The organism is Paraglaciecola sp. (genome assembly GCF_039943935.1).
GTDB lineage: Bacteria > Pseudomonadota > Gammaproteobacteria > Enterobacterales > Alteromonadaceae > Paraglaciecola.
In genome coordinates, this window is the sequence record NZ_JBDUZQ010000004.1 from 57,672 (window position 1) to 173,014 (window position 115,343).

The 115,343-nt window shown below is 40.4% G+C and carries 99 protein-coding genes and 1 tRNA gene (2 of these 100 cut by a window edge); 56 read left to right on the forward strand and 44 right to left on the reverse strand.

Annotation, left to right across the window (positions count from 1 at the left end):
• The 3 genes from nlpI to nadA all read left to right on the forward strand — a co-directional run.
• Positions 1–181, forward strand: partial view of a lipoprotein NlpI gene (nlpI, locus tag ABJD71_RS02205; protein ID WP_348163868.1) — the 3' end only. The gene continues 731 nt to the left of window position 1, outside the view; the window shows 181 of its 912 coding nt (coding positions 732–912); the start codon falls outside the window, past its left edge; the stop codon is at positions 179–181.
• A gap of 3 nt (positions 182–184) precedes the next feature.
• Positions 185–1,222 carry a hypothetical protein gene (locus ABJD71_RS02210; RefSeq protein WP_348163871.1) on the forward strand — a complete coding sequence of 346 codons (1,038 nt, stop codon included), beginning with the start codon at positions 185–187 and terminating at the stop codon, positions 1,220–1,222.
• A 100-nt stretch (positions 1,223–1,322) separates the two neighbouring features.
• Positions 1,323–2,381, forward strand: a complete 1,059-nt coding sequence (gene nadA / locus ABJD71_RS02215) for a quinolinate synthase NadA (RefSeq protein WP_348163874.1) — start codon at positions 1,323–1,325, stop codon at positions 2,379–2,381.
• Positions 2,382–2,440: 59 nt separating this feature from the next.
• Here the strand turns inward: nadA and ABJD71_RS02220 are convergent, their stop codons facing one another.
• Positions 2,441–3,640 carry a diguanylate cyclase gene (locus ABJD71_RS02220; RefSeq protein ID WP_348163877.1) on the reverse strand — a complete coding sequence of 400 codons (1,200 nt, stop codon included), beginning with the start codon at positions 3,638–3,640 and terminating at the stop codon, positions 2,441–2,443.
• A gap of 212 nt (positions 3,641–3,852) precedes the next feature.
• Here ABJD71_RS02220 and ABJD71_RS02225 point away from each other — a divergent pair, with 212 nt between their 5' ends.
• On the forward strand, positions 3,853–4,440 hold the full coding sequence (locus ABJD71_RS02225; protein ID WP_348163880.1) for a beta-phosphoglucomutase family hydrolase: 588 nt from the start codon (positions 3,853–3,855) through the stop codon (positions 4,438–4,440).
• Positions 4,441–4,883: 443 nt separating this feature from the next.
• Positions 4,884–4,973 (forward strand) — tRNA-Ser (locus ABJD71_RS02230).
• 347 nt (positions 4,974–5,320) lie between these two features.
• Here ABJD71_RS02230 and ABJD71_RS02235 read toward each other — a convergent pair.
• From ABJD71_RS02235 to ABJD71_RS02245, 3 genes are all read right to left on the reverse strand, one after another.
• Entirely contained in the window at positions 5,321–5,749 is a 429-nt protein-coding gene (locus ABJD71_RS02235; protein ID WP_348163883.1) for a DUF952 domain-containing protein, read from the reverse strand.
• A gap of 1 nt (position 5,750) precedes the next feature.
• The gene (locus ABJD71_RS02240; RefSeq protein WP_348163886.1) at positions 5,751–6,263 is read right to left on the reverse strand and encodes a DUF952 domain-containing protein; all 513 of its coding nucleotides are present in this window, start codon (positions 6,261–6,263) and stop codon (positions 5,751–5,753) included.
• Between the two features lie 436 nt (positions 6,264–6,699).
• Entirely contained in the window at positions 6,700–7,398 is a 699-nt protein-coding gene (locus ABJD71_RS02245) for an alpha/beta fold hydrolase (protein ID WP_348163889.1), read from the reverse strand.
• Between the two features lie 346 nt (positions 7,399–7,744).
• Here ABJD71_RS02245 and ABJD71_RS02250 point away from each other — a divergent pair, with 346 nt between their 5' ends.
• The 4 genes from ABJD71_RS02250 to ABJD71_RS02265 all read left to right on the forward strand — a co-directional run bounded on the left by ABJD71_RS02250 (position 7,745) and on the right by ABJD71_RS02265 (position 12,581).
• Complete coding sequence (locus ABJD71_RS02250; protein WP_348163892.1) at positions 7,745–8,659, forward strand: HNH endonuclease; 915 nt, start codon at positions 7,745–7,747, stop codon at positions 8,657–8,659.
• Positions 8,660–8,800: 141 nt separating this feature from the next.
• Positions 8,801–10,201 (forward strand): 3'-5' exonuclease, encoded by a 1,401-nt coding sequence (locus ABJD71_RS02255; RefSeq protein WP_348163895.1) that lies wholly within the window; start codon positions 8,801–8,803, stop codon positions 10,199–10,201.
• Positions 10,198–10,875 carry a DarT ssDNA thymidine ADP-ribosyltransferase family protein gene (locus ABJD71_RS02260; protein ID WP_348163898.1) on the forward strand — a complete coding sequence of 226 codons (678 nt, stop codon included), beginning with the start codon at positions 10,198–10,200 and terminating at the stop codon, positions 10,873–10,875. The genes ABJD71_RS02255 and ABJD71_RS02260 overlap by 4 nt, the downstream gene beginning before the upstream one ends.
• On the forward strand, positions 10,872–12,581 hold the full coding sequence (locus tag ABJD71_RS02265; RefSeq protein ID WP_348163901.1) for an ADP-ribosylglycohydrolase family protein: 1,710 nt from the start codon (positions 10,872–10,874) through the stop codon (positions 12,579–12,581). Before ABJD71_RS02260 ends, ABJD71_RS02265 begins: the two co-directional genes overlap by 4 nt.
• A gap of 380 nt (positions 12,582–12,961) precedes the next feature.
• On the opposite strand, the gene ABJD71_RS02270 is transcribed toward ABJD71_RS02265, so the two are convergent.
• From ABJD71_RS02270 to ABJD71_RS02280, 3 genes are all read right to left on the reverse strand, one after another.
• A complete protein-coding gene (locus ABJD71_RS02270) occupies positions 12,962–13,831 on the reverse strand; it encodes a nuclease-related domain-containing protein (protein ID WP_348163904.1) in 870 nt (289 codons plus the stop codon).
• A gap of 270 nt (positions 13,832–14,101) precedes the next feature.
• Positions 14,102–14,290: a hypothetical protein gene (locus ABJD71_RS02275; RefSeq protein WP_348163906.1), complete on the reverse strand. Its 189-nt coding sequence runs from the start codon at positions 14,288–14,290 to the stop codon at positions 14,102–14,104.
• 142 nt (positions 14,291–14,432) lie between these two features.
• On the reverse strand, positions 14,433–14,825 hold the full coding sequence (locus tag ABJD71_RS02280) for a hypothetical protein (protein WP_348163909.1): 393 nt from the start codon (positions 14,823–14,825) through the stop codon (positions 14,433–14,435).
• 242 nt (positions 14,826–15,067) lie between these two features.
• Between ABJD71_RS02280 and ABJD71_RS02285 the strand changes: the two genes are divergently transcribed.
• From ABJD71_RS02285 to ABJD71_RS02295, 3 genes are read left to right on the forward strand one after another with little or no spacing between them, the layout of a single operon-like run.
• Complete coding sequence (locus ABJD71_RS02285; RefSeq protein WP_348163912.1) at positions 15,068–15,280, forward strand: hypothetical protein; 213 nt, start codon at positions 15,068–15,070, stop codon at positions 15,278–15,280.
• Positions 15,273–17,051: an ABC transporter ATP-binding protein gene (locus ABJD71_RS02290; protein WP_348163915.1), complete on the forward strand. Its 1,779-nt coding sequence runs from the start codon at positions 15,273–15,275 to the stop codon at positions 17,049–17,051. Before ABJD71_RS02285 ends, ABJD71_RS02290 begins: the two co-directional genes overlap by 8 nt.
• A complete protein-coding gene (locus ABJD71_RS02295) occupies positions 17,048–18,838 on the forward strand; it encodes an ABC transporter ATP-binding protein (protein ID WP_348163918.1) in 1,791 nt (596 codons plus the stop codon). Before ABJD71_RS02290 ends, ABJD71_RS02295 begins: the two co-directional genes overlap by 4 nt.
• Positions 18,839–18,885: 47 nt before the next feature.
• Here ABJD71_RS02295 and thiI read toward each other — a convergent pair whose 3' ends face one another.
• Both thiI and ABJD71_RS02305 read right to left on the reverse strand, forming a co-directional pair.
• Entirely contained in the window at positions 18,886–20,340 is a 1,455-nt protein-coding gene (thiI, locus tag ABJD71_RS02300) for a tRNA uracil 4-sulfurtransferase ThiI (RefSeq protein ID WP_348163921.1), read from the reverse strand.
• A gap of 164 nt (positions 20,341–20,504) precedes the next feature.
• Positions 20,505–20,963, reverse strand: a complete 459-nt coding sequence (locus ABJD71_RS02305) for a hypothetical protein (protein WP_348163924.1) — start codon at positions 20,961–20,963, stop codon at positions 20,505–20,507.
• A gap of 225 nt (positions 20,964–21,188) precedes the next feature.
• Here ABJD71_RS02305 and ABJD71_RS02310 point away from each other — a divergent pair, with 225 nt between their 5' ends.
• The 3 genes from ABJD71_RS02310 (at position 21,189) to ABJD71_RS02320 (ending at position 23,867) form a co-directional block, all read left to right on the forward strand.
• Positions 21,189–21,695 (forward strand): RNA polymerase sigma factor, encoded by a 507-nt coding sequence (locus tag ABJD71_RS02310; protein ID WP_348163927.1) that lies wholly within the window; start codon positions 21,189–21,191, stop codon positions 21,693–21,695.
• Complete coding sequence (locus ABJD71_RS02315; protein WP_348163930.1) at positions 21,688–22,347, forward strand: hypothetical protein; 660 nt, start codon at positions 21,688–21,690, stop codon at positions 22,345–22,347. The genes ABJD71_RS02310 and ABJD71_RS02315 overlap by 8 nt, the downstream gene beginning before the upstream one ends.
• 146 nt (positions 22,348–22,493) lie before the next feature.
• The gene (locus ABJD71_RS02320; RefSeq protein ID WP_348163933.1) at positions 22,494–23,867 is read left to right on the forward strand and encodes a hypothetical protein; all 1,374 of its coding nucleotides are present in this window, start codon (positions 22,494–22,496) and stop codon (positions 23,865–23,867) included.
• A 21-nt stretch (positions 23,868–23,888) separates the two neighbouring features.
• Here the strand turns inward: ABJD71_RS02320 and ABJD71_RS02325 are convergent, their stop codons facing one another.
• Positions 23,889–24,866 carry a LysR family transcriptional regulator gene (locus tag ABJD71_RS02325; protein ID WP_348163936.1) on the reverse strand — a complete coding sequence of 326 codons (978 nt, stop codon included), beginning with the start codon at positions 24,864–24,866 and terminating at the stop codon, positions 23,889–23,891.
• Between the two features lie 137 nt (positions 24,867–25,003).
• Between ABJD71_RS02325 and ABJD71_RS02330 the strand changes: the two genes are divergently transcribed.
• Both ABJD71_RS02330 and ABJD71_RS02335 read left to right on the forward strand, forming a co-directional pair.
• Positions 25,004–25,558 (forward strand): acyloxyacyl hydrolase, encoded by a 555-nt coding sequence (locus ABJD71_RS02330; protein ID WP_348163939.1) that lies wholly within the window; start codon positions 25,004–25,006, stop codon positions 25,556–25,558.
• 69 nt (positions 25,559–25,627) lie between these two features.
• On the forward strand, positions 25,628–26,284 hold the full coding sequence (locus tag ABJD71_RS02335) for an ABC transporter substrate-binding protein (protein ID WP_348163942.1): 657 nt from the start codon (positions 25,628–25,630) through the stop codon (positions 26,282–26,284).
• Positions 26,285–26,355: 71 nt separating this feature from the next.
• On the opposite strand, the gene ABJD71_RS02340 is transcribed toward ABJD71_RS02335, so the two are convergent.
• Complete coding sequence (locus ABJD71_RS02340) at positions 26,356–27,195, reverse strand: M90 family metallopeptidase (protein ID WP_348163945.1); 840 nt, start codon at positions 27,193–27,195, stop codon at positions 26,356–26,358.
• A gap of 191 nt (positions 27,196–27,386) precedes the next feature.
• Here ABJD71_RS02340 and sbcD point away from each other — a divergent pair, with 191 nt between their 5' ends.
• The 5 genes from sbcD (at position 27,387) to ABJD71_RS02365 (ending at position 34,246) form a co-directional block, all read left to right on the forward strand.
• A complete protein-coding gene (gene sbcD, locus ABJD71_RS02345; RefSeq protein WP_348163948.1) occupies positions 27,387–28,625 on the forward strand; it encodes an exonuclease subunit SbcD in 1,239 nt (412 codons plus the stop codon).
• Entirely contained in the window at positions 28,622–32,296 is a 3,675-nt protein-coding gene (locus ABJD71_RS02350; RefSeq protein WP_348163951.1) for an SbcC/MukB-like Walker B domain-containing protein, read from the forward strand. The genes sbcD and ABJD71_RS02350 overlap by 4 nt, the downstream gene beginning before the upstream one ends.
• A gap of 360 nt (positions 32,297–32,656) precedes the next feature.
• Positions 32,657–33,265 carry a hypothetical protein gene (locus ABJD71_RS02355; protein ID WP_348163954.1) on the forward strand — a complete coding sequence of 203 codons (609 nt, stop codon included), beginning with the start codon at positions 32,657–32,659 and terminating at the stop codon, positions 33,263–33,265.
• A gap of 170 nt (positions 33,266–33,435) precedes the next feature.
• Entirely contained in the window at positions 33,436–33,849 is a 414-nt protein-coding gene (locus ABJD71_RS02360) for a helix-turn-helix transcriptional regulator (RefSeq protein ID WP_348163957.1), read from the forward strand.
• A gap of 112 nt (positions 33,850–33,961) precedes the next feature.
• Complete coding sequence (locus tag ABJD71_RS02365) at positions 33,962–34,246, forward strand: hypothetical protein (protein ID WP_348163960.1); 285 nt, start codon at positions 33,962–33,964, stop codon at positions 34,244–34,246.
• A 563-nt stretch (positions 34,247–34,809) separates the two neighbouring features.
• Here the strand turns inward: ABJD71_RS02365 and folM are convergent.
• The 4 genes from folM to ABJD71_RS02385 all read right to left on the reverse strand — a co-directional run bounded on the left by folM (position 34,810) and on the right by ABJD71_RS02385 (position 37,917).
• Positions 34,810–35,529 (reverse strand): dihydromonapterin reductase, encoded by a 720-nt coding sequence (folM, locus tag ABJD71_RS02370; RefSeq protein ID WP_348163963.1) that lies wholly within the window; start codon positions 35,527–35,529, stop codon positions 34,810–34,812.
• Positions 35,530–36,222 carry a GTP cyclohydrolase I FolE gene (folE, locus tag ABJD71_RS02375; protein WP_348163966.1) on the reverse strand — a complete coding sequence of 231 codons (693 nt, stop codon included), beginning with the start codon at positions 36,220–36,222 and terminating at the stop codon, positions 35,530–35,532.
• A gap of 2 nt (positions 36,223–36,224) precedes the next feature.
• Positions 36,225–36,596, reverse strand: a complete 372-nt coding sequence (gene folX / locus ABJD71_RS02380) for a dihydroneopterin triphosphate 2'-epimerase (protein ID WP_348110300.1) — start codon at positions 36,594–36,596, stop codon at positions 36,225–36,227.
• Positions 36,597–36,933: 337 nt separating this feature from the next.
• Positions 36,934–37,917, reverse strand: a complete 984-nt coding sequence (locus tag ABJD71_RS02385) for a LysR family transcriptional regulator (RefSeq protein WP_348163969.1) — start codon at positions 37,915–37,917, stop codon at positions 36,934–36,936.
• Between the two features lie 86 nt (positions 37,918–38,003).
• Between ABJD71_RS02385 and ABJD71_RS02390 the strand changes: the two genes are divergently transcribed.
• The 5 genes from ABJD71_RS02390 (at position 38,004) to ABJD71_RS02410 (ending at position 41,807) form a co-directional block, all read left to right on the forward strand.
• The gene (locus ABJD71_RS02390) at positions 38,004–39,194 is read left to right on the forward strand and encodes a multidrug effflux MFS transporter (RefSeq protein ID WP_348163972.1); all 1,191 of its coding nucleotides are present in this window, start codon (positions 38,004–38,006) and stop codon (positions 39,192–39,194) included.
• Between the two features lie 376 nt (positions 39,195–39,570).
• Positions 39,571–40,602, forward strand: coding sequence for a cupin-like domain-containing protein (locus ABJD71_RS02395; protein ID WP_348163975.1), 1,032 nt, complete (start codon positions 39,571–39,573; stop codon positions 40,600–40,602).
• Between the two features lie 26 nt (positions 40,603–40,628).
• Positions 40,629–41,096, forward strand: coding sequence for a hypothetical protein (locus ABJD71_RS02400; RefSeq protein ID WP_348163978.1), 468 nt, complete (start codon positions 40,629–40,631; stop codon positions 41,094–41,096).
• An 83-nt stretch (positions 41,097–41,179) separates the two neighbouring features.
• Positions 41,180–41,380, forward strand: a complete 201-nt coding sequence (locus ABJD71_RS02405; RefSeq protein ID WP_348163981.1) for a hypothetical protein — start codon at positions 41,180–41,182, stop codon at positions 41,378–41,380.
• Positions 41,381–41,459: 79 nt separating this feature from the next.
• Positions 41,460–41,807 (forward strand): hypothetical protein, encoded by a 348-nt coding sequence (locus ABJD71_RS02410; protein ID WP_348163984.1) that lies wholly within the window; start codon positions 41,460–41,462, stop codon positions 41,805–41,807.
• Between the two features lie 34 nt (positions 41,808–41,841).
• Here the strand turns inward: ABJD71_RS02410 and ABJD71_RS02415 are convergent, their stop codons facing one another.
• Together ABJD71_RS02415 and ABJD71_RS02420 are read right to left on the reverse strand one after the other, a co-directional pair.
• On the reverse strand, positions 41,842–43,635 hold the full coding sequence (locus ABJD71_RS02415; protein WP_348163987.1) for a DEAD/DEAH box helicase: 1,794 nt from the start codon (positions 43,633–43,635) through the stop codon (positions 41,842–41,844).
• A gap of 72 nt (positions 43,636–43,707) precedes the next feature.
• Entirely contained in the window at positions 43,708–44,211 is a 504-nt protein-coding gene (locus ABJD71_RS02420; RefSeq protein ID WP_348163990.1) for a regulatory protein RecX, read from the reverse strand.
• A gap of 220 nt (positions 44,212–44,431) precedes the next feature.
• On the opposite strand from ABJD71_RS02420, the gene ABJD71_RS02425 reads away from it, so the two are divergent.
• Positions 44,432–45,301: a DMT family transporter gene (locus ABJD71_RS02425; RefSeq protein WP_348163992.1), complete on the forward strand. Its 870-nt coding sequence runs from the start codon at positions 44,432–44,434 to the stop codon at positions 45,299–45,301.
• A gap of 118 nt (positions 45,302–45,419) precedes the next feature.
• On the opposite strand, the gene ABJD71_RS02430 is transcribed toward ABJD71_RS02425, so the two are convergent.
• Positions 45,420–46,631: a nucleoside phosphatase gene (locus ABJD71_RS02430; protein ID WP_348163995.1), complete on the reverse strand. Its 1,212-nt coding sequence runs from the start codon at positions 46,629–46,631 to the stop codon at positions 45,420–45,422.
• A gap of 297 nt (positions 46,632–46,928) precedes the next feature.
• On the opposite strand from ABJD71_RS02430, the gene ABJD71_RS02435 reads away from it, so the two are divergent.
• A complete protein-coding gene (locus ABJD71_RS02435) occupies positions 46,929–48,158 on the forward strand; it encodes a cation:proton antiporter (protein ID WP_348163998.1) in 1,230 nt (409 codons plus the stop codon).
• A gap of 38 nt (positions 48,159–48,196) precedes the next feature.
• Here ABJD71_RS02435 and ABJD71_RS02440 read toward each other — a convergent pair whose 3' ends face one another.
• Positions 48,197–49,156 carry a D-2-hydroxyacid dehydrogenase gene (locus tag ABJD71_RS02440; RefSeq protein WP_348164001.1) on the reverse strand — a complete coding sequence of 320 codons (960 nt, stop codon included), beginning with the start codon at positions 49,154–49,156 and terminating at the stop codon, positions 48,197–48,199.
• A gap of 102 nt (positions 49,157–49,258) precedes the next feature.
• Between ABJD71_RS02440 and ABJD71_RS02445 the strand changes: the two genes are divergently transcribed.
• The 3 genes from ABJD71_RS02445 (at position 49,259) to ABJD71_RS02455 (ending at position 51,452) form a co-directional block, all read left to right on the forward strand.
• Positions 49,259–49,939, forward strand: coding sequence for a penicillin-insensitive murein endopeptidase (locus ABJD71_RS02445; RefSeq protein ID WP_348164004.1), 681 nt, complete (start codon positions 49,259–49,261; stop codon positions 49,937–49,939).
• Positions 49,940–50,018: 79 nt separating this feature from the next.
• Positions 50,019–50,852: a diaminopimelate epimerase gene (dapF, locus tag ABJD71_RS02450; RefSeq protein ID WP_348164007.1), complete on the forward strand. Its 834-nt coding sequence runs from the start codon at positions 50,019–50,021 to the stop codon at positions 50,850–50,852.
• Between the two features lie 114 nt (positions 50,853–50,966).
• Positions 50,967–51,452, forward strand: coding sequence for a hypothetical protein (locus tag ABJD71_RS02455; protein ID WP_348164010.1), 486 nt, complete (start codon positions 50,967–50,969; stop codon positions 51,450–51,452).
• Positions 51,453–51,545: 93 nt separating this feature from the next.
• Here the strand turns inward: ABJD71_RS02455 and ABJD71_RS02460 are convergent, their stop codons facing one another.
• Together ABJD71_RS02460 and grxB are read right to left on the reverse strand one after the other, a co-directional pair.
• Positions 51,546–51,998, reverse strand: coding sequence for a thioesterase family protein (locus ABJD71_RS02460; protein ID WP_348164013.1), 453 nt, complete (start codon positions 51,996–51,998; stop codon positions 51,546–51,548).
• A gap of 42 nt (positions 51,999–52,040) precedes the next feature.
• The gene (gene grxB, locus ABJD71_RS02465) at positions 52,041–52,700 is read right to left on the reverse strand and encodes a glutaredoxin 2 (RefSeq protein WP_348164016.1); all 660 of its coding nucleotides are present in this window, start codon (positions 52,698–52,700) and stop codon (positions 52,041–52,043) included.
• Positions 52,701–53,053: 353 nt separating this feature from the next.
• Between grxB and ABJD71_RS02470 the strand changes: the two genes are divergently transcribed.
• The 3 genes from ABJD71_RS02470 to ggt all read left to right on the forward strand — a co-directional run bounded on the left by ABJD71_RS02470 (position 53,054) and on the right by ggt (position 59,039).
• Entirely contained in the window at positions 53,054–54,313 is a 1,260-nt protein-coding gene (locus ABJD71_RS02470) for an MFS transporter (protein WP_348164019.1), read from the forward strand.
• A 229-nt stretch (positions 54,314–54,542) separates the two neighbouring features.
• On the forward strand, positions 54,543–56,978 hold the full coding sequence (locus tag ABJD71_RS02475) for a TonB-dependent receptor (RefSeq protein WP_348164022.1): 2,436 nt from the start codon (positions 54,543–54,545) through the stop codon (positions 56,976–56,978).
• A gap of 312 nt (positions 56,979–57,290) precedes the next feature.
• A complete protein-coding gene (ggt, locus tag ABJD71_RS02480; protein WP_348164025.1) occupies positions 57,291–59,039 on the forward strand; it encodes a gamma-glutamyltransferase in 1,749 nt (582 codons plus the stop codon).
• 439 nt (positions 59,040–59,478) lie between these two features.
• Here ggt and ABJD71_RS02485 read toward each other — a convergent pair whose 3' ends face one another.
• On the reverse strand, positions 59,479–59,802 hold the full coding sequence (locus ABJD71_RS02485; RefSeq protein WP_348164028.1) for a hypothetical protein: 324 nt from the start codon (positions 59,800–59,802) through the stop codon (positions 59,479–59,481).
• Positions 59,803–59,959: 157 nt separating this feature from the next.
• Positions 59,960–60,616, reverse strand: coding sequence for a CatA-like O-acetyltransferase (locus tag ABJD71_RS02490; RefSeq protein WP_348164031.1), 657 nt, complete (start codon positions 60,614–60,616; stop codon positions 59,960–59,962).
• Between the two features lie 180 nt (positions 60,617–60,796).
• Between ABJD71_RS02490 and ABJD71_RS02495 the strand changes: the two genes are divergently transcribed.
• Positions 60,797–62,419 (forward strand): amidase, encoded by a 1,623-nt coding sequence (locus ABJD71_RS02495; protein WP_348164034.1) that lies wholly within the window; start codon positions 60,797–60,799, stop codon positions 62,417–62,419.
• A gap of 108 nt (positions 62,420–62,527) precedes the next feature.
• On the opposite strand, the gene ABJD71_RS02500 is transcribed toward ABJD71_RS02495, so the two are convergent.
• Positions 62,528–63,034, reverse strand: coding sequence for a nuclear transport factor 2 family protein (locus tag ABJD71_RS02500; protein WP_348164037.1), 507 nt, complete (start codon positions 63,032–63,034; stop codon positions 62,528–62,530).
• A 266-nt stretch (positions 63,035–63,300) separates the two neighbouring features.
• On the opposite strand from ABJD71_RS02500, the gene ABJD71_RS02505 reads away from it, so the two are divergent.
• Genes ABJD71_RS02505 through ABJD71_RS02520 form a run of 4 tightly spaced genes read left to right on the forward strand, consistent with a single transcriptional unit; the run spans position 63,301 to position 65,630 of the window.
• Positions 63,301–63,561: a DnaJ domain-containing protein gene (locus ABJD71_RS02505; RefSeq protein ID WP_348164040.1), complete on the forward strand. Its 261-nt coding sequence runs from the start codon at positions 63,301–63,303 to the stop codon at positions 63,559–63,561.
• A gap of 11 nt (positions 63,562–63,572) precedes the next feature.
• Positions 63,573–64,034, forward strand: a complete 462-nt coding sequence (locus ABJD71_RS02510; protein ID WP_348164043.1) for a hypothetical protein — start codon at positions 63,573–63,575, stop codon at positions 64,032–64,034.
• Positions 64,035–64,061: 27 nt separating this feature from the next.
• Positions 64,062–64,709: a hypothetical protein gene (locus ABJD71_RS02515; RefSeq protein ID WP_348164046.1), complete on the forward strand. Its 648-nt coding sequence runs from the start codon at positions 64,062–64,064 to the stop codon at positions 64,707–64,709.
• A gap of 9 nt (positions 64,710–64,718) precedes the next feature.
• The gene (locus tag ABJD71_RS02520; protein ID WP_348164048.1) at positions 64,719–65,630 is read left to right on the forward strand and encodes a hypothetical protein; all 912 of its coding nucleotides are present in this window, start codon (positions 64,719–64,721) and stop codon (positions 65,628–65,630) included.
• Positions 65,631–66,043: 413 nt separating this feature from the next.
• On the opposite strand, the gene ABJD71_RS02525 is transcribed toward ABJD71_RS02520, so the two are convergent.
• A complete protein-coding gene (locus ABJD71_RS02525; RefSeq protein ID WP_348164051.1) occupies positions 66,044–67,063 on the reverse strand; it encodes a fatty acid desaturase in 1,020 nt (339 codons plus the stop codon).
• Between the two features lie 427 nt (positions 67,064–67,490).
• Complete coding sequence (locus ABJD71_RS02530; RefSeq protein WP_348164054.1) at positions 67,491–68,087, reverse strand: hypothetical protein; 597 nt, start codon at positions 68,085–68,087, stop codon at positions 67,491–67,493.
• A gap of 616 nt (positions 68,088–68,703) precedes the next feature.
• Here ABJD71_RS02530 and ABJD71_RS02535 point away from each other — a divergent pair.
• The 3 genes from ABJD71_RS02535 (at position 68,704) to ABJD71_RS02545 (ending at position 77,372) form a co-directional block, all read left to right on the forward strand.
• Entirely contained in the window at positions 68,704–69,879 is a 1,176-nt protein-coding gene (locus tag ABJD71_RS02535; RefSeq protein ID WP_348164057.1) for an aminotransferase class I/II-fold pyridoxal phosphate-dependent enzyme, read from the forward strand.
• 134 nt (positions 69,880–70,013) lie between these two features.
• Positions 70,014–72,305, forward strand: coding sequence for a chondroitinase-B domain-containing protein (locus ABJD71_RS02540; protein ID WP_348164060.1), 2,292 nt, complete (start codon positions 70,014–70,016; stop codon positions 72,303–72,305).
• 648 nt (positions 72,306–72,953) lie between these two features.
• On the forward strand, positions 72,954–77,372 hold the full coding sequence (locus ABJD71_RS02545; RefSeq protein WP_348164063.1) for a family 16 glycosylhydrolase: 4,419 nt from the start codon (positions 72,954–72,956) through the stop codon (positions 77,370–77,372).
• 111 nt (positions 77,373–77,483) lie between these two features.
• Here ABJD71_RS02545 and ABJD71_RS02550 read toward each other — a convergent pair whose 3' ends face one another.
• The 6 genes from ABJD71_RS02550 to ABJD71_RS02575 all read right to left on the reverse strand — a co-directional run bounded on the left by ABJD71_RS02550 (position 77,484) and on the right by ABJD71_RS02575 (position 84,781).
• Positions 77,484–77,813 (reverse strand): DUF3718 domain-containing protein, encoded by a 330-nt coding sequence (locus ABJD71_RS02550; protein WP_348164065.1) that lies wholly within the window; start codon positions 77,811–77,813, stop codon positions 77,484–77,486.
• A gap of 359 nt (positions 77,814–78,172) precedes the next feature.
• Positions 78,173–79,036, reverse strand: a complete 864-nt coding sequence (locus ABJD71_RS02555; RefSeq protein WP_348164067.1) for a helix-turn-helix transcriptional regulator — start codon at positions 79,034–79,036, stop codon at positions 78,173–78,175.
• Between the two features lie 136 nt (positions 79,037–79,172).
• Positions 79,173–80,573 carry a cytosine permease gene (locus tag ABJD71_RS02560; RefSeq protein ID WP_348164070.1) on the reverse strand — a complete coding sequence of 467 codons (1,401 nt, stop codon included), beginning with the start codon at positions 80,571–80,573 and terminating at the stop codon, positions 79,173–79,175.
• A gap of 21 nt (positions 80,574–80,594) precedes the next feature.
• Positions 80,595–82,862, reverse strand: coding sequence for a TonB-dependent receptor (locus tag ABJD71_RS02565; RefSeq protein ID WP_348164073.1), 2,268 nt, complete (start codon positions 82,860–82,862; stop codon positions 80,595–80,597).
• Positions 82,863–83,022: 160 nt separating this feature from the next.
• A complete protein-coding gene (locus ABJD71_RS02570) occupies positions 83,023–83,673 on the reverse strand; it encodes a cyclase family protein (protein ID WP_348164076.1) in 651 nt (216 codons plus the stop codon).
• 166 nt (positions 83,674–83,839) lie between these two features.
• On the reverse strand, positions 83,840–84,781 hold the full coding sequence (locus ABJD71_RS02575) for a LysR substrate-binding domain-containing protein (protein ID WP_348164079.1): 942 nt from the start codon (positions 84,779–84,781) through the stop codon (positions 83,840–83,842).
• 127 nt (positions 84,782–84,908) lie between these two features.
• On the opposite strand from ABJD71_RS02575, the gene ABJD71_RS02580 reads away from it, so the two are divergent.
• The 11 genes from ABJD71_RS02580 (at position 84,909) to ABJD71_RS02630 (ending at position 98,262) form a co-directional block, all read left to right on the forward strand.
• Positions 84,909–85,817: an arginine deiminase family protein gene (locus ABJD71_RS02580; protein WP_348164082.1), complete on the forward strand. Its 909-nt coding sequence runs from the start codon at positions 84,909–84,911 to the stop codon at positions 85,815–85,817.
• Between the two features lie 10 nt (positions 85,818–85,827).
• Positions 85,828–87,054, forward strand: a complete 1,227-nt coding sequence (locus ABJD71_RS02585; protein ID WP_348164085.1) for a Zn-dependent hydrolase — start codon at positions 85,828–85,830, stop codon at positions 87,052–87,054.
• 38 nt (positions 87,055–87,092) lie between these two features.
• Positions 87,093–88,526, forward strand: a complete 1,434-nt coding sequence (locus ABJD71_RS02590; protein ID WP_348164088.1) for an aldehyde dehydrogenase family protein — start codon at positions 87,093–87,095, stop codon at positions 88,524–88,526.
• 68 nt (positions 88,527–88,594) lie between these two features.
• Positions 88,595–89,788, forward strand: a complete 1,194-nt coding sequence (locus tag ABJD71_RS02595) for an aminotransferase class I/II-fold pyridoxal phosphate-dependent enzyme (RefSeq protein WP_348164091.1) — start codon at positions 88,595–88,597, stop codon at positions 89,786–89,788.
• A 428-nt stretch (positions 89,789–90,216) separates the two neighbouring features.
• Positions 90,217–92,769: an exo 1,3/1,4-beta-D-glucan glucohydrolase gene (locus tag ABJD71_RS02600; protein ID WP_348164094.1), complete on the forward strand. Its 2,553-nt coding sequence runs from the start codon at positions 90,217–90,219 to the stop codon at positions 92,767–92,769.
• A gap of 362 nt (positions 92,770–93,131) precedes the next feature.
• Positions 93,132–94,295, forward strand: a complete 1,164-nt coding sequence (locus ABJD71_RS02605; protein ID WP_348164097.1) for a helix-turn-helix domain-containing protein — start codon at positions 93,132–93,134, stop codon at positions 94,293–94,295.
• Between the two features lie 240 nt (positions 94,296–94,535).
• Positions 94,536–94,832: a hypothetical protein gene (locus tag ABJD71_RS02610; protein ID WP_348164100.1), complete on the forward strand. Its 297-nt coding sequence runs from the start codon at positions 94,536–94,538 to the stop codon at positions 94,830–94,832.
• Between the two features lie 12 nt (positions 94,833–94,844).
• Positions 94,845–95,135 carry a hypothetical protein gene (locus ABJD71_RS02615; protein ID WP_348164103.1) on the forward strand — a complete coding sequence of 97 codons (291 nt, stop codon included), beginning with the start codon at positions 94,845–94,847 and terminating at the stop codon, positions 95,133–95,135.
• 118 nt (positions 95,136–95,253) lie between these two features.
• Positions 95,254–96,348: an adenosine deaminase gene (add, locus tag ABJD71_RS02620; RefSeq protein ID WP_348164106.1), complete on the forward strand. Its 1,095-nt coding sequence runs from the start codon at positions 95,254–95,256 to the stop codon at positions 96,346–96,348.
• Positions 96,338–98,008: a hypothetical protein gene (locus tag ABJD71_RS02625; RefSeq protein ID WP_348164109.1), complete on the forward strand. Its 1,671-nt coding sequence runs from the start codon at positions 96,338–96,340 to the stop codon at positions 98,006–98,008. Before add ends, ABJD71_RS02625 begins: the two co-directional genes overlap by 11 nt.
• An 83-nt stretch (positions 98,009–98,091) precedes the next feature.
• Entirely contained in the window at positions 98,092–98,262 is a 171-nt protein-coding gene (locus ABJD71_RS02630) for a hypothetical protein (RefSeq protein WP_348164112.1), read from the forward strand.
• A 45-nt stretch (positions 98,263–98,307) separates the two neighbouring features.
• Here the strand turns inward: ABJD71_RS02630 and ABJD71_RS02635 are convergent, their stop codons facing one another.
• The 11 genes from ABJD71_RS02635 to ABJD71_RS02685 form a co-directional block, all read right to left on the reverse strand.
• Complete coding sequence (locus ABJD71_RS02635) at positions 98,308–98,631, reverse strand: (2Fe-2S)-binding protein (RefSeq protein ID WP_348164115.1); 324 nt, start codon at positions 98,629–98,631, stop codon at positions 98,308–98,310.
• A gap of 13 nt (positions 98,632–98,644) precedes the next feature.
• Positions 98,645–99,859, reverse strand: a complete 1,215-nt coding sequence (locus ABJD71_RS02640) for an FAD-dependent oxidoreductase (RefSeq protein WP_348164118.1) — start codon at positions 99,857–99,859, stop codon at positions 98,645–98,647.
• A 54-nt stretch (positions 99,860–99,913) separates the two neighbouring features.
• The gene (locus ABJD71_RS02645) at positions 99,914–101,053 is read right to left on the reverse strand and encodes an aromatic ring-hydroxylating dioxygenase subunit alpha (RefSeq protein WP_348164121.1); all 1,140 of its coding nucleotides are present in this window, start codon (positions 101,051–101,053) and stop codon (positions 99,914–99,916) included.
• A gap of 91 nt (positions 101,054–101,144) precedes the next feature.
• The gene (locus ABJD71_RS02650) at positions 101,145–102,518 is read right to left on the reverse strand and encodes a nucleoside recognition domain-containing protein (protein ID WP_348164124.1); all 1,374 of its coding nucleotides are present in this window, start codon (positions 102,516–102,518) and stop codon (positions 101,145–101,147) included.
• A 64-nt stretch (positions 102,519–102,582) separates the two neighbouring features.
• A complete protein-coding gene (locus tag ABJD71_RS02655; RefSeq protein ID WP_348164127.1) occupies positions 102,583–104,199 on the reverse strand; it encodes a 5-guanidino-2-oxopentanoate decarboxylase in 1,617 nt (538 codons plus the stop codon).
• An 85-nt stretch (positions 104,200–104,284) separates the two neighbouring features.
• On the reverse strand, positions 104,285–105,142 hold the full coding sequence (locus ABJD71_RS02660; protein ID WP_348164130.1) for a hypothetical protein: 858 nt from the start codon (positions 105,140–105,142) through the stop codon (positions 104,285–104,287).
• Complete coding sequence (locus ABJD71_RS02665) at positions 105,142–106,749, reverse strand: sulfotransferase (RefSeq protein WP_348164133.1); 1,608 nt, start codon at positions 106,747–106,749, stop codon at positions 105,142–105,144. The genes ABJD71_RS02660 and ABJD71_RS02665 overlap by 1 nt, the downstream gene beginning before the upstream one ends.
• A gap of 43 nt (positions 106,750–106,792) precedes the next feature.
• Positions 106,793–109,225, reverse strand: coding sequence for a TonB-dependent receptor (locus tag ABJD71_RS02670; RefSeq protein ID WP_348164136.1), 2,433 nt, complete (start codon positions 109,223–109,225; stop codon positions 106,793–106,795).
• Between the two features lie 279 nt (positions 109,226–109,504).
• On the reverse strand, positions 109,505–110,626 hold the full coding sequence (locus tag ABJD71_RS02675) for a serine hydrolase (protein WP_348164139.1): 1,122 nt from the start codon (positions 110,624–110,626) through the stop codon (positions 109,505–109,507).
• Between the two features lie 21 nt (positions 110,627–110,647).
• Positions 110,648–111,640, reverse strand: coding sequence for a carbon-nitrogen hydrolase family protein (locus ABJD71_RS02680; protein WP_348164141.1), 993 nt, complete (start codon positions 111,638–111,640; stop codon positions 110,648–110,650).
• Between the two features lie 51 nt (positions 111,641–111,691).
• Complete coding sequence (locus ABJD71_RS02685) at positions 111,692–112,861, reverse strand: MFS transporter (protein ID WP_348164144.1); 1,170 nt, start codon at positions 112,859–112,861, stop codon at positions 111,692–111,694.
• A gap of 395 nt (positions 112,862–113,256) precedes the next feature.
• Between ABJD71_RS02685 and ABJD71_RS02690 the strand changes: the two genes are divergently transcribed.
• Together ABJD71_RS02690 and ABJD71_RS02695 are read left to right on the forward strand one after the other, a co-directional pair.
• On the forward strand, positions 113,257–114,165 hold the full coding sequence (locus ABJD71_RS02690) for a LysR substrate-binding domain-containing protein (protein ID WP_348164147.1): 909 nt from the start codon (positions 113,257–113,259) through the stop codon (positions 114,163–114,165).
• A gap of 12 nt (positions 114,166–114,177) precedes the next feature.
• Entirely contained in the window at positions 114,178–114,987 is an 810-nt protein-coding gene (locus tag ABJD71_RS02695) for a helix-turn-helix transcriptional regulator (RefSeq protein ID WP_348164150.1), read from the forward strand.
• Here the strand turns inward: ABJD71_RS02695 and ABJD71_RS02700 are convergent.
• Positions 114,977–115,343: the end of a sensor domain-containing diguanylate cyclase gene (locus tag ABJD71_RS02700; protein ID WP_348164153.1), read on the reverse strand. The gene runs 1,238 nt beyond the window's last position; 367 of the gene's 1,605 nt are visible here — the last part of the coding sequence; the start codon falls outside the window, past its right edge; it ends in the stop codon at positions 114,977–114,979. The two genes, ABJD71_RS02695 and ABJD71_RS02700, sit on opposite strands and share 11 nt — an antisense overlap.

Below are 115,343 nucleotides of genomic sequence, written 5' to 3' on the forward strand. Positions count from 1 at the left end.
TTTTTATTTAGGAAAATACCACGCTGCGCGGAGTCATAAAGGCATTGCTTCTAATTACTTTAAATTAGCATTAAGCACTAACGTATTTGAATATGTAGAGCATAGATACGCGCGCTTAGAGCTAAGTTTATTACGTGAGAATGATAGTAATTCTGAGCCTGAACAAACACAAATACAATAAGCGATGATCGCAAGTGTTAAAGGGGGGCTTGCTTTATTTCTGGCATTGCTCCCTCTTTATTGTTTGGTTTTTCATTCTTCCCCTCTTCAAAAAGAGATGTCTCCCGAGCCTTTATATGTCTCTAAAAACGCCAGTAAAGCTGCCCTTGATAACGCGCTAGCGTTATGGGGTAATCAAGCATACTTAGCGGCTTATCAAACGCTGAAAACGATTAACCCAGTTGACCAACCGCTAGTTAGTTTATACCAGCCCTACATTGACGATTACTTAGCAAAAGGACAAAACTCTAAATGGGAACGGGACCAACAAGGCGCATACCCCTCTAGTTGTAAGCAAAAATTATTATTTGTGACCGGTGAGTTACAATCGCTGCCTCAAGCTAATCAATTTAAACAACGTCTTTTAGAAGACAAACGACTTCGCAACTTACCTATTTGTGCACATCGACTCACGTTTTTTGATCCAGACACTGTGTTATGTCAAAGAGATTGGCTTGGCAGGGGGCGTTTAGGGTGTGATTTATTGCCATTGGCTAAGCACCTTAAAGATATTGATTTTACACATTTAGTGATGTTGGCTGATGGGGGAAAAGCCAACGTACATAATGGAATTATGTTTTTAGACAAACAAGACACTTACGATGTATTTGTCCACGAACTTGCACATTTTTCCGGGTTTATCGACGAATATCCTCTTAGTGCAGCATTGGCTGAGCGGGTGTGCGCGGGTGTTGATGCCCCGAACCTAGTGTTTAAACAAGTAGGTGCAAAATCTACGTTAACAGCCAAGGTTTTAGCCCGAACCTGCGACAACCATACGGCTCAAGCCTATAAGGCATCTAACAAACTAACCTTTATGGAATACCACGACACAGCCTATATTCCTCCCCAGTATCTAAGAGCTTGGAGCGCACTACTAACTGCTGCTCCACAGCATCCATCTGCTCATTTGAATTTTGCACAATTATACGAAGAGGCAGGTAATCATGCCGATAGTCAGTATTGGAGAGCGCAATATCAGCAATATCTAAAGGGTATTTGATTTAGCTATTGATTGGATCTGCTTGATATATGTCATTTACGTAGCATATAGGTATAATACTCGGACATTTTGAATTCTTCAGTAGCCTTCATTTACAACTATGTCTCAGGTATTTTCCGTCGAACCAATCGACTATCCTTTTCCAGCTAAACCAGCTCCTCTAAATGTTTCTCAGCAACAGCATTATGTGCAGGAAATTAAAACGCTGTTGAAGCAAAAAAATGCGGTACTGGTTGCCCATTATTACACTGACCCAGAAATCCAAGCCCTTGCTGAAGAAACCGGTGGCTGTATTTCAGACTCTCTTGAAATGGCGCGATTTGGCCGTGACTGTGATGCCGACACCTTAATCGTTGCTGGTGTTCGCTTTATGGGTGAAACCGCCAAAATTCTTAGTCCAGAAAAAACTGTATTAATGCCCACATTAGATGCAACTTGCTCTTTAGATTTAGGTTGCCCAGCTGAGCAGTTTTCTGCCTTTTGTGATGCTCACCCCGACCACACAGTGGTGGTTTATGCCAATACCTCTGCGGCCGTTAAAGCCCGAGCAGATTGGGTGGTTACCTCTAGTATTGCCCTTGAAATTGTTGAGCACCTAGATAGCTTAGGTGAAAAAATCATCTGGGGCCCCGATAGGCACCTAGGCGCATACATTGCCAAAGAAACCGGTGCTGATATGTTGTTGTGGCAAGGTGAGTGTATCGTACATGACGAGTTCTCAGCTAAAGCCTTAAAAAATATGCAAAATCTGCATCCCGATGCAGCTGTGCTAGTACACCCAGAGTCACCTGCAAGCGTCGTTGATATGGCTGATGCGGTAGGCTCGACTACTCAATTAATAAATGCGGCTAAAAGCTTGCCACACAAGAAATTTATAGTGGCTACTGACCGTGGTATTTTTTATAAAATGCAGCATGCTGCGCCCGGAAAAACCCTGTTAGAAGCCCCAACTGGCGGAAATGGTGCAACCTGTAAAAGCTGTGCCCATTGCCCGTGGATGGCCATGAACGGCTTACAAGCTATACATCAGTCTTTAACTGAGGTTAGTGGTCACGAAATATTTGTTGATGACACATTACGACATAAAGCACTCATACCATTAAATAGAATGTTAGATTTTTCGGCAGAGTTAAAAATCAAAATAAAAGGTAATGCTTAATTTGTGTTACAACAGAGCGTAGATGTTTTCGATATAGATATAATGGCTATAAATGGTTGTTATTCGTTGTGTAACACAACTTGATTACGACCGTTATTTTTAGCTTTGTAAAGGGCCTCATCGGCTCTTTTTAATGTGGCTTCTAGGTCGCTTTCTCCAATGTTTAACTCAGCTACTCCGGCACTTATTGTGATATCAACGTCACGTGTTTCTAGATTAACTGGGGTATTGGTGATATTTCGATGTACCTTTTTCGCTAATTTTTGCGCATCTAAAATATTTGTTTGAGGAAGTAATATTAAAAACTCTTCGCCGCCAAAGCGAAAAGCAAAATCTGAAGAGCGAATATTATTTGAGATAGAGTCAGCCACACTCCTAATAACCTGATCACCAGCATCATGCCCAAATTGATCATTAATTGACTTGAAGTGGTCAATATCAATACTTACCACCGACAAAGATGACTGGTAGCGCTGGCTGGTTGCCACGGCTTGCTTCGCAATCACGCTAAATGAACGTCTGTTATGTAACTCTGTTAAATAGTCAAAATGCGCGGCCTTTAATAGCCCTTTAGAATAGCTATCTGACTTTAATAGTAGCGGCCCTAAAATAAACAGCCCCTCTATTAACACCGTTAAAATGATTACAACGAGAATCAACTGTTGGGTATGTCTTAACTCATTGATTTTATTTATGCTTTCTTGTTCGTACTGTTTCACCACAGTATCGAAACTATGTAGCATTTGATTTTTGAGTCGTGGTAAAAACGAAATGTCGGTAGATTGTTTACTTAAAATTTGAGTAATAAGTGTTTTTAATTCGGCGATATTTTTATCGATTTGATGAGGTGCAAGAAAATACAAAGCGTACATATCATCTGATAAAGGAGATGGGGTATTTGATTCAACAGCTAAGAAATGTTCTTTAAGTAACATTTTGTGATTATTTTGCATTTTATTTAATGCCGCCAACGCCTCATTTTTTGCATATTCGTTGCCCTGGTTTATATATTCAGTCGTAAATAAAGTGACACGTTGTGACAGCATACGCTGCTGGCCACTAATATTAATAACTTTAGCTGAATGGCTTTGCTCTGAAATGATTTCGTCAAGGGTGAAGTGAACAAATAGCGACAACCCAGCAATAAACGTAAGAGAAACAATGTACGTCAATGTCATTGTTCTAGCTGGGTTTAATAATTTTTTTTTACTTAAAACTGAATCCATATTTTTAAGAGGGTTCTTATTTTTATACGTCATGGAAATCTAATCTTAAGGATGAAGTAAACGGCAATATTTACTAGCTCTATAACAACTTAGCGCTATAACCTTAAAAATAATCGAATACCTATTATAAAGTAACAAGGTATTAACAGCAACGAACAGAAAAAGACCTATTTTATACACATAAATGTAGCCATTTTTACCCTATGTGCGGTATAACGTTTTTCATTAACACCTAGGAGTAGAGCATGCCTGATTTAAGCCGTTACAAAGGAATTGTTTTTGATATGGACGGAACCATTATTGATTCAATGGGGACCCATAGCATCGCGTGGCGAAAAACCTGCGAAAAATATGATTATCCATTTGATGCAGATTATCTTTATGGCTTGGGCGGCGTGCCCACCAATGAAATAGTTAAGCTTCTTAACGAAAAGTATCACATGAGTCACAACCCTGATGAAGTGGCAGTATTTAAGCGTGAGACCTTCAATCAACTTAAAGACAAACCCGTGGTGATAGAAGACACCTTTAAGGTGATGCAACGCTATCAAGGTAAATTGAAAATGGGTGTTGGCACAGGTGCCGACCGTAACAATGCCATGACCCTACTAACTGATTCTGGTTTATTAGAGCGACTAGAAACAGTCGTTACTTCAAGTGATGTCACTTACGGTAAACCTCACGGCGAGACATTTATAACCGTTGCGACGAATATGGGCTTAGCGCCAAGTGATTGTGTTGTGTTCGAAGATACCGAAATAGGCCGGCAAGCAGCTAAAAATGCTGGCATGGACTGCATAATGGTAATAAATGGTAAAATAGAATTACCATAACTTGCTTGATTAATAACCGTATCAACCTAGTTGCAGCAGTTAATACTTGCGAACCTGAGCGGTTTTCCCTAACATACGCGCCACTTTGTAAGAATGGCAGTTAGCTACAAGTTGTTTTTACAAAAATTACTGATGTAAAGCGGTTACCTAACGCTTAAGCTTACCGTTAAAGCTTTGATATAAGGTATGAAATTTAGGAAAGGTGGGTTAAACCGCTCTCTTTAGGAGCACTGCTCCGCGCGGTTTAACATCGAGTCAAGGATGGCGAGATTGGGTGCATATCATCATGGACGTGTATTTGACTGCGATGAAGTATGTATAAATGTATTGCTTTAAAACCTTATAAATAAGGTTCTATGCCAAAAGTAATAGATAAAGCGCACGCCTTGCGTTGAGTTAAGTTCAAGTAACTCATTTAAACAGGCTTACAATTTAAAAGTTTTGGAGAGGTGGCTGAGTGGCTGAAGGCGCACGCCTGGAAAGTGTGTTTAGGGTTAAACCTAACGAGGGTTCGAATCCCTCTCTCTCCGCCATATACAAAATGACCCGCTTAATGCGGGTTTTTTTGTATATGGCAGAGAGAGGATTTGGTTCGGAGCCTAGGTTCGACTAATCTTCTGGAACGATTTATTCACTACATCCATGTAGTTCACCCACTTCGTGGGCTAGCCAACGCTATTCTAATTTGTTCCAACAAATTTTGGTGTACCGCCTCTGGCGCCTGAAGGGGCGGGCACATAGATGTGCCTGAGTACATCCCGAACGGCCAAGCACCCATCAAGTATCAGTATGTTGTTAGCTGGGGCTTTTTTATTTACCCGGTGTTGAGGTGTGATGAGAACCCTCAGGTTATTACTTCACAGCTTTGCGCTTGTAAACCTTAATTGGGCAATACCCATTGATTATTGTGGTCTTTGATAAACTGAGTTTTTTGCTCGACCATAGATAAGTCTAAACCAATATAATAGTCAGGGTTGTCGCCAATCCATTTTAGGTTTTTGTCATCATCGCTAAAAGTGACTTTTAGTAAAAATAACTTTTTGGTATCAGTGTCCTTATAAAGCTCATTGGCGTAATAAGGAATAAGTTCTAATTTAGAGAAATGAATGTAGCCTTCTTTGGCAATCGACAAAGGGGTATATACATTATCTTTAGTTAAGGTGGCTAATTCTTGCTCGCTCACAATGTGATACAAAGTGGTACCCGCTAGGCTTGCGCTACTCACTAAAAAACTTAAAAGTAGACATCCTCCTAGCAATAGCCGTTTAAGATTGGTTTTTACGTTAATATTTACCCTGTAACCTTGCATCTTATTTACCCTCTATTATGTCAGACACCGACAAAAATGTACCGTCGGCTGCTCTTGAAACAGTGTGCACTTGTATCACTGCTGATGGGTTGATACCCCCCAATATGTGTGGGAAAAGCTCGCTGTCGGTGCCAGGAAAATCAGGCTGTTTGTCACCTACAGGTTCAGTGCCTTCAAATATGGTTTTTACTCCGGTAGCTTGCAAGGTGTCTACAGACATCCTCAAACATAACCAGTCACCAGTCACCTCTTTATAAAAATGATTGCCAATAATTAGTAAAAAATCTGGGTTAGCAGTGGCATGAGTGAATTCGTCTTGGCTATAAGTTGGTGGGTAATAAGTGCCTTTGCTGGCTAGGGTTTTTTCCCACAACTCTTTTTGGACTAGATGAAATATATAAGGATATTTTGTAGTGTACTCACTCGCTGTGTCTTCTTTAGCGGCGAAAGCCGATGATTGAAATAACATCATAAAAACGGCTATCAAGGTGCTGCTTAAAATGCTTCTTTTCATGTTTTTTTACTACTCTATTGTTCAAGGCCAATGAACAAAATATCTACAAAAAAACCTAATGTCAAAACTAACCTTATGAAGTTTTTGACGTGCTTTTTTTTGGTGCGAAACATCCGTTTAAAGCGCTAAGTGCACCAAAAATAACGTTGTTTTGCCCTTTTATAAAGCGCCGCTCATTACTTACGTTTTAGCCATACAAACAAGTGTATGCTTAAGGTTAAGCTAGCTGTTTTAGAAGCTTGGGGTCATCCATTTAATTACTTAGTAAGCAAACGGTAAGAGCAGCGTAAGGCAAAGCAATACAGGTGAAATTTTCGATAAGTAGAGAGTAGGTGCAGGTCATCGCAAATGTGCATATGATTGCGTTGAAGTGTGTGTATCGTTTGGTAAAAAGAGAAAACAAACTCAAATAGCATCCCTGCCATTTAATAACGAGTTATTGAATCAAATTGATCTGCTCTTGTGCGGTGTCGGTTTGTAAACCGAAATGTCCGAGAGAGTAGGTGAAGCTAGCATCTTCATTCCAAATACTGCTGCTATGCACGCCATAAACAGTACAGACGCCGGTTGCACAGACAACCTGGTCAGAATTACTCTTTATAGAATAAACCTTGTCACCTAAAGGGTCGCCAAACAAGCCGTCTAGAAAAGGGCTTTGAATCGATAATCCGTAATAACCGCAGGTTGAGCTCCACACATTAAATGGATAAATACCGCAGCTATATAACCCTCTAAACGCCCCTGCAATACCCACAAACGTATCAACATACGACGCAGCAGCAAGTTTACTAATTTGTTGAGCTGCCAAGGTTGCCCCCATTGAATGCCCAATAACATCAATTTGGCCGCTACACGAATTGGCGATAGCGTTGTTGATTGCCTGCCTGACTGGCGTTTCTTCACTACCATTGTGATTGTTACACGAAGCGCAGTACTTCGAACCCCAATCGGGCCGATAAATATCTGCATTTGTGTAACCCTGACTTAACAGTAGGTTGTAGGTATTGTCCCAGCTGGCTGGTGTTGAGGTGTTGCCATGTACTAACACCACAGGGTCTTTGCAACTGCTAGCAAAAACAAAAGGCGAAATTACACAAAGAGATAAAAACACTGCTGTAACGATTACATTTTTCATGATGAACCTGTTGGTTGTTGAGGTAAAACAACCTTAACGTGGCTTTATTAACAAATATCTAACACTTTAGTACAGACCTACAATTTGCTTACTCATAAGCCAAGTTTTTGATAATAATCGGTTGCCGCCAAAGGGCAAATGCGTGGGTAGGTGTGATTGGTAGCTTTAATAAACTGATGTTTGTTCAATGCGCCTTAACAACAGGTTTTTTACCTAGGAAATTGTAGTAATGAGCTAATGTGATGTAATAAAAAACAACCACTTTTCTTTCTTGGGTAAAAATAGTAATCTCGATTGTAGAATAAAAATTCTAAAAACTGTTTACGTTCGATGGATATGAATTTACATGGCAAGTGATTTGGCGCTAGTACACCTTGGGTTTAAACAGGTAGAGAAGTTATCGCTTCAATATGGTGATTCGATACCTCATCAAGCGATTTCAGAAGGGTTCTTTTTTAATGGTGAGAAAGTTCTTTTAGATAATCGAGCTGTAGGCATTTTTAAACCCAGACAAATGTTTGAGTGTGCTATGAGTATTAAAACTACTATGCAGCGAGATGGCACTGAAGGTGTTTACAACGACCATCATGACAGTGGCGATCACTACAAGTATGCGTTGCAGCGAGGTGATCCATACGGAGTCAATAATAAGTACCTTTGGGCTTCAATGAATACTGGAACCCCAGTCATTTACTTTCAAGCTATTGCTCCGGGTCGATATACAGCCATTTGGCCATGCTTCGTTAAAGAAATATTACCTGAAAAAGGCTACGCCTTAATTGTGGAGAGTAATAAAGTTACTTCTTCGATGCTGCCAGACCATAAGCATCAATTACCTACAGAAATCGAAAGCCGATATTGTGTCAGAGAAACAAAAGTGCGCATGCATCAAGCGTCATTCAGACAAAATGTGCTAGATGCATACAGCGGCAAGTGCGCGATTACAGGTCTGCCAAACAAAAGCTTGCTAGAAGCTGCACATATCATCCCAGATTTAGAGTTAGGTAAAATACAATACGTCAGTGACGGCATCGCCCTAAGCCGAATTCACCACAGAGCCTACGATCTAAATTTATTAGGCATTTCCCCAGATAACGAAATCCACATAAGTGATGAGTTAAAACAGGGTAAAGACAATAAGTTCATGCGAGACGTATTGCTAGAATTCGAAGGCCGAAAGTTAGTTATGCCACGTTCGGCTGTTAACAGACCAGACAAAGAGAAATTAGCGGCTCGGTTTGAGGTATTTCTTGGGGGGTAGTTTGGACACTGATATTCGATAAGTGATGAAGCGATAATGCTTTCAGAGTGGTTATTGAAATGTGTGTTTCAATTGAAATTTTTAGCACGGACACCATTAATTTGTGTCATTTGATTAGGGCTTTTTATAAGGGAGAGACAGATGAAACATCTAGGACGAATTACTGCATCACCAGAGCAGTTAAAAATCATTAGTACTAATCAGTCTGGGGCTGAGTTAATTCGTGGTTCAGCAGGGAGCGGTAAGACTACAACTGCACTTCTTAGATTGACTTCTTTAACGAACATGATCCGAGCGAAAAAGGATCGGCTAGATGATGATAGTGCGGTTAAGGTATTATTATTAACATTTAACAGGACACTTGCGGGTTATGTCCGTGTGTTGGCCGAAGAGCAAATTAACGGTACAGGGCATCAAATAGAGATCAACACATTTGCTAAATGGTCACTAAGAAAACTCAATATCTCCACTATTCAACCTGAACCGGCTAGGGATCACCTGAGAGTGCTCTCTCGCCTATTTATTGGTCTTGACTCTTCTTATGTTATGCAAGAAGTTGAGTACTTACTGGGACGATTTGAACCTGAGCGCCTTGAAGACTATATTTCGATAGAGCGGACTGGCAGAGGAGTACTACCAAGGGTCAGTGGAGATCTGCGACGTCGTATTTTGGATGAAATTGTATATCCATATATTAAACATCTAAGTGATAAAAATTGGATTGATTGGAACCTTTTAGCAATCAAAATGCGCCGAGAGGTAGATTGTCTTGAATATGACATCATAATTGTTGACGAAAGTCAGGACTTTTCAGCAAATGAAATTCGTACAATTCAACATCACCTTGCAGAAGATCATGCTTTAACCTTTGTAATTGATACTGCACAACGTATCTACGCTCGCGGATTCACTTGGGTTGAAGCTGGGATTACCGTTTCTGGGAAACGTTCCCACCGTCTTCAAGAAAATCACCGAAATACAAGAGAAATAGCTGCTTTTGCTTCTGGCATTTTGGAAGGGGTTGCTGTAGACACTGACGGAGTTATTCCCAACTTAACAGCTGCAACAAAATCAGGCCCCCTTCCTAAAGTTATTTCTGGTAAGTATTCAATTCAAATTGATTGGGCTATTAACTATATTCGAACCAGCGTAGACCTTAACACCGAAACAGTTGCGTTTTTAAAACCACAAGGCGGCGCTTGGTTCGATACAATTAGGGCCGAACTTACACAAGCAGGCATTGATTACGTAGACATGCAACGTAATCCAGATTGGCCTCAAGGAGATGAAAACGTTGCGATTTCGACTTTCCACTCTGCGAAAGGTTTGGAGTACGATCACGTTATTATTCTAGGGTTTAATCAAGAAAATACAGCTTTTGGCGACGAGGAAACAACAGACCAAATTCAGGTTCTTCGTCGACTTCTTGCTGTTGCTGTCGCTAGAGCTAGGAAACAAGTAATAGTTGGATATAAGTCTGGAGAAGAATCACGGCTGACTGAATTCTTTCAAGCAGGTACTTTTAAGGAAATTTCGCTTTGAGTTTACAAATTAAAATTGAGCAAAGAGGAATATCGGAAGTTCTACATTTTTCCACTAATAGGGGGGTTATAGGTGTATTGCACAGTAGGCACTTATTATCGCGCCCGCTTTTGAATGAAAATGCTTACCTTCGCCATGTTTTACAACTTAACGCTTCAGTTAGGCCAGAAGAATCGGAATATTTTGATAAATCGGAAGATTGGATCCGTTTCATTAATTTGTCAATTTCTGAGATCAATAAACGTTTTTTAGATGTATCACGAAAGTGGCATAACAATGTGGATGTTTGGTGGTGCATTCTAGCATTTGATCCGCTCATCATGAAACATGACGGAGTGAGATTTGCTACAACTAATAATGGCTATGATCAATGTCGAAGAGGCCAAAGTGAAGAAGGATTTGACGCACTATTTGCGCCTACGATTCGTCGAAAGGCTAGTGGTTACAATGGACAGCCGTGGTCAGTTTCTAGGCAAAGACGGCCCAATAACTTAACAACTTGTGAGCAAGCCGAAGTCTTGTATCCCGAAAAGCTGAGCCTCGATTATCTAAGAACTGTGTATGTTGAAGAAGACGAACACCATGATGTGGTCATGGGATGGTTAAGAGACTTTAACTACGATAATATCGACGTTGTAGTTAAACCTGAAAAATTCGTGGGGAGGCGTAATTGAATAATTATATAAATGAAGCTCCTGTTGCCTCGTACACTGAGGCAGACTATGAGCGCTCGATTGTGAACTCATCTCTTTGGGCGGCCGCAGGTGATGCAATCGGCTGGATGACAGAGCTTTCTGGTGGTGTCAATGGCGTAATGCACAGAACGGGTCATAAATTAGTAACAGAACCAGTGGACTGGCAGAGGCGCATCGGGGGGCGAACAGGAGTTAAAGTAGATTTGCCAGCTGGAACATATTCAGATGATACTCAACTCAGGCTTTGCGTCTCGCGTGCTATCCGTGGAAATGGCTCTTTTGATGTTGAAGCGTTTGCAAAAATTGAAGTAACCACATGGCAAGGATATTGTTTGGGGGCTGGGATCGGCTCCAAAGCAGCGGCTACTAATCTAACTAAGCGGGGCGTAAATTGGTTCTCTAATTTCTTTGATACCGATCACCAGAGATATATCACGGCTGGTGGTAATGGTGCCGCGATGAGAATTCAACCTCATGTATGGGCCGCGAACGGAACACTTGATGAAATGATACTTCGTGTCATGCGTGATGCAATTGTAACGCATGGTCATCCCCATGGCTTTTGCGGAGCAGTTTTCCATGCTCTGTGTCTTTGGATCACATTGAGTAGTCGAAATATTCCATCACTGGATATCGCAAAGCAATTCATTTCCTATATGGATAAGTTACCAAGAATTTTGGAAAAAGATAATGAACTCCATGCATTCTGGAAGCCTGCATGGGAAAGGGAATCAGGTGGAAGTCTTGTAGACGCTATACATATTTTCCAGAAAGAGGCGTTACATGATTTCTCGTTGGTTGAGGATGCGTTCAACACTTCACCGTCCCCAGATTACCACGATATTCTCAACCGGTTGGGTTGTTTAACTGATAAGTACCGTGGTTCTGGTTTCAAGACTGCATTTGCAGCCCTAGTACTATCAATATTGTACTCTTCAGAAAGAATTGAGGATGCTTTAACCCGTTCAGCAAATGAACTCGAAAGCGACACTGATACAATAGCAACGATGGCTGGGGCTATTTTAGGCTCTTTAGTGGAGTTTGAGCCGAATTGGCAAATTCAAGACATGGACTACCTTAAATCAGAAGCTCAACGGATGGTACTTATTGCAAAAGGTGTGCGTGCGTTGAGTTTTTCCTATCCCGACGTTTCTGTATGGGAACCGCCAATGAACCAATCAGATTCTGTTGTAATGAGGAAGGGAGCTTTAGCACTAAGAGGTATCGGAAATCTTGTCCCGTTAGGTAAAGAGTATAGCTCAGGAAGTTCGATTTGGCAGTGGTTTCAGCTACCTTTTGGACAGAGTGTGCTTGCGAAGCGACGATTTAATACTCGTTCATCTGTAAATGAAAACCAAATGCCAGGGGAGCCTTTGTTGTCAAAAATTAAAAGCGACTCTACGAGTATGAAGCACGAGCAAAATAGCTTTGAATTTACTGAGCATAAAGAAAACAATAATGAGTATCATAACCGCTGCCCCAATTTGAATATATCTCGAGTTGAACCTTTTCCCGGTTTGGATGAAGCGACTAATGTTGTTATCGCATCTAATTTTGATAATGAAACAATTGGACGTGTTATAAATCAATGTATTGAAGCAACAGGTAGTATTGAATTAACAGTTAGTCTGTCTGCGATTATTGCCAAGGCACGCCTAGCTCGACAAAGGAGAAAATCAAATTAATCCGCAAACTACGGACAAACTATCGGAAACTATTGCGGTCAGAACAAAGTTAAATCAATATACAGGATAGCAACGATAACTATTGCCGTTCTAACGAAATAATTCTAATTTCTTGTGGCTCTGCCATTGCTTTTTCTGCATTTAAAGTTTCAGCTAATAATGGCTTATTCTTAGGGCCAGTGACAAGGGGGAGGTTGGTTGTTTTAGAAGCCGGCTTCGCCCAGTTGAATAGATCGAAAGGTAAGTCGAGATTGGGTGGCGTTTAACTTAGACGTATGATTGACTAGGTTAAAGCGTTCACATCGGGTAGGAAAAGTACATTCTGTAGCGAGCGACCTTTTTTGCTTGAATTCAAAGAACACACATGACAACCCTCAATATTAAATCAAATTATCCGTTCGTAACGTCTTTTGTTTTACCTGATGGGTTATACGTTTGATTTGTTCTTGGCAAAGTTGTTGACCATATAGTTTGGGGATTTGATGGCTTAGGGTTTTAGTTGCTATAACAGGGAGTATTGGTTTCGATATTATTTTAACGAACCAACCGGGGATAGTGACAACTGGGCAAACGGCTATTTTCTCTCCTGTGGCTTCAGTTAACCAATTGGTTGCCCATTTAGCTTGTCTTGTGGCTTGTTCGATAATGTTTGTGTCAGTGTAGTTGGGGAAGTCTAGAATCTTGCCCTTTACATTAACTACATGTTCTTGGGATTTTTTGGCTGTGGTTTTAGAGTTTGTAGGTTTTCTTTTGCCTTTGGTTTCGATTGCGAATACGCCATTTGGGCCAACGACTAGATGATCTATGTTGAATTTGTCACATTGAATGTCGTGGAATACTTTATATCCAGTGGCTTCAATATTATGTAACTCTGAGGAGACAAACCACTCTGCTTCTAAGCCGAGTCTTAAGTTGTTTCTACTTTTTGTGGTTCTTATTGTTTTAACCAAAATGTAGATAATCCCTATGACGTAAAAGGGTACTAGCAACCAAGGCATGACTTTTTCTATTCCTAAAAGCTTATATGCACCGACATAAATAAATGGCAAATTAAATAAGAAAGTTAACATAATTAGGTGCCCGAAAAGGTCGGCCGACTTATCATTAAATTCTGACAGCACACTTTGGCCAGCGACTCTACGACTAACACTCACATCAAATGGGTAGCGTTTATTACGACCTGCAGCAGCTAAAGTAAGCTTGATTACGCCAACAAAAATTAGCATCGGTAGTAAAACAGCTGCAGGCATTATTAATCCATCAAAAATATTCAAAGAGACTTATCCAAATGTATTTGTAGAATACAAATGATACATAGAATTATACGCCGCCATAAATATCTCAATGTATAACAATATCTAGAAAACTATGCGCTTAAAATTGGTTGGAGTGCGGCTCAAACAAGTGACCTATAGAACCAGATTCTTTGACCTCCTCCTTTTCTAAATATAAAAATCCAAGCACACGCTCGTAATGTTTTTTGCCACAGGTGATGGCACTAAAAGTGGGTATATAAGCCCCTAGTCTTTGGACTTACGGAGGTTGTATTTATTCCAGAGAACAGACAAAGCCAACACAATGACAACGGCTAAAGCTAGCCCTAACAAAGATGGGTATTCGTAGGCCTTAAATAATTGCAATATAGACAAACTCACAATGAAATAAATAGCTACAAGCCAAAAAGGGGGTTTCACTCTGGGGATTGCCATTTGATGGTTCCTAATCTGTGATGTGTTTAATGTAAATAACAGGTTTTGCTTGTTCTGATTTACCGTTTACTAATATTACCGCAATAACAAAGGCGTTGTAGTTAGATTGAATGGCTTATAGCACTGACTTTCATTACCTAAATCAAAGTACTACTTCTACATTACGAATTTTCTCACCCTTGTGAATACAGTGTAAGTCTTTGTTGCCCCATATCTTCACTTTTTTGCCATTCATGTAACTGGCGAGTAATAAATCAAACTGGGCTTTTTCTGCGGGATTAGTTAATAGCATTTGCCAATAGACTTTTTTGGGGCATAGTCCATTGGGTACGTCTGCTTCAAGGCGCACAATTACTCGCTGTGAGTCGGGTTTGCCGGTTGTGTCATTACTTACAAATAGTTTGGTGATTTTGCCTTCTTGAATTGCTTGACCTGCAGCGAAACTATTTGCAGTTAGTAACCCAAATACGATCACCATCACCACTTTGATCGCGTTGTTTTGTGTAAGGTTACCTTTAAACTTTGTAATACTCATATTGTTTGGCTCTTAATTTGTACTGCACATTATACAAATACCATAACTCACTTAGGGCGTTCTCACAAAATTCTGGCGAGTTCCACGTGTTATGGGCGCTGCTATTGGCCCTTTAGAACAATGGTTGAACAAAACACTTCATTGTTTTTTATCAAGGTTGAAAACGGCCGCTAGTAAAACTAGCTTGATAAATGTACACTTATCAAGTTATCTGCTTTTTTCCTTTCTAAAAACGAGTCAACATGCCTAATACGTCTAATGAAGCTTGCTGTGATCACGGCGGTAAGCGCCCCGGTTGCGGTCGTAAACCTGGGGTGAAAACCCAAGCTATTCGCCTACCTGAATGGTTGCTTGAGCAATTAAGCGACCAAGGAAACCCAAGACAATTGATTATCGACGCCTGCCTTGCACAGCATTCATGGTTACGTAATAAAGGCTCAGATAAACATGACTAAATCAAAATTTATCGTTCACTATTTGTTGTTAAACAAATTTTCTTATTTGTTTGCGATTGCTTGTATTTTTGTAGTGAATTACTTACAAGTTGAAATTCCGCGCTATATCCAACTGGCGGTTGATTTACTTAATAAATCTTCTCTTGTGTCTAAAGAAGAACTATTTGTCAATGTAGAGTGGGTGATTGCTTTGTCGGTGGTTATGGTGGTGGTGCGTATTTTGTCGCGTATGTACTCTTTAAACCCGGGGCGTATTATTGAGGCAAAGTTAAAAAATGATGTGTTTCATCGTTTAAACCGTTTGCCTTCAAGTTTTCACGAGAAGTTTGCGTCTGGCAAACTTATATCCATTATCAATAACGACCTAAATGGTATTCGCTTATTTTATGGGGTGGGTTTTTTACAGCTATTTAATATTTTGTTTGCGCTGTCTCTCACACCGATTTGGATGTGGAAAATATCACCAGAGTTAACCTTGTATTCGGTGATCCCCATTGTGATTGCTTCTGTTATTTTTCGCATGGGGTTTAGAAAATTGCGGGTTTTACAAACACAGCGATTGACCCGTTTACAAGATTTGTCTGAGCAGTTGATGAATTATTTATCGGGCATTGACGTGATCAAAAATCAGCAAATGGGAGAGTGGGCAACAAGCGAGGTAACTAAGGTAAATCGCCGGTTATTAGATTGCACGTTGATGATAGCTAAGCTTCAAACCATTTATATGCCCATTTTAGATTATGCCAACCATTTTATGAAAGTGCTGATTTTGGGGTTAGGCGGTTACTACCTGTTGCAGGCAGAATTGTCGATTGGTGAAATAACCGCATTTTTGTCTTACTCGGTGTTGTTGGCGCTGCCATTGATGCACTTGGGGCGCATTGTCACTGTGTATCAAATGGGCATGATCAGTATCGATAGTGTACAGAATGTGCTTAATAACGAGGTGCCAGACACCGATTTATTCAGAATGGACACAGCCGAAAAATCTGCCTTACGCAACTCCACATTATTGGTGAAAAACCTGAGTTATGGCTATCCAAGTTCAACAGATAAACCCGCCGAGCGGGTGCTAAAAGATCTTAGCTTTTCTATTGCACCGGGCGAGAAAGTGGGAGTGCTCGGCAGTATTGGCTCGGGTAAAAGTACCTTGGTGAATTGCTTGAATCATCATCTATCGATTGAACGAGGACACATTTTTTGGGGTGAAAAAGATATAACGCAGCTGTCTCGTCAAGACTGGCGCAGCTACGTGCGAACGATTACCCAAGAGCCTTTTCTGTTTTCTGACACGATTGAGCAAAACATTAAGTTTGGCGCTAAACCACAACAGGCAACTGCAGCAGAGCTTGATGTGCAACAAGTACTTGAGCTGAGCCAATTGAGTGAAGATGTGCAGCGTTTTAGTGCCGCTGAGCAAACGCTGGTGGGTGAAAAAGGCATTATGTTATCGGGTGGGCAAAAACAACGCCTGAGTATTGCCCGAGCGTTGCTCACTCCTAGCGACCTCATCATCATGGACAATGTGCTGTCGGCTGTCGATTACGAAACCGAGCGAAGTATTCTCAAAGGGGTATTTAATCGTATTCAAGGACAAAGTTTGTTGGTGGTGTCTCATCGGGTTAGCGCGCTAGAGTACATGGATAACATTTTGGTATTGCAACACGGTGAGATCATCGCCCGAGGCACTCATGCCCAGCTGTTAGAGTCATCTAATTATTACCGCGAAACGTGGGAACTACAGCAACATGAAACGGAGGACGCCCTATGATTGCATCACCAGACCTTCAGTATCTAAAACATTTTTATCATTACGCTTCGCGCTATAAAAAAACCGCAGTGATAGGGTTATTGATGATGCCAATATCGGTTGCCGCCAATTTGTTGTTTCCTTGGTTGATTATTCAAGTGATTGATGAGCACCTTACCCCGGGTAAATACACTGGGTTGGTATTTTTGATTGTGATTATGCTGGTGGTGTTAATTGTTAACTATATCGCCGATGCCCTTTATACCTATTGCTTACGCAAGACGGGGCAAAAAGCGGTTTTTGATATTCGTATGGCCTTGTTTGCGCGTATTTTAAAACTCCCCAGAAGCTATTTTGATAAAACCCCTACGGGTGTCACTTTGTCACGATTAACGAGCGATCTTGAAGCCATTGGAGAGTCGTTTGTTGTGGGCGCGTTGAGCTTGATAAAAGACTCCATCAATACCTTGGCGGTACTGGCGTTTATGTTTTTCATTAACTGGCAATTGGCGTTGTTGGTGTTGCTGGTGTTTCCTCCGGTGCTGCTGCTAACTCAGTATGTACGTAATCGCCTGCGTGCAATGTATACCATTACTCGCTCGTCTTTGGCTAAAGGTACGGGGTATTTGCAAGAGTGTTTGTTAGGTGTAAAAACGGTTCAGCTATATGGTGCAGTAGAAGAAGCAGAGGCTAAGTATCACGGTTATACAGAGGACTTCTTGCGTGCTCAATTAAAAACCAATAAATACGATGCTAGCTTGTTCTCGATAATAACAGGGATAACCAGCATCACCATTGGCCTGATGATTTGGTATGGCTCTGCTAAAGTGCTTGATGGGGTTGTGAGCCTTGGTGTGTTGATTGCCTTCATCAATACCCTTGAAAAAGTATTTGTGCCGCTACGAGATTTTACCTCGCAGATAGCCGCCATTCAGCGTTCTTTTGCTGCTTTTGAGCACATAGAAGAGCTGTTTATAGAAAACCTTGAAGAAGAGGGCAAAACACTATTAACAGCAGAAACGCTGTCCGACAAGCTAGCCAATTTTGACTCTCTAGAATTTAAAAATGTGCGGTTTCGTTATGGTAGTACTGGCCCTTATGTGCTGAATGATGTGTCTTTTAGCCTCAACAAAGGCGAGCAATTAGCCTTGGTAGGCACGACTGGCTCGGGTAAATCAACCATCATTCGCATTATGAATAAAACGTACATGGACTACGAAGGTAGTATTTTGCTCAACGGTATTGAGTTGTCGAGTATTCCTAAAAATTCAATGCTGCATTTGTTTTCGTTGATGCAGCAAGATGTGTTTTTGTTTGAGGAGGATATTGATTTTAATATCTCTTTGGGTGACAGCAAAATCAGTAAACAGACTGTGATAGACGCGGCTCAATATGTGTATGCCCACGACTTTATATTAGGGCTGCCAAATCAGTACCGATTTAAATTGCAAAAAAATGGTAGTAATGTATCCGCAGGTCAGGCTCAGTTAATTTCTTTTGCCCGCGCCGTAGCACAAGGCGGGCAGGTGATGATGTTAGATGAGGCTACCAGTTCAGTAGACTCTATCACCGAAAATCTAATACAAAAGGCCATTAGCCGTTTGTTTGCAGAAAAAACCGTGATTGCCATTGCTCATCGCCTAAGTACCATTCGTCACTCAGACTTAATACTCGTGCTTCACCAAGGTAAAATTGTAGAGCGGGGTAACCACCACGATCTGCTCGCAATAAAGGGTGTTTATGCTAGCTTATTGACCGATGACGCTAATATCGAAGATGATGAAGGCATAATACCTACACCTGTGTGATGTTCGCACAGTAGGTATTTTACGTGCACGAACTATTACAGCCTAGATTAAGGTCTATATACCTGTACGTGCTTATAGCCTTGTTCATGCAGTAATAAGGCTTGTAACTGGCTCATCACGCCCCGGTCACAGTATAAAAAGTAAGTTTGTTGTTGTGGTAACTCAGCAAACTGCGAGGCTAGCTTAAAAAACGGTATGTGTTTTACAGTGACGTTTGGCAGCAATAATGGCGAGTGCTCTTGCTCTTCTGATGAGCGAATATCTAGCACAACTGCATTTTCTGGAAGTACATCAACTTTGGTTACAATTTCTGTTTCTTGGTGGGCTTCTTCGGCTATTGATACGATATCTTGCACTTTTGCATCTGCCACTACTCGTTCAATTATGTCGAGGTGTAGTTTGTTTTCTTCAGCTGCGATTTTAGTAGAGTCGGCTTTGGTCGTTGGTTTGCGAGAAATCACTCCGCAGTATTCTGGCATCACTTTGGCAAAGTTTTCGGTGCCTATATGCTTGGCCTGATCGATAATTTCTAGTTTATCCATACAAATCAACGGGCGAAGAATAAGGGTGTCTGTCGCTTGGTCGATGACGCTTAGATTTACCAATGTTTGGCTAGAAACCTGACCTAAACTTTCGCCTGTTACCAAAGCACTGACTTTCATCTTTGCAGCGACCTTACTGGCGGCTCTAACCATCATACGTTTTAGTACAACACCCATTTGACCGTTCTCGACGTTTTCGAGAATATCAGAAACGACAGGTTCAAAATCAACGGTAACAAATTTTACTCTATGTGATTCGCTGTAACGTTTCCATAGATAGTAGCTGACTTGTTTTACGCCAATTTCGTGTTCGCGGCCGCCTAAATTGAAAAAACAAAAATGGGTGCGAGCGCCTCGTCGTATCATTTGATAAGTGGCCACTCCTGAGTCATAGCCACCCGATATCAGTGACAACACACTTTCTTGAGTAGGTAAGGGCATGCCACCTAAACATTTAATGCGGTGATGGCTTTGAATCAAGGTGTTGTCGTTTACTTCAAACTCAATGGTTAGGTCGGGGTGTTTAAGCTCTACACCTTTGGTATTACAATTTTGGTTAAGGTAACCGCCTACGTAGCGTGCAATGTCTAATGATGAAAACTCATGTTTACCTCGTCGTCTTACTCGTACTACAAAGCTCTTATTTACTAGTAAAGGTTGCCAAGCTTGCTTAACTTGTTGGCATATGTCGTCTAAATCGGTAAACGTGCTTTTTTCTACACGTATAATTTGGTCTATACCGGGTATACGTTGTAGCAGTTCAATAACATCATTAACTTTATCTAGAGATTTTTTATTCACGATTAATGTGAATTTATCCCATGATGCACGCACCTCAACAGATAGGTGATTACTTTTAAAAACGCGACGTATATTCCCCTCTAATAAAAACGTAAATCGTTTCCGTACTTGGCGGCTTTTAATGATGATTTCGGGGTGTAATCTGATAATAAACTGCATAAAGAAGGCGTAGGCTTTTTACTAAATAGGGTCGAGGCGCGGATTATAACCACACATACTGCCATTGCAACTCGCAGTATGTGTTTACAGGCTCTAAGCCTTTAAATATGGGTATAGATGATTACCTTTGGTGTAACATTTTTGATTGCTATCCATTCCTTTCGTTAGCAACTCGAATAAGTGATTGCTTCATTAACTAGCACATACTTTGTCGTTTCAAACTTTATCACTTTTGTGGAGTTAGTCAGTGCTAGGGTGACAGCACACCCGGTACCAGGGAATTGGTAGGTAATATTTGCCAGTATGTAGTCATCATTTTCAGATACGGTAATACTTATGCCATAGCCACCAGAGGTTTGGGGGCCCATATCAACCAATAAAATTGACTCGCTTTCAAAGTCGATACTTTTAGCTTTATCAGAGGTGCGTTTTAATAGTTCGGCTTCATAATCACTTTGAGAGCGTATCAGCAAGGTGCTTTTGTTGGTTATATTTGCATACTCATTGTATTCAATATCGTGTAGAACTTGATATCCCATTTGCGGGACGGGAGAGGTTGCTTCCGCATCACTACAGCTTTGTAGTGGTAACAAAAAAGGAAGTAATAAAAGTAGCTTGTTCACTGATTTTCCTTAAACACATTGCAGTGTGTTGAACTTACCTGATGCGTATTAGTTTGGGTAGTATTTTTATGCTAATTCAGTCAAGCACTAAATATTTCTTATTTTTTGTGATTTTTTTAAAGGTGCTGCGAATCATTACAGTGACACTGAAATTGGAAGCCGTTATGGACATTTTAACCAAACTACAGAAACCGAGAGCCAAGGTATGGAAAAGAGTAAAGCAAAGTGACCTCACATAATCAATCACTAAGCTTTGAAGCAATGATCGCTACTCATAAAGGTATTCTTTACAAGATTGCCCGAAGCTACAGCTATTGTGATGAAGAAAGGCGAGATTTGATTCAAGAGATTACATTGCAGTTGTGGCGTTCGTTTACTCAATATGACCCCAAATTTAAGTTGAGCACTTGGGTGTATCGTGTGGCTTTAAACACCGCTATATCTTTTTTAAGGCGAGATACTCTAAGAAAAGCGCATATTGAGTTAACGGATATGAGTTTGTTAACTGAGCCAGTTGATAGCACCAATACTGAGTTAATGCTTGAAATACAAAGGTTACTAAAGTTACTGGATAAGTACGATAGAGCCTTATTTATCATGCATTTAGATGGTTTAGATTATGCCCAAATAGCAGATGTATTAGATATTTCGGCAAGTAATGTAAGTACAAAAATTTCACGCATTAAACAGCGTTTAAACACACTTTTTATCGGAGATGATAATAATGGATAACATAGAGAAAATGACCCAAGCATGGGCACAGCAAAATGAAAAACTCGATCAAAGTATTACGGTAAGTTCAGAGGCGTTGAAGCAGGTAGCTTTGCTCAAGGCTGAAAAAACAATGGGTAATTTTTTGATGGTTAACACCTTTACAGTTGTTGTGGGGATTTTAATGAGTAGTTTTATGTTGCACTTTATTGTGACCAACATGAGCAACGTCAATATGCTACTGGCGGGCGCCGCCATTTTAAGTTGGTCAGGCTTAATCACGCTGGGAGGGATAAGGCATTTGTATATGCAGTTGACGTTAGATTATTCAAAACCAGTCATAGAAGTGCAGCGAGACCTTACAAAAATAGGCTTGTCTGTACTGTATTATTTAAGGGTGTCTTTGATGATTTTACCGTTTTATTTTGCTTATATTGTTGTGGGGTTTGAACTGTTCTTTGGCATAGATATTGTGCAGCATGGCGATACGTATTGGTTAATGTCACAAGCAGTATGCTCTGTTTTATTTGCAGCCTTGGCAATTTATTTATTTAAGCAACTTTCGCCCAATAATATTGATAAACCAGTCACTAAGGTCCTGTTAAGAGGGTGTGGTAATCAAGCATGGCGGGCAGCGCAGGAGCTAAATGAACTTCAGCGATATGCACTATAAGCGAGGTAAACACACTTCAACCTTGGTTGAGGTGTGTTTAATATTAACCGCTGTGGGCAGCTTTGTGGCTGGGTAAAAATTAAAAACTCAGGCATAATTACCTTGGTAGTGTTTAATGGTGCATTGGCAAGGTGAAATAAATATTAGTGGATAAAATTAAGCTTACACAAGATGAAAACCTCTCTATAAACGTTAGTTATCCATTGTTGCCTAGTGATAAGCAAAGGCTCGATTTATACTTCTCTTTACCAGATGAAATGGGGATAAATTCAAAAAACCTGACTGAAGAGCATTATTTTCATAGCAGCATTCAAAGTCAAAGTGCTTATTATTCTGACCAATTGCATTTACCCCTAGTACGCAGTCGTTTTATTAGTCAGAAAAAAGGAGAGCAAAGCGATTACCGCTTAAACTTAAATTTGTTCTCTTATCAAATTCGTATAGCACTGAATGTCGATATGAAACAAACCCTCAAGCTTAAAAAATCTGAAGAGTTTTATCCTCGGGCCATCGAGTTAGCAGAGCAAATATCCGGATTATTGAAAAAGTTAAGACGATACACCCCCCCCGATAAAAAGCTTAAAGCGTATTTTGAGAATGCTGACAATTACTTAAGTTGGCAGGTAGAACAATCATTTTTAAAACTGCTATCAAGGGCTCCTAAAAGCAGTGATTACGCAAGTGAGCAAAACTTTTTAGTTGAGTTATGTCGTAGAGAAAATAAGTATAGAACAGTGAGTCAGTATAACTCAGAAGTGACGTTGGCTGATCCTAATCGTATCACTAATAAGATGCGCTTATTACAGCGGCTTATCGAGTATGGTGTAGTTTTCAATAAAGATTTTAAGAACTTAAATACTAATTTAAATCGCATGGTTAAAGGTATGGTTACAGCGGTTATCATGTCGTTTGTGATGATGTTGGTGTTAAATGCCCGTACAAATTTCACAGAGGTAACCATTGCTTTAGTTGGAATGTTGGGGATAATTTACGGGCTTCGAGAAATCTTTAAAGACGACTTAACCCGTATGATATGGCGTCGTATCCAAAAAGGTCTTCCCAAATGGCGTATTATTTATAGTCACTCTGTTAATAAAACCCGTGTGTCAAGCCAAACGATATGGTTGGAATACATTCGTAATAATGATCTTCCGCCTCAAGTAGACAAACAATTTCAAGCTAGGCGTCAGCAAAACAAGCAATCTGCCCAACTGCTGCACTTTAGAAGTGATGTTAAGGTTACGGCTAAAAACTTCTTGCCCGGATATGAAACCATACAGCAAAGGATCAATTTTAATTTAACGCCATTTGTTCGATTTTTAAGAAAAGGGGAAGGCCGTTTGTATTCCCTTGATGGTAATAAGATTTCTAAGCAAGCCGTCGAGCGTCGTTATCAAATTAATATGGTATTAACTCACACTGATAAAAGCCAGCAAACACAGATTCAGCGTTTTAAAATCACACTAAATCGCTCCAATATTATTAACATTGAAGCGCTGGAGTCTACAGAGGCTAACTAGGTAACATTGAGGCGATATAGGTTATTCATCAGAATGTTCTTTGTCGCACATGGCTGGGTTTTGCTGACATAAGCTATCCATCACTTGTTTGGTCTCTACCTTTACATTATGACTGATGATCCGTTTGATATGCTCCCGTAGCCAGGTTAGTCCTTGATCGCTATCCTGTCGTTTATGCCAAATACTAGAGATTTGCTGTGGCATCAACTCTATAGGGAGTTTAGTGGCCGATATATCACCATTGATAATGTCGGTAGCGACAGCAGATGTAGGAGTTACACATATTAAATCACTGCGTTTAACTAGGTTTGCAACACATGAAAAATGGTTAACAGTCACTGCTATACGTCTAGACAGGCCGTATTGTAACAACATCTGGTCGGTGTAGCCCGTCACGTCACCTGACAGTGAGACTAATAAATGGTCTGCTGCAGCAAACTCTTCTAACTTAAGGTCCGCTTTTGCCAGTGGGTGTTCATGATTCATAACGCAAATGAAAGTAGGTGAAAACAGATACTCTGTTCTAAAGGTGTTTGAAATGGCGCCTGAGGTGCCAATTACCATGTCTACTTCAGCATCTTCAAGTATTTGATGTGTATTGACTATGGTGTAAGGCACTGCATGAATATTAACGCCCGGTGCTTCTTTTTCAATTGCACAGCGTAGCTCAGCCCACGCCATATCTACGAATATGTCAGTGACAGCGACTCTAAATGTGCGTTTTGCTGTAGCGGGGTCAAATGCCTTAGGATCAACAGCTTCAGTTAATAACGTGAGTGGTTCACGCACTTGATTCCACAAGTTTTGTGCATGTAGGGTTGGCTGAATATTGCGCCCGTCTTTTACAAATAATTCATCTTTCCAAGCCACGCGCATTCTACTCACTGCGTTAGATACTGCTGGTTGTGTCATGGCTAAGCGATTTGCTGCACGGGTAATAGAGCGTTCGGTCATGATGGCGTCAAATACCATCAATAGATTGAGTTCTTGTGGGCGCATAGTTTTTATCCAAATAATTGTATTGCTACAATACATCACAAAATAAAATGTGTCACATATAAATATATAATTATATTTATGTTTCTTGCCCCTTCATAATCACCGCCATCAATTATTACAGACTTGAAGAGGTAAAAATGAATATTAAAAAAAATATAGCAATATTGTTTTTGCTAAGTGTTAGCACGCTATTTTCAAGCCAAAATTTATACGCTAGTGAACAAGCAGTCGCCATTGATTATTTACATGGTGAACAAGAGTTAAGTGGCATTCGTTTGGCTTATCGCCCTTATCAAACTCAAGTAACAGAGTTTGAGTGGTTAGGTGATTTAGACGTGTATTGGGAAGTGAGTTTGAACTTTTGGGAATTTGGAAAAGAAAATAAGCATGAAACAAATTATGCCTTAGCCCTGTCTCCTGTGTTCTCAAAGCAATTCGATACTTTATATGGCAAGTATCCACTCAAATGGGAGTTTGGAATTGGTGTGTCTTTAATTACAGATACCCGCTTTGCCGGTAAAAACGTTGGTTCGCATTACCAGTTTGAAGACCGGTTAGGTGTCATTATGGAATTTGGTGAGCAACTTAAAAGTTCGGTGGCAATACGCTATATGCATTACTCAAATGGTGGGTTAAACGACCATAACCCAGGGTTAGACTTTTTAAATGTTTCATACGCTAGGCGTCTTTAATCCCTAGTTAACTATGATTTTTTTGTTTTATTTTAATTATTAATTTTAAGCTCAGAGGAGCGCACATCCATGAACACACCGTTTTTTAAAATCATAAAGAATGTGAGCCAAATTACGCTCTTTCTTGTGACTACATTTGTCGCCAGTGCAAGTGCAGGTGAGCAAAAAGATCCACAGTTACTATTAGAGAAAGTCACTAATACAACCTTTAGTAGAATTGAACAAGAACAGCAAATTATTCAATCAAACCCTGACCATTTACGGGTCATTATCGAACAAGAGCTAATGCCTCATATTGATTACAAATTTGCTGCGTTTAAAGTACTAGGTAAACATTTTAGGTCAGTACCTAAAGCGCGAATCCCAGAGTTTGTGGAAGAATTTAGACAGTATTTAATCTCTAACTTTGCGGTAGCTTTGGCAAGTTATGGTGGCCAAGAGTTAATATTTGAGCCGGTTAAATATGATGACAGCGCAAAAAGTATGACAGTAAAAGCCATTATAAGAGAAGCGTCGCGTCCTGATATTCACATTAACTTTAAGTTACGTAAAAATAAGAAAACCCAAGAATGGAAAACCTACGACTTAGTTGCCGAAGGCATTAGCTTGTTATCTAGCAAACAAAGTGAATTTGCACCAATGATCCGCCAAGACGGTATTCAAGCGGTAATTGATGTAATGAAACAACAAAACAGTGAGCCGTTGACGGTTGCGGTTAACCGCTAATTGCAGCGAGTAGTTCTACGACTCACTATGTTGAAACGGGTTGTGCTTGATAAGCGTAACCCGGTTAAGGATTAGGTTTTACTTTTAGACCACTGCTTAGGATCTAATAAGTAACATTGTTTAAATTGCTCATACAACTTTGGGTGGTGATTTTCTAAAGGGTGAGGCTTTTCAAAAAAGGTCTCAGTGACCACGGCAAAAAACTCTGCTGGCGAAGTGGCCCCATAACTATCTATCACATCATCTATACCATCAGCCCATTTTTGTTGTTGTACTGCAAACTCTGCATTTAATACTTCTGACCACGCTTGGTATTGGGCTGCGGTTGGCAACATTGGTAGGCCATCCATTGCAGCATTTTCTTCATCTAACTTGTGGGCAAATTCATGCATCACCACATTACGCCCATCACGGCTGTCTCTTGCACCTTGTATTACATGACTCCAAGCTAAAATAATAGGTCCTTTGTGCCAAGACTCACCCGCTCGGGTACTAGTATCAGTAATGTGTAACATACCCTCGGTGCGGGTATTTTTAGCAATATAAGTATCTGGATAAACCAAAATACTTTGAAATCCAGGATAGTAGTTGCCGGGTCGTTTTAAGATAAGCACACAGGCCTGGGCTGCAATCAACACTCTGACTTGGTCGGTTATGTTAAAGCTATCGCGGCCCACTATCTCTTTTTCGTCTAAAAATATCTGAATATGTTGTTTTAATGTCTGCTGTAGTTCATCAGGCAAGCGGCGGTAAAGGGGAAAGTCATCTTCTAAAATCTGTGAGTAGGTCGCAGGAAATGGTTGGGCTCGCAGTTCAGTGCGCCTTTGCTGCTGTTTTTGAAGTGTGCGCTTATCTCGATAAAACCAATAGAGCATTATTAAAACAGGAATAGACAACAAGCAGTAAATCATAGTGTGAACCTTAGCATGGCGGATACTGATGAAAAGTCGGTGTTTAGTTTATCAAGTAATCTTGTTTGATGAGGGAATAAAAAACCGTGGCTTTTTATAAAGGGTAAGCACGGTGATCACATATTTTGCGATACAATAACCAAGTTACCTTTCTCGTACCCGTATCATTTTTTTATCAAACAAGGCTCAAAATGAAGATACTGCACACCTCTGACTGGCATCTAGGACAAAGCTTCTTCACTAAAAGCCGTAAAGACGAACACCAAAAATTTATTGAATGGCTATTGCAAGTTGTTGCAAAAGAGCAAATCGATGCCGTCATCATAGCCGGTGATATTTTTGATACGGGCACCCCACCTAGCTATGCCAGAGAGATGTACAACCAATTTGTGGTGGACATGCAAAAACTCAATTGTGTGTTAGTAGTGCTGGGCGGTAATCACGATTCGGTATCGACCTTAAACGAGTCTAAACAGATATTGGCCTGCCTAAATACTTTTGTGGTGGCAAGTACTGGTGTAACCACCGACGAACAAGTCTTTACTATTACCGGTAAACAAGGTGAGCCCGTTGCGATTTTGTGTGCTGTGCCTTTTATACGCGCTCGTGATGTGTTGCAAAGTACAGCAGGTGAAACCGGCCTGCAAAAACGCCAAGCACTAGGTGAGGCTATCAAGCAGCACTATCACCATCTTTATGACATCGCTTTAGCTAAAAAACATGCCTCTGGACAAGATTTACCTATTATTGCCACGGGCCATTTAACTGCATTAGGGGTAACGCAATCAGAAAGTGTGCGAGATATATACATAGGCACACTCGACGGCTTTGCTGCAGATGGGTTTCCGCCGGCTGACTACATCGCACTTGGGCACATTCATAAACCACAAATAGTGGCTAAGTCTGAACATATTCGTTATTGCGGCTCGCCAATACCACTTAGTTTTGATGAACTGGGTAAGCCTAAACAGGTGATGCTGGTGGAATTTTCTGGCGCTACAGTCAGCCAGTTACAGCCAATAGAGGTTCCTAATTTTCAACCTATGGAGGTCATTAAAGGTGACTTGGCGACTATTAGTGCTAGGTTGCAGGCTTTTGAGCAATCAAGTGCTAGTTCGTTACCTTGCTGGTTATGCCTTGAGGTAGATAGCCAAGACTATTTGTCTGACTTGCAAGAACGCATTCAAGGGTTAACCGCAGACTTAAACGTTGAGGTGCTGCAACTGCGCCGTTCTCGTAATCAGCGCCGTCAACTCTTGAATCAAGCCAACAACGAAACCCTAGCTGAATTAGCCCCTGAAGAGGTATTTGAAAAACGATTAACCATGGAAACCTTCGAAACGGAGCAAGAGCAAGCCACCCTTAATAAGGTGCGCCAAAGGTTTAAGCAAATACTCTCAGAGGTACAAGTACAGGGGAGTGAGCAATGAGAATTTTAAGCATACGTCTTAAAAATTTAAACTCATTAAAAGGCGAGTGGAAGGTGGATTTTACCCAGTCCCCTTTTATTGATAACGGACTATTTGCCATAACTGGCCCTACTGGGGCAGGCAAAACCACCTTACTTGATGCCATTTGTTTAGCCTTGTATCACCAAACCCCAAGGCTTGGGCAAATTACCAATTCAGCCAATGAAATCATGACTCGCGGCACAGCCGAATGTTTGGCTGAGGTTGAGTTTGAAGTAAAAGGTAAGGCTTATCGTGCGTTTTGGAGTATGCGCCGCTCGCGGGGTAAGGTCGATGGCAATTTACAGCCCGCAGATGCAGAACTAGCCGAAGTCAGCACGGGTAAGGTCTTAGCCACGCAGGTACGCCAAAAAAGTGAAGAGATAGAAAAAATAACAGGGTTAGACTTTGGGCGTTTTACCAAGTCTATGATGTTATCTCAGGGTGACTTTGCTGCATTTTTAAATGCCGACGAAAAGCAACGAGCCGAGCTTTTAGAAGAGCTAACAGGTACCGAAATTTACGGCAAAATTTCTATTCAGGTACACGAGCATTACAGCCAAACCAAGCAAACATTAAAAGAATTACAAGCGGGTGCCAATACCTTTTCTTTACTTAGCGCTGAGCAAAAACTCGGTTTGCAAACCGAACTTACTGAATTGCAAAACAAGCAAGTAAGTGTTGAAAAGCAAGTTAAGATTCACGAAAACCATATTAAATGGTGGGATAAGCAGCAAAGTGCTCAAAAAGGGCATGGCAATGCAACCACCCTTTGTTTACAAGCGAAGCAGGCTATTGCAGATGCCGAAGATGACTTGGCCTTATTGCAAAAAAGTGAACCAGCAGAGCGGCTACGCCCTAATTGGCAGCGCCTAGTTGAAGTCATAAGCCAGTGCCAAACCACTGAAGAACAGGTAAATGAGCATCAAAAAACAGAGTTAAGCTTGCAAAAACAGGTATCAGCGGCAAGCGATACACTCGCAACTGCGACCCTCGCTTTGCAAACGGCTAAGAATAATCAGCTTGCCCAAGAAAAGCTTATTACCGAGCAAGTGATACCGTTAGATAATCAAATTACTCACCTCCAAGAAAACCTAAATAAACAGCAGCAACACATCGCAGAGACGCTGCAGCAACAACATCTGTCAGACTCAAATAAACAGAGCTTAAGTAAAGAGTTAGCCGAATTAACCGAGCAGCAGACCCAAGTACAAGATTATTTGAATGAACATGCAGCTGATAGCCAAGTGGCTGAACATCTCAGTGGCTGGACAGCGGCCCTTGAGCAAATTAAGCGAGATCAACAAAGCGCGCATGGGCTACAACAGCAAACCGTTACCTTAGAACAACAGGTTAACGAGAACAGCCAAGCTCAAAAGCTAATTAACCAAAAATGGCAAACCCTTAATGAGGGGGTTACTCAGCAGCAAGCGGCCTTTGCTAATAAACAAGCAGAGTACCAAGCATTAAGCCAAAGCTTAAGCGCGGCAGATGCTGAGCAACAACAAACACAGCTTAATAATCTGTGGCCAGAGTTGCTTAAAGCTCAAGATATACAGCGCCGAGCACAACAGCTAATCACTGCTAAACGTGACGACCAACAAAAGCTATTATCGAGTCAAGAGAATGCAGAGTCGCTAAGTCGCGAGCGCACCTCGTTACTTCAAGCATATCAAGAACAAGCTCAGCACTGTAAAGACCTAACGCGCTTAGTGAGTCAAGAAGAGCAATTAGCCGAATACAGAAAACACTTAGAAGAAAACGAGCCTTGCCCTTTGTGTGGTGCCTTGACGCATCCTAAAGCCGCTGACATGGAGCTGAATATTCCTGAAACTGTTACCAGACTAAAAGAAGCTGAAACTCGGCTTAGTCAATTAGAAGCAGAAGGCAAAGGGGTACGTGAAAAGCTAGACTTGCTGCACCTCAATATTGAGCAATTACAAAAGCAACTATCTGAACACGACACCCAAGAAGTGCAACTTAATACGCAGTGGCAACACTGCCTACAGGCCCTGCAGTGCGACCTTGCCATTAGCGACCAAGCAGGTTTGCAAAATTTCGAGCAAAACCTCAAGAGTCATCTCGACAAGGTGTCAACTCAGCTCAGTAACCTTAAGCAAGCCGAACAAGCATTACTTAGCTGCAAAGAATCACTTAACCAAAGCGAAAGAGAAGTAGATAAACTCAATAGCGAGCAAAAATTGCAAGAGCAAAGCCAACAAACCCTTGAGAAAAATAGGCAACACACCGCTACAGAATTAACCAAGTTAAATACATTCGTAGAGCAGGCTCAAACTAGATTAATGAACAACATTAAGGCTTTAAATTACGTATTGCCAGCGGAGCAAGAACTTGCTCAATGGCTACAAGTTAAAGAGTCTGATGTAAAAGTGTACCAAGATAAACATCGTCAAAATGAACTGATAAATAATAAAATTGTAGCTAAAAAACATGATTTGTCTGGATTTGAGAAGGTGTTAGTTGAGCTGGGTAAGCAATTACGTGTTATGCAGTTAGAAGAAGCTCGTCTTAAAGAAGAGTTGGCTAATGCAAGCCAACAGCGACAGCAATTGTTTGGTGAGCAAACTGTATTTAATGCCAGAGAAAACGCCAACGGGCGATTAACTCAAGCCGAGCAGTCTTATCAAGTGGCGCTTGATGCTCATAAGCAAATAGAGCGACAGCATGGCGACCTATTAGCCGCCATAAAAGTTAAATTACAACAGCAAACTGAGTTGCAGCAGTTGCGTAAAGAGCTAGCTGATAGGTGGCATGAGTTACTGACGAACAGCCCATTTGCGAGCCAAAGTGAATTTGAACATGCACTATTACCTGAGCAGCAACGCAGCGATTTGCTCACTAAAAAGCAAAGCCTAGACAGTCAATTACAAAAGGCCAATACCTTATTAGAACAATCAAAAACCGAGCTCAACGCCCTCAATAATGAACCCCAAGCAAGCACTTGGCAGCAAATACCGCAACAACAAGTGCAACTGTTACTGGCGCAACTACAAACTGAAAAAGACGCCTTAGTTGAGCGCAAAGGTGGCATTAGCAGTCAACTGCAAAAAGATGAAAACGAAACCGCGCGACAACAAACCCTGTTAGATCAAATCGCTGAGCAACAACAAGAGTATGACCAATTGAGCTATTTGCACGGCTTAATTGGTTCAGCTAATGGTGATAAATTTCGCCGCTTTGCGCAGGGCCTAACCCTAGATAACCTAGTCTACTTAGCCAACAAACAACTAGACAGAATACACGGCCGTTATTTACTTAAACGCAAAGAAGAACAAGGCTTGGCGCTTACGGTGCTCGATACCTGGCAAGGTGATGTAGAGCGCGACACCAAGACCTTATCGGGGGGCGAAAGTTTTTTAGTAAGCTTAGCGTTGGCACTGGCCTTGTCTGATTTAGTGAGCCACAAAACTAGTATCGACTCGCTGTTTTTAGATGAAGGGTTTGGCACTTTAGATGCTGAAACCTTAGATATCGCATTAGATGCCCTAGATAACCTCAACGCCTCTGGCAAGATGATTGGCGTGATTAGCCACATCGAAGCGATGAAAGAGCGCATTCCGACTCAGTTACGGGTAACTAAAAAGAGTGGTCTCGGGGTGAGTGAGTTAGAACGAGAGTTTGCTGTTGCGTAACCGCGTTGTTTGTTCATGGGCTTTGCCCACGAGATAAGCAGATACATAACGTGTAGTCGGGGTTTAGCCCGTCAGCCCATTTAACGGTGCGTATTACTTAGTAAATTAACTGCTCCCCTTTTATTTTATGCTAAACACTCAACAAGCCTCCAATTTGAAGAGGGATCTGCATAACAGCAATATCTAGGAAAATATCGTTTTTTCTCTATTTGTTGTATCTGTAAAAGGCAATAAAGTTAACCTGTACAATGGGTTAGTTGCCGTGATAGAAATGACTCATGTAGAAATATGGAAAAATTTCGTGTTTAAACAAGGAACTTTTCTGGATGCTCATATTGTTAAGTGCCTTAGGAGATTTCGGTGAACATAAAGTGGATATTATTTGCTTCAGCATTTTTTATAGCTCAGGTAAACGCAAGTGACTTGATTAAACTATACGAAGAGGACCAAGCCGTTCGAGCACATTTAAGAACCCTTCCAAATAGTGAAGTCAAAGAATACATCACTGAAATTATGCTTCCGGGTGACAAAGCTAGACTTTCTCAAATTGAAAGAATATTAGAAACTGTTGAAAATTTATCTTCTCAAGAATATTTTGCTGCAGCAATGATAATGCAACATGGTTCAGAGCTTAGTCATTATAAAAAAGCGATGGAGCTTTCACAGACATCAGTTTCGCTTGATCCCTCAAATACAAATGCTAGTTGGTTATCTTGTGCCGCTGAAGATAGATATCTTCTAAAACTTGGAAAACCTCAAATATGGGGTACCCAATTAAAAAGAAAAATGAATTCTGCGGGAACACATAATATTTACTATTTAGAAAACTTCGATAAAGATGCTCGCCCTGACGAGCAAAGAAAAGTGTGTGGTATACCAGTTTTGTCTGAAATTGAATCCAGGCTTGAGAAAATGGCGAATTTAAAGAATAGAAATAAACAATATAGTTTATGGAAAACGGGTACTTAACAAGTGCATCATGTCGGGAATTTTACTCGCTGAAAGCGCTCCAAAACCCCCTATATGTCAAGCGTTATTTTGCTGCAGACATCAGCTGTCGTCCCACTGTCGTGTGAATTTCGTAACCGACAATCGATTAAAACATGGATAATTTTCTCTCACATTGGTAAGGAGCCGAAATGATAGTCAAACGTCTTAGAGAAAAACGAAACTGGTCACAAGAACAACTTGCCACCTTAAGCGGTTTGAGTACGAGAACTATTCAACGCATAGAAAGTGGAAACAAAGCCAGTATAGAATCTCTCAAAGCCCTTGCCTCTGTGTTTGAAATTGACATTTCTAAACTTCAAGAGGAAATTATCGTGATAGACAAAACATCAAATGAATGGAAAAAAGAGTCGTTGTGGGTCAGATTTGCGTTTTGGGGAGTAAAAGCAAGAAAGCAAATTATTATGTTAGAAATGATAACAGTGCTTTTAGGTCTACTAACTTGGCTTATAAAACCTGACATATTAGCTACACCGGCATTTTTTCTTTTAGCTTACATCTTTTCTAATATGAAGCATTATATTGATACGAAAAAATATTGGTGAGTGGTGATGTAACAACTCACTTACTTCGTTTGTTGGAATGCGCACACGTGGGGCTGTTTCGCCATTATGCCCAATGTACGTGCGCCTCATATATGGAAGTTAGCTACCTTCAATGAATTTGACCGACAGATACATTCAATATTTAAATCAAGTTTCTTGGATGGTAGCGGAGATACCGCTTTTAGTCCCTCCGGCAATTGTTGCTTACCTCTTTTATCCAGATATTGACTACCCTGTTAGGCTGGTTATCGGTGGTTTTTTGTCAGTCGTAGTGGCACTGTTTAATAGCTACATTGGTGTTAGGGCAGTATTCAAAAAGGACATTGAAACTACATTTAACTTTTTAGTGCTGCCTTTTTCTATGGCTGTTTTTGTACTTTATTTCGGTTTTAACTAGAGAAAATGATGCACTCTGAGAGTTAAACTTTAGAATTACGACAATTGATTAAAGATGCTCGGTGGGCTATTTGGCTTTTTGTTATCGTTAATTTTTTTTTATTAGTTTTCTTTATATCTGACGATATTTTCAACGAATTTGTATTTGTGTTTTTATTTATTCAACTCGCTGTAGTCGCTTTTTGGTTGTTACCTGTCTTTGTTATCAGGTATTTATCAAAAAACTTCGAATTAAATTGGCAGTTTATAAAGCGTTGGCGTCGTACAAAGAAGCCCTAGGCCAAGTGTCGTGGTAGCGTCGCATAACAAGTGATTATGGCATATAGCTAACTTTTAGCTTTGGGTGCTTCTCGGAGAACCCCGCCTTTGAGCATATCTTTTTAGGGAATGCCCTTGGTTTGCGGGTTACATCAACCACCTAAGGTAAAGGGCGCTGAGCTAGGAAAAATGATGTGCTAAAGCCCAACCTACAGGCTTTTTATATTCTTTTTGTATACCAAGGGCATTGAGTGGAGTAATCATTTGCCTTGTAATAGGGCCCTTGATAAACGTCTATTCAAACGCCTACTTTAAATGTCTGCCACCATCTAGGTGTATAGTGCGGCCAGTGATGTAACGGCTTGCTAATAACCATTCAACGGTATTGATGGCTTCTTGAAATGAGCCTTCAGTTTGCATTAGGGATTTATTTCGAGCCTTTATTTTATAACTATCATCGTCATCTTCATTAAAGGCTAGCAGGGCTGGGGCGATGGCATTAACTTTAATATTTGGGCTAAAACGTTGGGCGAATGACAGGGTTAGGTTTTCTAGTGCGGCTTTACTGGCTGCATACGCAATATGCTTTTTACTCCCCTTAGATGCGACATAGTCACTGATGTGAATAATGTCGGTAAACTCATGGTCATCTATAGAAGTAAGAAGCGACTGAAAAGCTAGGTTTAACTGATAAGGTACTTCAGCATGGATGGTCATCATGTTACAGAATATTTGATGATAAGCGGTGAAATCTAAAGTCTTATTATCATCATGCCAGTCTGACGCGTTATGAATTAAGCAGTCTATGGTGTCGTTGTTGCTGATCACTGCTTTAATAAATGATTGGGTTTGCTGGTGGTCGTAAAAGTCTACTTGGTAGAGCTGCGCGCCCTTTGTTTGTAAATTTGTAACAGATGTTCTTTCGGTGCGATAGGTGCCTATTACCGTGTATTGTTTGGCCAAAAAATATTCGGCCAAACATAAACCTAAGCGTTGCCCTACGCCTGTTATGACTACCGTTGGCATTTACTTTAAAAATTCTTGTCGGGTAATCGAGTTTTGTTTGAAGCTGCCGCCAAGGGCAGTGGTTGAGGTATGGGAGTTTGTGTCCATCACGCCACGAGATTTAACGCAATAATGGGTTGCGTTTATTGATACTGCGACATTGTCGGTATTCAATAGTGTCTGTAGTGCCACTAAAATTTGTTGGGTTAGGCGTTCTTGTACCTGTGGACGCTGGGCAAAAAATCGCACTATACGATTGATTTTTGATAAGCCGATAATGCTGTCGTTAGGTATGTAAGCTACGCGGGCTGTGCCATCAATGGTGACAAAGTGGTGTTCGCAGGTGCTGGTTAAATTGATGTCGTCTACTTTAACCATTTCATCAAGCTTCATCTTGTTCTCGATGGCTGTGACTTTAGGAAACGTTTTGTAGTCTAAACCAGAGAAAATTTCATTAACGTACATTTTGGCAAGCCGATGAGGTGTTTCGCATAAGCTGTCGTCTGTTAAATCTAGACCAAGTGTGGTGACGATATCGGTAAAGCTGTCTTTGATTTTTGCGTATTTTTGCTTGTCGGTCAGCTCATTTTCAATCATAGGAGTTTCTAAGCCACGCTTAATCAGTGCATTTCTGACCTTTAATGCTTCTTGGCTCATTTGGCTGGAGGATTTGTTTTCACTAGCAATGCTCAAGGCCGCGGTTTTTGATGTCATGATTATTTCTCCTGTGGGCTGTTGCTGTGAATATCGAGTGACAGAGATACCGAATCTGCAAAACGCAGAGCATGGGGCTTGTCTATTTTTACTTTTGCATAGACAACATCTTGATGCTCATTACAAATATTGAGCACGTCTGCGACCAGCTTTTCTAGCAATAAAAAACGTCCAGATTCGACATGTTTTATAATGGCTTTGGTAATGGTTTTGTAATTTAGGGCATCAGATACCTGATCTTCTAAACATCCACTACTAAGGGGGTAGTGAATTTCAGCATTGATCACTATGTCTTGTTGTTTGTTCTTTTCTTCTTCATTAAACCCGATAAAGGTTCTGAGCCTAAGATTTGTTATTTCGATAATGGCGTTCATCTTAGAAGACGAAATTTTAGACGACTGATGAATTGGATTATCTGTTAAAGCGAAAGCAGGAGCATTCATTGCACATCTCTTCACTGATTCTTATATTAGCCCTAGTATACGCTCTTAATTTGGTTTTGGTTCATTTTAAGTGCGATTGTGGTCTGCGGGATCATACTTATTAATATAGGTTTTAAATACAGAATTTTAATTTTTGTTCAATAATCGTAGATAGGTGTTAATTGTCATTGCTAAACAGGTCAGTTTTTACAAGTGGAGTCTCATAATACCGTTGATTGGAACTGGGGTTACATATGTATCTGTTACTAACAAAGGTGACCGGCACTAATTAGCTTCGCTTGGTTTCAACTTCGTTAACGTTATTAATGATTAGGTCACGCAACCATTTATGCCCTGAGTCTTGCTCAAAGTGTTTATGCCACAGCAATACATACGCACCAGATTCAAAATCGATAGGCATGGGTAAAGTGCGAAGCTTAAAATGTGACGCCATTTGGTTGGCATGCCTAGCAGGGGCACATAACACTAAGTCACTTTGTTCACATAGGCTCATTGCACAATAGAAATCAGGCATTTCTATCGCAATATCGCGATATATATTCTGCTCTGTCAACACCTCATCTAACAACCATTGATCTAACCCGCCCATAATGACTTGGATATGCCTATAGTGTAAAAAACTCTTTAAGTCCCAAGTTTCATTTAGTGCCGGGTGGTCTTCCCGTACTAAACATAAAGAGTGTTCACGTATTAACGTGGTCTGATTTAAGTCATCAGGAATAAAACGCATATGCAGCGGCGAGCGTTGATCCAATTCGCGACATGCAATGCCTAAATCAATCTCACATTTGAGTAACTTATCAAGACTATGGGGCTCCCATGTTTGTGTCAGTAATCTTATATTGGGGGCTGTAGACAATAAATTGGGCATGAAATGAGGGAAGGTCAAAGAATATGCCGTATTCAACAAATCGATGCGAAAGTTACGATCGCTCACTTCAGGTTCAAAGGCTTTTGGCCGTGTAAATTGGTCAAATTGGGATAGTAGTTGACGCAATTGAGGTAACAATTCGATGGCTCGAGGGGTAGGTTTTAAACCTTGGCCTGTGCGCTCAAACAATGGATCTTCAAATATATCTCGCAGTCGCGCAAGATGCTTGCTAACAGCTGACTGACTCAAATTTAAACGCCTAGCAGCAGAAGTTACACTGTGTTCTTCAAACAAGGTGTTTAGAACATGTAATAGCTTTAAATCAAGATTTACCACAAATGTATATTCCATTTTAGAATAGTTGCAATCACAAAAATTCATTTTTACTCATAATGTTAATGCCATATACTTGCACTGTCTATAGTGGCAGCTTAATCTTCAGAGCAGTCCAATTTTCGGAGCAATGAATGGCACGCACAAGCTTATTACCCCTATTGATATTGATGGTGTTATTCAGCCCCTTAGCGATTGATATATTTTTACCGGCGCTGCCGATTATGGCGCAAGATCTTTCAGTATCATTAGTCACCATGAGTTGGAGCGTGACCATTTTTCTACTGAGTTTGGGGCTTGGGCAATTAGTAACTGGCCCATTAGCTGACAAATACGGCCGAAAACCAGTAGCGCTAGCAGGTGTAGTTGTTTACGGCTTATCGTCAGCGCTCATTGTCATTGCATCCAGCATTGAGCTGGTACTCATTTCTCGTTTACTACAAGGATTCGGGGCTTGTGCCATTGTAGTCGCAGCCTTTGCGTGTGTTCGAGATCGTTACGATGCCATCCAAAGTGGTGTGATGTATAGCTACCTAAACGGCGCTATTTGCTGCATTCCGGCACTCGCACCACTTTTGGGTAACCTACTGACTGAATATTTTGGCTGGCGCAGTAATTTTGAATTTATGGTTGGATACGCCGTTTTTGCAGGGCTAATAATTGCGTTTTTGTTAACTGAAACTCAGCTTAAAAAAACCGCGGCTGAAACAAAGTTAATCAACATCAATGCCTATGCAGATATTGTAAAACACCCTGTGTTTTTGTTTAACGCGGTAGTTGTGATGTTAGCCATGGCAGTGATTATTGCTTATGTCACGGCTGCACCGGGCTGGTTGATGGTGCACCTTGGGTTAGACAGAGAGGGCTTTGTGTTTTGGTTTAGTTTAAATGCGGTGTTAAATGTGGCTGCCAGTGTGCTAGCGCCAAAAGCATTACTCAAATGGGGACCTCGAATAACCATTGGTTTTGGTATGTTAGTGCTCGTTGTATCTGGGCTGTTAATGCTAGTGTTTTTGTCATGGCATCACCCCGCTGGTTTTATGTTACCCATAATGCTTAGTTCAGTAGGTTTTTCATTGATGATGGGGGCATGTGCTGGCCAAGCATTAGCTCCTTTTGGCGACAAAGCGGGTACTGCGTCGGCATTGTTGGGGTTTGCACAAATGAGCGGCGCATCTGTAATAGTTGGATTGTTACAACTAACTGGGCTCGATGCAGCACAACAGTTAATCGTATTAATGCTAAGTATCGTGCCTATGTATTGCTTATATAAAACACCGTCAATGAAGCAGAAAATTACCTTTAATGAGGAGGCTGTGACTTAATAATTTCTTTGGGTAGGTAACACCACATCAACGCAGTGTTGTAGATGGTCGTGCATACCATCTAGAAAAGGTCTCCTAGCAAATTCAAAAGATTGAAATGTGTCATGATTGATAACTCAAGTTGAATTCAATTTAGTTTATTCGACCTTGAAGCGATTAGCTTTGTTTTTCATCATTGATTATAGGCCATGAAAACTGATGCTTCCTGACTAAATAGAGCGCTCTAACTTATAGTAAGTTGCTGTTTTGCTAATTTTTACTTTGGGTGTCACAATGAGCTTTAGTAGGTGCTTCCATAAAACTAGCGGAAGAACTAAGACTTAAATATGAGACAAGAAACCTTTAACGTCAGCCTAGTGACGGAGATTTATTCGCAGTGAACACTAACTCAACACACCCTCTTGATGGTCTGCCCCATTTACCAGAAAAAAAACTCGATGAAGCCGGTAATCTATCGGCGGCTGACTTTACTTCTCCAACGCCATTTATAGTGCGGGGCATGGTGCGTGACTGGCCTTTAGTTCAAGCCGCACAGCAATCTTCTGATGCGCTTCGCTCTTACTTGCTCGGATTTTATAGTAATAAGCCTGTAATGGTGTCGAGCGGGCCACCCGAAAATCGCGGGCGAGTTTTCTATAAAGACGATATGTCTTTGAATATTAATATGCACAAAGCTGACTTACGTGAAATATTCGAAAAAATTGCTGCGTCTGAAGATGATGTAGAGCAACTATGCTTATACGTGGCAGCCGCGCATGTTGATACTTATTTCCCAGAGTTGCTTAAGGCTAATCCTATTGACCTTGGTGGGCAAACAGCTAATGGCTTTGCATGGATGGGCACACGCACACAGATTGCTCCTCACAATGACTCTACCTATAACTTAGCTTGTGTTGTTGGTGGACGCAGACGTTTTGTTGTATTTCCACCGGATCAGTTTCGGAACCTTTACCTTGGGCCCATCGATAATACGCCAGCTGGGCGAACTATCTCAATGGTGGATCTAAGTCAGCCCGATTTCAATAAATTCCCTCGTTTTAAACAGGCGCTAGAGGTTGCTCAAGTAGCAGATCTAGAACCGGGAGACGCGATTTATATGCCGCCACTTTGGTGGCATCATGTAGATGGTTTAGAACCTTTCAATATGCTAGTTAATTTTTGGTGGCGAGTTTCTCCGAAACACCTTGGTTTGCCTGCTCCGGCTCTGGATCATGCCATTCTTGCTATAAGAGACCTCTCTCAAAATGAGAGAAAATACTGGCGTGACATGTTTGATTACTACGTGTTCGATGCTACTGAAGACACCACAGCGCATATACCCCAAGACAAGCTAGGGCTACTAGGCTCGCTCACGCCTAAAACGGTGCAAACTATTCGTGCCAAGTTAAAAGGGTATTTTCAGCGCTAAAAAGTTTATTTACTGTAAGGAAACAAATGAAAAAAATTAAATTTATCGCTTACCTACTTGCCCCTTTAGTATTTTCTGTTAATTCTGTGGCTGATGAGTTTTCTTTTGGGTTAGGGGCAGGGAGTTTGTACAGCGGATTAGGAGCTAATATCGCGATGCGCTCAGATACAGACTTAAAGTACCTGTCTGCTGGATGTATAAGCTATTCAGATAGAGGCGGCTCTTCTTGTGGAGTAGGTGCTGGTTGGGTGACAACAGACTTGTTTGATTTTCAAAATTCTCAGCATGGCCTTGGCGCTTATGTGGGAGTGGTAGGCACTGAAAGCACTATTTTTAGGAAGGATGAAGCTATCTACGGTGCCGGGTTCGGTTATCATTATTTTTTTAATGGTATTGGAATCTCTGGAGCTAACGCTGGCTTTTCTTTTGTGGTTGGTGATGCAAAATCAGGCACTCACACTGGGTTAATGGCTCAGATAGGTTATCAATTCTAATTAGTCATCAATTACCCCTATTGATTATGCTTGTTGATAAGTTGCTGCTCATTTTAAATAACGATATTTTAAAAGGACGTTTGATGAAAGTAGAGAGTTTTATGAATATCATTTCAAACCTTGGTAAGGGGATATTAATGGGGGTCGGAATAGGAGCCTCTCTTTTTGGGGGGTTACTCATGGCAATTTCTTTCAACCAAAACCAATCGGTAAATATAGGTGGACTCGTTGCCATTTTAGTAGGAGTAAGTTGTTTGCTGATGGCATTAAAGGTTAAAGGTTAAAGGTAAACCCCATAGTAACTGAACGTTTTATCTTAAGATAAACATGGTATGAAAATCGTCAACAAACTAAGAAGGTTACATGAACATGTTAATTTATACTGCTTCGCTGGTACTTTTATGTATTCTTGTGTTTTTTATTAGGCGATTAACATTCGAACCAAAACGTGTTTTTACGTTTTGTGACGAGACTGTTCATATTCGTAAAAACCCACATAAATTAAATCGCCATTTCTTGAGTAGTCATCCAGTAGTTGTTCAAAAAGCATCTATCGCACACATTCAATTGACGGATAATATAGTGACCTTATTTAATCAGGCTAGCCACGCAACAGACATTTGTGCACCAAGTGCTAAGTTTGCGTCTGAAGTGTTTGAGTATGCAAAGAAACATTTTGAGCAGGCTAAAATTATCGAAGTGACTCAATAATACCTGTCATAACTTTTTTAAAGCCTTACCTCGACTAACCTAGCTGATTTGCCTTGCGATACGGCCCTTCGTAATCAAATAACCTTTCGGTAACTTGCCAGTGATGTTTTTGTTTCTTGGCTATTACAAAGTCTGGGGCTGGCAGATAGGGTAAAAAGCGCTGTAGATCTTCCAGTGACTCAAACTGAATCGATTGGGTGCCTTTGGCTAGCCTTCGGGCGAATAAGTCATTAAAGCTATGTCTCGATTTTTTAAAATTAAAGCGAAAGGTTTCTGATAACGTCAGGCCGTCTTCATCGTGGTAGGTGATCTTCACTGTCTTGTCGGCATGATTGATTTTCGGGGTAATGGCGGCGCAGCGGAGTACTTTATTGTTTTTTAAGTTTAAGGCTTTGCGCAATATATCATCAGGGTCGATTAGCTTTTCATGACAGTGCTGGCATTGCCGTGCAGCAATGTCGTTTTCTTGGTTGCAATGGGGGCAGTGTTTAAAGCGAAAACGGTAGCTGCATTGCTTATCAAATATAGGGTTTTCAACGTCATCGAGGTTTTCTATGTTTTCGGCGTCTTCAATTAAACCCTGGCATCGACGGCCAAAGTGCTCAAGTATATTCCCTTCAGAGTCTGTCCTGCCCCAAAATGTATTGGCAAAACCACATTGAGGGCAATGAATTTGTACCGCAACTGAATCTTGGGCGGGCTTTTTTTCGCCTATTTCTGGTTGAAAAATATCGTAACCATTGTTGGTGTAATCTAATACTAAGCAGTCTTTTTTGCCTGGGCTTAGTCGTAAACCTCGACCAACAATTTGTTGAAATAGGCTGATAGATTCGGTGGGTCGTAAAATAGCTATTACATCTACGTGGGGCGCATCAAAGCCTGTAGTTAGAACAGATACATTCACTAAGTATTTAATTTGTTTGGCTTTAAAAGCGGTGATTAGCTCGTCTCGCTGTTTGATTTTTGTGGTGCCAGTTATTAAGGCCGTTTGCTCTACTGGTAAATAACCACAAATTTCTTTGGCATGGTCTATGGTGGCGGCAAAAATCATGACACCTTGACGCTCTTTACTTAGCTGCAGTATTTGTTCGGTCACGGCTTGGGTGACCCGAGGATGTTTGTGAATCAGTTCGTTTAAAGCGACGTCATCGGTATTTTGTTCGCCATCTAAGCTTTCTGTTAATAAACTGAAATCATAATGAGCTATCGCTGCATCATAATGAATGGGCGGCGTTAAATACCCGTTTTTTACCATATGCTGCAGGGGCAGTTCAAAAATACATTTTTTAAAAAATGAGCTTGGAGCGAGGCGTGCAAACCCGTGGTAATGATGTTGGTATATCCAGCCACTGCCTAAGCGGTATGGGGTAGCGGTTAAACCTAAAATTTTTACATTGGGGTTTAGACCACGAAAATGCGCAAGAGCTTTAAGGTATTGGGCGCTATCGTCCATGGCGACTCGATGACATTCATCAATAATAATTAAGCTGGCTGGGGTTTGAAAAGACGCTAAGCTCGCAGACAGCGACTGAATACTGGCAAAGGTGGTTTTGGCGGTATTGGTTTTTTGGCCTAGCCCGGCTGAAAAAATACCGGCTGGGGTCCCCGTTGCGAGTAACTTAGCGTGATTTTGCTCAACTAGTTCTTTTACATGGGCAAGGCAAATCACATGGCCTTTTGCTAGTCGACTTAATTCTGCAATCACTAAGCTTTTACCCGCGCCTGTAGGCAGGACAATCACTGCGGGATCATCGCCATGACGAAAGTGCGCTAGGGCTGCCTCAACTGCTTGAGTTTGGTAGTCTCGGAGTTTGAATGTTTGGGTCATGATGCTTGAAGTAGAGTTGTTTTAGTTTGAGGCATAAAAAGTGGCATATCTTTTTGTAAACAATGAATACCCCTAGGCATCATTACCTGAGTAGTTAATCGCTTTATTAGCAATAGAGTATGAGAACCCTTGCCCAATTAAATGTCTCAATGCCTTTTGTTTAAGTTTGTCATCGACAATTTTGGATTCGCCAAATTTTTTGACTTTAAGGATGAGGGCTTTATCTAAATAGTCCTCATCTGTGTTCTCTATTAATTCTACGCACTCGTTGATGATTTGTGATGTGAAGCCTTTGGTAAAGAGTTTTTGTTTTATTTTGTTGGGACCAATGTTCTTTTCTGAGTAATTTTGGGTCAAGCGTTTTGCATACCTTAGATCATCAACTATGCCTTGTTCGATAAGATAGTTAAGGGCCTCTTCATTAAATGAAGGGTTCTCTTTGAATAATGTGTTGGCCTTTTGCATTAAGGTTTTTGATGTGTAATCTCCATATTTTCCTAGCAACCACATGTAGTAACCTTTGACTCGTTCGAAGGTTATTTCTTTGGGTTTTGCATCTTGCTTTTTTTTAAACATAGTTCAGGTTTTCTGCATTATAACTGGTGGTAAAGTTTTCATTTTTGCTTGAATAAATACGTGCGCTAGCAACTAGGATAAGTGAATTAAAAAGACAGTCTAGTTTATTTCCGCAATGTTAGGGTTTTTGCCGTTTATAGCAATAATGTCTGCAGAGTTTGGCTTGCCTCAGGTAGAATGCCGCCAATTCAGTTATTCTGTTTTTTGGGGCGTATTCTAGATGCAAATTAATCGAGTTATGTTGATCGCTATCTGCAGTGTTTTATTCGCTATGGTGGCAATTCAATCTGGCGCATCTCTGGCAAAACAGCTTTTTCCTTTGGTTGGTCCAGAGGGCACCACGGCATTACGTTTAGGCTTTGCTGCTGCGGTACTTTGGGTCGTGTTTCGGCCATGGCGAGCCATGCCTAAAGGGCGAGAATGGCAAAGTGTTATTATTTATGGCCTGTGTTTAGGTGGCATGAATATTTTATTTTACCTCGCTATTGAACGTATTCCGTTAGGGATTGCGGTGGCGCTTGAATTTACAGGCCCATTAGCGGTGGCATTATTTAATTCTAAGCGTAAAAGCGATCTGTTGTGGGTCGCTTTTGCCATTGCTGGGATCGTTTTGTTACTACCAGATTTAGCTAGTACACAAGGGCTTGATCTAACGGGTGCTTTAATGGCTCTTGGGGCTGGGGCTTTCTGGGCTGGTTATATTTTGTTTGGCACTCGTTCTGGTAAAAAGGTATCTGGTGGAATGACTGTGGCACTTGGCATGACAGTCGCTTCTATTGTGCTGGTGCCTGTTGGGGCCGTTAGTCAGGGCTTGGCGCTAGTGAGTTGGGAGGTGTTATCTATTGGGTTATTGGTAGGAATTTTATCAAGTGCGCTACCTTATTCTTTAGAAATGATTGCCCTTAGAAATATCCCTACGCAAGCTTTTAGTGTGTTGATGAGCTTAGAGCCTGCCATAGGAGCTTTAGCTGGCTTTGTGTTTTTAAGTGAGCAGTTGACCTTATTGCAGTGGGTTGCAATTTGTTTGGTTATTGTTGCTTCGATAGGAAGTAGTTTTACACCTAAAAAAGCCGCTGAAATGGGAGTGTAACCACAGGAACGGCTAGTGTTTGGCTTCGTCTTCTTAGCCTGCAGACCTGCGCCATGGTTAAAGCGTGTTTAGAGTGAATATAGTTCATACCCAATTGCGAAGCAGCCTTTAGTTTTTATCAGTGTGCTAAGCATCCTGATGGCGTCCAACGGCATACTGGTGGTGTGGCATTATTGGTTAAGCAGTTTTCGATTTCGCAAATGGCTGCTCCTTGGGTCCAACTTACATCTATTTTGCTTGATAGCTCGGCTTGTATATTTAAGGTTTTCAAAAATTTATCTAAATAGATGGGTTTAAAACATGCTATGTCAGCATTGTAATATCCATCATTTTTATTGACACAAAAATCATGAATGTCTGTTTCTTTTGTATAATTGAAAGCGCCCATCAATAACCATTTAGGTATAATTTTAAGGGTGGCTGGTAGCGCATTTGTGGTGCCTTTAGTCCCTTTTTTTGAGTAATGGTATGGGGCTTTAATATCAGTTTTTGAACCTTCAACCGTTAGCGGTATTTCGTCGGCACAGCTCGCTACGGTCCAATCAGGATTGTTTGCTCCTGCACCGTAGGCACAGTGTTTAGGTACTGGATCAACAAAGGGTGTGGGTAGGCTACGTGGGGCTTCATTTTGACCTAAACCAAGATATGAATAGCTGTATATTTGTATTGGTTTGCCATTGACGGTGACGGTTTTAACGGCGTCGTTTGCAGGGGAGCAGTGTGGGCATGGAAAGGTTATTTGTGAAGATGCTCCGCCCATTTCCACAATGCCGTAGTGGCCGCTGGGGTATTTGTCATTAACACTTAGCCAAGCAAACAGGCCTTCTTCAAAGCCGCTTAGGGTTTTGGCTTCTACGTTCACCTTTGGGCCAACTTTGGCTGCTATTTTAGTTGTTAACGTTTTCCACAAGGTTTTACTGTTTACAGGGTTGATTTGTTCAGCAATACGCATGCCCGCAGTGGCAAAAACTTTAACTGATTGCGCTTCACATTGTTTGCTCCAATCAAACGCTGACCATTTGGGTTTACCATTTTCTAGTGGGCCATCCGTCTTAATTAAATCTAAAGTAGACACCACTTCATTGGTAATGGCGTTAATGTCACTTAGGTTTTTGCCATGGATATGGCGAATTGGGTCTGCCAGTGCGCTAACTCTAGGGCCTTCATGGGTGAGAAAATTAGAGCCTGATTGCTCGTAAATGTATAAGCGTGTGCCACTACTACCTGCGTCATATACTATGTAACACAAGTTTTTATCTGGTGTTGTTATTTCACTGATACAGCTGTTCAAGCTTAAAATTGCTAAAACAATCAGAGCAAATTTGTTCATGATGTGCTTCAAAATCATCCTGGTTAAGTGTAATCCGTAAATAGAGAGCTACTGTATTTCCATCTGTTAATGCTTCTTTGAATATGTGAATAGATTAAATGTAGATGTTCGATAAAACAATTATGGCGAGTAATATACTTAAAATAATGTTCAAAGAGGTTTTACCATTACTTATGTCTAAATTTTGTGTGGTAGAAAGGTATACTAGGTCACCTACTTATTATGCGTAGTGAAAGTAAAGTAGCTTAGACGTGGTCTAAATATATTCTAAACTCATTACTTAAGGCTAACAATATAGTGGAAATTAGCAGCGAGCTAGGCATTTTAATGTTGTTGTTTTGTATAAGTGGTTACACCATGCTTGCAAAACGTTTATCACAAACTGTGATAACTGCACCTATTATATTTTTATCTATTGGCTTTATATTGGCCTCACTCGGTATTTTCACCGAAATTGAAACCGAAGAAATTATACATTTAGTGGCTGAAATCGCATTGATCGTGTTGCTTTTCTTAGATGCCTCACAGATTAATTTAAAGCGCCTAAAATACAAGAATACTTGGCCATTACGGATGTTACTTATTGGTCTTCCTCTTTGTATTGTAATCGGAACCTTGGTGGGCTTGTTGTTCTTCCCTGAGTGGCCTTGGTTGTTCGTGGCTCTCGTTGCTTCAGTATTGGCTCCAACTGATGCGGCATTAGGTGAAGCCGTTATTCAGAATAAATCTGTACCTGTCAATACCCGTCAAACTCTTACCGTAGAAAGTGGCTTAAACGATGGTCTAGCCTTGCCGTTTGTTTTGTTTTTTGCAAGTTTGTTTTTGACTGTATCTCAAGAAGATACAAGTACTTTTTATTGGCTATTCTTTGGTGCAAGTCAGGTCACAATCGGTGTGGTTGTTGGTATCACTATGGGGTGGATGAGCGGTAAGCTATTTTTGTATGCAGAATCTAAAGAACTCACCTCCAATGTGTATGAAGGAATCGGTGTGCTTGCTTTGTCTGGTTCATCTTACTTATTTGCGACTGTCGTAGGCGGTAACGGTTTCATATCCGCTTTTGTGGCAGGGTTAGTGTTTGGTAATCAAGTCAAAGGCCATTGTCGCTTTATTTATCAATTTACAGAAACTGAGGGGCAATTACTGGTTTGGGCTGCCTTTACTGCCATTGGATTAGGTTTGTTGCCTGAAGCGTCACATCATATTACTTGGAATATTGCCTTGTATATATTGGTGAGCTTGTTCTTTGTCAGGCCATTGGCTATTTATTTATCTTTATTGGGAGCCAAAATGCCTTTGGTTTCAAAGTTGTTTTTAGGCTGGTTTGGTCCTAGAGGCTTAGCTACGGCCTTATTTGCGTTGATTGTTTCTAAAGATATGCTGAGTGAATACAGTCATAGTTTGTTGGTAGTAGCCATCAATGCCGTATGGATTAGCGCTTTGTTACATGGCATGAGTGCGGCTCCGTTAGGGCGTTGGTACGGCACCTACATGTTAAAACTAAAACAACGTAGACGTAATAATTAAGCGCTATAGTTTTTTACTATAAATTTTAAAAGCAAGTTTTAGCACTTGCTTTTAAAGTGGCTGATGTTGTCAGCGAGTAAGTTGAGTAGCCTTTGTTGTGATTCAATACTGGCCCATGCAATGTGTGCTGTAATTTTAAGGTTATCAAGGTGTATGTTGGGCTCTTGAGTTGTGATTGCTCTTATCAATATATGCTCTGCACTTGGGGGCTCTTGTTCAAGCACATCTAGCACCCCATAACCTAAGTGTTTATTTTTTAATGCTGCATGCAAGTCGTAACTATTAACAAGTGCCCCGCGAGCTGTGTTGATTAACATGGCATTGGGTTTCATTAGGCTCAAGGTTTGCGCGTTAATGAGGTTTTCGGTTTCTGGTGTTTGCGGGCAATGTAACGTTAGTACGTCTGCTTCAGATAATACTTGTTCAAAACTGAGTCTGTTGTTACGAATAGTTGCAGCATAAGGACGCTCTGCAACGAGTATTTTCATACCAAAGGCTTCCCCAATTTTTGCAACAGCTTGGCCTAAATTTCCATACCCTACTATGCCTAGATTTTTGCCGTGAAGTTCGTTTATCTCACCTGAATGATGACAAAAAGTCGTACTTTGCTGCCACACCCCTTGGGCTGAGTCTTGGTTATAAAGGCTGGTTTGACTAAAGTACTCAAGCATTTGTGCAAATACATATTGGCTAACCGAGGTAGTAGAGTACCCAGCCACATTTTTTACCTGAATACCCAACTGAGCAGCGGCATTAAGATCAACATTGTTGGTGCCAGTGGCTGCCACACACACTAATTTTAGTTTGGGGAGTTGCTCTAAGATATCTTGGTTTAATGCTACTTTGTTTGTGATAACAATATCGGCTTGGGCGCAGCGTGATAAAAGCTGCTCTGGTGAAGTGGTGGCAAAACAGGTTAATGAAGTAACCTGCTGGCGAACATTATCAAGGGTAATATTAGGGCTAAAAGTCTGTTGGTCTAAAAATACAGCGTGCATATTTGGTGCCTTTCAATATCAAAGTACGCGAGTTTACGAGTAAATTTAGGTAAGCTCAACGTCATAATTAAAGTGCTGCTTACTCACTTAAGGTAGGAACAAATGAACGCTAAAAACCTACTCGTTACGCTTGTACTTGGGTTTCCGATAAACGTATGGGCTGAAACTAGCGAGTGTTTTGGAACAACGTCTAATGGGAGTCTAGTAAATGGTGTAACTCTACCCTCAAAAGGAAATAATTATGTGGGTTACAGCACAGTGGCTAGATGGGTGGGTAGAACCTATGTCCATTCAGAAGTTAGTCATATTGTTGTGTCTGCATATAAATCCCTTGAAACTGAGCAACCAACAAAAATCTATAAATATGCTGAGACTGGATTTAAAGCTGGGGGGAAATTCAAACCTCACAAAACTCACCAAAATGGATTGTCTGTAGATTTTATGACTCCCGTCACGAATAAAGAAGGAGAGTCAGTTCATCTACCTACAAACCTTTTTAATAAGTTAGGCTACGACATCGAGTTTGATGAGCATGATCATTATGATGGTATGTATATTGATTATGAAGCTATGGCTGCGCATTTGGTGGCTTTACACCAACAAGCAAAAAAGAATGGCTTTGATTTATGGAGAGTGATTTTTGACCCTAAATTGCAACCCCACTTATTTAAAACTAAATACGCACAATATCTAAAGAAAAACATTCAATTTTCTAAAAAGCGATCTTGGGTGCGACATGATGAGCATTACCATGTTGACTTTAATTTACCGTGCACATCATAGTATCAATATAAATTGCTAGCTATTGGCGCATTACAAGAGCCAAAAAATGAACAGCTATGTTAAAGATTAAGGCGAGTATATGAAATTCAGTAAGTATCATGCGTTAGGTAATGATTACATCGTGATTGATCCTAATTTTCTAACGAAACAACTAACCGTTACAAATATCAAAGCCATTTGCGACCGGCATTTTGGTGTAGGTTCGGATGGTATTTTGTATGGTCCAGAAGAAAGTAAAACCTGTGACTTTTCTCTTCGTATCTTTAACCCTGATTCAAGTGAAGCTGAAAAAAGTGGCAATGGTTTGCGAATTTTCTCACGATATCTCTGGGATAAATCGTTGGTGACCCATGATGAATTTACTATTCAAACAAAAGGCGGGGTTGTCAATTCAACTGTCGGTACCAAAGGTTTGTCAGTATCTGTAGGAATGGGAAAAGTGAGATTCACTCATGATTCTAGTGGCGAGCCTGCTTTAACCCCTTGCAACATGACTGTAAACGGGCGAGAGTTTACATATTACTTAGCGAATGTTGGTAACCCTCATTGTGTCATATTGGTCGAAGAGCTTAGTCCGTCTTTAGCAACTGAGCTGGGTAAAGTGATTGAAAATGACGCTAGATTTCCCAACCGCACGAATGTTCAGTTTGTGAAAGTTATCGATAAAAGCACAATCACAATCGAAATATGGGAGCGAGGAGCGGGTTACACTCTTGCTTCTGGTTCTAGTAGTTCTGCTGCAGCTTCGGTTGTACACGGGCTAGGTTTATGTGATGCAAATGTAAATGTTCATATGCCCGGAGGCATAATTAACATTAAGCTGGATGACTCTTTTTTTGCAACTATGACGGGCGATGTCCGGAAGATTTGTGAGGGTGAGATTTCAAATGAAGTATTGGGAGCACACCAATAAGCCGATGCTGTCATTTTATCAGGGCTGGTGTATGAAGGGTGATGATTTTTCTGGGTTGGAGTTAAGAAGTCATTTTTTATCAATAGTACGGGTTATCCGAGAAGGCATAATAGATTGTTATTTAAATGGTTTAAGTCAGAAAAGCCGAATGTTTATTTAGGGACATTAGCTGTTGTATCAGAAGATACTACGACAAAGTTTGAAAATTTCTTCTCTTTTGGTGGCCATAGCCTTCAAGATCATATGCGAAGCAAACTAGAAGGCGTTTTTTGTCTTAATAACATTTCATCTATAGTTGAACCCAAATCCTCTGACGTGGGTTTAGATGTCATTATTGTAGCTTTACATGGTGGTGAAGCATTTACTATCGGTTGGGAAGCCGGTGTTGCCCCTTTATTTTGGCGTCCTAAAATCAAGCTTGTTTCGCGTCTCTATAATCTGAAAACAAAGAAAACCATTAAGACATTTAAAACATCTCAGTCGGTCACTTGGCGAGAGTTTTTTGCCAAAGTATTCAGTTTTCGAAGGCTATTTGGGTGGGGCGCCTTATGTGATAATCAAGACATGGGCGACTGCTTTATCAAGGATGCCTCGAACTAGTAGATAAAATGCGTAAAGGGCTTTAAATTGTAATTTCAGTAAAGCAATTCAATGTTATTAACTTTATTTTGGTTTTACTTGTTTCTTAACCGCTTAGGTTTTAAGGGCCGTTGTCAGCGAGGCTCTTAAATGGCCAGTAATTGGAGTGGGTTTGTGTGTTGTGCGCTCTACAAATACGTGAGTCATGGTTCCCCCTGCAGATGCGCTTGTTTGATTTTCTTTAAAAATAGCCAAGTCGTATTCTACTGATGAATTACCGATTTTGTTGACTGCAAAGGCACCGATTAGTTTATCGGGAAACGCAACGCTACTATAATAATTGCATTGTGAGCTCACCATTAGCCCAATCGTGGCCCCTGTGTGAATGTCTAAATCTGCTTGTTCGATAAGGTAGCGATTCACAATAGTATCAAAGTAACTGTAATACACTACGTTGTTAACGTGACCGTATAAGTCGTTGTCCATCCAGCGGGTCTCTATATTGATGAAGTGATGGTAATCACTCAACTGTGGTAATGCTGTTTTGGTGGGTGATTGATTACTCACTGAGACCTCTTTTACATATACATTGTTTTGATAAAAAACGAATTATTGAGCTACGTCATAAAATGTAGGTATGTTACTCACCTTTGAGAAGTGTTCAATATAAGCATGAACTTTGTCAGGGATCGTGAGCCCTTTGACTAAGGTGATCCCTCTTAAGCGCCCAAACAAATGTATGTCATCAATTGAAAGCTGCTCATTCACACTGGTTTCACTGTAAAGCAGTGGCGCAAGCTCTCGTAATTTTGTTTCTAGCTCTTGTATTAACGTGTCGCTATTGGCTAATGCTTCAGAAAAATTACCCAGCTCTTTGGTTTTCTTTTTAGTGAAGTAGTCAATTGCGCTTTGGGTTTGAAATTCACCAACTGGTGATGTGATCCATCTAGGATAGAGGAGTTGCTTAAATAGCAAGTTAACCTGTTTTAGCCAAGCGCTTAAGTCTTCTCGCTGTGCTGATGGATTGAATATAGGGTTGCAATCTAGTTGGTCTGCATAAGCTACTATATCCATGCTCTCAGGCATAAAGCTGCCGTCAGACTTTTTTAAAATCGGGCAGGCTTTCATGCCAATCATAGAAATTGGTGTGGCTTCATCATCGCTAGGCAATACTGTTAACTCAACAGGAATGTTTTTCATGCCGAAAGGCATACGTGCCATAACGCAATAAGGACAGTGATCGTAAATGTACAAACCCATGGTAGACATAATTAAGTTCTCGATTAAGCATTAAATGAGATTACTGTAACGTGATTCTCCTTGAAGTTCTATAAAGCTAGATTGGTGCAGTTAGCTCTGGGTGGTAAGCTTCGGCCTTTATATTAGATTGTTGGTGCTTTGTTCAATTCTGATTAATTAAGAGCTATAGCAATTCATTCATAATTAAAATAAATGAATTTGTTATTTATTTGCATTAATTATGTTTGTTATATGTAACGGGTTGTGGGCGGGTTTATGTCAAGAAAGAGGCATAATGGGCTGTTGGGCGACGCTTGAGCGTCAAATATTAAGTGTGCATACTGAGTGTATCCTAAACAAAAAATAGTCACTTGGAGCCTTCTATGAATACTGAGACCCGCAATTACCGGCGTTATGTTCTGTTTATTCTTACTTTGGTTTATGTATTCAATTTTGTAGATCGGCAGATTTTGGTCATTTTGCAGGAGCCTATTAAAGCTGAACTGGGCTTGTCTGACACACAGCTAGGCTTATTAACGGGTTTTGCGTTTGCTTTATTCTATGTCGTGGTTGGGATACCCATAGCCCGTTGGGCTGATGTGGGTAATCGCCGTAATATTGTGAGTTTAGCATTGGTGGTTTGGAGTGGTATGACTGCTGTTTCGGGGTTAGCTCAAAATTACGTGCAATTACTTATGGCTCGAATTGGTGTTGGGGTTGGTGAAGCCGGAGCTAGCCCACCTTCTCATTCTATTATTTCAGACTATTATGCCCCTGAAGAGCGCGGCACGGCTATGTCTATTTACAATATGGGGTTGTATATCGGCATTTTAGTTGGTCTTTTATTGGGAGGCTGGTTGAGCGACAAGGTCGGTTGGCGAATGGCATTTTTTGTAGTCGGCTTACCCGGTGTATTGATGGCTTTAGTGGTGCGATTTACGCTAAGAGAGCCTCCTCGGGGCGGGGCTGACATGGTGTCTGATCCATCTGTAGGCGAAAAATACTCCTTTAAAGAAACCTTGAGTTATTTATGGAAATCTAAGGCCTTTAGATACGCCTCTTTTGGTGCGGGCTTTTGTTCGTTTGCAGGTTACTCCACGTTAACTTTTATCCCTTCTTTTTTAATTCGCAGTCATGGTATGAGTGTTTCTCAAGTGGGGGTTGCCTTAGGTTTGATTATTGGGATGTCGGGTATTATTGGTGCGCTCTCTGGGGGCTTCTTAGCTGATAAGCTAGGTAAAAAGGATATGCGTTGGTATCTATGGGTGCCGGGCATAGGTGTTTTGTTATCCCTACCTTTTTCTCTTTTAGCATTAAACGTAAATTCGTTAAATACAGTTTTAATCTGCATCTTTATAAGTAATGTGTTTATGTCTTCTTACCTTGGTCCAACCATAGCTATTGCTCACCATTTGGTGAAGCCTTCAATGCGTGCCATGACTTCGGCAATTTTATTTTTTATCCTTAATATTGTGGGACTAGGCTGTGGGCCTATGATAACGGGTATGGTGAGTGATTATTTAGCACCAGAATATGGGATTGAGTCTTTGCGTTATGCTTTGATTTTCTCTAGTTTTGCGGCGTTAATAGCAGCACTTAAGTATATGCATAGCGGGTTACTTTTACAAAAGCAACCAGATTAGAATGGGGTGTTTAATCTTATTTAGGTTTGTTTGATTTAGGTGCTTGCTAAGATAGTTCTATTCTAGAGCCCTGTAATTAAGGACTTTTTTTATATCTTATATAAAATACTCAGTGTAACTAAGTTCATCTAATTTTCCCTCTAGATAAAAATCTAAGTATAATCTCGCTGATTTCCGTTTGGTCCCCCAAATAAATTCTATCGATTATTTTAAATTGTTAAGGAAGTAAATGATTGCTGTAAGCCAACTTGTATTAAAGGCTAAATCAAAAATGAGTGCGTTGTCGGTGATTAGTGTATGTAAAACCTTAAGCGCTTTTGGGATATTTAGTATAGCTATAATGATTAGCTCTACGAATGTGTTGGCACAGGCGGTTGCCACTAATACTAATCAGGACGCTGCCAACGAAAGCTCTCGAGAGCGAGACCGTGTACTTCTAAAGCGAAGCCCAATCGCATCTGAATATCAGACTTTAAGTGCGCCCGGTGATGTTTTGGGGGCCACTTTTGATGCCGAGGGCGTCGACTTCAGATCTCAATTTAGGTTGCCCAAAGGTCAAGCTAATGCTTCAGTGATTAAAGCCGAAGCGAATGTTAATTACCAATCTATTGCTGAGAAGTTTGTTATGGGCGGTAGTATTAAAGCGGCTAAGTCTTTGGGTAAGTTGAGCTTGCAGCTGCAGGTTCAAAAGAATAACTCAGAGCGTTTGGTCGATTTATATGCCTCACGCTGGTTATTAGACTCTAACTCTGAATTGTCAGAAAATGATGTATTAACTCTGGGATACCCAAGATATACCCAAGATGGCATTCAAACTCAAAGTATTAACACTCGTTGGCGTGCTGATTATCAAGTTAATAAAGATTTGTTGCTTACCTACGAAGGACTAAATACTAACTATGATGATGTTGCTACTCGTAATCGGTTCGAAATACAATTTGGTGCCGGCGATCTTAGTAACCTAACGCTAGGGAGTGATGGGAGTACGATTACGCAGGCTGCTGTTACTGATGCTAGGATACGTCGTTATTTCCATCGTTTAGATACCGCGAGAGATATTGACCGTCATAAGCTTGGTTTTATCTTAAATAGAGAGGATGGTTCTTTAGAGGTTAATACCTATTATAGCCGCTGGGTTAACGACAGAGTGTGGCTACCATGGAACTTTATTGATAGTGATGTCTCTGCTACTTCTAGCTTAGAAGACCGTTATTTGCCAACTGTAAATGTGACAAGTAGTGATATTTATGATGTTAGTGGTTCAGTTTTTTCAGATTATCGTATTGCTAAATCTATTACCACAGATACTGATTACGCCTTTATGGTGAACTGGGACAAAAAGATTAGTATTGCTAGTCGCGACCTTTGGGTTGAAGCAGGTGGTGCATGGCGAAATAAAGAAAGAGCCGTAGACAACGACCGTCCAGTGTATGGTGCAACGTCTAATGAGTTCTATTTGAATGAGCTTACAGGGACGAATAGCGCAGTAAATATAATCGATAATGGTTATTTGTTACCTGCTGGTATAGGCACTGAGAACGGAGCAAGTTATTTTAATAGTCATTTAAGTGAACAGTTTGAGCTTAATCTTAGCCAATCGTTTATCGAGACAATTCAAGATATCTATACCAGTGAAGAAACAGTAAGTTCTTTATATTTTAATGCTTACCAACAAAGAAAAAACTGGTTTTGGCGTGTGGGGTTAAGGTATGAAAAAACTGAAACCGCCACTCGAGGTGCAGTGTATGCCTCGCCTGATACCAATATCGCCTCTCAAGGTGATGCCATTACCAGCGTCGTGATTAATGGCGAATTAGTTGAAGAAAATTTTGATAGTTTTGATGCCGCGTTTGTTGAGGGAGGAAATGACTACCAGCATTGGTTGCCTTCATTAGAGTTACGGTATGCCGTAAACAAACAACTCACTCTGAAAACGGCGTATTTTCAGCAATTAATGCGTCCGCAATACTTTGATACAGTGAGTTACAGGCGGGCAAATGTGGCTACCCTTTCGATAACCGAAGGTAACCCTGAACTTGAAGCCACCACAATTGAAAATCTCTATGCTGGGTTTGAGTATCAATATTCGGGCTCTGGCAAGTTGGTGGCAGGGGTTTATTACAATAGTGTGTCTGACTTCTTTTATGACTCGAATACCACTGAGTTAATTGGTGATGACTTATATGAAGTGGCTCGTGTTGAAAATGGTACAGATGGCTTTATAAAAGGCCTGCAGACGTTTTGGGCCCAACAGTTAAGCTTACCTTTAGTTAGTCAAGCCGAACTAAAACTCGCATATACTTACTCTGATAGCGAAGCCGAGTTGAGCGACAGAACTATAACCATGCCAGAGAGGGCAAAGCATAGGCTCGCTCTTAATCTATTACTTGGTTATGAAGATTGGCAGTATAACTCTCAATTCTCTTGGCAAAGTGAAGCTGTAGATGATGTGGGCGCAAGTGCAATGCAAGATACCATTCGAGAAAAAGTATTAGTGTGGAACCAAGCGCTTTCTTGGCTTTACAGCAAACAAGTGGTTGCACGTTTGTCATTGAACAATGTTTTAGATTACCCAGAAAGATCATATCAAGGGCAACCTAGTAGGGTTATCAATAACCTATATAGTGGCTCAACGGCAAGGCTGAGTGTGGCTGTTACTTTTTAAAAGAGTTGCGAGTTGAGTTACGGACTACATTTTACCTTTGTAAGTATACTGTTAATTTGTAGCTCGTAACTTTCAGGCTTAATCGACTTTTTAGAGTTAATCGATTAAATACAGCCCTTTAGCTTAAGTTCGTTGTCACTTTACACTGATATATGTTAAAAAAATAAATGAGGGTGCTGTCAGTCATCTGAGATTTGGCGACTGACAGGTTTATTGTTTTTAACATGTCCTCGCCTATCTATTTATATTTTTTACAATCTGATGAACAAACCCAGATTTTAATGATTAAGTTTCAACTATAAGGAACAAACTATGAAGTTTCACATGCTCGCACTAGGAGTATTGTCGGCCACTCTTTTAGGATGTGGTTCAGCCGAAGAGCAAACACAACAAACAATAGAACAACCTAAACAACAGGCTATGGTGGTGACTGCTAACCCCCATGCAACCGCTGCTGGTTTAGAAGTATTACGAGCGGGTGGTTCAGCCGTTGACGCTGCCATTGCCGTAGAATCGGTTTTAAGTTTAGTTGAGCCACAAAGCTCTGGCTTAGCTGGCGGTGCCTTTATGGTGCATTACGACAGTGAAACCAAATCTTTAGCTGTTTATGATGGTCGAGAGGCTGCACCAAGTGGTGCGAAAGCAGACATGTTTATGTTAGAGAACGGCGACTCAATGCCGTTTATTCAAGCTAAAACCAGTGGCTTGTCTACCGGTGTGCCTGGGGTGTTAGCTATGTTGTCTATGGCTCATAAAGACCAAGGGACATTAGAGTGGAGCAGTTTATTTAACTATGCCAGTAAGCTTGCCAATGAAGGGTTTGAAATTTCGCCTCGTTTACACGGCATGTTAGAGCGTTTTGGTAAGTATATTCCAAGTAAACCAGAAGACGGCCCAACGGATGCTTTTGAATATTTTTATGACGAAGCAGGCGTAGCTCATCCAGAGGGCTACCTATTAAAAAATCCTGAATACGCAAAAACATTAGAAATCATTGCGAAGGACCCCGCTGAGTTTTACCAAGGTGAGATAGCGAAAGAAATCGCCGCTATGGTTCAGCAAGAACCTAGAGCGGGTTCACTAACCGCCGAGGATATTGCAGCTTATCAACCTGTGAAGCGATCTGCTCTTTGTCAAGATTACCGCGATACCCAAATTTGTGGTGCGCCGCCGCCATCTTCTTGGTTGGCTGTAGGGATGATTATGGGGATTTTAGAGAATGGTCCTAAGCCAAGTGCAGCCGGTCCTGATGACCCTAAAAACTGGGCCATAATGGCACAAGCACAACAACTTGCTTATGCAGATAGAGATCAGTTTATTGCTGATCCTAATTTTGTGGATATGCCTTTAAAAGGGATGTTAAACAAAGAATATTTAGCTAAACGAGCTAAGCTGATTGCAGATAAAGCCACACCTTTAACATATGCAGTGGGCGACCCTTGGGCTTACAATGATACGCCAAGTGAGATCACCGCTGGTATTGATGCAACTCAAGATGTTCACGGAACTACCCATTTCGTTATTGTAGATACAAAAGGCGATGTGGTATCAATGACTGCCACAGTTGAAAGCATCTTTGGAACTACCCGTATGGTTGGTGGTATGTTTTTGAATAACCAGTTAACTGATTTCTCTTTTCAGCACCATGATAAAGATGGCAATCCTATAGTTAATGCCGTTGCTGCTAACAAGCGCCCGCGCTCATCTATGTCTCCGTCTATTGTACTAGATAAAAATGGCGAGTTTTTAATGGCAACAGGTTCACCGGGTGGCAACAATATTATTGCATATACCGTTAAAACTATGGTGGGAGTATTTGAATGGGATTTAGATCCACAAGCTGCGGTTGATTTACCTAATATGGTTGCCCGTGGTAAAACCGTACGTTTAGAAAAAGGCGCGGCGCCCGAGTCATTAATATCAGCCATGAAAGACATGGGCTTTGATGTAGATGCTTCTAGGGGTGAAAATTCAGGACTCAGTGTGATTATGCGCAAACCTGATGGGACCTTAGTTGGTGCTGCTGATAAACGACGCGAAGGTGTGATAGGTACTCTTTAGCAAAAAAGGTTAGTGTTTAAAAAAGTGGTCAATATTTATTGCCACTTTTTATGAAATAACTTTGGATTGTATAAAAGCGCGATAGCTTAATAGGATTAGCTATCGCGCTTTTTTGTGAATTCTGTCTATTTAACGGCAAGGCCAAACAACATATAGAAGGCTCCATTCAATATAGACAGTCTGACTGGGTATAGGGTGCTGCGAATTGGCTAATAATACTAGCAAGCACCTAGGCTGATAGCTTGGTCATCTCCGCCTAATTCAAATTGTATACCGACCGAAAAACGTGGGTGAAAATGGTAATCAGCTCCGAATATTAAGGCAAGATCAAAGTCTCTTATTTCTTCTAAAATAATGGCCCCTCGCAACTCAACAGGTTTTAATACTTCGATTTTGCTAGATATTGTTCAAAGAAGAAATCACGCACCCCAACCGACACTCAAATACCTGTGTCACTGTAATTTCCGTACTCACGCTTCACTAAGGCAGTAGTTGTAATTAGGTCGTGGTCTATTATGCCTCGCACGATTATCCCTCCTCCGACTTCTAGGTTTGCATGATTGTTTGAGCCATGATTCTGGACGAGGTAACTGCCAAAAACTCGCCAATTGGGATCCAGTTGATACGAACCTGCTACTTCAATGCCGCTGTTATAACGACCTTCTAAATAGTTAATATCAACCTGCTTAGCGGAAGCGGCTAAAGGGACACATAAGGATAATAATAAACTTAATTTGATGCCTAGGGTTAAAGGCTTCTTCATTGGGTTTACTTATTACTAAATACATTGTTGCAGCAAGTAAAATGCTACTTTAAATTAAAAAAGTTACATTTAATTTACAGAATATTGAACTAAAGTAGAAAAGGGCCGTCTGACTATATAGTTTTTATGTGTGTTCTCTTTTAAGCCTGATTTGTTATCAGGCTTTTTTTTTGTCCTCAAAAAAGTTATCGAAATTGTGTTGTAGCTTTTCAAAGTATTGACCAACATGGAGGCCGTCTACTAACCCATGGTGAACTTCTACCGATACCGGCATAATAACTTCTTTATGTTTTTTCTTATATTTACCCATCACAAATCTGGGTATGGAGTCATGTTGACTTTGTTTTTGAGCATGGGAAAAACTAGTGAAATGTAACCAGGGTAAGACTGAGCAAAATATACTGTTAGCTTTGCCGTTTGAAGTCATTAGCGGTAAGTTGTGTTTTTTTAGGTGATTCATTTTTTGCTCAGCATTGTGATAGAAAGCTTTAAACTCTTGGCATTTTCCAAAATCACAAAAGCCAAAGCTTTGATTGTTATTGAGCACAGTACAGCTGATTTCTAATTCGTCGTGCAACTCTACCTTGCTGTTATTTATACGTAACCTTAGTGGCGCTATTTGATTGGCTGTGTAACCTAAAATAAACAAAGAACAGATAAAGAATGACAGGTTATTATCTTTACAAAACCGCAGGGTTCGGGATACATCAACTGTTGCGCAGATATTAAAAAACGGTTGTGAAAAGGTAGAATAGAACTCGAAGTGTTCTTTTCTGTGCCAAGAATCGATATCGATTTTTTTTATGGTATCCACGACTGTGTAATATTTTAGAAATGTGTATGAATAATATTCACACAAGTTGGTTGTGATTGTAAGAGGCCATAAATCTTATTAAATAGCCCATTAAGCATATGAGTCTTGCAATGCTTGCTAGGTTTTATTAGCTTGGTGTCTCTTCTTTTAATCATAATAATCCCAAAAAAAGACAACCTTATGACGAAAACACTTTTACCTAGTTTGGCTATTGGCCTTGTACTCACTGCCTGTCAACCTGTTGTTGATGAGCCTGCCCCTCAATTGACACAAATCGAGGTTAAAGACTTTAAGGCTTCTGGTTTAATTGCCGGTACTTTGCCTGACATTATTGACGCCCTTGAAACCGGTAAAGTTAGTTCTGAACGACTAGTGAATTTGTATCTTGAGCGTATTGAGAATATTGACAAAAGCGGCCCTAGGCTACAAGCCGTGTTAAGTATTAACCCAGATGCACTTGCCCAAGCCAGAGCCCTTGATGAGAAACGAGCAGCAGGTGAAGTATTAGGGCCTCTTCATGGCGTACCGGTGCTTCTTAAAGACAATATCGAATCTAAAGACACGTTGCCAACAACGGCGGGCGCAATAGCACTAAAAGACAACATTACGGGAAGAGACAGCCCTCTTGTAGCAGGGCTAAGAGCTCAGGGGGCTATTATTTTAGGTAAAACTAATTTGAGCCAGTGGGCAAACTTTAGATCTGAAGGTTCAATGAGTGGCTGGAGTGCGTTAGGTGGGCAGGTGCGTAACCCCCACATGCTTGATCGTAACCCTTGTGGTTCAAGCTCTGGATCTGGTGCTGCTGCAGCTGCATCACTTGCCGCTGCGACCGTGGGCACCGAAACTAACGGTTCTGTTATTTGTCCATCTAATGCAAATGGCATTGTAGGTTTTAAACCCACTGTAGGTTTAGTGCCGCAGCAGTATATTATTCCTATTTCGGTTTCGCAGGATACTGCAGGCCCTATGACTAAAACAGTAATGGGAGCAGCATTAATGATGAATGCAATGGCAACCACCACACCCAATCAAGACTACTCTGCCGGGCTACAAAAAGATGCATTAACTGGGGTACGTGTAGGGGTGCTAAATTTTGCTAAAGGTGAATCTGTACCTATCACTGCTCTGTTTACAAAGGCCTTACAAGATTTAGAAATGGCTGGCGCGGTATTAGTAGATATAGATGAAGCCCCAGAGGCTCCCCAAGATTTTGGGAAAATGAGTTACGACATTCTTAAATATGAATTTAAAGATGGTGTAAATAAGTACTTAGCCTCTACTTCAGAATCACTAGTTAGTACTCGTACTTTACAGCAACTGATTGATTTTAATTCAGCCCACAAAGAAGAGCTAGCGCTGTTTGACCAAAGTATTTTTATAGCATCACAAGCTATGGCTTCAATTGAAAGTGAAGATTATAAAAATGCTCTAAAAATAGTGCAACAGGCTACTAGAGAAGATGGCATAGATGCCCTTTTACAACAGCATAATGTTGATGTTTTAATTGCCCCGTCAGGATTAGTTGTCCCTAGAGTTGACCCCATCAATGGTGATGTTTGGCCAAGAGATTGGCCCGGCTATGGTGGTTATGCTGCCCGTGCAGGTTATCCCCATGTAACTGTTCCAATGGGAGGTATTCATAATTTATCGGTTGGCTTATCATTTATTGGAACTAAACATACTGATGCAGATGTTCTAGCATACGCCTACGGATATGAGCAGCAGTCTCAACGTAGATTAGCTCCTCAGTATCTAAAAAATGCTGAAGATTTACCAGGTGTTAAAGAAGCAATGAATCCTTAATAGCTGACGACAATACGTTAATCTAATCGATTGCTTTAACCACACGCGGGGCGCAGCGACCTTTGGTTATTCTTTCGATTGTTTACATATCTACTGCTATATATTGTATTAATTTTTCTTTTCGCGATCAGAGAAAGCTTTAGTACTTAGCTCTGATATCTTTTCCCACGCTTCATTTGGCACTAAAAATGACATAGCATAATGGGCTATTTTCCAATGTCCGTTTTGTTTGACAACTACACCGGTACCACGAAAGCGGCCCCATTTTTCTGAAACTGTAATTTCATCAAACCAAGCTGTGTTGGAGTCTTCTGAGAGTATTAAATTTCTCTCTACTGATTGATAAGTCCAACCTGTGCCGCCTTCAAAACGTTCTGATACATATTTGTCTAACGTAACTGGTCGGGTCCACCTTTCCCAGTCATCGGTACCCATAAATACGCCGGTTTCGGTAAACGAGCCTAAGTACTTATCTAAGTTAGCTTGGCTAGCTGCGATGTGTAGCCCATCAAGTAATTTATTTATTGCTTGAGTCGATTTAGTCTCAGAGTGCGCGCAAACACCAGTAGACAAAAATACATAAAGGGTTAAAGATAAGCATGTGAAGGCTTTCATGATTGGTTCCATAACAATAGTTAAACCTGCCTAAACAGGGTGTTGTAGAGAGTATTTATGTAACTACCTATTAAGAAGTGTGCCGGGGTAAAAGTCAAATAAGGTGTTAATCATATTTAATGTTTGGCTGCTACCTTGCTGTAAAAGTGAGACTTACTATAAATTGCACTCTTACATTGTGTAAACACTGTGGTAAAGGTAAGATCAGTATCACTAAATTAGGCATTTTTAGCTGAATTTTAAGCACAAGGTATACGTTATATTTTATGGATCATTTTGAGCTATTAGGGGTTACCAGAACCTCTACCACCACTGAAATTAAAAAAGCTTATCGTAAACTGGCTAATCAGTATCACCCAGATAGAAATGATGGTGCAGAAGCAAAAGAGAAGTTTCAGGCCATTCAAAAAGCTTATGATGAGATTGCAGATCCTCATAAACGAACCGCATATATTAAGAGTACCTATACGGTAATCACAGACCCAAGAGAAGTCGCAGATTCTTTTTGGCATAACGCCTTATCGTAGGATAAACATTTATGAAATTTGACGCGCCAATCCCTGCTTATTTAGCGGATGAGTTTTCTATGTATTTAGAAAATATGGAGTCACTGAGTGATCCAGAAAACCCAGATTTACTGAGAAATTACCTTAAAACATTACAAAAGCAATTAGCATCTGACAGCTCAGTATTTAGTGGTTTAGTTGATCAACTAGCTATGGCTATTACTTTAAGTGTAAGAATTAATTCAGAAAAACTAGCTAAAGTCGATCTTACTCAACAGCCATTGTGGACTGATGTCAAACCATTTGTGGGGGTGCATGCAGATGCTAGAGCAACCATTACTGAGTTAATGAACCATTCAGAAGAAGATCTTAAAACCGCTGTTTTACTGATTCACTTATACAATACTTACGACTCGACTCCTTTACCAGAAGAGGTTGAAGTTGGTGATAATGAAGTAAACGATAGCTACAACACCTACGGCTACGATGAATAACATTAACCTATTTTTGAGGAATACCCTTTGACTAGTAACGCATTAATTCTCGCTACCGACATTACCGAACAAGCCCAGCACAGTGGTCGAGAGGCGGGTACTTCATTAGAAAAAATAGCATCTGAGCAAGGCGATACTGCCATGTTAGCTGTGTTCGCCGAGATGGATATTTTGACTGTTGCAAAAATTGTACGTGAGCATGATGCAACAATTCCTTCTATTGCCACATGGTTAATGGATGCTGAGTCGGTGAAAAAGCTACTAAATGTTGAGCCATCTTACTGGCAGAATATGGATGAAGAATCACTATTTTGTGTGCAAACCGAAGCTCATAGTTTATTGGCTCAAATCTTCTTGTCATATAATGATGATGAAAAACAGCGTGAGATACTCAATGCAGTTGTACAGGATGATTTTGGATTGTTGTATTTATCTCTACCATTTATTGGGCATGATTTTTCTGAGCTTGAATATGATGAAGAGCAAGTTTCTGGAAGCATTGAAGAGTTGCTATTGAAAATTAAAAGCTTAAGTGAAGAAGCCTACAACGAAGTGTTAACCGTGAGCACAAATGGCACGTTAGATAACATTGAAGCGGCATTAAAAAATAACGCCAATAAACAAAGAGTATCGGCCGTCGAAATGGACACAGACGATATGTTTGCGCCGCTATAGGATAATGCTATGAAGATCGCAGAGTTAAGAAACAAACCATTTGTTCTATTGGTGTTGAAAGATGGTTTAGCTGAAGGGTATTTTTCTGAAGAGTTTGTGCATAAGACAAAACAACAATTGTCAGATATGTCATTACGGATTGCTTCAGATAATTTATCAATTATCTATGCTGATCACATTAAAAAGGCCTGTGAAATTGTATTGGGCATTATTAACTTAGGTTTATTGAGCCATTGTCATAACAGCACCGAAAATGCGAAAGAAATCATTAAGACCCAGGGCATTGTTTATTGCTTTAGAGCTGGGTGGGCAAAGTACTCTAGCTTAAAAGATATTTCTGCCGAGTATTTTAAAAAAATAGATTTAATGACTTACGCTTTGGGCGCAGACGACACGTCGGACATCAGGCATCTACATGATGAATTAGTTAAGCAAGGTCAAAATAGCTTAAAGTTATTCAATTTACATAAGATCATGTCTGCAAAATATGCTGCGAATGTGGTGATACCTGAAACAGATGAAGACTATTTACGCTTTGAGTTACAGAAGTTTCTAAACTCAGCACTTGGCCTAATGTTGATAGATTCTGAAGATAAAGTGTTCAACAACGAACGCTACAATCGATTAATTACTTTTTTGACTGATACTGATGTGCAATTGGTACTTGAAAAGTTTGAAGCTTGTGTGACAAAGTTTGTTGAACAGCAACCAAGCGGTACCAGAAGCTTTTTGAATGAGAGTGCTTTATTAGAGTTTAATGAATTTAAGACCATCATTGCTTCGAAACAAAATATTGATATTTACATTCCAGAAATATTAGAACTGTCTGTAAACCTTACAAACGAACTCAATGACGACTTTGAAGGCGGTTACGACTTTGGCATGGATGATTTAGACGACCTCGATTTTTTGAAACCTTAATAGAGAGGGGGACACAGCGCTGTATTTTATGCTCTGTGCGCACAGAGTATTTGCTCTGCTTACTTTGAGCATTCATTTTCGTTTACCGCCATCCATGGCGCTTTAAACTCCCACTCGCGAGAGCTAGTTACTCTTTCTACAACAGCCAAGAAAGAATAACCAGAAAGAGGCCGCACTCTGATCAAATTCCTCACCCATACAATATTAGGCTTTGATATTGATAGGGTAATGAGTCGCTCTCAGTTATAAAGGAGGGCTTTGTTCCAGTGCTTTTGCTCGAACCATTCAATAACGCAACCATTTGACAGGGAGTTCCTAGTCACAGTAGACCAAGGGCATAACTTAGTGGCTAAGCATTCGCGAACATTACCGCAACCTCGGTAACGAATCCTTGCTTAATCCTCACTTCCTCTTTAATTCGCAATTTTGGGGCTGACTGGATAACGATTCGCCGCAAGTATGCTCGTTAAGTCATTAAACTTTACGCCCTTTTCTTTTAGAAAAACATTAACTCGCTTACTGATTATTTGGCGAATATAGAAAGGTTGACTGGGTACAAAGTGGTGAATGGTATGAGTGTTTCCAAAATTAAAGCAAAATAGTTGGAATGGCATAAAAAGCCAATGGTTTAACACTTGGGTTTGCTGGAGCATATTAAAAGCACCACCATAATAATGCATTGATGACGTAACAAAATTCAAACATGCCGATCGTAAATAACTAGGCGCTATCCACACTACTACAGTAAAACTAATCCAATCCACAAGTGTCATTAGCCAAGCCGGGTAATGAATCACGACGGCCATATATTCAACAATGAAATCAAATATATGGAACAGTAAAAAGCTATATAAAACAATGTAATAAATAGTTGTTAATGGGAAGCCTGCATTAAATAGCTTGAAAAAGTTATAATCTTTAATTTCTCGAGAGAATTGTTTGGTGCGTACTATTAATCCTAATAATCCATCACATACGACTAACATTCTAAGTAAATGACTTTTAATGCCATTTCCAACTAAGCGCTCTTCAATATCTTGAGAGGTACCTGATACCTTGTGATGATTTAAATGAATTTTTTTACGATACCATGGGTTGATGGTATTAGGCCTAATTAGCCACACCATGACCATCATGAAATGATAGATAACCCCGTTAGATTTAAAATATTGCTGATGAATGAGGTCGTGTTCTATTTCGTGAGCTATAGAAGTACTCAGTGCCCCTAAGATTATGCAAGCCCAGCCAGGGATAACACCAATAAAATATAAAAAACCAGAAGTAATAAAGCCCAGAACAGACAGTAACAGTATGCTTAAACCTAAGGTATTCTGTTGATTTAATAAAGGCAGTTGCACACGTAAGGTCTTTTCCTGATTTTTTATATAGTTAATTATTTCTCTTATGATTTCTTTATCTGAAGTGCTTTGCATATTTTTTGTGGTTATTCTTTAAGTTACAGGTTACAGGTTACAGGTTACAGGTACAAAAATTAAGTGCCAGTGAGCATTTATCCTTATATGTTTTTAGTTGATGACCAAGTTATTTTCTGATTAATAATGCAAAAAGGTTAGTTGAACTGAAGGTAGCAATAGATGATTGCAGTTAATACTGTAAGTCAGTTAGGCGATGTAAATTTTGTTTGAAACCAGCATTATGCTGTCTTGGATGGCGGAAGGCATGGTAAATAAGTGCGCAGTTACCCTATGTTTTAAAGGTTGGAATAAATAAGCTGCTTGTTACTATTTCTTAACGAGAATTATTCTTAAACTACAAACTAATATTGCGATACAAAAAGCCGAAAAACTATGTTTTTCGGCTTTTTTATAATGAGGTGTGAGGTATTGAGGTTAACAGTTATTAACTATTTTTAGCTTTTCTGAAGCCAATCATAACTAGACCTAAAGCGATAATTGTAAAGGCCCCTGGTGCAGATACTTCTGCTGCAGATGTAGTAAATACATTAAGATCATCAATACCAATATCATCTGAGGTAGTGAAAACAACATCAGTCAGATCTGCCCACCCTAAATCTACAAAAGTTGCAGTAGATATATTGGTTAGGCTGCTTACTAATGTACCGCCATTCAATAGGTTGCCAGTTATCAGTACATCAATACTAGTGCTAGCTGCAAAAGCATTAATACCTAAAATTAAATCAGATAGAGCAAACGAGCTACCAGATTCAGTTGTTAGAGTAACAGTATTATATTCAGAAAAACCAAACCAGTCGGTATCGTTACCAATAAAGTCGAATCCTGAACCTATGTAAACAGAGTCAAGTAACGCTGCATGGTGATGAGTTGAAGTGAATACATATCCTTCTTCGGAGTAAGGTGTTGATACAGCAAAGTCAATTCTTTGCCCAGAGCCCGCAACATCTTCAAAATCGATTAGCGTAGCGTTTGCAGTAGCGACCGTAAATAAAGAAACCAATAGAACAACTAAATTTTTCAACCTTAAACTCCTTAAATTAAAAGTAACATCTTCCACTTGCTTTAAGCATTATGTATGCCATTTTTTATAGTGTTGATTTGTAAGTGTTTTTTATGAGTTGCTGTGATTCTTAATGATTGAGTGTAAAAAAAAGTGACAATTTATGAAGCTTGTCCATAAAACTTACAGGGGAACGTTAGGTGTTCACGAACCTCAAAGTATAGTGTGATTTTTTTGTAATATTAACCTATGAAGTTTGTTTACATTGGATGTATAACCAGTGGCAATTAGCTCACTAGTCGCTACTTCTGGTTGAGCATGCGTAAAAGTGCAAGTGTTCTTATGGACGTGCTCGTTTGTTTCATTCATATAAATTAGGTCTTTCTGGGTAGAGCTGTTCTTATGAACTGCTATAGTCTGTGTTGTGCCTTTGAACTACGATAAATAACCATGTGGCCTGAAATATATAGAGTGTGGACTCCATGAAAAAGAGCTTACAATACGTGTAAATTTGGCTGTCATGCTGGTTATCACTTGTTTTATTTTTAGTCATTGTGTTGATTTTAAGAGGCGATAAATGAGAAAAATAATGGCACAATAATAAGTTAATTGTAGTGTAAAGTTTGAGTCGTATCATTTGAAATACTCCCAGCGGGCGCAAGCCATCTCCCCTTTTTTGGCTATGGCTTTTAGTGAAAAAGCGGCACATTTAGAAGCTCAAGGAAAGCACGTTGTTAAACTAAATATCGGTGAGCCTGACTTTGGTGCGCCCCCTGATGTGTTAAAAGCTCTAGAGCAATTAGCTAGCAGTGCTCCACTCCCTTATACCTCAGCATTAGGCTTGCTTGAGCTGCGCGTCGCCATCGCGGGTTTTTATAAAACCAAACATCAAATAGATATCGATCCTAATAGAGTGGTCGTCACGGCAGGGGCTTCTGCTGCTTTGTTGCTTTTATCAGCGGCGTTTGTTGATGAAGGTGACACCGTGATCATGGCTGATCCTTGCTACCCATGTAATAAACAATTCATTAAGAGTTTTGGGGGGAATGTACACTTAGTGCCAACCCAAGCAGACTCTCGTTTTCAGTTAGATAGTGATTTACTCGAGCAACATTGGCAGCCAGACACTTGCGGGTTAATGTTGGCTACGCCTTCTAACCCAACGGGTACCTCTGTTGCGATTGATGAGTTGGCTGCAATGTGTGACTTTGCTAAAAAGAAAGGTGCGTGGCGTATTGTTGATGAAATCTACTTGAACTTACATCATGGGGCAGCCGGGTTAGAACCCGCCACTGTTTTATCTGTAGATGATCAGGCCTTAGTGATTAATAGTTTCTCTAAATATTTTGGCATGACTGGTTGGCGTTTAGGCTGGTGTATCGTGCCAGAAGAAGCCGTTAGTGTGATTGAGCGGTTGGCTCAGAATTATTATATTTGTCCATCAACTATAGCTCAAAAAGCAGCCTTACAATGTTTTACTGCAGATTCTTTAGCATTGTGTGAGGCTCGAAGAGCTTCTTTGGTTTCTCGTAAAAATCTAGTACTTTCTGGATTACAAAAATGTGGCTTAGACGTGCCTGTTGTCCCTGATGGCGCGTTTTATGTTTATATGGACGTAACGTCAACTGGGTTAACGGCCATGGAGTTTTGTGAAAACGTATTACAGCAAGTCTATGTATCTCTGACGCCAAGCAATGACTTTAGTGAGCAAACTGACAAGCAATTTGTGCGCTTGTCTTTTGCATCTGCCGAGTCAGAACTAAAAGAAGGGTTAGATAGATTGAATAAATTTATGCAAGGATTGAATGGTTAAATACGGACTTCTCATCGTAATTTTAAATGCTTTAGTGGTGTTCTTGAGATGTGTCGTTACTTGAGAGGTATATTGCCTAGCAATGTGAAAATATCTACTGTGAATTGTGTTGTTAAGTAAATTTAAAGGATGTTATGAATAAATTAATATTATTAGTGGGTGTGCTAGCCTTTTCGGTGACTTCGAGCATGGCCTCTGCAAAAAAATTTTTTGTAAACAGTGAAGTTAAATTAAAAAATGCCATTGCAAGTGTACAAGCTGGTGATGACATTGTCCTTGAAAATGGCACCTATAAAGATATACAAATAGAGTTTTATGGAGAGGGAACAGAACAAAAGCCGATTACGTTAAAGGCAGAAACTCCGGGCAAAGTGTTTATTGAGGGGAGCTCAAACCTACACTTAGGTGGGCACTACCTTATCGTTGAAGGATTACATTTTAGAAATGGCTATTCGCCTACTAAGGCCATGGTTCGGTTTAAAATTAATGATGAGAAAATTGCCTTTCACTCAAAATTTACTAATAACGTAATAGAAGAGTTCACCCAATTAGATAGGCATGTGACTGATCGCTGGGTAGAATTTTGGGGGCAGCATAACGAGCTTAGCAATAACTATATTACCGGAAAATCTAATTTTGGCCCTACTGTTATGGTGGAGTTGAAGGGTAACCAGCACGTAAATAACCATCATCAAATTATCAGTAATCACTTTGGTCCACGCCCCAGAAAAGGTGGTCCCCATGGTGAAACACTGCAAATTGGTAACAGCAGCACCTCAATGACGCCTTCTTATACGAATGTTGAACATAACTTCTTTGATCGCGTAAATGGGGAAGTGGAAATTATTTCAAGTAAATCTAACTTCAATATATTCAAGAACAATGTGTTTTTTGAAAGTGAAGGTTCTTTAGTGTTACGCCACGGTAATTACGCCACCATAGACGGCAATATGTTTATTGGTGATGGTGAGTCAGAGTTTTTTGGTGGAATTCGAGTGGTTAATACCGGTCATTGGATTACCAATAATTACTTTTATAAATTAACAGGCGAAAAGTTCAGAGCGCCTATCGCAGTGATGAATGGTATTCCTAAGTCACCGCTAAATAGATATAACCAAGTCACAGATGTGGTGGTGGCCTATAACACTTGGGTTGAGTCTCCCACGCCTTGGTATTTTAGTGTGGGCTCAAATGTTTCTCAAAGTGCGGTATTACCAAAGTCTGAAATACGTTCTGCTAGGCCTATTCGTACTATATTTGCGAATAATTTAATTTATAACTCTACAAAAGCCGAATATCCCATTTATCACTATGATGAAGTTGACGGGGTGATGTTCAAAAATAATATCTCTAATTATGGCAACAAAACAGACGTTAAAACCGAGGGGATCGTAAAACGGCCGGTATCGATGGAATCAGTTTCAGAGCGATTGTTAGTCCCCAATACTAACTACACGGATGTATATAACGGTTTTGATTTTGATAAAATTATCACTGATTTTTTTGGTACTCAAAGAGCTTCACGTAATAGTGTGGGTGCTATGGTTAGCCCAATAAAATCAGACGTTCATTTGTTTGATAAAACACAATATGGCACCTCTTGGTTTGTAACCGGGCAAGAACCAAAAGCACCTAGTGTAATTAAAGTTGCTACCTCTGCTGACTTGCTCAAGGCGGTTGCAGCTGTGAGTTCTGGTGATATTATTGAACTTACGTCTGCAAATTATGCTATCTCCAATAGCATTGCTATTAACAAAACTATTTCGATTACTGCGACAGGCAATAATAGCCCGACCATTTACTTTACCGCGAAAGACACCGCGTTTTCATTGGAGCCTAAAGGCTACTTACATTTAAACGGCGTTACCCTTAAAGGTAATGGTAAGCAAAATGCTTTCGCAACTTTAGATAAGTACATGTCTAAAGCCTATAACTTGTCTATTAAAAATAGTGTTATCTCTGGCTTTAAGCATGTTTTATATGTCTCTAAAGGTTCGTTTGCCGATTCAATAGTAGTACTTGATAGTGTCATCAAAAATAATCAAGGTGGTTTTTTGTTAAATCAAGAAACCGATAACAAAGGTGATTACAACGCTGAGTTTGTGACTATTAAAGATACGACCTTTGATAATATCTCTGGCGCAATACTCGATTACCACCGTGGTGGTTATGACGAATCTACTATTGGTGGAAATTTAGTGTTTGAAAACAATATTGTGACCAGCTCAGGTGAAGATGGCGGACTGCTTATCAAGAACCGAGGTATAGTGAATTTAGAGCTAAACAATAACACATTTAAAAATAACCCCGTTAAATTGATAGCTGTTCTGTGGGGAGAGAAAGGCCAAACGCCTGAGAACAACATCATTAGCAGTTCAGGTAAAATTGAAATTGTGCAAAACCTAAAATTAGAGTTGATGTACTAACCGCTTACCTTTGATGTTTCAGTTCTTTGTTGTTGAGGGCTGAAACATTACATCATTAGCAATTGAAAAACCTATCACTTTGCCCTCTCTTACTTGGATGCCTTAGATAACCATATTATTTGTATTCTGACCGATAGAAAGTTTCAATGATTCTGCCAATGTAATCTAAGTAGGCTGCAACCGGCTACTGTGTAAACGCAATAATGGCCAACTCACCGTGGATTTAGTCCCTCTTGTTCTTGCGATTTCTGTAAAAGTGATACTTGCATCCGCTTTAACCCTTTTATCAGATCGTTTTGACGCAAAGCCATAGGGTAACAAGGTGCAATAGCATAGCCTTCTGTTGTTAAATAAATGTAATTTAAATGTTTATTTGGTGAGTGAGTGTGAAGCAACATAACTATCTCATCGCTATATGGCACCCAATAAAGCCTACACGTTTTAGTGCCATTTTATTTGTTATTGCTCCTCTAGAACCATAGCTGCAATTGGTGAGAGTAGGGCGTTATCTAGTGGCGTTGTGGAGATGTTATGGAGTTAATGACAAGCTTAATTTCATTAACGTTCTATCTGGCATGTTCTAGCTATTGAACATATTAAGGCGAATAGAGCCTAGTAAGAACGGTAATTCATTTGCAAAGGAATATTATGTCTAATTTTAAAATTGCGAAGGGTGTCTGTTGCGCCTTGATGTTGTCGTCACCTATGGCTATGGCAGAGTGGGAAAACGTTAAAACTGATTCTAGAGTAACGCATACTAGAGCGGGTTTTGACAATACAAAGCGGGTGGTTTACACCATTGCAAGAGTCAAAAATACCGGGACTGATGTATTAGAAGGCCCATTTAGAGTAGTTATCGATAAGTCAACTTTGGTGGTGAGCAATAATGATGGGATCACTGAGGATGGTCTACCCTTTTTTGATGTGGCTTTGTCTGAGTTGCAGCCAGGTGAATCACATAGATTTAGAATTAATTTTGAATTAGAGCGTAAACCTCTGCTGTTACGAGCTTCATTACAAAGTGATGTGGCTGAAGACGGTTGGCAGCTAGTGTGGAGCGATGAGTTTGATGGTTCCGAGATTGATGAATCTAAGTGGTCTCATGAAATTAACTGCAATGGCGGTGGAAATAATGAGAAGCAATGTTATACCGACAGTGAAGAAAATTCGTTTGTAGAGAATGGCGTTTTAAACATAGTAGCTAAGGCTGAAAATAACGAAACCTTACCCTACAGCTCTGCACGTTTAAGGACTGTCGATAAAGGGGATTGGACTTACGGACGTTTTGAAATCCGAGCCAAAGCACCAAGTGGTCAAGGTGCATGGCCAGCAATTTGGATGTTACCTACAGACTATGTTTACGGTGGGTGGCCTCATTCAGGTGAAATTGACATATTTGAAGCTGTGAATTTAGGTGTGCCTCTAGATGATGGTAATGGCTCTGTGGAATCTGCCGTCCATGGTACATTGCACTATGGTCAAAGCTGGCCAAATAACGATTACTCTGGTTTAGATTACGCCTTACCTGAAGGTGCCAACCCAGCGGATGATTTCCATGTTTATGCGATTGAATGGGAACAAGGTGAAATTCGTTGGTATGTAGACGGTGTTTTGTATCAAACCCAGTTAAAGTCAGAGGTCAGTTATAACGAAACTGGTGTTGCCGATGGCCTAGAGCATAGAGGTTGGTATACAGAGCAAGACGGTGAGTTTGCATACACAGAAGCGCCATTCGATGAACGTTTTCATATGATTCTAAATTTTGCCGTGGGAGGCGATTGGCCGGAGAATGTCAACCAAGGTGGCGTTGATCCAGCGGCTTTTGATGGCACTAATAAGTTTCAAGTTGATTATGTTCGCGTATATGAATGCTCAGTTAACCCCACTAGTGGGCAGGGCTGTGCCACCGTAAACGATGGTTATCTTGACCCTATCGACGAAGGAGGGACGCTAAACGAAGGCCAAGCTCCAATTCCTATTCCACCTTCAGATGGCATAGCTGAAGATCTCATTATATTTGAAGAGACACTACACCCAGCATGGCCGGCTTGGGATTGCTGCGGTGGCACAACCCCCACCATCGAATACGAAGATGGCGATTACCTAAACGTGGTTGAGTTTGTTGTTGACGCAGAACCTACGGTATTGGGTTTTAATACTAATTTTGCTGAGACTCCAGCACCTTATGATGCTTCACCGTTAGAAGATACTGGAGTATTAGAGTTTGATTTGAAATTGGTCAACCCTCCTAACAATGTTTCTGCAGGTTGGAATCTTAAGGTTGAGCAGGGTGGGGCAGCTACTGAAGCCAATATTGTTATTACCGCGCCTACCTCACAATGGCAGCATTACTCAGTACCGCTTAAAACCCTTAGAAACGCCGGATTAGAACTTAATGGTATTGATGTAATAATGATTTTTCCTGATTGGGGAGCGGGTGAAGGAGCTGTTTATCGAGTAGACAACGTTACTATAACTGAAACCCAAGATGAAGGTGGTGATGACGGCAACCTAAGCGATGTTACCCCTATTGATTTCGAAGAAGATGGGTATGGCGCTTCGGTAAACTGGAATGTGTTTGAGAATGATGACAACCCAGCTCTTGAATTTGTGACTAACCCTGATGCTTCAGGAAATAATGATTCATCTACTGTTGCTAAGTTTACCGCTCGAGTAACAGGTGCACCTTGGGTAGGAACCGAGACAGTACATGGCGAGTTTGGCCCATTAACACTTGATGAAACCAACAGCATAGTGAAACTCATGGTGTACAAAAGTGTCATCAGTGATGTGGGTGTGAAGTTTGCAATTAACAATGGTGGTGCTCAGTCAGAAATCAAAGTAGCTAATACCCTAATCAATGAATGGGAGGAGTTAACCTTTGATTTTAGTGGTTATATAGGCTTGGCTGAGGCCATAGATATTGATCAAATAATCGTATTTCCGGACTTCGATACTGTAGGGCGCACTCAAGAAAATGTGGTGTATTTCGATAACATTCGATTCTATGGGCAAGGAAGTGATGACGATGGAGGCGGCGACAATGGTGGAGAGGATGATGGCGATGATGGTAGCCAAGACGGTGATTTAGTCTCTAATGGGTCATTTGATAATGGGGGAGACGATTGGATTGGCGCAGTTAACGTCATTGAAGAAAATGGTAACAACGTGTTTTATGCCAATGTTTTAGCTGCTGGCAATGCATGGGATGTGAACTTAAGTCAGGTGATGACATTAGTCGCAGATGAAACCTATATCGTTTCTTTTAAAGCGAGAGCTTCAGTTGACCGTACTATCATAGCGGGGCTAGGCCTTAATTATGATCCTTGGACTAATGTGTCTGAAACTGTGTCAGTTTCTACTAATTGGGAGCCCTACTCACTAACGATTACTACCACAGGTTTTGGTGGTGAAAACAACCGGGTGTTGTTTGATCTTGGAGCTGAAGTTGGAGAAGTATATATCGACGATGTGAGTGTGGTCTTACAAGACAGTAATGGCGGAGGGGATCCAATTGAGGGTGACACCTTTTACTTAATATCCTCTAACGGTGGTTCAGATATTGCCTTTGAATCAGATACTGTTGGCGAATGGGGCACGGGTACGACTATTCAAAGTGACGTAATGTTTGATGGGTTGCTGGGGTGGGAATTAGTGTCTAGCTCTAATTCTTCTGAGCAAGGCAACTGGGGCACGTTACTCGCGTTTCAAAATGGGATTAATGGAGACTTTAGTCTACATAACCGTATTGAGTTAAAGCTTGCTACTACTGGCTCTTATACTGATGGTTACAAACTTGCCATTTCTGGGAATGGAGTTAGTAAAGAAATTACACTACCAATAGATGAAAGCATTGATACTTGGCAAGTCGTGACCTTGGATACCGCTGATATTCCATTAAATTTATCTTCAGTCGACTGGGTTGCAGCATACGGTATTGGTGGCCAGTCAGGTGTATCCACAATTCATTTGACAGATTTTGCGATTATTCAAGACCAAACTACTCCATTTGATAGTGCTCCAAATGAAGATTTTGTTTTTATTTCATCAGATGAGAATATTCCTAGCGACTTAATTGTTGATGGCGATAACAACAGTAATGTGGGCAATGTTATCTTTGGAGAATGGAGTACAGGTACGATTATCTCTGATAGCAATTATGAAGGTCTAGACGGTATTAAGTTAAGTGCAAATGGTTCTTGGGGCGCAGTTTTGGCATTACAAGGCGACATATCCGATGGCTCTACAATCGACAACTACGATGTGGATTTTGCTGAATATACCAATATTAAATTTAAAGCTGCCTCTGAGGGAGCATTTGAACGCTATGCACTTTCTATTGTGTCTAATGTAAATGGTAATGAAGTGGCTCAAGAAGTGGCCTTTAGCTTAGCTAACGAAGCTGAATGGAATCTTATCGATATTGATTTAAAAATGTATGGTGTAAATCTATCTAATGTGAGTCAAATGGCCTTGTTTGGGGTGTACCAAGGAGGTTCTGCTTCCCAAGCGATTTATATGACAGATTTGATCATGTATGACTCTGGCAAGCTAACAACTGAAAAAGACAGTTCTGATGATAAATTTGTGTTTTTCTCATCAACAGGTGAAGAAACTGACATGATTATCGATGACAATAACTTTGCAAATGACGGTAACCTAACCTTAAACGATTGGTCTACAGGTACATTTTTTACGTCTGACATTATTTATAACGGATTGAGTAGTTTTGAGTTGTCAAAAGGCAGTAGTTGGGGCGCAGTGCTTGCCGTGATGGGAGACATTTATGGCGACGTTCAGCAATACACTATAGATGTATCAAAATATTCAGTGCTGAATTTCAAAATTGCTACAACGGGAAGTTTCTCTGAATATACCTTAGACTTTATTGTTGATGGTGCCGAGTTTAAAATCCCGTTAAGTGTAAATGGTAGTTGGAATGAAGTCAGTGTTGATTTAAGTGAGATACCACTCGATTTATCTAAACTTACTCAAATTGCGATTTTTGGAGTCGGGGGGAGTACAGGTGATAAACTCTATTTAACGGATTTCCACATCACTAAATAACCTTGTTGGAATTTATTAGAAAGCCTAAACCGCGAGAGTGGTTTAGGCTTTTTCTATGGCAGCGACTAAAATTTTTGATTAGTGGGCTTGCTGCGCGCCGCGTTACTTTAATTACAAAGATGCGACTGTTTCTTGGTTAGCGCTATATTTACCAGCAGTTAAGTAGTTGTTGATTTTGTCAACATTAGTACCGTGCTGCTCTACAAAACTAGTCATTTCTTGATTATTACACGTCACATTTTCAACAATGAAACGTTTACTTAATCCGGTTTTCTCAATCGCTTTTGATAATTTTAATTTGCTACCTTCAGTAGCGGCCACGCATAATTTACTTGTCATATAATCATCAGCAGCAACGTATTCTGTTGCAGCATTTGCCATGCCGATTGCGCTAAGAGTTAAAACTGAAGTTGCGATTATTTTAGTAAATGTGTTCATCATATTTTCCTATTTAGTTAAGTTATGTAAGTAGTCGTTGTGACTTACTATAGCTTTTGCAACTGAGGTGCCAATTTTTATTTTCTATATAAAACATATAGTTAAGTTTTAATTGAGATATTTTAGAATATGCAAGTAATCAATTTGGCTATTGGGTTGGTTTATTTGACTAAATTTTGGTTTGTTTTTTATGGCTTGTTCGAAGCAATTTTTATTAGGTGTAAGGCTGGCTCCTATTGGCACTCATTAATGCCGAGTTAGGTGGTTACTGCAGCGCCTTGATACTGAATCTGTAGGCTGTTTAGTGTTACGAATAAAACAGGCAGGTGGGTTTGCCCTGTATGTCAGTGATAGTTGTAAACTTAGTTGTAATTTTTGTTTGTTATATCTGAGTGCGGTTGGTCTGTACATAGAGCTTCGAATGGGTCTTCGGATTCATTTAACTCGCCTAATGATAGCAATTGCAGACACAAAGAGAATAATTCTGACTGGGTGGTGATGTCTAATTTTTGATAGATATGCTTTCTGTGTATTTTAACGGTGCTTAAAGATATATCGAGCTTTGTTGCTAAGGATTTAGATGAATGTCCATGCAAAATGCATTGCACTACATCTTGTTCTCGTTTGGTTAAAACCGATTTTCCGAATGAGTCAAAGATACTCTGGTAATGGCTTTTACCTGTTCTACTATTATTTTTTGTTGCTGCATTGTTTAAAACTTTCCAGTGCTCCTCTATCAAATATACAATCAATGGTGTAATTGATATTAGTAATTCACTGTCCTCTTCGCTAAATTTGCTGCCCAAGTGATTCAAATAGAAATCGATATAGCAATTATCTATATTGACGATAAAGTCAATTTCATCTGTTATACCCGCAGGCTTTACAAAGTCACTGTAATATTTACTTTCATGGAAGCAGTCGGGTGCAATATCACTAAAATGATATAGGCCTGTTTCTGTCCCTTTTGCTAACAAACTATAGTGTGGGTCGAGCAGATACAAGCCCTTCAGATACAACTCTATGTATTCGCGATAGATATCAGTGAAATAGCCTTCATGTAGGCTGGTGACTTCGTTGCCGTTGTAAAACATTACTCCAGAGCAGTCAAAATTGACTACCTGTTTGATTGTTTTTGTCAAACTAGAAAAAAAGCTATCGGTGCCAACCTCTTTATGTAGTCTAACTAATTGCTCATACCAAACAGCACTTTGCGTATTGATCATACTAAAACTAATTTTACTATCGCTGGATGAAATTACACTACCGTAATTGATTAAGATTGTAAAATTACCGAAAGCTCCCTTTATGAGGGGTTATGTCATAGGATTTACGACATTTTGTTGTAAACCCTAATGAATTTTATAGCCCGCGGTTGTCTAAAATGCTTGATGCTAAATGAGTAGACTGTACTTTTTTTAAAGATTGTTTTTTTGTGACTAGCATCCAACCTAAATAGGCCAAAAACGAAAATACAAAGGTAGGTATAGTGACGCCAAGTGGACTTTGTATTGAGTTGGTTAACCATAATGAAACTAAGACTCCTAATAACCAAACTACTATTGCACATACATTGAAGCCTTTTTGATACCAATATCGGCCACCTCGACCCAACAAGATATCTTTATTGTAATATCCTTTTTTTATGATGTAGTAATCAGCGATCATAATGGCAAACACAGGTATAAAAAGCGTACCTACCAGAGTCAGGAAGGTGGTAAACAGGTCTAACATGGCTAGCCAACTCGCACCAATAATTGAAACTAACCCTAAGATTACCGCGGTTGGTAAAAATTTAATTTTTGATGATGGAGTGATATTTACCACAGAGGCAACCATGCCATAGACAACCATAGTATTGGTTGCCATTACCGATAAAAATATAACGATAGCGAAAGGTGCGCCAAAAGCAGTAACAATAGATATAGGGTCAAAACTATTAATGGCGTTTCCTTCTAAGGCAATATATGCAATTGCCGTAGCACCTAAACTCATAGACAGGACAGTTGATGTTATATAGCCAAGGCCAGAACCTATTACCCCTGCTTTTTGTGACTTTGCAAGGCGATTAAACTCAGCAGATAGCACTGTCCAAGAAATAGCTGTGGCTATGACCACATCAATTACGATTGAAGCATCCCAACCTAAACCAGCATCCACCTCTAATGCCATTAAATCAGTGATTGAATAGGCATTAAATACTACCGCAAAGATATATATCATGATTGCTAAAATAATTAATGCCAGCCAAGGTTCAACTTTTGAAATTCCTTCATGACCAAGAATAGCTAGGCCCACCACAAATGTCTGGCAGAGTATGGAGAACAAAATTGGGTTTGAATATCCCGTATATTGCTCGACTAAAAAGTTAATGGTAACCCCTGCCAATATGGCTTGAACCCAGCACCAGCCCATCAAGATTACAACATTAGCCGTTGTAGTGAGAAAAGAGCCTCTAAGCCCAAATGCCCCCTTGGTTAAAGACATAGTCGATAAACCTGTGCGGGTACCCATGTTACCAACTATGACTAACACTACAGTGCCAATTGCGGTTCCGGCCAATATCAATGTAAGAGCCAACTGCCACGAAACCCCAGGTACAAATAACGTTCCTGTCAGCAAGGTTGTCACAACTAAGTTTGCAGCTAGCCAGATCATGGCAATACGTCCTGCAGATAATGAGCCTTTAATTGGGCCGTACTCTTCAGAATGACTGTCTTTTATTGCAGCATGTTCGTTTAACGCTGAACTAGGTTGTGACATTATCTTCTCTTCTCTTAGGTTCTAAAATGTATACTTGTAATCAACCCCAAATGTTCTTGGAGCTCCTCGAAAGAAAAACAAACCATTCCAATCCGCGGTCAAATCAACTGAGTAAGTTGCATACTCTTCATCTGTTAAGTTTTTAACATACAAACCCACTTTGTGTTGTTCATTTTCAAATGTAAAGTTTAGACGAAGGTTATGAACGCTGTAGCCAGGTTGATCTAAGCGATCGTCGTTAAATGGTTCGAAGTACTGTTTTGAAATATAGCTTCCATCGTAATGAAGTTGAACCCAAAGCGAATCACTTTGCCATACATCATAATCAAGCATTAGGTTAAAGTTAACTTCAGGAGCTGAAGGCAAGGTATTGCCAGATAAGTCGATACCTGCATAATTTAGCTCAACATATTCAGCATCCAATAAACCAATACCTGCATTGATTGTTAAATCTTTTGTCGCCTGAGTGGTGAGTTGTAATTCTAGCCCTTGTATCTCTGACTCCCCTGCATTTAAAAGGAATTGTAATCCGCCATCAAATATTAAGAATTGTTGATTTTCATAGGTGTAGCGGAATACTGCACCATTGAGGCGAGTTCGCCCCTGTTGCAGGGTGGATTTAAAACCGAATTCCCAGGCCGCCAACTCTTCTGGTTTTACAGACGTAAACTCTTCTGGTGCAAATGCAAAGCCATTAAATGCACTGCCTCTGTAGCCCGTACTATATGAGCCATAGACTAGTAAATCTTTACTGACAGCCCAGTCTACGCCAAGCTTACCAGATGTATCTGAATCATTAATCTTCTCGTTAATTCCGTCTAACCCTAAGTTACCAAGGGTTGGCCCATCAATTGTTTGTTCAAAACTATTTTGAGCTTCACCATACCAAGAGGTGTAATCTTCAATTTCTATACTGTCTTTTGTATGGCGTAAACCAAGGGTTAGGGATATATCATCTGTTACATCATAGGTGCTATGAATATAAGCGGCTTTTGTTGTTCTTGTTTGCTTGTAGCTATTTGAGTAGTAGCAGCCGTAAAAGAAAGTATCTTCACAGGTGTTCGCCAATGGTTGGGTTCCATCACCAAAGTCAGCTAACCAACGGTAACGTGTTTCCCCGTCAGTTGTATCACGACTGTAGTATAAACCAGCGATATAATTAAAGGCCCCATTGAAGTTAGACGACACCCGGATGTCTTGTGTAAATTGTTTGGTTTGAGCTAAAAAGTCATCTTCTAAAAGGTGATAAGGGCTGCCATCGGGATCTTCTGGCACAAAATATTCGCCATTATCATAAGATGTGATAGACGTAAGTGTGTAATTATTAATATCGTAGTTTAGTGTTAAATTGGCTCCAGTTAGGTCAAACTCTTTTTCTTCAACCCTATTAGACTCTGTTTCATGAAAGCCCAAATCGTCACGGCCATAGCCTGTAAATCCTATTCCCACGCCACCATTTTCTGTACCTTCATCAGCTTCAAGTAGCAAAATACTTGAATGGTTAGCTCGGCTGCGGCTTTTATGAACTCTAAATATTGCGTTTAGATCATCACCTTCGTAGGCTAATGAGAAACGTAATGCCTGCTCGTCGATTTGACTCGGATTTTCTGTATTAGGTATTTTGTTATCAACAAATCCATCATTTTTACTTGATGTGAATGCAAATCTAGCTCCCCAGTTTTCTGCTAGCTCAGTGTCAATTGCACCTGAAAAAGTTTTGTAGCCGAAGTTGCCTAAGCCAACATCCATATAACCACTTGTGCCATCCATTTTCGGTTTGGTGGTCATAATATTTGCGGCGCCGCCTGTTGTGTTTTTTCCATAAAGTGTGCCTTGTGGCCCAAGTAACATTTCAATACGTTCAACATCGAATAATTGCACCCCAGAGGATAGTGGAGTGGCACCCATATATACTTCATCAACATATAAAGCGACAGCTCCACTACCATTAGGGCTGTAATCTGATTGTGTAACCCCACGCATTCCTAACACTAATTGGGCGTCACCGTTACTTCCCAACATTTGTACATTTGGAGCTTGAGCTACAATCTCTTGGGTATTACGCATTTTAAGATTGCTTAATTCATTTGCACTTAAGGCAATTACGCTGACAGGCACCGTTTGAATGTTTTGTACTTTTTTCTGTGCGGTAACTTGTATTTTCTCTAGCGTTAATTCACTTGTTTCTTCAGCTTCATTTGATGTGTCATTTTCTGCAGCAACAGAGTGAAAGGTTAAGCTTGCAATAGCTAAGCCTATAACAATTGGAGTAAGGGAAAATGTGTTCATGAAAGTAATCCTTTTAAATTTTTAATAGACGAAATTTAATTATTGTTGTTGTTTTATCGTTCAAAACGATGTTTTGAGATCAGTTATATAAAACATCATCTTTCTATTTTTTGGTATAGTCCCTAAGAACTATAAGACGTTATATTGATGTATATAAACGCTAAAGATCGATTGCTACAGCTCTTATAGGGGAACCATCGCAACCTTCTAACTTAAGTGGTAAAAGTGAGATGGTAGGATTTTCAAAATCAATACCCGAGAAGTTTGCAAGGTTCTCTGCAATTAGTCCGTCTGCTTTGGCATAGAGGTCGTGTACGGGAAAAGTCGTCCCTCCTGTTTTATCTAAATTAATAGTATCGATTGCAATGGTTTTGATATTTTTACTCAACAAGTACTCTGCTCCAGCCTCAGATAAATAAGGGTGCTCAAAATAGACCAGACTTCCTAAGTTTTTATCCCATAAGGTTTTGATTAAAATAATGTTGCAAGAATCAATTTGTTTCGAAAATGGTTGTAAATCTTCTACTGAAATTTCTTCGTTGCTGCTTTTATGAGACATATCAATTACGTACCCTTTTCCAAAACAAAGGTTTAAATCGATAGTGTCTACCGTTTTTCCATCATTATTAAAGTGATAAGGCGCATCAAGGTGGGAGCCTGTCTGTGTGCCTAATTGAAGATTAAATAGATTGTATCCTTCATTTTTTAGGGTGGTTGCAATGCTGATATTGGGTGTTGGATCTCCAGGATAAATGGGTGTTTTTGAGTTCAATACTAAGGAAAGGTCAACTATTTTTAAATGATGGGACATGTTCTATCCTATTTTTATTATTTGATTTTAAATAATTGGAACATAGCCACTTGAAATGATGAATAGTCCAAAAGAACTACAAGAGTATGATTTTGTTCACTCCATACTGATTGGGTGCAAAGAGACAGCATTGGTGTTGCTTTGAATGCATTTTTTGATTCGACGGCTAGTTTTTGTCATTAATAGACGCTTCTAACTTTGCCCCTTTTTTGGTGAGGTTTTCTAAAATACTATTCAGCACTAATTGGGTTCGATAGTTTATTTGTGTATCTTGGTGGGTTGCTAAGTACACGGATTGGCCTTCTGTATGGGCTGTGTCTATGGCTTGCATTAATTTACCTTGGTTTATATCGTCTTCTACTTCAACAATATCTGCTAGTGCCATTCCCATTCCTAAACGTGCAGCTTCAATCGCTTGAAATGCGTATTCAAAAGTGGTGTGCTGTTTTGATTTGTGTCCATCTAAACCGTGGTGGTTGAACCATTTGTACCACTGACCTAAGCCGTCATGCAGTAAAGGATAGTTGAGCAGGTCTTTTACATGTTGTACTGGCTGGCCTTTTAATAAGGTTGGGTTACATACCGGTAGGTAATATTCATCATATAGCTTTGTGACCACTCTGCTTGGATCATCCGGGCGCCCTAAACACAAGGCGAAGTCTAAATTTGAAGGCAGGGATTGTTGTAAAGGCTCTAGGGTTTGTACGTCGAAGGAAATCTCTGGATATTGTTGTTGGACTGTTGCTAATACGGGTAACAACCAATTAAGCATGATGGTGGCTGTTGTACCTATCACAACTTCACCTGCTACTAAATTTGGGTCTAAAGAATGAATGCCCTTGTTGAGTTCAGAAAATGCAGCCTGAATAGACGCGAGTAGGCGATTTCCTGGTGCGGTTAAGCGTAATTTATTGTTTTTTCTTTCAAACAATAGAGTACCTAGGCGCGCTTCTAATTGTTTGATGTGGCGACTCAAAGCGGAGTGAGATACAAACATTTCTTGTGCAGCTCGACGCATGTGGCAATGGCGGCCAGCAGCCTCAAAAGCTAATAAGGCGTTCAGCGGGATTTGCCGTAAATCTAAATAAGGACTTTTGTTTGGTTTCATCGGTTAGCTATATTTAATCAATTAAATATCTTGGTCTATAAATTAAACCAAGATGGTAGAAAATCAATGCTTGAGTAATTAAAATGTAACCATAAACTAAACGTACGTATTCTGATAGGGCTTTTATATGAAATCTAATTTTTTCCGACGTAATGAGCTGGGCAACACGCCTCGTTTAGACTACTGGAGCATGGACTCTGAATATGCAGAGCTGCAAGAGGTGCTAATCGGGCCGATGGAACATTATGATTGGCAGTCAGGTAATGCCATGTCTAGACGTTCGTTAAGACTAGGGCGTGAATATAATAAGCCGTTGGCGCAGCAGCAATACAATGAAATGTTAGATGTGTATAAACAGTGCGGTGTCAAAACTCATATTCTTGATGCTAACGAGCATTTACCCTATCAGATTTATGCCCGGGACTCTTCGGTGTTAACCCCTTGGGGGCCTGTAATTACGCAAATGTATAGCCCATGGCGACGGGGGGAGTGGGTTGAGTTGATGCGTTTTTATCAAGAGAAAAATATCCCTATTTACGATGCCATCACTGCGGGCTCGTTTGAGGGGGGCGATTTTATGGTGTTAGAACCAGGGGTGGTTCTGTGTGGGTATACAGGGGAGCGCACCAGTGAAGCTGGGCTAAATCAAATGCGTTCGTGGGTAGAAAAAGAAGGATGGGAATTTAAGTCTTACCAATTTGACCCCTACTTCTTACATTTAGATGTGAAATTTGCCATGTTATCTGAGAAGTTAGCTGCGGTTTGTACCCAAGCCGTTGAAGATGAGCTACTTGATTGGTTAAAAGCTAAGGGAATCGAAATTATCGATATCTCTTATCGCTCTGTATTAGAGCTTGGCGTAAACGTGGTGGCGCTAGGTAATGACAGAGTCTTAATTCCAGAGGCCAGTCAAGAGTTAATCGGTAAAGCAAAAGCCCATGGGTTAGAGGTATATGCGCCAGATATGTCAATGTTCACATCAGGCGGCGGCGGTGTGCATTGCATGTGTCAACCCTTAAGCAGAAAAGACGCATAGGAGTATTCAAATGACCTTACAAATTAATGGTGAAAGGTTGTGGTCTAGTTTGATGACCATGGCTGAAATTGGTACAACCGATAAAGGCGGCTGTAATCGCCAAGCGTTAACTGATTTAGACAAAGCAGGCAGAGATTTGTTTGTTACTTGGTCCGAGGCAATAGGGTGCGAGCGTAGAGTCGATCAAATGGGCAACCTGTTTTTACGCAAAGCGGGCACTAACAATAGTTTACCTCCTATATTAATGGGCAGTCATTTAGATACTCAGCCAACAGGCGGAAAGTTTGATGGTGTGTATGGTGTATTAGGTGGTTTAGAGGTACTGCGTACTTTGCATGACGCTAATGTAACGACTTTGCACCCTCTCGAAGTTGCTGTGTGGACAAACGAAGAAGGCGCTAGATTCTCTCCTGCCATGGTGGGCTCTGGGGTCTGGTGTGGCGACTTCTCTTTAGATTATGGCTGGCAACGGGCTGACAAACAGGGAGCCACAATTCAACAAGAGCTTGAGCGTATTGGCTATCTAGGTAATGCGCCTTGTGCGCCGTTTCCAATAAAAGCGGCATTTGAGTTACATATTGAGCAGGGGCCAATTTTAGAAGCGGTAGGTAAACAAATAGGTGTGGTGCAAGGTGTACAAGGGATGCGTTGGTACGATCTAGTTATTCACGGTCAACCCGTACATGCGGGACCTACGCCTATGGAGCAAAGACAAGATCCTGTTAAAGCGGCGACACAAATTATTGCCCAGCTATATGCCTTAGCAGATGAGTTTTCACCTCAAGCCCGGGCAACCTTTGGAGATATTACTGTCAGCCCTGGTTCTCGTAACACTGTTCCCGAAACCTTAACGATAACGGTAGACTTGCGACATCCAAACCAAGATATATTGGTGAAAATGGACCAAAAATTTAGACAAATTTCAGAACAGGTTTGCAATGCTTGTGATGTCAAATTTGACATTGTAGATGAGTGGGACTCACCTGCCGTAGCATTTGACCAAACATGTATTGATGCAGTGCGTACCTCTGTTGAAGATATGGATTTACCTTACGAAGAAATGTTTTCAGGGGCTGGCCACGACTCGGTTTACATATCTAAGGTAGCGCCTACCTCTATGATATTTATACCTTGTGAAAAAGGCATCAGTCACAACGAAGCAGAAAACGCTAAATCAGAAGATATTGCAGCAGGTTGCCAAGTCTTGTTAGGCGCTGTCATGAAGTTAGCGATGTAATAGCCGTAAAGTTAATCATCATAATTATAAGGTATAAAATGAACACTTTTGAACAACTCTATATTGATGGAAATTGGATCAACAGCCAAGGTGGTGACACGCTTGACGTGATTAATCCCGCTACGGCTGAAGTATATGCAACAGTTCCGTCTGCTAATAAACAAGATGTAGAGCTTGCCGTTGCAGCAGCTAAGCGAGCATTTGGTGAGTGGTCAGTACAACCTACTGAGGTTCGCGCAGCTATGATCAATGCTATTGCAGATGGTATGGAGGCTCGTAAAGATGAGTTGATAGAATCTATTGTTGGCTCAATGGGTTGCCCTATTTCTATTGCAGAAGATATACAAGTGCAAGGATCGATTGACGCTTTGCGAAGTTTTGCTGTACTTGCTCCCGAAATGGACAAACAGGAAACGTTCGATAGTCATATTGTGCTCAGTGAAGCGGTAGGTGTGTGTGTGTTAATTAACCCGTGGAACTATCCTCTATCGCAACTTGTGGGTAAATTAGGGCCTGCTCTGGCCGCTGGTTGTACTGTGGTGGTTAAGCCTGCAGAGCAAACACCGCTGCAAGATTTAATTTTGGCTGACATTATTAATCAAACACCTCTTCCCAAAGGTGTATTTAACTTGTTAACAGGTGTTGGCAGTCAAATTGGCGAAGTTTTATGCAGTCACCCTGATGTTGATATGGTGTCTTTTACAGGCTCTACACAGGCAGGTGTTAAGGTGGCTCAAGCAGCCGCACCAACGGTTAAGCGTGTGTGTCAGGAGTTGGGGGGAAAGTCTCCTTTTATTATAGCGCCAGGAGCGGACTTAAACGCTGCTGTTCGTTATGGCGTTGAAGATATTATGATTAATACAGGGCAAAGCTGTAATGCTCTGGCTAGGATGCTTGTTCCAGCTGAACAACTTAAAGATGTTGAGAGAATTGCAATATCAGTTGCAAATGAATGGCAGCTAGGCGATCCAAGAGACATAGATACCAACATGGGACCTCTTAGTTCTCATTTACAGCAAAGTCGAGTTTTAGCCTATATTGAAAAAGGGATTGCTGAAGGTGCAACCTTGCTCTGCGGAGGTACAGACGTTGCTAAAGAATTGAGTAAAGGTGCGTATGTTGCTCCCACTATTTTTTCAAATGTGAGTAATGATATGATCATAGCTCAAGAAGAAATATTTGGACCTGTGCTCTGTATTATTCCTTATGATGATATTGAACAGGCAATCGCCATAGCCAATGACACGCAATTTGGTTTGTCGTCAGCGGTGTATGCTGCTGAACGAAAAAGTGCGATCGAAATAGCGAAGAAGTTACGAGCGGGGCAGTGTTATTTGCAAGGCGCTTATTTTAATTCAGATGCGCCATTTGGCGGTTATAAGCAATCTGGAAACGGCCGTGAATGGGGCTTAGATGGGCTCAAAGAATACACAGAGACCAAAGCACTATTGATTGATACTGAAGCGAAATAGGCTTAAATCGTTAAGTTAATGATGGCGTGTTTTTACACGCCATTTTTTATATGTAGTTAGGAATTCTTATGCGTTACGCGCCACTTACTCTAGCAATTCAAGGGGAAACCGTTGACGCTTGGGATATTCACTTTAAAGCCACAGCACTAAAAGAGCAGGACCCAAGTGTTATTGTGCTAAGTATTGGGGACCCAGACTTTGATACTCCAGCCCCTATTGTTGAAAGTGCAGTAAAAAGCTTGCGAGGGGGAGATACCCACTATGTTGATATTGAAGGCAGAGATCACCTGCGTAATAAAATTGCAGCTGATCACCAAGGGAGTTGCGGTCAGCAAGTTACCAAAGATAATGTAATTTTACTGGCAGGGGCACAGAATGCGTTGTTTGCCACGTCTATGTGTATTTTAGAGGCAGGCGACGAAGTCTTAGTGTTGCAACCTAATTATGTCACCTACGAAGCTTGTATTCAGTTAACAGGGGCAAAATTGGTGCCTGTTTCTATGGACGTAGACCATGATTTTTGTCTTGATGAAAACGCTCTACTGCAAGCCATAACAGATAAAACCAAAGCGATTTATTTTGCAACGCCCAGTAACCCGAGTGGCGTAATGCTTACCAAAAGTGAACTACAATTTATTGCTGATTTAGCCCTAGAAAATGATTTATGGGTTATGTCAGACGAAGTGTACAGTCATACCATTTTTGAAGGCGAGCACGTTAGTATTGCTGGATTAGATAATATGGCCGAGCGCACAGTGACGTTAAATAGCTTATCTAAATCTCACGCCATGACGGGGTGGAGAGCTGGGTGGGCCATAGGACCTACCGAGTTAATTTACCATCTAAGTAACTTATCTTTGTGTATGCTTTACGGATTACCGGGGTTTGTTCAAGAAGCGGCCTATACTGCGCTAACCGATCCCAATGCTTTGGCCGAAGCTGAAAAAATGAGAGTGACCTATCAACGTCGCCGAGATCGTTTGTTAAGCTGTTTCAATCAGCAGCCATTGTTAACCTGCGTCCCCCCAAAAGCGTCTATGTTTTTATTAGTTAATGTGAGTCAAACCGGGTTAGACGGTCAAGCATTCGCTGAAATGTTATTCGCACAACAAAAAATTGGGGTGTTGCCCGCTACCGCATTTGGAGAATGTGCTGCCAACTATATTCGAATTTCTTATGTTGTGGACGATAAGCAATTGGATGATGCTTGCGCTCGAATTGAAGCATTTATGGCACAGTTTACTCAGGTATCAAACGAGTAACCAACAGCTATATTTACGTGACCCTTAAACAAATCGATTTAAGTGTTCGATTGCAGTTTTGAGCAATCGAACCTTAACTCTACTCCTTAAAAATCACTCGTTTGATATGATTATGCGCTAGTCGATGAGCCAGCCTTTGGAGACTCTCTAAATTTTTTATTCATACTTACTCGTTATTTTTCGTGTTTTTTAACTATTTTTTTACTTTTTGCGTTGCAAGCTAATTAGGCTGCATCGCTTATAAATAAAAGGATGTTCGGTTAGACGAACGCTTGTTCGAACTCAAAAGTAGCCGGGTTTGAATGTCAGCTTGTTTTTAGGACGCCAAACTTTCAAGTTTAAAATAATTTCCACGTCATTGATTTTGTATGGCAATAAAATAATTCAAATCAGTAACCAATTTTGAATTCAATAATTTGGGATAGACTATGAACACACCACTTAAAATTATTATTTTAGCAGGCGCAATGTTTGCTTTAACTGCTTGTAATAATGGCAATGACACACGTGCAATTGACGATACTAAGGCTGCAGAAATTTGGCCTAAATTAGATATAGCAGTGAAGCAAGACCAAGAGGTTGAAGCCACGGTAAAAGAGATCATGGCTTCGATGACGTTGAAGCAAAAAGTTGCACAGATGATCCAACCTGAAATTAGAGATATTACGGTAGAAGATATGCGTACCTATGGTTTTGGTTCTTATCTAAATGGTGGTGGGGCATTTCCTAATAACAATAAACATTCGACAGCTGAAGATTGGATAAAGTTAGCTGATGATATGTACTTAGCTTCAGTTGACGATAGTGTCGATGGAACAAACATTCCTACTATGTGGGGCACAGATGCCGTTCATGGTCATAACAATGTTATTGGTGCTACGTTATTTCCCCATAATATTGGTTTGGGTGCTGCAAATAACCCAGACCTAATTGAAAAAATAGCCAGTGTAACAGCCACCGAAGTGATGGTGACGGGGATTGATTGGGTATTTGCGCCAACGGTAGCTGTGGTGCGTGATGACAGATGGGGTCGTACCTATGAAGGGTATTCTGAAGATCCTGAAATCGTCAGAAATTACGCTGCGTCAATTGTAAAAGGTCTGCAAGGTCATGCAGATAAAGATTTTCTTTCAGATAGCCGAGTGATCAGTACTGTAAAACACTTTATCGGTGACGGAGGGACGGTTAAGGGGGATGATCAAGGCGATAACATAAGCAGTGAACAAGAGCTGTTTGATATACATGCACAAGGGTATGTAGGCGGCCTAACCGCTGGCGCCCAATCTGTTATGGCGTCATTTAACAGTTGGCATGGTGATAAAGTTCATGGCAACAAGTACCTGTTAACTGATGTGCTAAAAGACAAAATGGGATTTGATGGATTTGTTGTTGGTGATTGGAATGGCCATGGCCAGGTTAAAGGGTGCACTAACGATAGCTGCCCACAATCTATCAATGCCGGTTTAGATATTTTTATGGTACCAACCGATGCTTGGAAACCATTATATGAAAATACCATCGCCCAGGTAAAAGACGGCACTATTCCTATGTCACGGATCAATGATGCGGTGACCCGTATCTTAAGAGTTAAGGTGCGTGCAGGTTTGTTTGACAAACCTAGCCCTGCAGACCGTAAATTTTCTGGCAAGACAGAGTTGATTGGTCAACAAAGTCATAGAGACGTGGCTCGCAAAGCAGTAAGAGAATCGTTAGTACTGCTGAAAAATAAAAATAATTTACTTCCGTTAGACCCTAAACTGTCGATTTTAGTGGCAGGTGATGCTGCAGATAATATAGGCAAGCAATCTGGCGGATGGTCTATTACGTGGCAAGGTACCAATAATACTAATGCAGACTTTCCTGGTGGCACTTCAATTTATGATGGATTACAGCAGCAAGTTACTGCAGCTGGTGGCACGATTAATCTAAATGTTGATGGTGAATTCGAAGACAAGCCTGACGTTGCTATTGTTGTTTTTGGTGAAGAGCCCTATGCAGAAGGTCACGGTGATAGAGAAAACTTAAGCTATCAACAAGGGGACAAACGAGACTTAGCATTAGTTAAAAAACTTAAAGCTCAAGGTATACCGGTTGTTTCCATATTTATTTCTGGAAGGCCAATGTGGATCAATGCTGAGTTGAATGCATCTGACTCCCTTGTGGCAGCTTGGTTACCAGGCTCTGAAGGAAACGGAGTGGCAGAGGTCGTATTAGCTAATGCTGATGGTTCGGTGCAACATGACTTTAAAGGTAAATTATCATTTTCTTGGCCTAAGTCTGCAGAGCAATCAAATGTTAACTTTGGTGATGCTGATTATGCGCCATTATTACCGTATGGCTTTGGTCTGACATACCAAGATGAGAATGTTTTAGATGATAACTTATCTGAATTCGTAGCCTTAGATGTGGACAAAGCACAAGTCAGGCACCTATACACAGGCGCTATGCACCAGCCTTGGTTAATGCATCTATTTACTGGTGATGAAGAAATTCTAGTTAGTGCTAACTCTCACCAAATAGAAGGACTTGCATACCGCACAGTAGATAGGGAAGTTCAAGAAGACTCATTTTCAATCAAGTTGGATGGTAATGAATTAGCGGGCGTGAGAATTAGAAGCAAGAGTAGTTTCAGAGAAGATATCACTAAGGATTTATTACTTCAAAGTAGCTTGTCTATGTTAGTTAAACTGGATAGCAAACCAGCTGATAAAGTGTATGTTGCTATGAATTGCGAAGCGTTTTCTGAAGAGAAGGGTAGCTGTCGCACTCAGTTAGACATAACAGAGTCGGTTAGCACTCTGCCATTAGATGAGTGGTCTAGTTTAAGCTTCGACTTGAAGTGTTTTGCTGATAAAGGCATTAAATTCGAAAAAATAGTGTCACCGTTTTCCTTAGAGTCTGAAGGCGCATTGCAAATATCTGTGTCGGATATAAACCTGGTTCCTCAAACTGCAAAAGATGCGACCATTAGTTGTCAATAAGGCTGAACCAACTTAACTAAAAAGTTGCTCTGTGGTAAATGATTACCAAAGAGCAGCTCGAGTGAGTTAAAGCCTACAAAAATGATAATGCAAAGGTTGGTCTCAATGACTAACCTTTTTACTTTTTAAACGGTAGAGCATGAAACGTGTTCAATTTTAATGCCCTCAAGTATTTAAGTTAACCTCTGGTCACTCTTTCACATAAATTCATAGGATCCCCTTTGAGAATAGGCTAGCATTTGTCACCTAGTGGATTTTGGCCGAATTTTTCAAATTAACCCAATAGCCTGTGTATTTTAATATTTGAAAGCAAACTACTTAACTACGGCTAAATTTTTAAAGCGGATATCTAATTTAAGTTTATGAGTAGCGTCGTTTTTAATTTGAATGACATCATTCTAGTGATGACATTTGTACTTTCTATTTTGTTTGCGCTAATGCTTATCTCTAGCCATAGAATGCCGGATATTAGTGCTTACTTACTATCGGGTTTTTTAGCAAGCCAAGCGTTAATTGCATTTCATGAGTTAACATTTTTTGGAGTGAGATTTAGGTTTGAAGTCTTGGACTTTGAACCCAACTTGTTTTTTGTAGGCAGTCTCGCTTACTGTTTAGATGCGGCTTTGCTGTATTTCTATATTAGGTCCTCGGTATACAGCGACTTTAAACTGACCAAAAAAGATTTGCTTCACCTTATTCCCTTTGTGGCATATGCCGTTTATTTAATTGTGGTTTACTACAGCCTAAGTGACCTTGCGAAGCAAATCTCCATCGAAAATTGGGAGCTTTATCACACTTGGCATTTCATCGCCTCTGACACTGCTATAAAACTGTTACGTATGTTCTATATAGTGAGCTGTTTTGTGCTTATTGCCCGTTATCACTCGCGCCATAAAGAAGCCCGAGCCGATATCTCTACCATTGATTTGAACTGGCTTAAGTTATTACTTGTTGGCTTTTTAATTATTATGTTTGTGGAGGTCATTTTAAGTGTCCTTAAAGTGGTGAATTTACGTGTTGAGATTGATGTCTCTACCCTTATTGGTTTAGGGCTGTTTTCTTATTACGCTACCTTTTTACTTGTAGTTTCACTGCTATTTTATAGTGTCACTAAGTCCCATTCTATTATGCCAATACTTGCGCAAACACCTGAACAAATCGGGGATGAAAAAAAGGCGCAACAACCTAGCTACACCCAGCGTATTGAAACCATTATGGAGTCTGAGAAGCCTTATCTTTTACCTGATATCACCATAGATGAATTGGCAAAAACACTAGACGTATCTACTAAGGATTTATCTGTCACGTTGAATCGTCACTTTCAGGTTAATTTCTATGAGTTTATCAATAGATATCGTATTGATGAGGCAAAGCGGTTGCTCGTTAATGCACCTCAAAAATCGATAACAGAGGTTTTTTATGAAGTAGGGTTTAACAGTAAATCCGTGTTTTATACTTTTTTTAAGAAAAAAGAAGGTATGACGCCATCTGAATATAAAAAGCGAAATAGATTAACCAATGGGTAATATCAAGATGACTGAAGGTGTGGCGGTCGACATAAGTAACGGCGGTCGCTGGCTACGAGAGTCCTTACCAATTTAGTCAAGAGTTTAACCATTATATGGACACTCTTCTGCAGAGTAGAGACCGTTTAAAATGACTCATTGAGCAAACCTCAGTTCAAGGTTTTTCATGCCTTTAATCAATTACGGTTAGCTAAATAAGCAGTAATAACCTTTACAACACAGCAAATAATTGTAAGTAACATGCGAAAATTTAATTTCTGGATATTGCTATGTATGGGGGTTATCCCTGTGGCAATTTTGTATCAATTGTCTTGGGATTATTACCTTAAAAGCTTGCCTCTGCAATTTTGGATAGGAGGGGCATCAAGTCAACTTTTACTGCTTAAAAGTGCAAGTGAATTGGTCATGTATTCAATTATGTTTTGGTTCTTGATTTGTGGAACAAAAACAAGCTTTAACAAAATTAAAGCTATGGTTTGTACTTTACTTGGATGCATTATTTTATACACTGGTTACTCTTTGGTGACCCTTAACTAAAGGCTCTTAACAATGAAGCTTATTGTTGCACTATGTATATTGGGTTTAACTGTTCTAGGTTTCTACTCTAACGAGGCTAGAAAGGAAGTCTATTATCTTTGTGGAAATTTTACACAAGGAGTCTATTACCCTAATATTATCAAGCAATTAGACACCACACATTTATCAGCTTACACCATAGAAAACTTGCAACTAGGTAAACGAATTGTTCATAGTAGTTGGCTTAATTTGCACTTAGTTAAATGTAATATCAATTTCAACAATAATGATTTAGTGGTGTCAGCATTTTATGAAACCCCATGACAGAAGCGAGTTAAAAGTTTGCTGTATAAATTAGACCTAGTATATGGTGGAACTGCATACAAACTAAATTTATATTTTAAATGACTTTTTCATAATAAAACTAATAAAGAGAAGTGCATTGAATACATTACGAGAATTAATGGCGGCCTTGCCTAAAGCTGAATTACATCTGCATCTAGAAGGTTCGGTGATGCCACTCACCTTAATTGAATTAGCGGCTAAAAATAACATTGTATTGCCAGAGTACGCTAAGCCACTTGATTTATATGAGTTTGATAAAGACTTAGCGACCTTTCTTAATGTTTACAATTTGGTTTGTGAGTCGATTGTAGATCATCAAGATTTTGAGCGGGTAACTTACGAGTGTTTGGCTAATTGCCATATGAATGGTGCGCGATATGTTGAATTGTTTTTCAGTCCTCAGGCGCATTTTAAATATGGTGTTTCTTATGCAACCTGTCTAAATGGTGTTGTTGCCGGTAAAAATAGAGCGTTTGAGAACTTTGGCATTGAATGTCAGCTTATACCCGGCGTTAATCGAGAAAAGCCTGCAGATGAAAACCTCGCTTTTTTGCGCACCATTCTTAACACTCAGCGTGACAAAGTTGTGGGTATTGGCTTAGATTATTATGAAAATCCATTCCCTCCAGAATTGCACTTAGAAACCTTTCAATTAGCTAAAGAACAGGGTTTGCGTTTAACCGCTCATGCAGGTGAAGCTGGCCCCGCCGAAAATGTACAAAAATCTGTAGATATTTTAGGCTGTGAGCGTATCGACCATGGCTATCATATTGTAGATTGCCCCGATATGCTGGCAGAGTTTTCCAAGGGAGATATAGTGTTCACCGTATGCCCTTCAACTACCACAATTACCACTCATTGGCATGATCTAGCAGACCCACAACATGCCATTAAACGCATGGTAGAAGGTGGTTTGAAGGTGATGATTAACTCGGATGATCCTCCCATGATGGGCACTGATTTAGCCAATGAATATGTACTACTGGTTGAAGAAATGGGGTTTTCTTTATCAGATATCAAAGGCTTTATTTTAAACGGTATTGATGCTGCTTGGATAAGTGAAGATAAAAAGGCCTATTGGCATAAAGAGTGGGCCAAAGAAATCGATGATTTATTTTCTAAATACACCACAAATGTTCAATCGAGCATGGCGCAGTCTAATAGTGGCGGGCTAGTAAATCATGACCAGTAAATTATTTTCAAACCTAGGTTTACGGCCTGAGCTCAATGCTTTCTTTACGTTTTTCTTTGATATTGTAGTTACCTTATTTGTGATGCTGGGGTTACTGTCTTTTGTGGGATTTCCGGTTACTTTTATCATTGAAAAAGTTACGCCTGCGTTAGCCTTAGGGGTCCTCTTAGGTAACCTTGTGTATAGCAGAATGGCCATTAGCTTAAGTAAGCAAACAGGTGAGCAAAAAACGGCAATACCTTTAGGCATTGATATCACAAGTGTAGTGGCGATTATTTTATTAATCGTTGGCCCTTCATTACAGTTTTTCAACGCTGAGTTTGAGGACCCTGAAAAAGCCTTGCTTTACAGTTGGTATGTGGGAATGGGGACGTCATTATGGTTAGGCATAATCAAGTTTGCCTTAGCTTTTTGTAACGACGCTATTCGCCGTTTTATTCCTATGGCTGGCATGTTGGGCTCAATTGCTGGTGTCGCTTTTGTTTGGTTAGGGGCAAACCCTGTATTGTCGGCGTTTCAAATGCCTTTAATTGGTTTGTTGGCCTTAATTATTTGTATTGTTAGTTTAATGGCTCATGTTCGATTACCTGTAGGTGCCCCCGGTGCTTTGGTTGCCTTGTTGATTTGCTTGCCTCTTTACTATGTGTTTGAAAGCTTTGGATTGATACCAGAACACGCAGCTTCTTCTAACAGTGCAGACACGTTAGGCCTACACCTTCCCTATTTACAGATGGGGGGATTAGAGCACTTATTCGGATATACCTTAGGCTATCTAGCGATTATCGCACCACTAGCTATATTGGTGTCTGTTATTGCGACTAACATAGTAGCCGCTGCTCGGTTATCTAATCTCAACTATTCCACACGAAACGTGATTATCGCTGATGCGGCCGCCACCTTTACTCTTGGGCTGTTTGGTGGGGTAGGGCAAACCACGCCTTACCTGGGTATCGAAACCTACAAACGTATGGGGGCAGGGCACTTATATTGTATGTTTACCATTCTAGCCATGTTAGTGATTTGTTTTAGTGGCTTGTTAAACTTTATGCTCAGCTATATTCCAGAAGCTGTATTTCTGCCGCTCTTGGTCATAGTGTGTATCGATATTATCTCCTTGGCGTTTTCAAGTTCAAAAACCAAAGAATCGAACCATACTCCAGCCATCATTGTGGCAATGATTCCTGCAGTGATTAACCTAGTCTATGTAAAAATGGATGAGTTATTGAACACTGTGCATTTTGGTTTGATGTCTGCCCAAGCAAAAATTGATGGCGCTGTAGAAGGCGGGTTAGCATCTGAACTGCATTTTGGACTCAATACTCTGTTGTCAAACCACTGGTACAATGGTTATTACGCCATGCGGGTGTTATCTCAAGGATATATTCTCACGGCAATTTTTTGGGGAGCAACGGTGGCGTTAATGATGGATAAACGCCTAAAACAAGCATCTTACTTTTTAGCTGTTGCCGGCGTGTTCTCCTTATTTGGTATCATACATTCGGTTACAGCAACGGGCTCTATGTATCTTCCTTGGAATTTACCAGCAGATTTAGCGCCACGTTTGCTGTCACTACCCTATGAAATTTCAGGGGCGTATTTCATCAGTGCGCTGTTTTTGTTTGGACTTTCGTTTCAAGAAAAAGCAGCGCCTAAACTCTAACGTTAGCGACGAATAACTGGGTACCCAAATGCAGCCCCTTTATGGGTATGAATCTCGTTAATCATCATTGAAAACTTGAGTTTATGAAGATTAAGAAAAAAGAAATAGCTGAGTTTATTTTGTCAAATATGTCTGCTCGTACCTATGAAAAGGCAGCATTAGATAGTTTAATTTCCTCGATAGTCAGCTATCAATATTCATCCCAACCTCTATACGCTATCGATCACTTGAGAAGGGCTTTAGTTGATACATAGCTCTCCCTCCCTACTTTGTTTAGGAGCACTTATTCAAGTAGCTCGTTACCATTCACTTTCAGGTATTTCTACGACTAAGCCATCGTGTTCTGGGGCTAGAAATATCTGGCAAGACAAACGACTATTTTCTTGAACATTGTCTATAGCGTTTTCAAGCAGGTCGGTTTCCATATCATCGGCAGGGGTTAATTTTTCTTTCCAGCTGTTGTCAATAAAACAGTGGCAAGTGGCGCACGAACAACAGCCACCACAATCAGCGCTTATCTGTTCAATACCATTGTCTACCGCAGTTTGCATTAGGCTATCGCCATCGTTTGCTGCCACAGTAACTTGACTTTCGTCTGGTAAAATAAAGGTAATGTTTGGCATTATGTGCTCCTATTTATTCTGTGAAAATACTGTTTAGATCTTGCGAGCAATCTGCCAGTCTTGTTTTATTTACCTTAGGAAGGTCATGTAAATATTTACGAGTGATCATAAATGATTTTGGCTGGTTAATGGCGTCAACCGCAATAAGATTATCACCAGTAAAGTAAAATACCGCTAGGCTTTTTTCAGATTCTTTACGCACCACTATGTCATCATACCCTGCAGATATTCCTGCAATTTGTAGTTTTGCATCATATTGATCAGACCAAAACCATGGCGTCGCTGAGTAGGGCGTTAAGGTGCCGCAGATTGCCAATGCAGCAGTTTTAGCTTGGTCTGTGGCATTTTGTACTGATTCAATACGCATCTGCTTTTTATACATTGGGTGATAAAAACTGACACAGTCACCAATAGCAAAAATATTAGCATCTGAAGTTTGCATGTATTGGTTTACTTTAATGCCGTTTTCTACCGCTAAGCCTGCCTCTTCGGCTAAGGACTGTTCTGGGGTTACACCTATGCCAGCCACCACTAGATCCGCGGGGTATTGCTGACCATTTGCGGCTGCTACTGCTACGACTTTGTTGCCTTCACCCATAATTGCTGTTGCTGGCGCTAACGGTTGAATATCAACTCCATTTTTTTGTTGTAAGTTACTTAGGTAATTACTGATTACTGGGCTAGTAAGGTGTTGCAGCGGGCGTTCGCTATTGATCAACAAGGTCACATTCTTACCGAGTTTTTTAAGTGATGCGGCGGCCTCTAGTCCTATGTAACCGCCACCAATGACAACTGCGTTATTGGTCTCTGGCAATTGGTCTCTTAAGCCAAGGGTGTCTTGATGGTCCCGTAAATAATGAACCCCTTCTAAGCCGCTACCTGGGATTGTCAATTTACGGATTGAAGCACCGGTAGCTAGTATTAGCTTGCTGTAGCTGAGCTGCTCTTGGTTATCTAAAACTACCTGTTGCTCTTGTTTATCAATTTTGACCACGCGCGTACTTAGGCGTAAATCAATGTCTTTTTGCTGGTAAAAGGTTTCTGGACGTAGCCATAACCTCTGCTCAGGTAAGGTGTTTTGTAAAAACGCTTTAGATAAAGGCGGGCGTTGATAAGGTAAAACCTTATCGGCGCTAATCAGGGTGATGCCATCGGTATATCCTTGGGTGCGTAAATTAATCGCGGCCTGAACGCCAGCATGACTCGCCCCAATAATGATACAGCTCATACTTGTGTGCTCTGTTTGGTCTTAGTGTATTTATTCATCTATTTATTTGCTCACCTAGTTAGCCGTTTTAGCTGTCATTTTCTGAAGCCACATTTGGTGAAACGTCATGTTCACTTGATCCCAAGCGTCATTAAGGTGCCCTTGGTTGGCGATATTATTGCTACGGGTAATTTGGAGCTTATCGAGTAGTTCGATATCTTGTTGGTTTACTTCGTTTAATACTTCATGCAAACGGGCTTGTTCGGCTTGATACTCGTCACTCGCGGCTTCGTCATTTACCACGTAAACACTAAGAGATTCTGCAGTGTGGGTTTCGCCCATAGGTTTTACCACTATGGTTTGCACCCAACATGGGTCAACAAAAAATAAAGTATTAGGGAATATGCCAAACCATTGTTGTGCTCCTTGTTTCTCTGGCGGTAGGCCATGAAAGTGAGGCAACTGTTTGGCGGTTTTGGCAGGTTTTGCACTGGCACCATGGGGCAGATGTAAACCAACAATATTCTCAGACAAAAATAAATCTTCTTGCCCAAGGACTGACTCTACGCTGCAAGCTTGTGAATGAACAAAGGGCACATGATAGCCATCTAAAAAGTTATCTACAGCTAGTTTCCAGTTAACGTCTCCTGAGTAATCTGTGGTGCTGATCATACGAATGTCGTCTTTTGGATAGCAAGTTAGCTGTTTGTCTAACGGTTTGATGAAATCTTCAAAAGCTTCTGCTGTCCCATCTATATTGACGAAAATAATATCCCACCATACTGCAAAGCGAACTTTGATTAAGCCTTTGTCAGCTTTGTCTGCGGCTGTCATGACTTTGTTATCGTTACCAAAATACCGAGGGGCACTCAGTAAGTCGCCGTCTATTTTAAAAGACCACTTGTGGTAAGGGCACACTAAGCTGCGTTTGTTGCAAGGCTCATCGACCAAAGGAGCGGCTTTGTGGCGACACACATTGTGAAACACGCCTATTTCACCTTGTTTATTGCGAATAGCAATTAGTGATTGGCCTGCAATTCGAATAGGTAATATATCGCCAGGTTTATTGATTTGCTGGCCACAACCAATACTTGCCCAGCCGCTTGCAAATACTTTGTCGCATTCTTGCTCATAAATATATTTGTCTTTAAAGGTGATTGCTGGCAAGCCGTGCGCTGAGACATGCTCTTTTGTTATTGTTTTTATGTATTCCATGGTTCTACCTATTACTACTAATATATATGTACCATCTAATCACAGCTAAGAGCTGTAAAACATACGAAGAATGTTATGTATTTTTACGTACTCAAAATAGCATATGACCAATAACAACCAGTATCGGAAATGAAATAGCGGTTCTGATGGCAAATATGGCAATTAACTGAGTAATGGTGATAGGAATAGCCGAGCGCATAATCAGTATGGCAGTTTCAGCAAAAAATATAAGTTGAGTCACTGATAAACCAGCAAGTATGAATTTAGTGATAGGCTCACTTAAATTACCTGCAATTATAGTAGGTACAAATTGGTCTAGTAACCCAATAAATAACCCCGGTGCGGCCATTTCTGCTTCTGGTATATTCAAGGCTTCGAGTAAAAATACAAATGGATAACTCAGGGTTTGTAATATGCCTGTGTGGCTGTAAACCGCTAATGTCAAAAATTCAATTGTCATGGCTGCTGGCATCATCATTAGATAAATATCTGTCATCGACCAAAAGCCTTTTTTAATCGAGCTTAATGGTGACGGTGCCTTTTTTGCCGTAGCAATAGCTCTGTGAGTGGCACAGGCTAAGCGGCTTTCTCCTAAATCTACATCTTCATTTAATTGCTTTTCTTGGCCACCACAATATTCATCTTTAAAAGAAGACAATGGTGGCAGTTTAGGTGTAACAATCGCACATAAAACACAGATAAAAATCATGCTGGCATAAAGTTGTAAAAAGTGACTTTCTATCCCTGCAACTTGGGCGGTTAACAGCACAAAAGGAATAGATACCACAGAGAAATTTGTGGCAATTACTGCTGATTCACGGGCGCTGTAATAACCTTTTTTATATTGAGAGTCTGTCATCACAACGGCAATGCTGGATGAGCCTACCCACGATGCTAGGGTATCGATAGTGGCTCTGCCTGGTAAGTTAAACAGCTTTTGAAAGGCTTTTTGTAATAACGTGCCAATAAAATCGAGTAGTCCATAATCTGTCAAAAAAGGTAAAAACAGACAACCTAATCCTATTAGCAAAAATATTGCACCCGCAACGTCTATGTAAGCCGTTATGCCAGTCTCTTTAGATATTACCCAGTCCGGACCTACCTGAAAAAACGTCAAACTTGATGCTACACCACCTATGATTGCCAGCAGGGTCCATAACCAATGGGAGGCGATAAATTTTTCACTCAAAGGCAGTTTTTTAGCAACGCTTTTAGGGGTTAAATTGTAGATGACCGCCACCACAGCTCCCAAGAAAAAGACACTACAAGTGAATACTTTCATGTTATCGCCAATCATTTGGGTAAACAGGCTTGCCACTAGCCCTAGGCTGATTGTCCACGAATTATTATATTGAAAAGGCACTAAGAAAAATAACACGCCAAATAGAGAGCACCCCAATAGTTTGAGCCAAATTAAGGGAGAGGTTGTGGCTTCTTTCTTTGAGGAGCTCTGTTGTATTGTCATGTTTTGTTTCCTAACGTGTAATTGTTTTATGTGACTAATATTTAGGGCGTGGCTTACTCAACCTCTAAAATGCGTAACCACAGTTAAGGGCTGCCTCGTCAAGTTCAATTAAAAAGGGGGCATTATAGGCTTCTGCTTGATTTAATAATGTGGATAATTCTATGAGACTTTTTGCATGCGCTCCATCGCACCCCATAGCCTTGGCAAGTGCCACATAATCTGGGGGCATAATGTCTACTCCATTTTTTTCGACTTTGGCATCATCCATGAAACGGCGTATTTCACCATGACCTCGGTTATTCCAAACGATATAGATAACAGGAACATTTGCGTCCACCGCGCTGATAATTTCGTTTAAGCTAAATTGTCCACCCCCGTCACCTGTTAAACCAATTACAGGTAGGTTGGGTTCACCTATTTTTGCGCCAATAGCTGCAGGAAACGCATAGCCTAAGGTGCCGTAGCCACTGGTTGAATGGAAGTACCGTGCTGTGTTGTTGGTTTCATAATAAGCTTGGGCGTAATAAGCGGGTTGGGTAGAGTCACCGACGATAACGCAGTCACCTAAAGTATCTGTGATGGTTTTGAAAAAATCTCGGTAGATGGGCTTTTTCATATCTTGGGTATCTTTACGTAAGGTATCGCAACGTGAATGTACTATATCTATATTTTGGGTTCTAACGGCAGATAGACTGCAATTGATAGCACTTAATGCTTGTTGTGCATCTGATAAAATGGGTAAGTCTGGTCTATGGTTTCGCATCAGTTGTGCGCTATCAATATCAATGCGAATGAGCTTTCCTTTGATGCGCAAATCACCTAAAAAGAAAAAATCATAATCAGTTTCTGCCAGCTCAGTACCCACCGCAAGAACTACGTCAGCTTGTTTTTCTATTTCTTCACGAATGGCTGGATGAGAGGGGGTAGAGCCTATTGCTAAGGGGTGATCCGGTGGCACTACACCTTTACCATTACAGGTATTTACTACTGGCATGTTGAGTTTTTCTGCAAGCTCTAGGGCAACAAAATCTACTTTTTTAGCTCCGCCACCCAATATCATTATCGGCCGCTTCGCTTGGCTTAGTATAGCAACTGCTTGTTTGATGCTATCAGGTTGAGGCGCTGGTGCTTGGGGCACAGGCCAAGGTTGCATATCTAAATAGCTCGCATCTTGTGCTAATACATCAATAGGGATTTCAATGTGCACAGGGCCGGGTCGTTGACTACTGAAAACCGCAAAAGCTTGGGCTAACACTTTAGGTAGGTTGTCTACACTCAATAAAGTATGACTGTAACGAGATACCCCAGAGGTAAGAGCCAACTGGTTTGATAGCTCATGTAAACGCCCTTCACCCATGGCTAACTGCTGCATGCGACTTACTGATGAAATCACCAACATAGGAATAGAGTCTTGTAGTGCTTGGCCCATGGCGGTGACAATATTTGTCATACCTGGCCCTGTTATTATAAAACACACTCCAGGTTTGTCTGTGACTCTGGCATAGCCATCAGCCATAAAGCCTGCTCCTTGCTCATGGCGTGGCGTGACATGCTTTATGTGTGAGCCTTTTAAGCCTCGATACAACTCAATAGTATGTACGCCAGGTATACCAAATATCGTATCGACGCCATAGACTTGTAATAATCGAGTGAGTGCTTCACCACAGGTTTGTTGCCGCATGCTAATTCTCTATCTTTCTGTATTTTTTTGAAATACGTTTTTAAGTTTACTTAGGCTGTTGCTACCAGAGCTAACAACTAAAATATTACGCTTTTTCTAATGATTGTTGCCATAGGTTTTGAACGGTTTGTCGCATTATCAATGCTTCTTCCCAGCGATCGCTTAACTCTTCACCGTCAGCCCCTGTTATGGCATAAACTGGTGGGCCTAATTCGCATAAAAATACGCATGCGTCATCGCTTTGTTTACCGTGTCTAGCAAGCCAATTATCAAACCCTTCTGACCACCAAGTTTGAAATAATTCAAACCAAGGTTTATTTTGAGGGAACATAAAAGGTACCTGTACTTGTTCTCTTGTGGCAACGCGGCCATGAAAAGCCTCTGCTTTTGTTAAAAATTCAGAGATACGTTGTTTCGCTAGGTCATGCAGGGGTAGGTAATATTCTTGATTCACTAAGGTGTGAGATAAATCAGCTATCATAAGTAGCTCAGGTACTTGCTCCATAAGTTGCAAAGTAAACAACAAATCGTTGGTCATACAGTTGCGATGAATTTCAACGTGGGTAGGGATGCCTGCTTGCTCACCAATAGCCAACCACTGTTTTGTGATACCTGCTACATGTTCAACACTCCAAGGTTCAATCTGACCTACTATTGCGATAAATCTGGGTTTGATAGGCTGTTTAGTTGCAAACTCGATAATATCTTTGTAGTGGTCAACACTTTTTACAAAGGCGTTGTATACCAAATCTAAGCTGTGTGCTTGTAATAACGGTATAGCAGTTTCTATTAATTCTAACGGGTGATAACCAATATCAAAACTGACCCCTTTGAAGCCTGCATTTGATATTTTTTTTATTTTTTCTTCAAGACTTAACTCAAAGCCATCGGGGCGTTTATATTCCATCGCCCACATTGATTGGAAAACGTCTAGCTTTGCCATTATTGTTCCTTACTGTCGTTGGGCTTGATGTCATGCTTTGCAAAGGCATCAAGTAACGGACTTAATTGGGTGTGAAATTGACGCCAAAGACCTACAGAGCGACTATAAATCGGCTCTCTCACCTGGCTGGCACTCGCTGTTTGGCTGGCGGTACTGTTTTGATGAAAGTTAAGACATTCTGATGCCCAATCTAATTCACAAAAAGCCAGTAACTTACGTGTTTCTATTTCTTGAGACTGAACCAGTTGTTCGTAGTCTATGGTGTGTATTTGTGATGGAAATTGTAATTTCCACTGTTGCATCATTGTCCGATATCCAGCGATAAAATCAGCTGTGTCTTCTAACGAATATGAGTATTCATACCCTCTATCGAATAACATTTTGAAGTTACTCAGCGCGGCATCAAAGGGGTTACGGTTTACATGAATTATTTTTGCATTGGGTATGGCTTGTAAAATCAGGCCACAATATAAAAAGTTATAAGGCAGCTTGTCTACAAAAAACGGTGAGCCTTCAACATAGTTGTTCGCAAGTTGTAAATAGCGATTTGCCATATTGTTTAAAGTTTCAGGAGTAACGCTTTGCACTAATTCTTGATCTACACCTTCAAGCCCTGCGGCAATAGGTTTGCCTCCTGCTTCTAGTAAGGCCATAGGAAACGCATTGAGTTCACCGCCACTGACCACATTTGGGTGACTGGCAATAATACGCTCAACCAATGTCGTGCCTGTTCTGGGCAGTCCTACAATAAAAATTGGCGTTTGTGATGGTGTTAGAGCCGCCTCACTCACGTGTTTTTTAAGTGTTTCAGAAAACCTTACTATGGTTTCCATTAAAGTTAAATCTTGCTTGATATCATAGGGGCGTTGCTTGCGCTTTATTGCACCACCAGTACTTAAGTGTTGAAACGCTTTAGGGTAATCAGCTAAGTCTTCGTACACTTTGCCATGAGCATAATGCAGCATAATATGGCCATGGTGACTCGCTGGTAATAACTGACTACAGCGGCTTAGCAGCGGAATAATATCTTCAGCTGTTTTGAAGCGGCGTAACTGAGATAAGTTATAGCAGGCTTGATAATTGTCAGGCTCTAATTCGATGACTTCTCGGTACAAGGTTTCAGATTCGGTTAACTTACCGTTAAAACGAAGCAAAGCCGCCAATTGATTGCGGCTGCGCTTGCTGTCTGGCTCAACGTTTAATGCTTGGGTATGTGCATTAATGGCTAAATCGAGTTGATTGGCCATGTAACGTAATTCTCCAAGTTTATCCCACTCTTGAGCGCTATTGTTACTGTTTAGTAAAGATGAGGCTTTATCAAGTACTTTGGTCGCTGCTGAAAAAGTTTGAAATTGTAAATAACATCCAGCTAAGTGAAAAAAGTGCCACACATTTTGGGGACCACAATCAATAGCTTTTAAGGCGCTATTGATTGTCATTTTGGTTTGCCCTAAGCGCAGACTAATCTCTGATAGATCTTGCCAGAGCTCCCCATTAGTCGCGTCTTTTTTTAGTGCTTCAGTACAAAGCTTGGCCGCATGATTAATATTGTTAGCGGCCAGACTTGACTGAATCAGCTTGTGGTAATGATCGTCAGACTGATCCAAAATATCCATTCTCATCAATAGTTAAGTACTGGTTCTTATTGTGTCAGAACTTATAGCTAACAGATACGCCTACGGTACGAGGGCGCACTCTGTATACTTGATCTCCTAACTGTGCAATGTCGTATTGCTCACCTGCTTTTACCTCACCTGCTGCCGCATCAATGATGTATTTGCCATCACCATCAGATGCTGTTGCATCATCTGCGTTTAGTAAGTTTTCAGCGAACAAGGCAACTGACCATTGGTCTATGTCGTATCGGACACTGGCATTCCACAAAGTAGAAGAGGAGATTTCATCGTACCCTGTTTCATAAAAGACTGAAGGATTATTAAAACCGGTTGCAAACCCTCCTTTATAAGATAAGCCAACTTGAGCTGTTAATTGTCCATTGCCCCATTCTTGCTTATAAATCATAGAGCTGACTAAGGTTGACTCTGGGATGCCAGGTAAAATTTCACCATCAGCGCCTGCATAACTTCCATCTGGGGCCGTGAACTCTTCTGATAATTTAGCTTCAGTATAGGTGTAGCCAAGGTTTAACTTTAAGTTGTCTGTTAAATTAGCATTCATTTCAAGTTCAATTCCCTGAGATTCAGCACTTTGAGCGTTGATCATCGCAGGAAAGCCGCCATTCGGAGACTGCACCAACAGAATTGGGTCTTCCCAGTCTATGTAGTAAGCGGTGGCACTATAGTAAAGCTCGCCATCTAGCATGCTGCCTTTTACGCCCACTTCATAGTTGGTTGTTTTATCAGGTTCGAAAAAGAGGTACTCCTCACTTTCTGCAAAGATACCAGTGGTCGGTAAACCATTAGCACCGCCATGACGGAACCCTTGCGAAATGTTTAGGTAAACTTTGGTATCTAAGTCTACATCGTAAGCTACGTTTAAGCGGTATAGCAGATCACTGAAATCTTTTTCGTCTTCTCCTGCAGCATAGCCCCTTGGGTCTATTCCAGAATTTTCAGCATCACCGCAACTAAAGAAGCCTAATGTGGTATTCCAAAACTCTTCGCAAGCTGGAAGTAGCACTTCTTGTTTTGCATAAAAATTTTGCTCAAAATAACGCAGGCCAGCGGTGATGCTAAGCTCTTCGGTGGGATAATAAGTGACCTCACCAAATATCGCGTAATCTTCGAACTCAGTTTTTTGAATGTTGCCATAACCCACGTCGGTTCCTACTGGGTTGGTAATATTAAAAGCCTCGTCTAATCCATACACTAAGTCGAACGCTTCTGCTTCAAAATCGACTGAATTGTAATAAACACCTAACAGCCAGTCTAAATTGTCATCGTTAGAGCCCGCTAAGCGAAACTCTTGGGTGATAGTATCTGTTTTAAATGACTTTTCGCCGATGATAATTTCTGATGCAGGGGAGGTTCCACCGGTGTAACCATAGTAAGAAATGTAATAAGGCCCCCACCAGGTTGAGTGTCCATAGTTGTAACTTTGGTCATAGCTACTTTCGGCTTCGTTGCTAGTAATAGAAGTAGAAGACGTAAAGTCAGCAAACCCCAGTTCATGCTCTATGACAAGCGAAGTAATGTTAGTTTCGCGTTCGAATTGATCAATGATTTTTGCTGCTGTTTGATAACCGTCTAGGCCTTCTGAGGTTGCCGAAGAGCCTTGCACATCATCTTTTTGCATGTTGTAAGTGAGGAGTACCTCAGTTGTATCTGTAGGGACCCAACGAGCAGATAAGCGAGCCATGGACACGTCTTCGTCGTTGATATCTTTCACTGTGAAATACTCACCAGTAGGTTGCTTGTTGGCATCTAATCCTGCGATATAGTCGCTATCAATGTAACCTCCATTTGCCAGCTGAGTAACGACACCACGTATGGCAAAATTGTCACTTAATGGCACATTTAATGTGAACTCAACATCATGGTTTACATCACCCGCCCCATCAGTAGATGATAGTTTAGCTTGGGCTTTTCCTGATATTTCATCAAATTCAGGTTTATTTGGAATATAGCGTATGGTGCCGCCTAAAGAGCCTGAACCATATAAGGTTGATTGTGGGCCTTTGAGTACTTCTACACGATTCATGTCACGTAGTTCAAGGTTGGCAAACAGAGGGGTTTCACCTAAATAGATTGACACAACTGGATCGGTCGTCATAGCGAAGTCTTCTTGAGCGCCACCTGTAAGGTTAAGACCACGCATTATGATGCCTGAAGATATACCGTTTTTAGCACGTCCGACATCTGTCAAAACCAAACCTGGGATGGATCGAGCAATACTAGAAAAATCAGTGATACCTGCGTTTGCTAGGGCTTCACCACCGTAGGCTGAAATACTGTAAGGTACTTCTTGAATCGTAGTTTCGCGACGAGTTGCAGTAACAGATATTGTTTCAATGTCTTTGGTTTTTTGAGTTGTATCTTCTGGCGCAGTTTGCGCCATACTTAATACTGGTGAGCCCATAAAAGCACAGCAAATTGCCACTCTCAATTTATTTGGTTTAAACAATGAAATTCTCCCTCGAATCATGTTGGTCGTAATAGTTATTATTTTAATATTCAGCTGCTGCATATCTTATTGATTGGTTTTTTCATCAGCAAACAACGAAAACTTCTAGTGCCATTACAAAATGGAATGGCTTAGGGGCTAGTTCTTTAAGTTCCGTCATACACAACATTTGTAATAAACTTGAATAACAAAATTGAAAAAAAACGTGTGTAAAATTTTAGGTGGGTTATTTAGGAGAGGGTTACATGGCGACTATCACTTTGGTAAAGTAGAGCCATGTTATGAGGGTGAGCCAACATAATAGGATGTAAGTTCATTTATCGCAGAATTTATTAATTTAAAATAAGATTGCGGCATCGGATCTTCGCCATTAATTCCTCCAAACAATACAATTACGATATCTGTCTCTGGGCTAACGAATACATGTTGTCCGCCCCAACCTGAATGTGCGTAACCCAAGTCATTCACTGTTAATGAAAGACAATATTTATCATTAGAATAAGAATCTTCGATACCTACTTCATTTCTAACTGTCGACAAGTAAGTGCAGTCTCGAAGTAACATACCATAGCGGGCAAAATCTCTAGTTGTTAGAATCAAGCCTGCACCAATGCTAGGTACGCCATGATGATCAAGAGACATATAAACAGTGTTTTCGCCTCCAATCTCATGCATTAGCTCCCTTACTTGCAACGCTAATGGTGTTTGCATAGCTCGCTCTAAAACCCACCCTGCTACTTCCGTATTTATAGTTGCATATATAATGGAACTGTCGTTTACTTTTTTATTTACTTCAGGGGAACGGCTTTTGAGTTTTTTGGCAAACTCTCTTCGTGCGATTGGCTCTGCCCCTTTAAGGGGTAAGTATCCAAAGCTGATTTCATCTTCTATGCGAAGCTGATGAAGACGGCTTCCTTCTGGAGCGGTATATGCGGTCATCTCATCAAATTCATGAGGAACCTTCATGCTCATTATTTCTTTAATGGAATGGCCAAAGAAACCTTTCCCTATTTCAGGAATATAGTCTTCTACCTTGTCATTAATTGATATTTTCCGCGCCAAAATAGCTTTTTCTAACAGTAAAAGGCTAATGGGTTTACTTGAAGATTGCGCGCTATGTAAACTTGATATTGAGAAGTTTTTTGCATAATACTCAAATGTAATATTATTACCTTTTAAAACCAGAGCAGATTCAACTTCATCATGTTGTATTAATGCTTGTAAGCTAGGCATGGTGTCTAACTTTTTATCGAATGATGAAGTTAAAGGTTTTGTTTTTCTGGCATTTACACTCATCAAGTCAGGAAGAATTTTTTCTAGGTTTTTGAGTCCAACTCTACGTTCTAATTGCCAAGTGGCCAATGAAGGGAGGCGGTTACTCAAATGTTTACCTTGGTTCATACAATGCTTAACCTCAATATTTTATGTTGGTTTTGCCTGTGGTGTCATTGATATGTCATCTTGCAGTATTACGCTTTTCCGAGCGCTCCTATTGACTGATAATTGGAAAATATCTTCACGAGAATAATGTCCTACTACGTCCAAGTCATGCTTGTATTGATTAACTTCATTCAGATTGATGCTGGCGTAGATGATACCTGCTTCATCAAACATAGGCTCTACAACCCATTCACCATTTGGCCCTGCTACACCACTGCCCCCGTTGAAAAATACATTTTCATCTGCAGTAACAGAGCTTGTTGCGCCAAGTCCTTTTTTGTAGGCGTTTCTTAAAGGCTCTGGAACGTCTGAAGCAGTTAAAAATTGTGCCGCTGATATAACAAAGCATCTGCCTTCGAAAGCATAGTGTTTTACTGATGTTATGTGGCTGTCGGCCATGTCAGGCCAACAAGAAATATGAATTTGCTCATCTTGAAAGTGCATTGTTTGGCGCATTAATGGATGCCAATGCTCCCAGCAAATTAATGATCCTACTCTGCCTACGGACGTATCAACGACGTTAAGGCCTGCCCCATCACCTTGAGCCCAAGCTATACGTTCGGTATGAGTGGGCGTTAATTTTCGATGCACATTTAAAGTTTGTCCTTTTGTACCTATCAAAAGGGTACTGTTATAGATAGAGCCTGCATGTGGTCTTGCTCTCTCATTTAATCCTAGCAGTACATTAACGCTACAATCAGCGGCTGCTTGTCTAATTGGGGCTAACCTGTCGCAATCTATAGTTGGGCACTGTGCTAGAAATTCACCATGCCAATATCTAGCTTCAGCGTCATCCCAAATAGCAAGCTCAAACACCCAAGCTGGATAGCCAGTTAGCCAGCTTTCTGGAAATACTATCAATTCTGCACCGTTTTCTGATGCTTCACGAATAGCTAACTCCGCGCGTCTCACACCTTCTTTTAAATCTAAGATTGCTGAAGGTCTTTGAATAATTGCAATTTTTTTGTCATTCATTGTTGAAGCCTTTCATTTTGAATTCGTTGCGCCAAGTATCATGCTAAAGTTCTAACAAACCTTTTCATTATTAGAAGAGTTTGAATAAATAACATAGAGTGAACATAGCAAGCTTAATGTGTAAAAAAAGCCACATGATAAAAGGGTAGTTTGAAAACTTCCTGTGGCATTTAGTATATAGCCATGGATCCACAGTCCAAAAGAGAGGCCGCACCAATACATAAGCATTGATAAAGCAGCAGTCGTTTTATTATCGCTACTAATACGATCTAACTTACCCTGTATAACGGGAACGGTATAAGCCCAACCTAACCCTGTTAAAAACAAGCTAATTGAATAGAATGTAAATCCTTTATTATCCGTTGATAAAAAGATAATGGAAAGCCAGGTAGTTATGACACCAAATAGAATAAGATATTGGCTTTTGACTAGCTTTTCACTGCGTTCAACAAAAAAAGCAGAGAAACCGCAGACGGCGCTAGCTGACAACACAAAAATAATATCACCTATGTCTATACCCCATGATAAACCAAGCCTTTCGTAGAAGGCCCAAGATCCCCCAATGCCTACCATTAAAAATAAAATACAACTTAATAAAGCAATTATTTCGCTGGCTTTTCCTGACGATGATAAGGTGTCAGTGTCAGAGACTGGGGGGGCTTTTCTTTGTGTTGGCAAAGAAAGGGTAGTGAGCAAAATGAGTGATAAAAAACCTAATACAGAAAGAGAAATGAAAAGCCCTTTAGTACCATAGCTATCAGTGATAAAAGGAAGAATGAATAGCCCTATACCGCTAGTGGCAAACATGCCAACCATATAGAGGCTAAAGCCCCGTTTTTGTCTAGGATACAAGGTGATGGCTGCTGCAACGCTACCGCTAATTAAACCAGAGGCTAAACCTGATACAAATCTAACAATTGATAATAGATCTGTATTTGTTATGAAAGCAGACCATAGCTCTGCAAAGGAAATGAATGTTATTCCTAGAATAAAACACTTTTTTAAATTTAATTTTTGCATTGCAAAAATTGAAAAAAAAGCCCCTATAGCTATACCTAGAAAATTGCACATGAATATAAATCCAGCCACATCTGGCGATACATGTAAAACATCGCTAATTGTGCCCACCATTAGTGGCAGAAATTCAATTACACTGGCGGCGAATGAGCCAATTAAAGCTAATGATATATGTTCACGCAATGGATTATTCTTGGTTAGCATTATTGCAAGTCTCAGTTGAAAGTGGATACGTTATGAACGTCTATATAATCGCTTGCTATTGGCTAATCATTCGATACTTTAAGCCACAGTAATTGAATACGAGATAGAATGTTGAGGCACTATGTTTGGTTGCCTTTACCGATAGATAAATTTCTAAACGCCGAAAGTATTTGTTCTGAATGCCTATCTTATTCATATATTATTGAAAGAACTTTTTGGCTGCAAACGATGAAAACTAATGATGGCATTCCAAAATGGAATGGTTTATAAAACCACTACTTAGTTTTTTGTCTCTATACATTGCAACCAGCTTTAGTTCTTTCAGCGTGTGTTAACTCTGATGAGCGTTAAAGGAGCATGAATTTGTATAGTAAACTAGTAGTAAGGTGGCCCAGATGTTGAGAGGAAAACTCCCTACAATTATTTCATTACAGTGTTTTGATGCCGTAGCACATCATTTGAATATGACCTACGCTGGCAATGCTTTGCATCTCACCCAAAGTGCGGTGAGCCGCCAAGTTAAAAATTTGGAAAAGCTAATCGGTCGTGAGTTGTTTTACAGACAAGATAATCAACTCACCTTGACGCCGGTGGGCGAGCAGTATGCTGAAGAAGTTCATAAAATGTTAAACAGCTTAAACGCTGTGACTCAAAAAATATCCTCTAATACCGAATATACTAAGACAGTTAAGTTAAAAGTGGTGACTGAGCCGACTTTCGCCATTGCATGGCTAATGCCCAAGTTAAACGAGTTTTATACTAATTATCCTGATATTGAAATTGACTTAGGTACTGACTTTGAGTCGGTTGCCCGTAACACCCGTCGTTGTGATTTTGCGATACTATGGGGCGATGGTGATTGGCCTCATTATTATGCAGAGCCATTGCGACATGATACGTATTTCGCAGTATGTACTCCAAAATATTTACGGGGTAGAAAGCCTGTTAAAACTATGCGAGAAGTCGCCGATTTTGATTTTATTCATCAAAGTAACGCCATGTCTACAACCGATGAGTGGTTCTTAAAAGCAGGGATGACTGAAAAAGAAATTTCTATGATAGGGGGCCAATACTTCGACTACTTTATTTATTTGTTGCAGGCAGTGAAGAACAATATTGGGGTCTCGATTCTGCCAGAATATTTGGTCCGTGATGCCATCATTGAAGGGGAGTTAATTGTAGCCTGCGAAGAGAGCTTCAAGCCTTCACAGCGTTTTTATATACTTTATGACAGAGAGCGCCAAGATGATTATGCTATTCGCCAGTTTAGAAAATGGCTATTAACCCACAAAGATGACATGTGATGGGAATGCTTTATGCAAAGTAGTCGTAATGATTTTCTAAGTACCGAAATGCAAACTAAGTTGGTAAATGCACTGGGCACTAGCCACTTTTTTAATGTCTTAGTTGAAGCTCTGTCTGTTGTTATCTGCTTTGATAGCAGCTCAGCGATTTGTTACAACAAACATAAAGCCCCAGAGCTATTGTTTTCAAACTTAACAGAGAACGAAGATAAAATATTTTATGCACGGTTTTTAGATGGGGCTTATGTGGCCAGCCCTGCTTATCAAGGGTTTGTAAGTAATCTTTCTGACGGGCTGTATCCTTGGGCTGAATTAATGCCAGAGGGATTTAAGCAGTCTGATATGTACATTACTTACTATCAAGTGAGCTGTATTGAGGATTTGGTTTATGTGTTTATTAACTGTGATGAACTAGGCTTTATACAGTTTTGTATAGGTAGACACTCGCCAAATGCGACGTTTGGCAACGAGGAGCTAGAAACACTTAAAAGTACCTGCCAGCTTATTATTGGCCTTATCAGAAAACATTGGGAGTTTGCCGTTAAGCAAGGGCAAAATGCCACTCCTTTGTCATCGATTGTGTCAGAAAGAGTAAACTATTTACTGAACCATTTTGAGCCTGATTTATTGACAGCCAGAGAGCGTCAAATAGCGAAACTGGTTATCACAGGGCATTCTTCACAGTCTGCTGCAGACAATTTACATATTTCGCCAGGCACGGAAAGGGTTCATCGCGCTAAACTCTATGCCAAACTAAAATTACGATCTAACTCAGAATTGTTTTCATATTTTTTAAATTTGTTGAGAGACGCTAATCAGTAGGCTCACTAAAATACATGCAGTTTTTACCTGCTGATTTAGCCTTATACATAGCAACATCAGCCGATTTCATTAGTTCATCATAAGTATGACCATGCTCAGGAAACAAAGATATTCCTATGCTCCCAGTGAGGGTTAACTCTAAACCTTCTGAAAGTGAATATTTAGAAAACATGGTTTTGAATAGTTGCTTTATTAATTCTTCAACTGCGGTCTTATGCTGTATATCTTGTAGTAACACCACAAACTCATCTCCCCCTAGCCTAGCAGGTATTACTTTTGGCGGTGTTTTCAGTAGCTCGACTGTGTTGATATGCTCGGGGTTAAAGGATAAATGCCTAGCTAATCGTTGCCCAAAT

Coding starts and splice junctions, on each gene's coding strand:
- ABJD71_RS02210 (WP_348163871.1), top strand. CDS start 185: ATGATCGCAAGTGTTAAAGGGGGGCTTGCTTTATTTCTGGCATTGCTC.
- nadA (WP_348163874.1), top strand. CDS start 1,323: ATGTCTCAGGTATTTTCCGTCGAACCAATCGACTATCCTTTTCCAGCT.
- ABJD71_RS02220 (WP_348163877.1), bottom strand. CDS start 3,640: ATGACGTATAAAAATAAGAACCCTCTTAAAAATATGGATTCAGTTTTA.
- ABJD71_RS02225 (WP_348163880.1), top strand. CDS start 3,853: ATGCCTGATTTAAGCCGTTACAAAGGAATTGTTTTTGATATGGACGGA.
- ABJD71_RS02235 (WP_348163883.1), bottom strand. CDS start 5,749: ATGCAAGGTTACAGGGTAAATATTAACGTAAAAACCAATCTTAAACGG.
- ABJD71_RS02240 (WP_348163886.1), bottom strand. CDS start 6,263: ATGAAAAGAAGCATTTTAAGCAGCACCTTGATAGCCGTTTTTATGATG.
- ABJD71_RS02245 (WP_348163889.1), bottom strand. CDS start 7,398: ATGAAAAATGTAATCGTTACAGCAGTGTTTTTATCTCTTTGTGTAATT.
- ABJD71_RS02250 (WP_348163892.1), top strand. CDS start 7,745: ATGGCAAGTGATTTGGCGCTAGTACACCTTGGGTTTAAACAGGTAGAG.
- ABJD71_RS02255 (WP_348163895.1), top strand. CDS start 8,801: ATGAAACATCTAGGACGAATTACTGCATCACCAGAGCAGTTAAAAATC.
- ABJD71_RS02270 (WP_348163904.1), bottom strand. CDS start 13,831: ATGCCTGCAGCTGTTTTACTACCGATGCTAATTTTTGTTGGCGTAATC.
- ABJD71_RS02275 (WP_348163906.1), bottom strand. CDS start 14,290: ATGGCAATCCCCAGAGTGAAACCCCCTTTTTGGCTTGTAGCTATTTAT.
- ABJD71_RS02280 (WP_348163909.1), bottom strand. CDS start 14,825: ATGAGTATTACAAAGTTTAAAGGTAACCTTACACAAAACAACGCGATC.
- ABJD71_RS02285 (WP_348163912.1), top strand. CDS start 15,068: ATGCCTAATACGTCTAATGAAGCTTGCTGTGATCACGGCGGTAAGCGC.
- ABJD71_RS02290 (WP_348163915.1), top strand. CDS start 15,273: ATGACTAAATCAAAATTTATCGTTCACTATTTGTTGTTAAACAAATTT.
- ABJD71_RS02295 (WP_348163918.1), top strand. CDS start 17,048: ATGATTGCATCACCAGACCTTCAGTATCTAAAACATTTTTATCATTAC.
- thiI (WP_348163921.1), bottom strand. CDS start 20,340: ATGCAGTTTATTATCAGATTACACCCCGAAATCATCATTAAAAGCCGC.
- ABJD71_RS02315 (WP_348163930.1), top strand. CDS start 21,688: ATGGATAACATAGAGAAAATGACCCAAGCATGGGCACAGCAAAATGAA.
- ABJD71_RS02325 (WP_348163936.1), bottom strand. CDS start 24,866: ATGCGCCCACAAGAACTCAATCTATTGATGGTATTTGACGCCATCATG.
- ABJD71_RS02330 (WP_348163939.1), top strand. CDS start 25,004: ATGAATATTAAAAAAAATATAGCAATATTGTTTTTGCTAAGTGTTAGC.
- ABJD71_RS02335 (WP_348163942.1), top strand. CDS start 25,628: ATGAACACACCGTTTTTTAAAATCATAAAGAATGTGAGCCAAATTACG.
- ABJD71_RS02340 (WP_348163945.1), bottom strand. CDS start 27,195: ATGATTTACTGCTTGTTGTCTATTCCTGTTTTAATAATGCTCTATTGG.
- sbcD (WP_348163948.1), top strand. CDS start 27,387: ATGAAGATACTGCACACCTCTGACTGGCATCTAGGACAAAGCTTCTTC.
- ABJD71_RS02350 (WP_348163951.1), top strand. CDS start 28,622: ATGAGAATTTTAAGCATACGTCTTAAAAATTTAAACTCATTAAAAGGC.
- ABJD71_RS02360 (WP_348163957.1), top strand. CDS start 33,436: ATGATAGTCAAACGTCTTAGAGAAAAACGAAACTGGTCACAAGAACAA.
- ABJD71_RS02365 (WP_348163960.1), top strand. CDS start 33,962: ATGAATTTGACCGACAGATACATTCAATATTTAAATCAAGTTTCTTGG.
- folM (WP_348163963.1), bottom strand. CDS start 35,529: ATGCCAACGGTAGTCATAACAGGCGTAGGGCAACGCTTAGGTTTATGT.
- folE (WP_348163966.1), bottom strand. CDS start 36,222: ATGACATCAAAAACCGCGGCCTTGAGCATTGCTAGTGAAAACAAATCC.
- folX (WP_348110300.1), bottom strand. CDS start 36,596: ATGAACGCCATTATCGAAATAACAAATCTTAGGCTCAGAACCTTTATC.
- ABJD71_RS02385 (WP_348163969.1), bottom strand. CDS start 37,917: ATGAATTTTTGTGATTGCAACTATTCTAAAATGGAATATACATTTGTG.
- ABJD71_RS02390 (WP_348163972.1), top strand. CDS start 38,004: ATGGCACGCACAAGCTTATTACCCCTATTGATATTGATGGTGTTATTC.
- ABJD71_RS02400 (WP_348163978.1), top strand. CDS start 40,629: ATGAAAAAAATTAAATTTATCGCTTACCTACTTGCCCCTTTAGTATTT.
- ABJD71_RS02405 (WP_348163981.1), top strand. CDS start 41,180: ATGAAAGTAGAGAGTTTTATGAATATCATTTCAAACCTTGGTAAGGGG.
- ABJD71_RS02410 (WP_348163984.1), top strand. CDS start 41,460: ATGAACATGTTAATTTATACTGCTTCGCTGGTACTTTTATGTATTCTT.
- ABJD71_RS02415 (WP_348163987.1), bottom strand. CDS start 43,635: ATGACCCAAACATTCAAACTCCGAGACTACCAAACTCAAGCAGTTGAG.
- ABJD71_RS02420 (WP_348163990.1), bottom strand. CDS start 44,211: ATGTTTAAAAAAAAGCAAGATGCAAAACCCAAAGAAATAACCTTCGAA.
- ABJD71_RS02425 (WP_348163992.1), top strand. CDS start 44,432: ATGCAAATTAATCGAGTTATGTTGATCGCTATCTGCAGTGTTTTATTC.
- ABJD71_RS02430 (WP_348163995.1), bottom strand. CDS start 46,631: ATGAACAAATTTGCTCTGATTGTTTTAGCAATTTTAAGCTTGAACAGC.
- ABJD71_RS02440 (WP_348164001.1), bottom strand. CDS start 49,156: ATGCACGCTGTATTTTTAGACCAACAGACTTTTAGCCCTAATATTACC.
- ABJD71_RS02445 (WP_348164004.1), top strand. CDS start 49,259: ATGAACGCTAAAAACCTACTCGTTACGCTTGTACTTGGGTTTCCGATA.
- dapF (WP_348164007.1), top strand. CDS start 50,019: ATGAAATTCAGTAAGTATCATGCGTTAGGTAATGATTACATCGTGATT.
- grxB (WP_348164016.1), bottom strand. CDS start 52,700: ATGTCTACCATGGGTTTGTACATTTACGATCACTGTCCTTATTGCGTT.
- ABJD71_RS02470 (WP_348164019.1), top strand. CDS start 53,054: ATGAATACTGAGACCCGCAATTACCGGCGTTATGTTCTGTTTATTCTT.
- ABJD71_RS02475 (WP_348164022.1), top strand. CDS start 54,543: ATGATTGCTGTAAGCCAACTTGTATTAAAGGCTAAATCAAAAATGAGT.
- ggt (WP_348164025.1), top strand. CDS start 57,291: ATGAAGTTTCACATGCTCGCACTAGGAGTATTGTCGGCCACTCTTTTA.
- ABJD71_RS02485 (WP_348164028.1), bottom strand. CDS start 59,802: ATGAAGAAGCCTTTAACCCTAGGCATCAAATTAAGTTTATTATTATCC.
- ABJD71_RS02495 (WP_348164034.1), top strand. CDS start 60,797: ATGACGAAAACACTTTTACCTAGTTTGGCTATTGGCCTTGTACTCACT.
- ABJD71_RS02500 (WP_348164037.1), bottom strand. CDS start 63,034: ATGAAAGCCTTCACATGCTTATCTTTAACCCTTTATGTATTTTTGTCT.
- ABJD71_RS02505 (WP_348164040.1), top strand. CDS start 63,301: ATGGATCATTTTGAGCTATTAGGGGTTACCAGAACCTCTACCACCACT.
- ABJD71_RS02510 (WP_348164043.1), top strand. CDS start 63,573: ATGAAATTTGACGCGCCAATCCCTGCTTATTTAGCGGATGAGTTTTCT.
- ABJD71_RS02520 (WP_348164048.1), top strand. CDS start 64,719: ATGAAGATCGCAGAGTTAAGAAACAAACCATTTGTTCTATTGGTGTTG.
- ABJD71_RS02525 (WP_348164051.1), bottom strand. CDS start 67,063: ATGCAAAGCACTTCAGATAAAGAAATCATAAGAGAAATAATTAACTAT.
- ABJD71_RS02540 (WP_348164060.1), top strand. CDS start 70,014: ATGAATAAATTAATATTATTAGTGGGTGTGCTAGCCTTTTCGGTGACT.
- ABJD71_RS02545 (WP_348164063.1), top strand. CDS start 72,954: ATGTCTAATTTTAAAATTGCGAAGGGTGTCTGTTGCGCCTTGATGTTG.
- ABJD71_RS02550 (WP_348164065.1), bottom strand. CDS start 77,813: ATGATGAACACATTTACTAAAATAATCGCAACTTCAGTTTTAACTCTT.
- ABJD71_RS02555 (WP_348164067.1), bottom strand. CDS start 79,036: ATGATCAATACGCAAAGTGCTGTTTGGTATGAGCAATTAGTTAGACTA.
- ABJD71_RS02560 (WP_348164070.1), bottom strand. CDS start 80,573: ATGTCACAACCTAGTTCAGCGTTAAACGAACATGCTGCAATAAAAGAC.
- ABJD71_RS02565 (WP_348164073.1), bottom strand. CDS start 82,862: ATGAACACATTTTCCCTTACTCCAATTGTTATAGGCTTAGCTATTGCA.
- ABJD71_RS02570 (WP_348164076.1), bottom strand. CDS start 83,673: ATGTCCCATCATTTAAAAATAGTTGACCTTTCCTTAGTATTGAACTCA.
- ABJD71_RS02575 (WP_348164079.1), bottom strand. CDS start 84,781: ATGAAACCAAACAAAAGTCCTTATTTAGATTTACGGCAAATCCCGCTG.
- ABJD71_RS02580 (WP_348164082.1), top strand. CDS start 84,909: ATGAAATCTAATTTTTTCCGACGTAATGAGCTGGGCAACACGCCTCGT.
- ABJD71_RS02585 (WP_348164085.1), top strand. CDS start 85,828: ATGACCTTACAAATTAATGGTGAAAGGTTGTGGTCTAGTTTGATGACC.
- ABJD71_RS02590 (WP_348164088.1), top strand. CDS start 87,093: ATGAACACTTTTGAACAACTCTATATTGATGGAAATTGGATCAACAGC.
- ABJD71_RS02595 (WP_348164091.1), top strand. CDS start 88,595: ATGCGTTACGCGCCACTTACTCTAGCAATTCAAGGGGAAACCGTTGAC.
- ABJD71_RS02600 (WP_348164094.1), top strand. CDS start 90,217: ATGAACACACCACTTAAAATTATTATTTTAGCAGGCGCAATGTTTGCT.
- ABJD71_RS02605 (WP_348164097.1), top strand. CDS start 93,132: ATGAGTAGCGTCGTTTTTAATTTGAATGACATCATTCTAGTGATGACA.
- ABJD71_RS02610 (WP_348164100.1), top strand. CDS start 94,536: ATGCGAAAATTTAATTTCTGGATATTGCTATGTATGGGGGTTATCCCT.
- ABJD71_RS02615 (WP_348164103.1), top strand. CDS start 94,845: ATGAAGCTTATTGTTGCACTATGTATATTGGGTTTAACTGTTCTAGGT.
- ABJD71_RS02625 (WP_348164109.1), top strand. CDS start 96,338: ATGACCAGTAAATTATTTTCAAACCTAGGTTTACGGCCTGAGCTCAAT.
- ABJD71_RS02630 (WP_348164112.1), top strand. CDS start 98,092: ATGAAGATTAAGAAAAAAGAAATAGCTGAGTTTATTTTGTCAAATATG.
- ABJD71_RS02635 (WP_348164115.1), bottom strand. CDS start 98,631: ATGCCAAACATTACCTTTATTTTACCAGACGAAAGTCAAGTTACTGTG.
- ABJD71_RS02640 (WP_348164118.1), bottom strand. CDS start 99,859: ATGAGCTGTATCATTATTGGGGCGAGTCATGCTGGCGTTCAGGCCGCG.
- ABJD71_RS02645 (WP_348164121.1), bottom strand. CDS start 101,053: ATGGAATACATAAAAACAATAACAAAAGAGCATGTCTCAGCGCACGGC.
- ABJD71_RS02650 (WP_348164124.1), bottom strand. CDS start 102,518: ATGACAATACAACAGAGCTCCTCAAAGAAAGAAGCCACAACCTCTCCC.
- ABJD71_RS02655 (WP_348164127.1), bottom strand. CDS start 104,199: ATGCGGCAACAAACCTGTGGTGAAGCACTCACTCGATTATTACAAGTC.
- ABJD71_RS02660 (WP_348164130.1), bottom strand. CDS start 105,142: ATGGCAAAGCTAGACGTTTTCCAATCAATGTGGGCGATGGAATATAAA.
- ABJD71_RS02675 (WP_348164139.1), bottom strand. CDS start 110,626: ATGAACCAAGGTAAACATTTGAGTAACCGCCTCCCTTCATTGGCCACT.
- ABJD71_RS02680 (WP_348164141.1), bottom strand. CDS start 111,640: ATGAATGACAAAAAAATTGCAATTATTCAAAGACCTTCAGCAATCTTA.
- ABJD71_RS02685 (WP_348164144.1), bottom strand. CDS start 112,861: ATGCTAACCAAGAATAATCCATTGCGTGAACATATATCATTAGCTTTA.
- ABJD71_RS02690 (WP_348164147.1), top strand. CDS start 113,257: ATGTTGAGAGGAAAACTCCCTACAATTATTTCATTACAGTGTTTTGAT.
- ABJD71_RS02695 (WP_348164150.1), top strand. CDS start 114,178: ATGCAAAGTAGTCGTAATGATTTTCTAAGTACCGAAATGCAAACTAAG.